The sequence below is a fragment of the Plantactinospora soyae genome (assembly GCF_014874095.1).
GTDB lineage: Bacteria > Actinomycetota > Actinomycetes > Mycobacteriales > Micromonosporaceae > Plantactinospora > Plantactinospora soyae.
Map to the genome: position 1 here is coordinate 5,914,369 of NZ_JADBEB010000001.1, position 115,343 is coordinate 6,029,711.

Genomic DNA, 115,343 nt, shown 5'->3' on the forward strand with positions numbered 1-115,343 from the left:
GCGCTGGCCGTCCACTGGGGGCAGCGGGTCCGGCAGCACTTCCCCGACGGACAGCTCTACGTCAACCTGCGCGGCTTCCATCCTGACCCCCGCCGGTGCACCCGTCCGAGGCGCTGCGCGGGTTCCTGGACGCGCTGGACGTACCGCCGGGACGGATTCCGGTCGATCTGGCGGCCCGGTCCGCCCTGTACCGCAGCCTGCTGACGGACCGGCGGATGCTGGTCGTGCTGGACAACGCCCGCGACGCCGACCAGGTCCGTCCGCTGTTGCCCGGCAGCCGGACCTGCCTGGTCGTGATCACCAGCCGCAACGTGCTGTCCGGGCTGGTCGCCGCCGAGGGCGCCCGGCCGGTCCTGCTCGACCTGTTCGACGCGGCCGAGGCACAGCAGATGTTGGCACTGCGGCTCGGCCGGGAGCGGGTGGCGGCCGACCCGGCGGCCGTCGGCGAGATCGTCGCCCGGTGCGCCCGGTTGCCGCTGGCCCTGGCGGTGGCGGCGGCCCGTGCGGCCATCCATCCCGACTTCCCGCTCGGCACGCTCGCCGCCGAACTACGCACCGCCCGCGGCGGTCTGGACGCCTTCAGCGGTGAGGACCCGGTCACCGACGTCCGGGCCGTCTTCTCCTGGTCCTATCGACAGCTCAGTGAGCCCGCGCGGCGGCTGTTCCGGCTGCTCGGCACACACCCCGGCCCGGACGTCTCGGTGCCGGCGGCCGGCAGCCTGGCCGGCATCCCGGCCGAAGAGGTACGCCCGCTGCTGGCCGAACTGGCCGGTGCGCGGTTGGCCGCCGAACAGACCCCGGGCCGGTACGCGTGCCACGACCTCCTGCGCGCGTACGCCACCGAACTGGCACAGACCTGCGACACGGCTCCGGAGCGGCACGCGGCCCTGCACCGGCTGCTCGATCACCACCTGCACAGCGCCTGCGCCGCCGACCGGCTACTCGACCCGTACCGGGACCCGATCTCCATTGCGGCGGCCCGGCCGAGGGTGATCGTCGAACAGCACGCCGACCACGAACACGCGATGCGCTGGTTCACGGTCGAACTGCCCGGCCTGCTGGCCGCCATCGACCGCGCGGCGGAATCGGGCTTCGACCCGTACGCCTGGCAGCTGGCCTGGGCGTTGGCGTATTTCCTGGAGCGGCGGGGTCACTGGGAGCCCTGGGCCGCCGCCCAGCACACCGCGCTAGCCGCGGCGCGACGGCTCGACGACCACAGCGGACAGGCGCACGCCCACCGCAGTCTCGGCCGCGTCCACGTCCACCTCGGCCGGGCCGAGGAGGCCCTGCGCCACCTGCGGCAGGCCGGTCGCGACTACCAGGCGGTCGACGATTCCGCCGGTCAGGCCCGGGTCCACTTCGACCTGTGCTGGATCCACCATCGCCAGGGCCGGTACCGGCGGTCGCTCGATCACGCCCAGCGGGCGCTCGAGTTGTTCCGCGCCATGGGGCACCGGTCCGGTCAGGCCAGGGCGCTGAGCAACGTCTCCTGGGAGCACAACTCCCTCGGTGACCACGAGCGGGCTCTCGCCGCTGCCGAGCAGGCCCTGCGTCTGCATCAGGCGACCGGCGACCGGTTCGGCGAGGCGGACACCTGGGACGTGCTGGGTCACGCCCACCACGGTCTGCGTCACCACGAGGAGAGCATCGGGTGCTACCAGCGGGCCGCAGACCTCTACCGGGACCTCGGCCACCGGTGGGGTGAGGCCGACACCACTGCCCGGCTCGGCGACGCCCACGACGCCGCGGGTGCCGCCGAGGCCGCACGCGCCGCCTGGCGGCGGGCCGTCGCGATCCTCGACGAACTCGGCCACCCCGACGCCGACCAGGTCCGCGCCAAGCTGGAATCCCGCTGAGCGTACCCGGGTGCCAGCGCGACGCGGTGACGCCCGGGTACGCCCTACCGGAGGCGGCGGAGTGGCATCACCCGACGGCGGTCCCCTCGAGTTCGACCATCAGGTCGAGGACCGCCAGCCGGGTCACCCCGAGCATCGTGGTGGTCGGTGCCACCCTGGCGGCGCCCAACCGCGACGCCAATACGCCGTAGTGCGCGAAGAGCCGATCGACGTCGGTCGTGTAGACGTTGAGCCGGACGAGGTTGGCGAGGGACATGCCGGCCTCGCCGAGTACGGCCTCCAGATTGTCGAGGCTCAACGCCAACTGCGCCGCCATGTCGCCGGCATGCTGGGGCTTGCCGTCGCCGCCCATCGCGGTCTGCCCGGAGCAGTACAGGGTCCGGGTGTGCCCGGAGACGATCTCACCCTGGTTGAATCCCAGCTGTGCCGACCACGTGACCGGGTTGACTGCCGTTCGTTCCACTGCCACATCAGCTCCGTTCGATTCATCGGAAGTGCGTACGTCCATCGGCGCGGTAGCCGACTTTCTTCGACGTCGGGGTAACCCTCTCCCGGAATACACGACATCCTTTGTCGCGTATTCCGGTAAGGTTTTCGGATGCGCGCCGACCGGTTGGTCTCGCTGGTGCTGCTGCTGCGGCAGCACGGTCGGCTCTCCGCGGCCGCGCTGGCCCGCGAGCTGGAGGTGTCCACCCGGACCGTGCTGCGCGACATCGAGGCGCTGTCCGCAGCCGGCGTTCCGGTCTACGCCGAACGCGGTCGCCACGGCGGCTTCGCGTTGCTGCCCGGTTTCCGGACCGAGTTCGCCGGGCTGAATCACGACGAGGCACTTGCCCTGCTGGTCGCCGGATCGCGGCGCGGCGCGCAGGCATTCGGTCTCGGCTCGGCGCTCGCCTCGGCCATGCTCAAGGTGGTCGACGCGCTACCCGAAGGCCATCGGGTCACCGCGGCCGGCGCGGCCCAGCGACTGCTCATCGACCCGGAGACCGACCTGCTCTCGCGCCGGCTGAGCGCTGAGGAACTGCCCGACGCGATAGTCGCCGAGGTCCGGCGCGCGGTGCTCGTCGGACACCAGCTGCGCATCCACTACGCGGCTGGGGACCAGGCCCCGAGGTGGCGCACGGTGGACCCGATCGGCCTGGTCACCGTACGCGACCAGGGCTACCTGCTGGCCACGCGGTCTGGCGCGGACCGTACCTACCGGCTGTCCCGGATCCTGGACGCCGAGGAACTCGCCGAACCCGCACAGCGACCAGACCGGGTCGATCTGGATCGGGCCTGGCAGGAACGCAGCACGCAGTTTCGGACCGGGGGTGACCAGGTAGCCGTGCTGGTACGGGTGCACCCGGCGCGGCGGGAAGGCCTACTGGGCACCGCGCTGGCCGTCCTCGCCGAAGAGGCCGACCCAGACGGCTGGCTGCGGCTGGAGGTGACCTTCCAGGATTCGAGGCACGCCGAATGGGCGCTGTGGCAACTCGCCACGGACGCGGAAGCCCTGGCCCCGCAATGGCTGCGTACCTCCCTGCGCAACCGCGCCGCCGCGATCGCCACGCGCTACGGAATGTCACCCTGACCAGCCGCCACTCGTTCCGCTCGGCCGGATCGCCGCGTTGCAGGTGGCGGTCGTAGATGTGAGCGGTAACAAGTCTGCTGGCAGGACCATTGACGCCTCGAATGCCGCCGATGGAGCCGAGCCGGATTAGCCCTGCTATTGACCGCTGAGCAGGCCGATCGACGGCACTTCAAAACCTTGACATCTTTCATGTTAGCGCTCACAGTTAGCTAACATATGAATCATCATCATCGATGTCGCCGGCAGGTCGATACCGGTGCATCCCCGATGGACAGTGGCCTACCAGCCCTCGGGCCGGCCGAGCCACGTGTGCGGCCCGATGACGCCTGACCCTCGCCCGACCAGCGGTCACGACGGTGGCTGTCCAGCATGCCGCCGGTTGTCGAGGAGACCGTCAGCGCGTGCACGGATCGGTCTCAGGCGGCAGCCCACCTAGTCCCGGACGCAGGCCCCCAAGGAAGGAACCGCGATGATCACGATCCACGGACTGAAAGCGGCGCGACGGCTGCTGACCACCGCTGTCGTCGCTGTGCTCGTGTCGGCCCTGGGTGCAACCATCCCCGCCGCTCCGGCGCTCGCCGCACCCGGACCGTCGTTCACCAACCCTCTCGTCGGCACGCCCAACAGCGCGGACCCGTCAATCGTGTACACCAACGGCAACTGGTACTACCTGGCCACGACGTGGTCCTCGAGAATCGTCATGCGCACGTCGTCAACCATGGCCGGCTTGAAGAGCGCGGGGGAGCGGACGGTGTTCACCCTGGGCGCGGGGCCCGGCTGCTGCACGATGTGGGCACCGGACATCCAATGGATCAACAACCGGTGGTACATCTACTTCTCGGCAGAGGCCTCCCCGGGCCAGGGCGAGCGCCGGACCGGCGTGCTCGAGAGCAACGGCACCGACCCGCTCGGACCGTACACCTATCGGGGCATCCTCAACCTGGAACCCAACAACGGATGGGCGATCGACGGCAGCGTGGTCCGGTTCAACGGCTTCGCGAACCACTTCGTCTACTCCGCGTTCCGAGGCGGGGAACAGGGGCTGTTCATCGCCCCGATGTCGTCGCCGACCCAGGTCTCGCGCAACGGCGTGCGGATCTCGTCCCCGACGCTGTCGTGGGAGCGGCAGGGCGGCGCGGTCAACGAGGGCCCGTACGCCGTGTACAACGGTGGGAGAACGTTCCTGACGTACTCGGCGAGTTCCTGCAACACGCCTGACTACAAGCTCGGCACGTTGACCTGGACCGGTGGCGACCCGATGTCAGCCAGCTCGTGGACGAAGAGGTCGACGCCCATCTTCCAGCGCAGCGACGCCAATGGCGTGTACGGCCCGGGCCACGCCTCCTTCGTCAGATCACCGGACGGCGCGGAGACGTGGATTGTCTACCACGCCAATTCGTCCACCGGCCAGGGCTGCGGCACCACCCGTACGACGCGGGCGCAGAAGATCGGCTGGAACTCCGACGGCACCCCCAACCCCGGCGTCCCGGTCCGCACCGGGACCTCGATCGTCGGCCCCTCCGGCGACTCGTAGACACCCGCCGGCCACGCCGGTACGCCTCCACCGTGAGCCGGACCGGCGCCGGCCATTCGTGGGTCGCGGGGAGTGGCAACTGGTGTGTCCGGCCCGGTGCCAGTCGTGGCTCCCCGGGCAGCAGGCAGGGCCGGCCCTTGCGGACCGGCCCTGCCCGACCTCGGTTGTCAGTACGTGCCGAGGTCCTGCCACGGGCCGTTAGGGTCGCCCGGCTGCTGGTTCCGGGTCCACCACTTGGCCTTCCAGGTGTGACCGCTGTGCGCGACCGTCCCGCCACTGGGGTAGACCCAGGAGGCGGTCCAGGCCCGGACATCGGCCCCGGCCGCCAGGACGAGGGCGCCCTGCTCCATCCACGAGCCAGTCGTGGTGCTGCCGGGCTTCTCGTTCTGCGTCCACCACTGCGCGATGTAACTCGCCCCGTTGTAGGACACCTGGTCGCCGCCGTTGTACGGCTTCTTCGGATCCCAGGCCGGAGCCGCTGGCTTCGGCGCGACCAGCGTGAAGGTCACGGTCGTGGCGTTGCCGGCCACGTCGTACACCCTCAGCTCGTTCGCCCCGAGCACCGCGCCGGACACACCGGGCTGCACCCCGTTGGCGTCGGAGTAGGTGTCGTCGGTCAGGTCCTTCTCCACCCCGTTCAGGGTGAGCTTGTCGACCTTGTTCTCGTCGAACAGCTTGAACGACACCCGCTCGTACCCGGCCGCAGCCGTGCCGACCGTCTCGGTCGCGCCGTCCTTCACCGTCACCGTCGGGCCCGTGACATCCAGGATGAAGGTCAGCGTCGTGACGTTGCCCGCCACGTCGTACACCTTCAGCTCGTTGCCACCGGCCTTGCCGCCGAACGTACCCGGCTTGACCCCGTTGAGATCGGAGTAGGTGTTGTCGGTCAGGTCCCTCTCGACCCCGTTCAGGGTGAGCTTGTCGACCTTGCCGGCGTCGAACAGCTTGAAGGAGACATTGCTGTAGACCCCGTCCCTACCCTTCGAGTCCGGCTTGACCGTGACCGTCGGAGCTGTCGTGTCGGGCGCAGCCGGGACAGAGATGTCGGTCCTCATCCGGGGCAGCTCAGCCTCGTCACCAAGATAGAAGCTGGCGAATCCGAACTGGTCGTAGCCGGTGTTTTTGTTCGCCACACCGAGCCGGTACATCGGGTCGTGCATCAGCGTACGGATGCCGTACGCCGTCGGCGACAGGGTGGTGACGATGGCCAGGCGGTTGTCGGAGGCGCGAAGCACGAGTTCCTCACGCCAGTCGCCCAACAGGTCGGCCTTGAGCGTGGGAGTGCTCTTGTTGCCGGTCGAGGTGAGGCCGGTCGCCAGATACGGGGAGGTCGCGAAGGTCAGATCGTCGACCGTACTGATGGTCGCGTTACTGGCGGCCATGGCCGTCAGGCCGCCGCCGAACCAGATGGCGTACTGGCCGCTGCTCACGTTACGGTCGCCGTTCAGGAGTTCGCCGGTGACCATACTCCTGGCGCCGTTCTGCGAGTATCCCTGCGCGCCGGGCCAGCGGTTGGAGAAGTTGCCGGCGACCGCGCCCTCGGCGTCGGTACCGGCGTACACGCCGAAGACCATCGAGTTTTCCTGGACGATCTCGCCCTTGTCGTTGCGCCGCTTGCCCGCCATCGGGTCGTGGGCCTCCGGACCGGGCATCCAGCCCAACTGCCTGCCGGTACGGATGTCGTCCAGCAGGTTCTCCTCGCTGCCGGACCACATGCGCATGTTGTTGTTCTTGTCGACCGGAAGCAGCGCGCTGCGGTCGCCGTGGCGGAGCGGAGCCCACGTGTTCAGCGGGTTGTTCCGGACCGCGTCCGTGGCGAACTCGAAGCTGCCGGCAACCGGAGGGACACTGTTCTGCCCCTCGATCGTGGGCATGGTGTCGCCGTTGATCACCTCGGGCAGGATCTTGGTCCCGTCGGCGCTCAGGTCGAGGACCATGGCCTTCATCACGATCTCATCCCGGCCGTCGCCGTCGAGGTCGCCGGACTGGGTCTGATGGTTACCGCGGTTCTGGTAGTCGTAGGCGGTGCCGCCCAGCGACCAGTACTGCGGGTCGGCCGAGTCGAAGCTGGCCTGGAGGTTGACCTTGCCGTCCACGATGTTGAAGGCGGCCATGGTCGTTCTGGCGTAATAGCCGCGCTGGGAGACCGCGTACTGGTGCTTGCCGTCCAGGGCAGCCACGACGCCGACGTAGCGGTTGGCGCGGTTGCCCTGCGCGTCGCCCCACACGGCCGCTTTCCAGGGGTGCTCGAGCCAGTAGGCCTCCGAGGGGGCCATCATCTGCGACTTGTAATCACCGGGGCCGCTACCGGCGCCGGGGCCGGGGTAGGCCAGGTAGGAGAAATTGCCGCGCTGGGTGGCGGGCGTCATGGCCCAGTTGTCGCCGTCGACGCTGCCCTCGTAGGGGTGCGGGTACTTGGCGCTGTCCATGAGTACGCCCTTGCCGGCGTCGGCGTCCCACTTGAAGGCCGAGAAGAACTCCTCGTCGTCCTTGGCAGGGCCGATCGGGCCGACATGGTAGGTCTTGATCCACCGCTTGACGGCCGGATCGTTGACTCCGTCGTTGCCGCCGCCGGCAACCGGGCTGCGGTAGCTGATGGCGAAGCTGTTGAGGAGCGACCAGAAGGTGTCGAGAGCATCGGTGTTGCCGGTGGCGAAATAGTCCTTGAACTTGTCCGTGGTCGCCTTCAGACCGTCCTCGCCGCCCACGACGGTGTTGAGGGTGTCCGAATACTTGACGGACTGCGACTCTTCGTCCCAGTTGCCGATCCGGCTGCCCAGGCCGGTCTTGAGCATCAGCTCGGCCTTGCCGTCACCGTCGAAGTCCTCGCTGAACAGCGTGGTCTCATGGTCGTTGCCCGCTCGTACGTTGTAGCCCATGTCCACGCGGAACAGCAGGCTGCCGTCCAGCTTGTACACGTCGATGTACTCGGGAGCGGTCGTGGTGTTACTGCCGCCGAAGATCGGCTCGGAATACATCGGATCCTGCTGGGTGCTGCGCCACTTGACGACGATCTCGTACTCGCCGTCGCCGTCAAAATCGCCCACCGTCATGTCGTGCGTGGAGTAGGCGCTGCTCTGCGACGTGTGGATCGCGCCGGTGCTGGTCTTCGCGTAGGGGAGCGACGTGCCGGCGTCCAGATTCTCTACGTACTTGATGAACTCGCCTTCGAGCTCGTTGAACAGCACCTCCGTGATCTTGCCGTCCACGAGGGAGTTGGTCAGCGGCCGGGCACTGGCGTAGGTCGCGACGCCGAGAGCGTTGGGGGTCGTGTTGTGCTCGTTGAGCTTGGCGACCCAACCGTCGAGCTGCTCCTGGGTCACGGTCGTCTGGTCCTCGTGCGCCACCCGGAACCCTCTGAGCAGGTCCATGTCGACGACGTACCAGTTCTGGTTTCCGGTATCCGGGACGACCATGTTTGCCGCGCTCAGATTGGTGCCGGGGCCGAACCTGTTGCCACGGTAGGTGAAGTGCGCGAGCGGTACGGGGGCCGGGGCAGGCTTGAGCGGGATGTAATCCACCGCGCCCCTGTTGGCCTGCCCCGCCTGGCCCGCCAGGGTCGACAGCATGGGCACGCTCATGCCCTGCCGCTGGCCCTCGACGCCGGCGATGACCGGGGCGACCTCGTAGACGGAGGTCAGGACGCCGTCCGGGTCGGTGTAGTTGGACGGGGTGACGTTCTTCTTCACGACGCCGGGGTTCGTGTCGTAGTCGCTCTCGGGCTGAACGTCCCTCGGCGCGATGGTGGTGATCTTCACGAACTCCGCGTCACCGTCTTTGCGGTAGACGTTCCAGGAGATGCCGTCAGGTTCGTTGCCCAGGAAGCGCCAGCTCAGGAACGTTCCGGTCGGGGTCTGGGCGGCGACCAACCCACGCGTCAGATACTCCAGCTGGCGCGGACCGGACGCAGGGGCAGCGCTCGCGGCCGGTGGGACGACGCCGAACAGGGACAGGCTCACGGCCAGCGACAGGGGCAAGGGTACGAGTTTACGCAGCGTCTTTCGCACTTTTTGTTCTCCATCTCGCATTACCCACCGTTGGGTAAGCGCTTTCCGGCATCCTGCCGCGTCCCGCTCCGTTGCGCAAGCAAAACGATTGTGTAGACGGCCAATAGGGGCCCTGACCTGGGGATACGCGGAGTGGATGGCCTATGTGGAGACAAAGCGGCGGGCGGGATCGCGTGGGTGATTCGGGGCTTCTTGGCGCTTCACGACGCCCCGCGGACCACGCTCGCCGATGGCGTCATCCCGCATCACCACACTGGCCGTAACGACGCCGATACCGATACCCGGCCGGTAGGACCACCCAGCGGAGTGCGCCCACTGCGCCTCGCATTCGCGCTGCTTTCCGGAGGCTGCGCCGGCAGCCGCAGGTGTACGCCGATCCACTCTTATCGATGATCGGGTCGGACAGATCTTGATTGGCGGTTCAGGTGAAGTTCAGGCCACCGGTACGGGAGCGCTTGAGCTCGAAGAAGTCCGGGTAGCTCGCGAGCGCCAGCACGCCATCGAAGATGCGCAGAGCGTCCTTGCCGCGGGGGATGCTGCTCAGCACCGGACCGAAGAAGGCCACGCCATCGACATGGATGGTCGGCGTGCCGACGTCCTCGCCGACCGGGTCCATGCCCTCCTGATGGCTCCTGCGCAGTGCCTCGTCGTAGTCGGTGCTCTGTGCCACCTCGGCCAGTTCGGCCGGTAGGCCCGCCTCGGCCAGCGAGTCACGGATGACGGCCTCGAAGTCCTTGTTGTCCTGCTGATGGATGCGGGTGCCGAGGGCCGTGTAGAGCGGCTCGACGACCTCCTCGCCGTGCTGTGCGGCGGCGGCCGTGACCACCCGGACGGCGGCCAGCGACGCGTCGACCAACTCGCGGTACCACGGTGGCAGCTCGCGGTTCTCGTTGAGGACGTACAGGCTCATGATTTTGAAATGCAGGTCTATTTCGCGCTGCCGCTGGACCTCGAGGATCCAGCGCGACGAGATCCAGGCGAACGGACAGCCGGGATCGAAGTAGAAGATGACTGTCGTCATGCGTGGCTCCTATGTCCAGTCGCCACAGGATAGAGGTCCGGCGCGGCTGGTTGCTGGTCTTTCAATGGATTGCAGACGACGCGGGCGCGGCGACGTTTCGATGCTCTTGAGCGATTCTTTTCACCTGTGGCGTTCGCGGCGATGAAGGGTCACCCTCTCATCAGAGCCAGTCGTGTTCGCGTGCATAACGTGCCGCCTCGTGCCGGGTTCGTGTCTGGGTCTTCTGCATCGCGTTGGAGAGGTAATTGCGCACGGTGCCTTCGGCGAGGTGGAGCCGGGTGGCGATGTCGGCGACCGAGTACCCGTCACCGGTGGCCCGCAACACGTCGATCTCACGGTCGGTGAGGGGGCAGTCGTCGATGAGGGCGAGTGCGGAGACGTCCGAGTCGATCCATCGCCTGCCTTGGTGCAGCGCTGCGATGACCGACGCGATGTGGGCGGGTTCGGCCGACTTGCTGACGAAGCCCTGGACCCCGAGTTTCAGGGCCTTGCGGAGCACGCCGGGCCTGGCGTGCCGGGTCAGCATGAGGATCACCTGCCCCGGCCACCTCCGGCGGATCTGGGCGACCGCACCGAGCCCGTCCACGCCCGGCATCTCCAGATCGATGACGAGGACGTCGGGCCGGTGTCGCAGAACGGCCTGCACGGCGGCTTCGCCGTCCTCCGCCTCGGCGAGGACGGTGATCTGTCCCTCCAGGGGCAGCAGCGCTGCCAGGGCCTTGCGGAGCAGGACCTCGTCGTCAGCGAGCACCACGGTCGTCACTGGTGCACCTCCCGGGTTGTCACCGCGCCTGCGTCGGCACGGGCGCGCCGGAACACCGCGGCCGTCAGGAACTGCCCGTCCCTCTGTTCCACGGTCAACTCGCCTCCGTCGCCTGCCACCCGTTGTCTGAGGGCGGAGAGTCCCCGAAGTTCGGGAAGTGGGCCCTCCGGTACGCCGTCGTTGACGATGGTGATGCCGGACCCGGACAGGGTGATCCGTACCTGCGTGGCTTGTGCGTGTCGCAGGATGTTGGTCGTCGTCTCGCGCAGGACCTGGCCGAGCAGTTCGCTGGTGTGGGTGTCGACCTCGCCCGCGCGGTGAATGCGCACGCGGATGCCGGCGGCCTGATAGAGATTCTTCGCGTTCTCCAGCTCCGCGGACAGGTTGAGCCGTCGCTGGGCGTAGGCGAGTTCCTTGGTCGCGGTGATGGTGTCGCTGACCAGGGCGTAGATCTCCCGCAGTTCCTCCTCCGCTCGGTCGGCGTCGCTGCGCACCAGCCTCTGCGCCAGGGCGGTCTTCAGCTTCACCACATGCAGTGTGTGGCCCTGGATGTCGTGCAGGTCGCTGGCGAACCGGACACGTTCCCGGATGACTGCCAGTTCCGCCTCGCGTGCGCGGGACTCCTCCAGATCCTTGACGACGTCGTAGAACCGCTTGTTGGGAAACATGAGGCCCGTTATCACCACGGCGACGCCCGTGGGGATGAGGACGTAGTGCAGGAGGACGCCGCGTACGTCGTCGTGTGACACCAGCAGCCGCGACGCGCCCACCACGGCGATGTAGGCAGGCAGTGCGATGGCTGCCGTACCTCGGTAGCGCGTTAGCAGGGGGATGGTGAGAGAGCCCACGACGGCAAGGCCATAGGAGGCATTGGGGCTGCCGGTCAGCAGGGCTCCGGAGGGCCACACGGCCGCCGTGACAATCAGGCAGGGGAGTGCCACCCGGGCGATGTCGTTCGCTGCCCACCGGACGAAGGCCACCAGGGCCGCCGCCACGCCCAGGGTCAGGAGGGTCGCCTCCCACCAGGTCCGGGCGTCGACCGCCACCACCAGGGCCCCGCCGACGACGAGCGGCGGAAGCAACATGGTGAGGTTGAGCCTGCGCAGCCGGTCCGGTGTCGAATCGGGGCTCTCGGACGTCGTGGATGTCGGGCTCACCGGTCGTTCGCCGGCCAGGATCTCAAAACGCGAGGGTAGAGGCCGGACCTGTCAACGGTCAGCGGAATGCGCAGCGGTCGGGCGTCCATGTACGGCTCTCTCGGGGTTGAACTGCGGAGTCTGCTCCCCAGTATTCGTCCCGCTCCGTGACGGCCACCAGTGACACTGCGTCATGGTTCTAACCGCAGGCAGGTCACGGCGAAGTGATGACGTGCCCGCACTGACCGGCGGGCGCGGCACCCGCTGTGATGGCCAACGCCGTCTCCTGAGTGCGGTCCCGCCCGGTATGGCACCGGGCGGGACCGCTGTGGGTTCAGGAGGAGGGCACGTAGAGCATCCGGCTGGTCGTGTTCGGCCGGGTGTTGAAGACCACGCCTGAGGTGGCGTTGGCGAGCACCTGGGCGTGCACCTGCGCCGGACTCCAGGTCGGATTCCCGGCCAGGATCAACGCGGCGGCGCCGGCCACGTGCGGGGCGGCCATCGAGGTACCGGTCTTGCTGGCCACCGCAGTGTCGTTGAGGTGACCGGCGGAGAGGATGTCCTGCCCGGGGGCGAACAGGTCCACGCACGGGCCGTGGTTGCTCAGCCAGGCGGCGCCGTCGTCCGGCCAGGTGTACCCGACGGTGAGCACCGCCGGGATGAAGGCGGGCGTCTTCTCACAGGCGTCCCTGCCATCGTTGCCAGCGGAGGCGACGACGGTCACCCCGGAGTTGATCAGCCCGTTGGTCGCGGCCTCGTACGCGCCAGGGGTGAGCGAAACCGATCGGCCGAAGCTCATGTTCGCCACGGCGGGACGTTGCGCGTTCGCGGTGACCCAGTCGATCGCCTGGGTGGTCGAGGCGATGTCACCGGTGGCGTCGCAGGCAAAGATGCGTACCGCGACCAGGGTGACGTTCTTTGCCACTCCGTACGTCGTGCCGCCCAACGAGCCGGCGACGTGGCTGCCGTGCCCGTAGCAGTCGTCGGCGGTCCCGCCGTCCACCACGTCGATGCCGTTGACGACCCGGCCGCCGAAGTCCTGATGGGTGAAACGGATGCCGGAGTCCAGGACGTAGGCGCGCACGCCCGAACCGCCCGAGGACGGGTAACTGAACGAGTTGTTCAGCGGCAGGTTGCGCTGATCCACCCGGTCCAGCCCCCACGACGGCGGATTTGGCTGCGTGCCGAGCGGTGTGACGGATGCGGCGCTGCCTTCCAAGCGCACCCGACGGTTCTGCTCCACGAAGGCCACCGACTCGTCGGCGGCGATCCGCTGGGCCGCCGCCTCGCTGGCCTCGATCGTGAACCCGCGCAGTGCGGCGGAATATCGGTGCCCCACCGTTCCTCCGTGCCGGTCGGTGAGCGACCGCGCCGTACGTTCCACCGCGGCTCGGGCCACCCGCTGATCCGATGTGGACGGCGTGCCGCCCGGCACCCGGTCACCTTCCGTCAGCACGCCGCTGCCCTTGAGTACGACGCTGTCCTTCAGTACGACGATGTAGCTGCCCAGCACGGCGGCTGGCTCGCCGGCACCGAGGATCGCACCCGGCGCGGCTGCCGCCGGTGGCGCGGCGCTGACGAGCGACGCCGTTCCGACCACGACGGCCATCGACATCGCGCCGACCAGACGCGAGATGTTGTACCGGTGCAGATTGGCATGCGGATACCGCATCGACTGCCTCCCCGATCGATACCCCGTTGCGGTCCCCGTTGTCCCGCACCCCGACGGAGACATCGATCACCGCCGAGATTATCCGGTGGCGGACCAGAATGCGCAGACGCGCCGATGGCGAGGCGGGGGTAGTGCTCTCGGTCAATGAGTGGATCTCAGCGACGCCGGTACCCGCAACGGCAGCCGCGCCTTGACCTGCTTGCGTCGGGTCGCCGGCGACATCCGACGCCGGCTATGAAAGAGCAGGTCACGGCATCGAGATCTGGTCAGGCGACCCCTGGCGGCCACCGACTCCACGTCGACAACCGTGCCTGTGACCGGCTACGGCGCGGCCTGCGCTGGCAAGGCGTCCATCGTCCTGTAACACTGTCCCGGCGATCCGGCAGGCTCCCGCCAGTCCTGGCCCGATCCCAGCCGACACCTCACGGCGAAGGAATCAACGGTCAACAACAGTTCCACGTTCGGCTTCCAGCGGCGCAGATGGTGGCACTCGCCAGGCGGGTCCTGCTCGTCACGTTGATCGTCGTGGCGACGCTCTTCCTGGCCTGTCGGGTCGCTGTCGTCGGATCACTGGAATACCACTTCGGCGCTGGGTTCGACGACCGACGGTTCGACGAGCTGGAGACGGAGTTTGATCGCGGGCAGGCGGCCTTCATCAAGGCCGAGGCCCGGCTGCGGGAGTTGGTGGCCGAGCCGCCGGAGTCTGGAGAAACCGTGCTTCCGTGGAAGCTTGACGAACGCATCGATGTCCGTTAGACCGTGCGGGAAGACTCTTACCGGTCGATGGAGGACAACGTGATCCCACGCCGCATCACCGTCACGGTGCTCGCCGCCGGCTTGCTCCTCGGCGCTGGCGCCACTCCGGCACCTGCCGCCGCCGCGCCGGCGGAGGTGACGAAGGGGCCCTGCCGGTACACCGAGACTCCGGACGATCCGGCGGCGCGACCGGTACCGCTGCCGCGCGATCCCCGGCACACCCCGGACCGTGGCACGGTGGCGACCACCCTGGTCACCAACCTCGGCCTCATTCCGCTTACCCTCGACCGCGCACAGGCGCCCTGCACCGTGCAGAGTTTCCTGCACCTGGCGGGGCACAGGTTCTACAACCGGACCATCTGCCACCGGCTCACCACGTACCCGACGCTGAAGGTGCTGCAGTGCGGCGACCCGACGGGTACGGGTGAGGGTGGCCCTGGGTACCGGTACAAGGACGAACTGCCGACGGACCTGCCGCCCGCGCCCACCGACCCGACCGGCGCGCGGAAGGTCTACGCGCGCGGGGTGCTCGCGATGGCCAACGCCGGGCCGGACACCAACGGCAGTCAGTTCTTCCTGGTCTTCGCCGACTCGGCACTGCGACCGGACTACACGATCTTCGGCAGCGTGCGGCCACTCGGTCTGCGTACCCTCGACCGGATCGCCGCGGGCGGCGTGGCGCCGACGGCCGAGGATCCGGCCCCGGTCGACGGCGCCCCGGCCCTGCGCACGGAAATCTGCCTGGTGCCTCGCCTTTGAACGTTGATCGGGTAACCGCCGTCCGGGGCCAGCCGGCCCCGGACGTCACGCACCACCCGGCGGCGGGCGGGCGCGGGTTCGGGGCGGTTCGCCGGGCGGCCGTCGGCGTCGGATCGGCGTAGCCGCCCGGCGTGGCCACGAGAGGTCCCGAAGGAGCCGCGAGGCAGGGCGCCGATCGGCGGCGGTGGCCTCAGGCCCGGTAGGGGTGCGCTGCCCGGGCGTCGCGCAGCACCCGCGCCCACCAGGTGATCTGGTCCAGCAGCGCCTTCGCCGCCTGGTTGACCGGCCGCTGTCCAACGGCTCGCCCCGATCGTCGAACTTGCCGTGGCGCATTGGGAAGCTGACCGTCTCGCGGACGGTCACGGTGTGCAGTTCGCCGAAGACCACCCGAAGCCTGGTTACACGCGCGGGCTCGACATCACGCTCTGGGGCATGACGGCCATGGCCGCGGCCACCGTGCTGCTGGTCGCGCCGCTGCTGCATCGCCGCCGGTCCGCCCCGGCGCCGTTGACACCGGCGGAGCCGGTGGGCCGTTCCTGACGACGCCGAAAGGGGACGGCAGGCGTTGCCCGCCGTCCCTTCGCTTCCCGCCGGACCGGTCAGGGCACCACCGCGAACTGGGCCACGGCCAGTCGGAACGGGCGTTGCTTGGCACGCTCGGCGTCGTGCTCCATCGCCTCGACGAGTTCGACCAGCCGCCGGGCCGAGGACAGCATGTCCCGGCCGAACGGGGTCAGTGTGACGTTTCGCGACGACCGGTCGAATCTGTCTTGGACAGCATGTAGTGCCGGATGCCAGACTGCCTTCTGCCCGACCTAGCCCAACTCTTCGGGTAGATAGCGGTTTGCCAGTAATGGGGCTTTCAGTACTCGTTCCAGTGGAGGGAAGACCATGACGTCACGACAACCGGCCGTCACCCGCCGCGCTCTTCTCGGGGCTATGGCACTCGTGCCGTTGGCCGGATGCGCGGAGGGCGGGCGGACAGCGACACGACCGTCGGCTGGAGCGTCCCCTTCACCTTCCCCTTCCACCACCGTGCCTGCCCACCACGGTCAACTGGTCGAGCTGGAACGGAAGTTCGACGCACGCCTGGGGGTGTATGCCCTCGCCACCGGCACCGGGGCCACCATCGCCCACCGGGCGGACGAACGGTTCGCCTTCTGCTCGACGTTCAAAGGACTGGCGGCAGCGGCGGTCCTGCACCGCAATCCGCTCACGCGCCTGGACAAGGTCGTCAGGTACGCCGAAGGCGACCTGATGAAGAGCGCCGCCATCACCAGGCGGCATGTGGCCACCGGAATGACGATCCGACAACTCTGCGATGCCGCGGTCCGTTACAGCGACGGAACGGCCGGCAACCTCCTGCTCCGCGATCTCGGCGGGCCTGCCCAGTTCACGGCGTACGTGCGTAGCCTCGGCGACACGGTCACGAGGATGGACCGGATCGAGCCGACGATCACGGAAGCCACCCCGGGAGATCCCCGCGACACCACCTCGCCTCGGGCATTCGGTACGAATTACCAGCAGATCCTGCTGGGGGACGCCCTGCCGGCGGACAAGCGTGCCCTCCTCCGCGACCTGCTGGAACGCAACGCCACCGCTGCTGGCGCGCAGCGTATTCGGGCTGGCGTGCCACGGGGATGGACCGTCGCGGACAAGACCGGGACCGGCGACTACGGCACCGTCAACGACATAGCAGTGGTGTGGCCTCCGAATGCCGCGCCACTCGTGATCGCGATCATGTCCAGTAAGGCCACCAAGGACGCCAGGTACGATCAGGCCCTCCTCGCCGAGGCCGCCGCATATGTAGTGGCCAGCCTCATGGAACAGGCAGGGCCGGCTGCCGGCTGACGCCTACCCGGCGGCGACGCAGCCCCGCAACGCGTCTGCCTCGGCCCCGGCAGGAAAGGAAGATCCAACCGAGATGGGCATCGTCGCGAGCTCTCTTCTGATCGCCGTACCCGCCCTACTCGTGCTGTGGCTCTGGGTCAGACCGCTGCTCATCGGCCGGTGGAAGACCCCAGGCTGGTTCATCGGAACAGCCGGGTTCTGCGTCGTCGCCGCCGCCGTCACGTGGTTCATCGGCGCCTTCGCGGGTACCTCGCTGGACCCGGAAGAGTCCTGCCACACGGCCGGCGTTGTCTACGACAGCGCCTACCGCTCCGCCAATTGGCAGGAACCTTCGCGACTCTTCCCCCTGCACAACAGGTGTAACGCCACCTACGACCTGGTCCCGGTATGGATCAACCCGGCCCTGGTGCTCCTGCTCCTGCTGGCCACGACCTGCGTGGGCGTGGCCGTCCGGCTGGCAGTCGCAGCCCGACGAACCACGAAGGCAGAGCGTGAACGCGTCCATCGTCAACGGTAGCCATCGGTGGCTCAGTCAAGGCACGGCGCACGGACGGAGGACCTTATCTGCACTTCACCCGATCGGTTGAACGCTTGCGCTGCGTAGGGCTGTTGTGCGGCTGTGCCTGTTGAGTTCCTGTCTGATGACCAGGCGCGGCCGCGTACGAGCGGTTCGTCGGCGATCTGAGCCGGTCGGAGTTGGGGGGCTTCTTCCTGCTCGACAGCACCGCATCGGACCTGATCGCGAACAAGCGCGGTGAGCACAACCGGCTCGGGGTGGCGGTGCAGATCGGGACGGTGCGGTATCTGGGCCACTTCCTGACCGAGGATCCCCTGGAGGTTCCCTGGTCGGCGGTGGAGCACGTGGCCGGGCAGTTGGACGTCGCGGACCCGTCGGTGATCAAGCAGGTACACCGAGCGGTCGAAGACGGTGTATGAGCACGTGTGGGAGATCAGCGCCGCGTACGGGTACCGGGACTTCGCCGACTCGGGGGGTGCTGGAGTTCGTGAGTGCCCGGGCGTTGATTCATGCCGAGGGCGCGGTGGCGTTGTTCGAGCAGGCCAAGGCGTGGCTGCGTCGGGAGCGGGTGCTGCTGCCCGGGGTCAGTGTGCTCTGGCTCGGCTGGTTTCGACGGTGCGGGAGGCTGCGGACCAGCGCATGTACCAGACCCTCGCGGAGGCCGACCCATATGAGACAGCGTTGCCGTAGGTCGGCCTCTCGGGAGGGCGCGCACCGGACCCGTCTCGCTTACCGATCGGCTAACGGAACACCACTGGACTCCCGCGCGGGATGCGACTGTCACCCGGCCGGGGGACGGCGTCCTGCTCCCAAAGCTGTCTCAAACCCCGGTGCAGCTGTGAGCTAGATCATGGTTGAGGTTGACCTTGGGTCAGGGTGGAAGCTCGGCGCAGCGGCGCGACGCCGACCCGGACATAAGAACTTCGAAGGGCAACCACCATGACGATCACCCTTTCCGATCAGGACAAGAGCACCCTGCGGATTGCCGCGTACGGCGCCGTGGCGTTGATGGCCGCCGCCGGTGCCGCCGGCGAGCCTCACAAGATCGCCACCTCCGGCAGCATCGCGCTGGGCTCGGCCACCGGCCTGATCGGGCATGTGCTCGCCGACCACCAGGAGGGCAAGGACCTGACCGGCAAGTCCGTGGCCGAGATCACCGACCGCGTGCTGCCGGCCCTGACTGCGGCCATGAACCTCCTGAAGCAGCAGGATCCGGCCGAGGCCGACAACTTCCGCCGCACCGTCCTCGTCGCTGTCGAGACCGTCCAGATGCGCCAGGGCCGGCCGAGCCCCGCCACGCCCGAGATGGTCCGCAAGATCACCGAAGCTCTCGACGCCGCCAGGGTGGCCGTTGCGGACAGCGGGGCCGTGCCGGAAGCTGCAACCGGGCAGGATCGCCCGGAGCTACAGAAGGCGATCGAGGAGATCGTCGATTCCGGTTTCGTCGGGGTGTCGCTGCGCGTGCACGATGAGCGGGGCGAGTGGGTCCGCAGCGCCGGGGTGGCCGAGCTGGGCGGGACCGCGAAGCCGCCGGTCAACGGGCATGCCCGGATCGGCAGCAACACCAAGACCTTCACCGCGACCCTGGTGCTGCAGCTGGTGGCTGAGGGCAAGATCGAGCTGGACACCCCGGCGGCCGACTACCTGCCCGAGTTCGGGCTGGACCGGCGGATCACGGTGCGGATGCTGTTGCAGCACACCAGCGGGCTGTTCAACTTCACCGGTGAGGTATACGACGACGGGACGATCGTGCACGGGATCCCCGTGCCCTACGGCACCACGGGCAAGGAGTGGGTGGACAAGCGGTTCCACACCTACCGGCCCGAGGAGCTGGTACGTCTGGCGCTGTCCAAGCCGGCCCGGTTCGAGCCGGGGACGGGCTGGAGCTACTCCAACACCAACTACGTGCTGGCCCGGCTGCTGATCGAGAAGGTCACCGGCCGCTCGCTGGCCGAGGAGATGCAGCGACGGATCCTGGGGCCGCTCGGGCTGTCGGGCACGGTGGTGCCGGACGCCTCGCCGGAGATTTCTGAGCCGCACGCCCACGTCTACTACCGCTACGAGGAAGCCGGCCAGCAGAAGACGATCGACGTCACCCGTTACAACCCCTCCTGGGTCTCCACCGGCGGTGACATGATCTCGACCAGCCAGGACCTCCACACGTTCATCTCCGCGCTGATAGGCGGCAAGCTCCTGCCGGCCCCACTGCTGGCCGAGATGTGCACCCCACACGCCACGGGCATCCCGAACATGGACTACGGGCTGGGAGTGTTCGTACAGAAAACGGACTGCGGCGGCACCGTCATCACCCACAACGGCGGCAACGTCGGCTCCGCGACGCTGATGTACAGCACGCCCGACGGCAGCAAGACCCTGACCGCCGTACTGAACTGTGTGGGCGACGCCGACATGTCCATAGCGACAGCGTTCCAGAACGCCCAGCAAAGGCTCGTCAACGAGGTGTTCTGCGGCGAGCAGGCCGATCCGGCTCAGCCAGCGGACTGAACACCTGTGACCCGTACGCCTTGAGAGGCGACCCCTTCCGGTCGTGGATCAGGTAGAACGCAAACTGGGGCCGCATGCTCGGCTGCGGTCTGCCTAGTCGCCGAGCTCGAGCACAAGGCAGGATTTTGCCGATGAACGGAGTCACGATCGGGCAGGCGGCGGCATTCGTCGGCGTCACAGTGAAGACGGTGCGGCACTACCACAAGCTCGGCCTGGTGAAGGAGCCGGAACGCGACAGCTCCGGCTACCGCAGGTACGGATCGGCCGAGCTGTTGCGGCTGGTGCGGGTCCGGACGCTGGCCGCCGCCGGGGTGCCGCTGGCCGAAGTCGGGCCCCTGCTCGACGCCGACGCCGCGCTGTTCGCCGCCGCGCTCACCGACGTCGAGCGGCAGCTCGCCGAACGGATCGAGGAGCTGATCGCGCGCCGTGACATGCTGCGCCGGCTCGCCGACGGAGACCGGGCCCTGCTGCCCGACCGCGCCGTGGCGCTGCTGGAGCGGCTGTCCGGCGTCGGCCTCCCCGCGGACGAGGTGGCGGCCACCAGGGAGGGCTGGGTGCTGGCCAGGGCCCTGGTCCCCGAGGGCTTCGACGACTACCTCACCCATGTCGAGAACGCTCTCGACGACCCCCGCTTCGTCACGTTGATCAAGCGCGCCACCGAAGCCACGGCATGGGAGCCGGACGACCCGCGCCTGGCCGAACTCGCCACTGCCATTGCCGACCACTTCCTCGCCAACCCCGCACACCTGAAGATCGTGACCGGCCTGCAAGCCCGCACCGACGCCGCGGCCCGGTACCACCTGATCGCCCACTACGGCGAAGAGCAGGGATCGGCCACGGCCCGGGGGGTCGCGCTCGTCGAGGCCAAGCTCCGCGCCGCGGGCGTCCATATCCCCAGACCAGACACCCGCTGACCGGCCGGGATCTGCCGGCAGACACCGCTGGAGCGGCTCGTCCCACGCTAGGTGCATCGCCTCAGCCATCCACGCGTGCTTCGAAGGAGCGGCCAACGGACAGGATCGCGCGGCCAGGCCGGGCACGACGGGCGATTCGCCGTCCAGCTCAAGGAAAGCCTCAGGACAAGGACGCCGGCCGTGGCCGCGATCCTGGCCGGTACACCCCCTCCTCATCCACGCCGCCGTCGCCCTCAGGCACGTCGGGTGTCTCGCCGAGCTGCCGCAGCCCTTCGGCCGGCGCGGAGGAGGCGGTGGCGTAGCGGCCCAGGACGTTGAGGTGGGCGTGACCAGGGGCGGGCATCTCAGCATTCCTACGGTCGCTTCCCGCCCGCCCCGTCCTGCTCGGCTTGGGCGAGGCCAGGCACTTCGTGGGAGAACTGGGCGAGTTGCGCAACGAGATCTTCCGGCATCTGGTCGAGCACGAGGGCTACCGGTCGTTCGCCATCGAGAGCGACTGTTTGATGGGCCTCGTGGTGGACGACAACATCACAACCGGCGCGGGCACGCTCGATGGCGTCTTGGAACGCGGCTTCAGCAATAACTTCGGCACGGCACCCGGCAACCGCGACCTCGTGCGCTGGATGCGGGCCTATAACCAGGAGCATGACCAAAAGCTGCGGTTCTGCGCGTGGTGCAGCAGCGACTCCGGTCGAGTTCAAAGACAGAGTGCGACGTCATCAGGATGGACTCCTTGACGTACACCCCCCGCCAGTTCGGCGGCGGCGCGCGACGCGCCAGCGCGGCGGAGAAACTCGGCCGAATCCGTCCCAGCGCCGGTGGCCCTCCGAGGAAACGAGCGTGCATTCGGTCATGATCGCGTATCACCGACCCGAAGCACCCAGCCAGTGATAGGCATTACGTCGACGGTCTCGAACGCGCGAGCGCCACGTCGGTGGTCAGCTGTCCGCCGGGCCGGCCGAGACCGTCGCCGATGCTGTCCGGCGGGCAGCCCCTGCACGCTGGGTATCCGACAGACAGGATCCCCGCCATCAGGATGACGGCTACGATTTTCCCGACGCCGGGCGTAACCGTACGGATATTCGTGAGTGGGCATCTGAATAGTACAGCGAGCGTGGAATGCGTGTGGATGTCGGTTGCGGCCCTACTTCGTGTGATCGGAACGGTCAGTTGGTGCGCGCACGACGCATTTGCGGAGCCGTCGGTTCCTGTAGGGCCGCCCAGCCGCCGTCGATCATCGACCTGCTCGAGGGAGGAGTCGTGCGCATGACACGCGGATTGTCGGCATGGTCCGTCGGATCACTGCGGACGGTAATCCAGGCTGCGTCCAGTCGCGATCCAGTCGCGCCCGGCATTGTCGGCTGATCCAAGGAAATTGACATTGAGTTAATGCGCGTGATGCTGAGGTACCCGGATGTGACATCTGTGCACGGGCGCGATCCGGCAGGCCGAATCGATCGCTCGTAGGCGCGGTACGTGGGGCATTCGCCACATCGGCTACCGAACTGACCGCCATTTGGATGGGCGCCGGGAGGTTCTCGGAACGATCATGAGGTATTCGGACGCGGCGTGGTCGAGCCGCAGTCCGGGAGCGGCAAGTCGACATCTGGCGGGATGTCGGGTGTTCGCGGCAGGGAGGGGGCAATCCGTGGACCGCATCCGGACACCGCTGATCGCACGATCCGGCCTGGTCCAGCAGATCCTCACCGCGGTGACCACCGACCGTGGGGCCGTGCTGGTCGGGCGACGGGGGACCGGCCGTACGACGCTAGTCGAACTCGTGACCCGGCAACTGTCGGCCGAGCGTTATGCCGTGACCCGTACCACCGCCACCGAGGCGGGACGGCCGATCCCGTTCGGGCCGTTCAGCCAACTGTTTCCGGTCACCGGTGACCCGGCCCTCGTGCCGGGCCGGATCCGCGCCGAGCTGGTCCGACGTGGACAGTTGCGTACGCCGCTGCTGGTCGTCGAGGACGCGCACTGGATGGACGACCGGTCGGCGACCACGCTGCTCGGCCTCGCACACGACGGTCACATCCGGTTGATGGTCACCACCCGGGCGGACGTGGCGCCGCCCGACGCCGTCGTGGCGCTGTGGAAGGACCGGCATCTGCGTCGGGTCGACCTGCCACCGCTGGACCTGATGGAGACCGCGACCCTGATGCACACGATGCTCGGTCACACGGTCGCCTCGACCACGTTGCACCTGATCCACCAGTGGACCGGTGGCAACCCGCGGCTGGCGACCGAACTGCTCCGGCACGGCACCGCCAGCGGTCGGCTGGTCCGCGACCGGGGTCTGTGGTGGTGGCGTGGTCCGCTCAGCGTGCCACCGCATCTGGTCGAGTTGTTCCTGCCCGAACCCAACCGGCTCACCCCGACCCACCGGGACGCGCTGGCGGCGGTCGCCGTCAGTGATGAGCTACCGATCGAGCTGATCGACCGGGTCGCCCCGGACGCCGTCGAGGAACTGGAGGACCTGGACCTGTTGCGTACCACGGACACGGAGGACGGAGTGTCGGTGGGATTCGGCCATCCCTTGCTCCAGGCGATCGTCTGGGCGCAGGTGTCACCGGCCCGGCGGCGTCGGGTGGCGTCGGCGCTCATCGAGGCGGCCCGCGACACCGGTCCTACGACACCGGATCCGGTCACGGTTGCCCGCTGGCAGGTGGCCGCGGGCGTGCCGGCCACCACAATGGTGTTGACGGACGCCGCCCGCCGGGTCCGGCCGCACGATCCGGAGCAGGCGCTCCGGCTGGCCCGGGCCGCGTTCGACCGGGACCGGTCCGCGCGCACCAGCGTCGCGCTGGCCGACGCGCTCGCGGAACTCGGTAACGGCCGTGAGGCGCAGTCGATGCTTCACCAGGCGACCGCGTCCGACCACTGCGTCACCGGACGTGTCGTGCTTTCGGCGGCTCTCGCCCTGCACCGCTGTGCGGCGGAGCGTGATCCGGCGTCGGCCCACGCCGACCTGCGGGCGCTCCGCGCCGTCGCGTCGCTCGCCGCGTCGCACGTCGTCGACGGCGCCGACGCGCTGGTTCTACTGCTCGGTCAGCGTCCGGCCGACGCCATGCGGGTTGCCGACAGCTTGCTGCGCCGGCTGTCCGTCGGCGGCTCGTCCGTACTACGGTGCCGGATCGTCCGTACGATGGCGCTGGCCCTGGTCGGCCGCACCGACGAGGCGGCGGTCGAGGGCGCGGCGGCGCTGGCGGCTGCCGGTGGCGGTGTCCGGACCCCGGACATCGCGGGTATGGCCGCGGCGACCGTGTCCCTGGTCGGGCTGTGGCGGGACGGCAGCGCGCCCCCGCCGGTCACCGATCCGATCAGCGGGCGCTGGCCGAGGTTACCGGGGGCGGTGCCCGGAACCCGACTACGTGCCGTCGACTGGCCGCTGCTGGTCGGGTACGCACGGCTGCTCCAGGGCGAGTACGCCGCCGCGATCGCGCCGCTGCGTGAGGCGCTGGCGCAACAGGCGAGCGGGTTCCGGCCGTTCCGGTCGGAGGCGTCGGCGTGGCTCGCCGTGTCGTTCGCCGCGGCCGGTCGGCCGGACGACGCGCAGCGGGTGCTGGACCTGGATCCCCCGGACCGGCTGGCGGTGCTGCCGGGCCTGCGGCCGTGGGCCGACGGCGTGGTCGCCGCCGCCCGCGGTGACACCCGATCCGCCGGGTGGCGGCTCGAGGAGGCGGTGGCGGCGGCACACGCGGCGAGTTGCTGGAGCGTCGAGTTGCAGTATCTGACCTGGGCGGCGCGCCTGCCGCCCGCCGACCAGCCGGCCGCGCTGGCCGACCAGGTCACCCGCTGCCTCCGGTACGTCGAGGCGAGGCGGCTGGTGACCGAGGCGCGCGGCGAACTGGCACTGCTCAACCGCGACCGCGCGGGCCTGCTCGAACAGGCGATCCGGCTCGCCGAGATGGGGCTGCACCGGCGGGCATGGCGGCTGGCCGAGGCCGCCACGAAGGTGTTGACCGGACGCGATCAGGACTACGCCGGGGCCGTCGCGCTGGCCGGTCGGCTCCGCAGCGCCCTCGGCCTGCACACCCCGAACCTGGCATCGCCGACCCTGACGGCCCGGGAGAACGAGGTCGCGGCCCTGGCCGCCACCGGTCTACCCAATCGGGAGATCGCGACCCGGCTGGTCGTGTCGGCCAGGACCGTCGAGAGCCATCTGGCCCGGGTGTACCGGAAACTGGGCGTCGGTTCCCGTCGTGAGCTGCGGGCGGAGTGGTTCAGCCGGGCGATCGAGGGCGGCCCGGGGTCGCCGACCATCCTGGGCAGCTACCCGGTCTGAGTCGAGCCCGACCGGACCCCGTCCCGGGTCGCCGCCGCAGCCAGGACCGTCGGCCCGGCGCCGTACGCGGCGGCGTGCAGCGCGTACATCTCCGCGTACCGGCCGGCCCGGTCGATCAGCTCGGCGTGCGGGCCGTACTCGATTATCCGGCCCTCGTGCAGGACCACGATCAGATCCGCGTCACGTACCGTGGTCAGCCGGTGCGACACGACCACGGTGAGCGGTGCGTCGGCGGCTGACCGGGTCGGCGTGCGATACCTGCGCAGCAGTTCGGCTTCGCTGTCCGGGTCGAGGCTCGCCGCAGGCTCGTCGAGCAGCACCACCGTGGGCGTGGTCCGCATCCGGCCCCGGGCGAGGGCGAGCTTCTGCCACTGGCCGGACGACAGGTCGGTGCCGTCCGGGAAGGTCCGGCCGAGCCGACTGTCGAGCCCGGCGGGAAGTTCGCCCACCACGGTGGCGGCGCCCGCCGATTCCAGCGCCCTGCCCACCGCCTCCCGGTCGTCGATCGCGCTGAGCCGGCCGACCCCGACCGACTCCCTGGCCAGCAGTTCGAACCGGCAGAAGTCCTGAAAGACCGCGGTGACCCGGGTCCGCCACACGTCCGGATCCACCTGCGCCAGGTCCTGCCCGCCGAAGGTGATCCGTCCGGTCGACGGCGGGTAGAGACCCGCCAGCAGCGCGACCAGGGTGGACTTGCCGGCACCGTTGTCACCGACGATGGCGACGGTGGCGCCGGCGGGCAGCCGGAGGTCGATCGGTCCCAGCGCCGGCGTCGCCTCGCCGGGGTACCGGAAACTCACCCCGTCGAGGACGAGGTCGCCCTGCTCCGGCAGGTCCCGACTCCGCCCCTCGACGGCGCCGGGGTGCGGATATCCGGCCAGGCGCTGGTAGAGCGCGACGGTGTGCAGCGCACGACGCAGCCATCCGATCAGCCAGCTCAGTCCGATGGTGGCGCCGACCAGCCGGGTGCCGAGCAGCAGGACCAGGACGGCCTCGCCGGCCGACGCGGTGCCGGCGAGCACAGATCGGGTGACGAGGTACAGCCCGGCCACGAGCGCGATACAGAACAGCAGCCAACCCGCCGCCACCGCGACGGCGCCGCGGGTCCTGGCCGACTCCCGACGGCGTGCCGAGACGGCGAACGCCGCCCGGTGCCGGGCGGCGATCTCGTCGCCCAGCCGGTACAACCGGACCTCGGGGGCGGCGGCCGGATCGGTGGCCAGGGTCAACAGGGCGCGGCGTTGGCGGTCCGCCTCGGCACCGGCCACCTCGGCCGCGGCAACGGCGGTCGCCTGCCAGCGGACGGCGAGGGCCAGCGGCACGATGAACAGCGGCAGCAGGGCCAGCACCGGACTGACGATCGCCATCAGCGCCACCGCACCGGCGAACCGGGCCAACAGGCCGGCGTTCTCGACCAGCGCCGCGAATGCCCCGCCGAACTCGGTCCGGCGCTGCCGTACCAGCTCGGCCGTGTCGAGGAACTCGGGGTCGTGGTAGTGGCTGATGTGGGTGGGACCGGAGCACAGCGTCATCAGGCGGCGGTCGAACTCCAGCCCGACCCGCTGCTGGAGCACCTGCCGGAGATCGGTCGCGACCGCGCTCGCCTGGTGCACGAAGACGGTGACGAGGACGAGGACCAGTCCGCCGGTCAGCGCCTCGGTGACCTGCCGGGCGACCGCGCCGTCGACCATGCCGCGCAGTCCCAGCGCCTGCGCCGCCGCGACGATGTTGAACAGCGGGACGAACACCATGACCAACACCGCGCGTCGCGGGTCCGCCCGGACCGCGACGCCCACCACCAGACGGGCGGCGCTCAGCCAGTTACGCACGACGGCCCCCTGCGGAATCGGTGAAGGGCGCGGACTGCACCCGGAACATCTGGGCGTACCGGCCGTCGGCCGCGAGCAACTCGTCGTGACTGCCGTACTCGCTCACCCGGCCGTCCCGCAGCACGGCGATCCGCTCGGCGAGCCGGACGGTGGCGAACCGGTGTGACACCAGGATCGTGGTGATGCCGGCGGTGATCTCCAGGAACCGGGTGTAGAGCTCGTACTCCGCCTCGATGTCCAGGTGCGCGGTGGGTTCGTCCAGGACGAGAACCCTGGCACCCTGCCGCACCGAGTAGAGCGCCCGGCTGAGCGCCAGCCGCTGCCACTGTCCGCCGGACAACTCGGTCCCGCCCAGGTGGGCGCTGGTGAGCAGGGTGTCCCAGCCGTCCGCCAGCCCCAACTCCACGCCGAGGAAGCCACCGAGGCGGGCGGCCTCGACCACCGCGTCCCTGGTGGCGGCCGTCTCGATCGCGCCGAAGGCGATGTTGTCGCGGACGGAGAACGGGTACCGTCCGAAGTCCTGGAACACCACGGCCAGCTGCCGCCGCCAACTGGCGAGGTCGTATTCGTGCAGGTCCCGCCCGTCGACGCGGATCCGCCCGGCGTCCGGCCGGTACAGGCCGGCCAGCAACTTGGTGATGGTGCTCTTGCCGGCGCCGTTGTCGCCGACGATCGCGAGCGAGGATCCGGCCGGGATGACGAGGTCCAGGTTGTCGACGACCGGGCGGCGGTCGCCGGGGTATCCGAAGCGCACCCGCTCGAAGCGGATCTCGCGTTGGGGCAGCCGGGTGGCGGCCCGCCCGGTGACCGCGAGCGCCGGAGTGCCCAGCGCACTCACGGCGAGCGCCGGCGGTACGGCGGCACTGGCCAGCCGTAGCCGCCGTTGCAGGTCGCCGGTGAATCCCAGGGCGTAGAGACCCAGCAGCGACTGGAGGGCGATGGTCAGGTGTCCGATCGACGGGTCGCCGCTGCTGGCCCCGTACGCCAGCGGCACCACCACGATGACGTGTGCCGCCAGCAGCAGCGCGCTCGCCGCCAGGTGTCGACGGCCGTCGGTGGTCCTGCGCCGCATCTCGACGATGCCGTCCCACCACTCCCGGGTGAAGCGTTCGACGAGCCACTGGTGCAGGCCGAACAGGCGTACCTCCTTGGCCGACGGCGCGGTCGCCGTGATGTCGCGCAGGTACACCGCGTGTCGTAGCTGGACGGTCCTCGCGGTGTTGGCGACGACGGCGCGGGCCATCTCCTTCTCCTGCCAGCGGCCGGCGACGATCCAGCCGGCACCGAGTACGACGGGCATCCACCACTGCCCGGCCCAGCCCAGCAGGACCGCGGAGGCCAACCCGGTGAGTCGGAGCGGGACCAGGGCGGCCAGCGCGTCGACGGCCTGCCCGGGGGAGTGGCCGCCGATCTCGACCCCGCGTGCCTGCTCGAGCTGGTCGGCGACGTCCGGGTCGTCCAGGTGGTCGATCCCGCCGGGGCGAAGTGCGCCCTCGACGGTGCGTTGGGCCAGGCTGCCGTCGACCGCGGTACTCAGCTTCGCGGTGACCATGGCGCGGATCGGGTCCAGCGCGATGTCCAGGACGAGCGCCAGCGCCAGGAGGGTGAGCCCCGACCATGCCTGTCGGGACGCCGTCGGGCCACCGCCGGCGGTCAGCGCCGTGACCAGTCGCCCGATCGCCAGTGGCAGCAGCGCGACGCCCGCCACCTGTCCGGCGACGAGCGCGACGAGCAGCACGGTCAGCGGGGTGTCGACGCGCGGCAGCTCACGGACGAGTGCCGACACACTGCCAGGGCGGCGGGTCACGGTGGCTGTCGGTGAGGTCGACACGATGGGCACTCTCCTTGCGACGTCGACGGTTCGGTCCCCCAGCGCCGCGGTGGCCACCCACTCGGAGTGACCACCGCCATCAGGCACCTGCCCCTTACGAGGCGTCGACCGGCGGGTATGCGCGCATGATCCACCTCCTTCGCTGGCGACGGGCAGCTGACCGTGGTGGCCGCCACGCCAGAACGCTAGGTGCCACCGCGCACCGGGGAATCGGTAGTCGGGTACGCAACCGCCCCGCCGCAACCACCGAGGGTCGACCGGCACGCTGGGTCGTCGGAGGTGCCGGCCTGCGTATCCGGTCGGGACTCTTGCGTATCCATCGCCGATGTCCCAGGCGGTTCGGCGCCCGTACGGTTCCGGCGACCGCACTGCCGAACGCTCGGGAGACCCGTCTCATGAATGTCGACGTCCCATGAACGCCGTCGCAGGTCCGAACGTCCTCATCTGGGACGTCACCTTCGCCTGTCCGCTGCGCTGCTCGCACTGCTACACGGAGTCGGGCCGGCGGCGCCCGCAGAATCTGAGCCACGAGGAGATGCTGCGGGTGGCGGACGCGCTCATCACCTTCCGACCGGCCATGATCACGCTCTGCGGAGGTGAACCGCTCACCGTGCCGCGCATCGTGGAGGTGGTGGAACGGTTCGCCACGGCGGGTGTGCGGGTCTTCCTCTACACCAGTGGCTGGTCACTGCCGGAGCAGACCGTACGCGACCTGGCCGGCATGGTCGCCAAGCTGGTGGTCAGTGTCGACGGCGCGACGGCGCAGGTGCACGACCGGATCCGTGGCCGAGCCGGTTCCTTCGACCGGGCGATGGCGGCGCTGGCCCTGCTCGACGCGGAGAGCGCGCGACGTGCCGCGGCGGGGGAGTCGCCGCTGCGGTTCGGCATCGACAACGTGGTGGTCCGCAGCAACTACCACCAGCTCGACGAGATGTGCGCCTCCGTCGCGCCACGGTTCCCGCACCTGAGTGACGTGGCGTTCGGTGCGGTGGTACCCACCGGCCTGGCCAGTCGGGTGTCGTACGGCGACCACGAGATGTTGACCGACGAGCAGGTCACGGCACTGGTCGACGAGGGGACGAGGCAGCGGCTCCAGCAGGCCGCGCCGGCGTCCGTCACCGTCACCACCACGGACAACTTCGGCGTGCAGATGCACCCCGACTACGTCGCCAGCCACCCCGACTTCCGGCCACTGGAGATCGAACCGGACGGCGAGGTGCGCGCGATGCCGATCTACGAGGGCACCGTCGGCAGCCTGCTGACCGAGGATCCGTTCGTGCTGTGGGAACGCGCCCGGAGCCGGTGGCACGACCCCTTCGTGCTGGAGTGTCTGCGCGGCATCCGTACCAGAAGGGACTGGGCCGAGGCGGTGCGCCGGATCGACTACCGGTTCGGCTCGGACCAGGTCCGAGCCCGGATCGATGGCCGCCCGGTCTTCGATCCGGCGCAGGCACCCCGGCAGCTCGCGCTGCGATCGGTCGGCGGTACGCCGACGCGCTGAGCCCGGGTCAGCCGGCAGGTACCGCCGGCGGAGAGCTTCCGGGCCGGGTGGGGGCCGAACCTCATCCGACGCCCAGCCGGGCCTGGACCGCGACCACGTCGGGATGGTTCAGCTCTTCCAGCACGGTCAGCGCCTGCCGCCATGCGCCGACCGCGGCGGTGTCGTCCCCGGCCGCGCGGTACGCCTCGCCGAGGCGTACGAGGGTGTCGGCCTCGGCGTAGCGGACTCCCAGTTCTCGCCAGACCTGGATCGCCCGCTGGTACGCCTCGACCGCCGCACCGGGTTCGCCACTGTGGTGGTGGGCGTACCCGATGCTGTCCCACACGTCGGCCTGGCTGCGCTGTTCGCCCGCCTCCTCCAGCAGCGCCAACGCCTGCTGGCAGTAGCAGAGGGCGGACTGGTGCTGGCCGAGTAGTGCGTGGTACCAGCCGACGGCGTTGAGCGCCATGGCCCGGCGGGCGGGGGTGCCGGCGGTCTTCAGCAGCCCCAGCGCCTGTTCGGCGTGGCTGAGTGCGAGGTCGTAGCGGCCCTGCTGTTCGAGTACCCAGCTGAAGGCCCGGTGCTGCTCGGCGCGGGTGTCGTCGTCGACCGTGTCGGTGAACAGGTCCAGGGCCTGCCGCATGTGATCGCCGGCCTCGGTGAGCTGGCCGAGGTTGGCCAGGGCCCGGGCCAGCACGCTGTGCATGTGTCCCAGCGCGACCGGATCGGCCAGGCGCTGCGCGGCGGCCAGCGCGGTCCGGCTGAGCGCCAGCTGTTCGTGCCACAGGCCCCGGCCGTAGAGGAACTGGTTCAGCGCCCAGGTCAGCTGCCACACGTGCGGGTCGAATCGCCGGTCGGTGGCCACGCTGGTCACCAGGTCCAGCAGGAGCCGGTAGCGGCTGTCCAACCAGGCCGACGCCTGCTCGGGCGTGGTCAGTTCGGTGACGTTCACCCCGGGCGCCGGTGTGGGCAGTGCGATCGGTGGTCGGGACGCCGAATAGCACACCGCCGCCGCGACGGCGGTGTGCACGTAGTGGTCGAGCAGCCGGTGCCGGGCCTGGTCGCGGGCGGCGTCGCTGTCGTGTTCCGCGCTCAGCTCGCCGGCGTAGGCCCGGAGCAGGTCGTGGCAGGTGTACTCGCCGGCGGCGGCCTCGCCGGCCAGGTGGGCCTGGGCCAGCGCGGCCAGCAACCCGCGGGCCTCGCGGGCGCTCACCCCGAGCAGGCTTGCCGCCGCGGGCAGCGTCAGCGGGCTGCCCGGATGCAGGGACAGCAGCCGGAACAGCCGGGCCACGCCGGGCTCAAGCGCCCGGTAGGACCAGGAGAAGACGACCCGGGCGTTGGTGGCGGCGTCCGCGCCGGCGAACGCGTCCAGACTGCCCTCGGCCGCGCGCAACTCCGCGACAACCGAGGTCAGCGGCAGATCCACGTCATGGGCGGCCCGCGCCGCGACCACGGCCAGCGCCAGCGGCAACCGCCCGCACCGCTCGGCGATCTCGTCCAGGACCGCCGGCGCCGCCGCCACCGCGGCCCGGTCCAGCCGCCGAATCAGATACTCACGGGCCTGGTCCAGCTCGAACAACGGCACCCGCATCGGCCGGGCGCCATGGGTGACGGTCAGCCCGGTCAACCGATCCCGGCTGGTGACAATGGCCAGACACGTGGTCGAACCGGGCAACAGCGGCCGGACCTGCGCCGCATCCCGGGCGTTGTCGATCACCACCAGCACCCGCCGTTGGGCCAGCACGCTGCGGTACAGCGCCGCCCGGTCGTCCAGCTCCGCGGGCAGATCCTTGGCGGGTACGCCCAGCGCCTGGAGGAGGCCGGCCAACGCCCCGGCCGGACCCACGGTACGCCCGTCCGGGTCGAACCCCCGCAGGTTCACGTAGAGCTGCCCGTCCGGGAACCGGCTTGCGAAACAGTGCGCCAGATGAACCGCCAGCGCGGTCTTCCCCACCCCAGGCATGCCGTCAACCGCGACCACCGTCACACCGCCGCTGCGCTCCAGATCAGCCAGCAGCAGCGACGCCTGGGCGAGTTCCGTCCGCCGGCCGACAAAGACCGGCAGGTCGGCGGGGAGCTGGGCCAGCCGGGTCAACGGCCTCGCCGTATCCGCCGTGGCGTGCTTAGCCGGGTCCGGGCCGGCGGGTACGCCCGGGTCGGCGTGCGGGCCGGGCGGCTCGGCGGGCCGGACCTCGTCCGCCGGCACCTCCTGGAGGACGAGGCGCTGCGCCTCCTGGAGATCGGGTCCCGGATCGATGCCGAGCTCGTCGGTCAGGCGGCGGCGGGTGTTCCGGTACGCGGCGAGCGCCTCGGCCCGCCGCCCGGTCGCCGCCAGCAGCCGGACCAGGCACGCCTGGATCGACTCGTTCAGCGGGTCGAAGGCGGCGGCCCGCCGCACCTCGCCCAGGCACTCGTGGCCCAGGTCCGAGCGCAGGCCGAACTGGGCGGCCTCCTGCGCGGCCGCGAGGTACTCGTGATCGGCGGCGGTGAACGCGAGGGGTACCCGGTCGACCGTCCGGACGTCGGCGGCGCACGGCCCGCGCCACAGGCGCAGCGCCGCCACGTACGCCTCGACGGCCGCCCCGGGCTCGCCCGCCTCCACGTGCCGCCCGGCCTGCTCGCGCAGCTGCCGGAACGACGCCAGGTCGAGGGCGTCGACGCTGACGACAATCCGGTACCCGCCGACCTGCCGCGCAAGGATCGTGCCGTTGACGCGTGCCGGCAGGTCCGGCTCCAGGATCCGGCGCAGGCCGCTGACGTAGCGGTGAATGAGGTTCGCGGCGGTCGACGGCGGGTTGTCTCCCCAGAGCATCTCGGTGATCGTCCCGGTGCCGACCGGCTGACCCGCCTCGGCCAGCAACAGACCCAGCAACGCCCGCTGCTGTGGTGGCCCGAGCTCGATCTCGACCCCGTCGCGCCAGGCCCGAATCGCTCCAAGGATCCCGAACGTGATCATTCCCGGCAGCCTACGACATTGTGCACAGTGCCGGTGCGGCGTGACCGCTGAGTGGACAAAGACTGATCACCGTCTGTACGCGGAGTCCGGGCGGTCACCGTTCGTGGAGGTGGCCGGTCAGTGCCGGAAACCACAATTGCACGTGTACATCCGGGAATTGACGGATGGAGACGAGGCGATTCGTCGGTCCCCGGCGCGCACCCGCCGATAGAACTCGGAGACGTGGATGTCGGAACGTCTGGACGATGTCGAGACCGGAGATCGGCCGGATGTCACCGTCGTGGTACCCGCCTCGAACGCGAGGCCCAACATCGGCCGTACGCTGGATTTCCTGATCGCCAGCCTGGCACCGCAGGCCAGTTTCGAGATCCTCGTCGTGGTCAACGACGCGATTCCCGGCCCGGTGGTCTCGGACGTACGGCTCTACCGGGTGAACACCGACCCGCGGGTGGAACTGCACCAGTTGCCCGGCGGGGACAAGGCGGCCGCGATCCGGTACGGGTTCGAGCGCGCCCGCGGCCGGGTGTGGGGGTACTCCGACGGCGACCTGGGCTGGCAGGCCCGGGTGGACGAGACCGGCGAGATGCTGTCGCTGGTGCTCTCCGGCGCGTGCGACCTGGTGGCCGCGGAGCGCGACCAGTCACAGTGGACTCCAATTCGGCGGTGGAAGACCAACGTCTTCCGGTGGGTCGGCCGGTGGGTGTTCCGGCACCACCTGGTGGACTCGCAGGCACCGCTGAAGTTCATGACGGCAGAGGTCGGGCGGGCGGTCCTGGGTTCGTGCGCATTCCGGGGCTGGGAGTTCGACGTCGAGCTGCTCTGGTGGGTGCGCCGTTTCGGCTACCGGATCCGGCCCTACCCGGTCCACTGGTCGACCACCGGAACCGAAACGACCCTGGAGACCGTCGTGCTCGGCCTGGTGTTCATGGGGCCCGCCATGGTCGTCAACCTGGCGCGGGTCCGGGTTCGGGCGTGGTTCCTGCAGCGTCGGCTCATCCGCCGGTACCGGCGTACCCCGGCCTAGTTCCGCCGTCCGTACGACCGACTCGAAAGGAGACGTGGTGAGCGCGAGGAGCGAGCATGCGAGCCCCGCAGTCCTGAACGACGTGGAGGACGGCATGCCCCCCGAGCCGATCTTCGTCCTCGGTTCACCCCGCTCCGGGACCACCCTGGCCGGTGCCTGGCTCGGTTCACACCCGTCGGTGTACGCCATGGGCGAGTACTCGGCGTTCGTCTTCGCGTACGCGACCGCACCTGCCGGGTACACCCGGACCCGGCCGCCCTATGCCGAGCGCTACCTGCGGGAGCTGCAGAACCACGCCGCCGAGTTCGCCGGCCGACTCGCCACGGAGCGGGGCGCGCGGTTCTTCTGTGACTCCACGCCCTGGAACCTCCTGGTCGCGGACACCCTCGCCGAGCTGTACCCGTCCGCCCGCTTCGTGCTCACCCTGCGCCACTACGCGGGGGTGATCCAGTCGCTGGAGCGTTCCTACCGCCGGAGGTACCTGTGGGCCGGCGCCACCCCGGTCGACCGTGCCTCCGTATGGGCCGCCGTGTACGAGCGGGCCGCCGCCCTGCCGGCCGACCGCACCACGGTGTTCAGCTACGACGAGCTGTGCGCCGACCCGGACGGCACCATCGCGCGCTGGCGGTCGGCGCTGGCCCGGATCGGTGTCGACCCTGCCGGACTGGACGACCGGGTCTTCCTCCGCAGCTATGCCGGCGGATGGGACGACCAGCGACGCACGGTCGCCACCCGCACGGGTGGGCGGGTGGAGTTCGCACCGATCCCGAGCGTCGATCCGGAGCGGTGGAGCGAGGCTCTCGACACCGAGGTGCGCCCGGTGGTCGGTGAGGTGGACCGCATGCTGCGGCAACGCTTCTCCGAGTACGCGACACCGCCCTGCGCCGTGTCGTGACCAGGCCGCAGCCGGCGATCCGCCCGGCTGTGTTCGGAGCAAGGCCATGGAAGGAGGTGTGCAACATGGCAGAACTCTTCGCCCCGATGGTGAAGATGCGGCAGATGCTCAACAAGATCGCGAGCCAGGGCCGGGAGCAGCGCGAGTCGCTGCTCGGCCCGGTCCCGGGTCTGAACCTCGGAACGGCCGGCGCCCATGCCGCGCAGGCCGTCGAGCCCGCGCAGCGTCACACGCCGGAGCAGTAGTACCGGCAGTTCCGGCCATCGCCGGGCCCGGGGCGGGCGGAGGGGTCACGCCCGTCCCGGGGACGCCGCCGGCCTCCGGTAAGCCGGCGAACCGTCTTCCCGGAGGCCGGCGGTGGTTTCCGCCCGAGGAGAAAGGACGCCATGCAGATCGTCTTCGGCGACCTGGTCATCTGCGACTACGAGCTGGGCGCCACGCTGTCACCGATCGAGTTGGAGCTGTACACGTCGGGCGTGCAGGCGGTACCGGAAGTGCTGCTCGGCGAGCCGCTGACGCTCGGCAGCCTCCGGCGCCAGGGAGTGCTCGACATCCCGCTGGCCGAGTTCGTCCGGGTCCGCGACCGGTTCACCGAACGTGTCTGGTCGGCCGGTACGGCGGCGGCGACCCGCCGACACCTCGACGACCTCGTACGCCGGGCGGACACGCTCGCCGGGGACGTCGAAGCCCGGCTCCTGGCCGACCGGATCGACGGCGATCTGCTGCGCGCCTACCACGGCACCCTGGTCCGGCTGATGGCGTACCACGTGCTCAACTGGTGGCTGCCGGTGGACGACTACGAACGGCTCCTCGCCGGGCTCCTCGGTCCCGAGCGGGGCCGCGACGTGCTGTTCCGGTTGCTGACACCGAGCCGGCAGCCCCACATGATCTCGTTCCACGAGGAGATCCTGGCCGCGGACCGGTCGGCGCCGGCTGCCGCCGAACGACTCGCCAGGCAGGTCGGTTACCTACAGACCTGGGGTGCGGCGGCCTCCGTCCTGGAGAGCCCGGCCGCGATGAGCCAGCACCTGAGCGGGCTCGACGCCGGCCATGCGGCCGACGGCCTTGCGCTCATGCGGGCGGCCCGGACCGATGCCCGGCGGCGCCGCGACGAGGCCCTGGCCGAGGCGCTGGCGGCCGCCCACGCCGACCCGGCGCGGTTCGACCGGGTGGAGGCCCTGGCGATCATGTGTCAACTTGCCTGTGACGAGGAGGAGGACCGCCGCGTGCACCAGTTGCGCGGGCTGCGCAACCTACGCGTCGTCGCCCGGCTCGCCGGCACCGACCTCACCCGAACCAGCTTCGTGCGGCTGCTGAGTACCGCGGCCGGCAGCGTCCGGACACCGCTGGCCGGGGTACCCGGCACGGACGGGCGGTGACCCGGTGCCGCGCCCGTCCTTCCTGCATCCCCTCGCCGCCGCCGACGACCCGGCACTGATGGGGCGCAAGGCCGTGGGCCTGCGCCTCGCCTCGGTTGCGGGTCTGCCCGTACCCCCGGCACTCGTGCTCGACGCCGATGCCCTGCGCGCCCATCTTGACTACCATGGCGGCCCGGTGGATGCGGTGACCGCGATCCTCGAAGGTCACCTGCCCGAGCGCGTGGCGCACGCCGTGCACTCCGCCGCGGAGCACTTCCGTACCGCCCAGCACGGGGTTGTCGTCCGCTCCTCGGCACCCGGCGAGGACGGCGAGGACCTCTCCTTTGCCGGCCAGTTCGGATCGTTCTTCTGCCCCAGCCGCCCCAACGCGGTGCAGACGGCGGTCCGCCGCGTCTGGGCCAGCGCGTTCGGCACCACGATCCGGCAGTACGAGCAGAACCGCCCGGACCGGTCCGAGCGCGCCCCGGCGATGGCGGTGATCGTCCAACAGGCCGTGAATCCCTGGTGTTCCGGTGTTCTCGCGGCCGACGCCGGTGGCCGCGGCAGGCTTCTCGTGGAGAGCTGTCCCGGACTGCCGGTACCGGTGGTGCAGGGGTTGATCCGCCCGGAGGTGCTGGTGTCGCGCCAACCCGGCCACAGCGACCTGCACGACGGGGATCGCCACGTCTGGGTCGTCACTGCCGGCGGTCCCGGTGCCCCCGAGGTGCTGCCCGGCGACCTCTTCCCGGCGCCGGACGGCTTTCCGCTGCCGGACGGCGCCGGGACCGAGCAGCCGTGGAAGGTGGTGTGGCGCGAGCCGGCCGGTGTCCTGGTCTATCTCCAACCGCCGGAGCGGGTCCAGCAGACGCCCGCGCTCACGGCGGGCGACGAAGCCATCTTTCGTGACCTGGTCCGGCGGCTGCCGGACCCGGGTGGTGCCGGACTGGACGTGGAGTGGGCCCGCGACGCGAGCGGCCTGCACCTCCTACAGGTCCGTCCGCTCACCGCCCCGGTGCCGCTGGAGCCCCGGGCGAGCGGCACCGGTGGAAGCGACCCGTTGATCGGGTCGACACTCCTGCACGGCCGTCCGGCCGCGGCAGGGCACGCCGAGGGCCCGGTCTGGCTGGGCTCTCAGCCCGGTGTGGCCGCCGAGCAGATGCCGGACGGCGCGGTGCTGGTCTGCTCCGGGCTCTCCACGGACCTGATGCCCGCGCTGCTCCGGGCCGCAGGTGTGATCAGTGGCGAGGCCGGTGTCCTGGCCCACACCGCGATCGTCGCCCGCGAGCTGGGCAAGCCGTGCGTGATCGATATCCCGATCGGTTCGGGCCGGCTGAAGAACGGCGATCTGGTGCACCTCGACGGCGATCGGGGCACCGTCCGGCTCCTCGGGGAGTCGGGCCAGGGCCCGGCCGGCGACCCGCCACCGATGCCCGGCACGCCCCCAGCGGATCGGGCGCTCCCGGACGCACTACTGATCGTGGTGACCCGGCACAGCGGCGAGGGGGGATTGGCAGCACCGGTCGACATCGGCTCGTGGAGCTGGCTCGGCGTCCTGCTTCCGGACCCGCCTGCCGCCTCGGACGGGGCCGAGACCCACCGGCTGCTCCGTACCCGGCTCTCGGCCGGCGGCTGGGCGGGCACCCCGCTGGCCGGCGGCGGCGAGGTGTGGCGGGCGGTGCGCACGGTGCCCGGCGAGACATGGCGGCTGGACCTGTCCGACGGCCGGGCGATCCTCGGCGTACCGGGCCGGGAGCCCGTTGTCTGCCGACTGCGGACGGCCTCGCCCGAGGCCCTGACCCAGCTCGTCTCGACGGGGGTCCTGAGATGACCCTCCACGAGCACTACCTGCCGGCGGCCCGCCGGCTGCTCGACGCCGCCGGGCTGCGCCGGAGCCTCGACGAGATCCGCCGACTGCCGGGCATCGAGACGGTGGACGTCTTCCCCGATGTCACGGTCAAGGACTGGGGGTTTCCCTCCGGCCTGGCGATCCGGTCACGCGGGTACCTGTACCCCTTGGCCGTGCCGGACCCGGGCAGCGGATACCACGTGAGTGCCCTGCCGATGCACCGCGACCAGCTCGGCCCGGATGAGGTCCGGGCCCTCTACGACGCCGTCGCGAGCTCGGTCAACCACCGCGACCTGCGGTACGAGTATCCCAAGGTCGACCTCGACCGGGTACTGGCCGACGGGCTGGACTACGCCGCCCAGCTGCACCCGGACCTGGGTGGCCCCGCGGCGGAGCCCGCCGACCGAGGGTGGCACCGGGCCGGCGTCGTCGCCCGCTTCGACGACGACCTCAAGGCAACCCTGCGGCGTTCGCTCGGCGGGGCCGACGGACACTACGTCGCGGTGCAGTGGATTCAGCAGCTCCTGGATCCCGAAACGGCGCAGCGACACGGGCTGCGTACCGGACAACTCGTCCTGATCATCCACATCGGTGCCAGACCGATGCGGGAGTACATCTACCGGCGGTACGGCCTCCCGGCAGCCGAACACAGCCTTCACGACGGCACCGCGCTTCCGGAGCAGCTGCGCACCGGAATCTTCGCGGTACGCAGCGACAGCCCGTATGGCGAGGCGTACCTGGACTGCGCGGCGGCCAGTGCCAACTTCGGATACTTCAACCGTCACCTGGTCCGGCTCAATGTCCTGGCCGCACTGGCACCACGGTGGGGCGACCTCACCGGGCAGGCGCCGCTGCTGCAACACCGGCATCACACCGAGCTGAGCATTGCCGCCGACCAGACTGTCACGGCGCGCCGGGGCATCCAGCGGCTGGACGCCGACGCGGGTGGGGAATGGCTGCCGGACCGGAGGGACCCGCTCTCCTATGTGGCCGGTGGCGAGTTCGGCTCCAGCTATCTCGTCACCACCACCGATCCGGACCGGTACGCGAACCTGTGCGGTCACGGCATCCCCGAGTGGCAGCCCGTCGGCCGGTTCCGGGACCAGATCGACGACTGCCTGCCGCACGCCCGCGCGGCGGTCCGCAACTCCGCCTTCGCCCCTGCGACCTTCGCCCGCGACGTGGCTAACCTGGAGGAGACCACGGCACACGTCTGCGACATCGGCATGGCGCGACCGGTGGCCCGGCTGTACCCGTTGGCCAACTTCCGTTCTCCGATCTGAGCGGCGACAGCGGTGCACCGGCCGGCCGGCGCGCTCTGGCGGCTTCGCGGGGCGCTGCGTCCGCATCGGCGCGCGCTGGTGCTCAACGCCGTACTCGCCGCCGCATCGATGCTGGCCGGTATCCTCCTGCCGCTGCTGGCCAGGCGGCTTCTCGACGACCACGCGCTGCGCGGCGACACCGACGGCCTGCCGCTGATCGCCGTCCTGACGGTCCTCTGCGCGGGCGGGGAGGCGGTCCTGATCGCGCTGCGCCGCCTCGCCGGATCGACCACGGCCCTGGCGGTCGAGGAGACCATGCGGCATCGCCTGGTGGGCCGGGTGCTGACGCAGCCCGCCGCGTTCCACGACCGGCATACTCCCGCGGTGCTGGCCACCCGGATCGTGGCCGATCTCGCGGTGCTGCGCCGGTTCGTCAGCTTCGGCCTGCCATTTCTGATCATCAACTCGCTCACCGTGGTCGTGGTGGTCGCACTGCTGCTGTGGCTGAGCTGGCCGCTGGGGCTGCTGGTCGGGGCCGCCACGGTGCCGCTGGCCGTTCTGGCGCGACGGTGGGAGCACTCCTCCCGCGAGGTGACCCGGCAGGTGCAGCAGGACGGCGAGACGTTCGCCGACCTGCTCGACGAATCCATCCAGGGGGTCGACACGATCCAGGCGTTCGGGCGCCGCGACGAGTTCACCGCGCGCCTCGAGGAGGCCGCCGACCGGCTACGCCGCAGCCAGCGGGAACGGGCCCGGCGGTGGACGGCACTCAGCACCCTGGTCGAGGGGTATCCCTCGGCGGTTCTGGTGATGGTCATCGGTGCCGGCGGTGCCGCCGTCTGGGCCGGCGCGGTCACCGTAGGTACCCTGATCGCCTTTCTCACCCTCTGGCTCTTCCTGCTCTGGCCGGTCCAGTCGCTCAGCGGGCTGATGAACCAGCTTCAGCAGGCCGAGGCGGCGGCCGAACGGGTGTCGGAGCTGCTGCACCGGCCGCCCGTACCGGCAACGCCGCCCTCCTTCCGTCCGGCGAAGGTCGGGTCGCGCGGTGCCGAGCTGCTCCTCGACCAGGTCTGGTTCCGTTATCCGCAGCCCGGTCCGGATCGGCGGGCCGGTCCGGCGGTGCTGACCGGGCTGGACCTGAGGGTCGCGGCGGGTGAGCAGGTCACCGTGGTCGGTGCCGCCGGCAGCGGAAAGAGCACGCTGGCCGCCCTGCTCACCGGCCTGTACGAGCCCAGCCGGGGCCGGATCCTGATCGACGGTACCGACCTGCGCCACCTGCCGGCCGACCGCCGGGCCGAGGTCGTCGCTCCGGTGCCGGAGCATCCGGGCCTGTTTGCCGGCACCATCGGCGACAACGTCCGGCTCGGCCGTCCGGAGGCGGACGACGCCGAGGTGGCCGAGGCACTCCGGACCGCCCAGGCGTCGTTCGTCCATGACCTCCGGTACGGCCTCGACGAACCGTTGACCGAGGCCGGCCTGTCGTTGTCCGGAGGACAGCGCCGGCGCCTCGCCCTGGCCCGGGCGTTCCTGTGCCGTCCGCGACTACTCGTGCTCGACGACCCGCTGGTGGGATTGGACCCGCGCACGGCGCAGCAGGTCGCTGCGGCGGTCACCGAGCGGCTCGGCGGCACCACCGTGCTGTGGCTGACCCGGCACCGGCCGCTCGCGGCGTTTCCCGGCCGGGTGGTCCGGCTGCAGGGCGGGCGGATCGACGGCAGGTTGCCGTGACGTCGTCGCCGCCGCCGGCCGGCGGGCCCGGGTCGGCCCGCCGGCTGGTCGCCCTGCTGGCCCGCCCGCGCCGCCGGGAGCTGCTGCGGATAGCCGTCGTGCTGCCGGCGAAGCTGCTCGCCACGATCGCTGTGCCGCTGCTCGTGGGCCGGATGCTGGATCGCGGGATCCCCGCGCTCGTCGAGCGGCGCTGGGTGGAGGCGGCCCTGCTCGCCGGCCTGCTGCTGACCGCCGCGGCCGCCGAGCTGACCCTGACACACCGGGTCCTCTACCAGGTCAGCATGCTGGGCCAGGAGATGCTCTTCGAGCTGCGCTGCCGGGTGGCCGGCGCCGCTCTCGGCCAGTCCAGCACGTTCCACGACCAGCACCATTCGGGCGAGGCGTTCAGCCGTGCCGGCGGCGATGTGCAGACGGTCGGCCGGCTCTTCGACGCCGGCCCCGACGGCCTGGTCACCCGGTTGCTGACGGTGATCGTGATCGGCGCGGTGCTCCCGTTCGTGGATGGCCCACTGGCCTGCCTCACCGCCGCCGCGCTCGCGCCGGTCGCCCTGCTGCTGGGCTGGGTACGCCGCCGTGGTGGTCGGGCACACCGTGCGGCCCAGCGGGCCACCGCCGATCTCACCACCGGCCTGCTCGAGGCCACCCGGGTCGTCCGGGTACTGCAGGCGTTCGGCGCGCAGGAGCGGGCCGCCGCCGCCCTGCACCGGTCGTCCCGGCGGTACCGCCGTGCTCACCAGCGGGCACTTCTGCTGGCCGGGCTCTTTCCGCCGGCGGTCCGGCTGGCCGGCAACACGGCGGTGGCCGCCGTCCTCGTCGTCGGGGCGTACCGGATCGCGCGCGGCCAGGCCAGCGTCGGCGAGGTGACGGCATTCCTGCTGTTCCTGCGCCGCCTGGTCGACCCGCTGCAGGACCTCGCCTCGTTCCTGGAGACCTGCCAGGCAGCCGTGGCGGCGCTGGAGCGGCTCGGCGACCTCGTAGGCCGGGAACCCGAGGATGTGCCTCGGCCACCCGGACCGGCTCGCCACCCTGCGGCGGCACCGGGTGAGGTCGAACTGCGCGACATCTGGTTCAGTTACGCCGGGCGGTCCCGTCCCGCCCTGCGTGGCGTCTCCTTCCGGATCGCCGCGGGAGAGACGGTGGCCCTGGTAGGGGCAACCGGTGCGGGCAAGTCGACGATCGCAAAGCTGCTCATCCGGGCCTACCACCCGACCCGGGGGACAGTACTGCTGGGCGGCACCGACCTGGCCCGGGTTCCGGAGGATGAGCTCCGCCGGGCGGTGGTGCCGGTGCTCCAGGAAAGCTTCGTCTTCACGGCCACCGTCATGGAGAACGTGGCCCTGGCCCGGCCCGGTGCAGGCGAGGAGGAGGTGGTACGGGCGTGCCGGCTCGTCGGAGCGGACCGGTTCATCGCCCGCCTGCCCGACGGCTACCAGACCCGGATCGGGCGGCGCGGCTACCGGCTCTCTGCCGGCCAGGACCAGCTGGTCGCGCTCGCCCGGGTATGCCTGGCCGACCCGGTACTCGTCGTGCTGGACGAGGCGACCGCGGCTCTCGACGCCGAAAGTGAGAGGACGGTCCAGGACGCGCTGCGAAAGCTCCTGACCGGTCGTACGGCCCTGCTCATCGCGCACCGGTTCACCGCGCTCCGGCTCGCCGACCGGGTGGTCGTCCTCGATGACGGCACGGTGCTGGAGCAGGGATCCGTGGCTGCGCTGGCTGCCGCCGGTGGTGACTTCGCCCGGCAGAGTCGAGCCTGGCGGGCGGTGCTGGCAGGTGATTCACCGTCGCCCTCCGGACCGGCAGTTCCTTGACCTGCGGGAAGAGCCTTCGGGTCGGTCGCCATGTTCGGGTTCCATCCGCAGATGAACGGTGCCGGACCGATCGGCCCGGCACCGTCAGGTCGGCGCAGTCACCAGTTATAGGTTCTTACCTGCCAGTACTGGTTGCTCTGCCAGGTCGGTTGCCACATTCCCGCCCAGGCGCCGTTTCGCCCGTCGTGGTAGAGCAGGTCGAGGAACTTTCCGTTGAAGTAGCTGCTGATCACGGTGGAGCCGTCGATCCCCGGGTAGCTCCACCGCTGATTGGCGCCGCCCCAGCAGTCCCACGTGCCGACCTGGGCGCCGTTGTTGTTGTCGAAGCTCAGGATCTCCAGGCACTTGTGGTTCATGTAGCTGCGGATCGCCTGCAGGTCGCTGTCCCAATACCAGAACTGATTGGCGCCACCCCAGCAGTCCCAGACGCCGACGCCGGCGCCGTTGCTGTTGGTCAAACCCAGAATCTCCAAACACTTCCCGTTGTACGCGCTGCGTAGCTCGAACTTGGTCGCGATCGGCGGATAATCGGCCTGTGCGGGCGTGCTGGTGGCGACGACGACCGGCGTAGCGACGACCAGGAGGCTGATGGCCGTGACCAGGAGTCGTTTCAGGCTGCGTCCCTTCCTCGTGACCAGTGGCGACAGAATCCGATGGATCATGTGAGGCTTCTCCTTTGGCAACGGACAGGTACCGCGATCCGCATGGCGCGGCGAAGTGTGCGGAATCGACGATTCGGTGCACCCGCCATGTCCGGCAAGCAGAGCGGACGCTTTCCTGCGGCCTGCCGAGAAGTCCCTGGTAGACGTGTACGATGGCGGATGTCCAAGGTGTCCGGCGGCATCGGACACCTCCGCGTCCGAAGCGCCGGGGAGGGCGAGTGGACGAGCCCGCCGATCCCCGTGCGGAGTTCGCCCGCCGACTACAGACGCTGCGGGAATTGGCAGGTCTTTCCATTCGGCGACTGGAGATCGAGAGTTCTCGGACGCCAAGACGGCGCGACGAAGAACGCATCCGGCTCAAACGCAGCACGATCGCCGACATGGTCAGCCAGAGTCGTCCCGTTCGGCCGGAGCCGGCCAACTTCGAGGTCTTCGTCGACACCTGTCTGCGGATCGCGGCCGAGCAGGACGTCCCGCTGCCGGTCGGGCTCGGGGACCGCCAGGCGTGGGACGAGGCGTACCGGCGGCTCCGCGACCACACTGACCGTCATCCACGCCCGCCCGCGCCGACCCGATCCTGTCCGCCGGTGGAGCCGCCCGGGTCCGAGTACGAGCCCGCGCAGGTGTCGGTGTCGGCGCCGGCGCCAGCTGGGGCCGTGCCGGCCGGGGCGGAGGCCGCGCCCCGCGGGCCCCTGGTCACGCGGCGACGGATCATCCTGGCGACGCCGTTGGCGCTGGCCGGTGTGGCGGTTCCGCTGCTGATCCGTCAGTTCGGTGGACCGGCGAAGTCGGGAGCGGAGGCGAGCCCGGACAACGCCTCCGGCGATCAGGGCTACGACCCGGCGGGGAGTCTCCTCTGCCCTCCGATCAGCCCTGACAACCCGACGTGGTCCGTCGCCTTCGGCGCGCTGCATGGCGAGCCCGTCGTCATCGTCGGCCGGGGGGACGGCACGGTGCAACTGTGGGACCCGCTGACCCGAACCGCGCGCGGCATCCCGCTCAAACATCATGACAAACCCGTTTTCTCCGTCGGGCTCAGCTCTCCTATCGCGGTGTCCGCCAGCGTCGACGGCACGCTGCGGGTGTGGGATCTCACCGCCGACCCGCCCGCGAGTACGCAGTTGGGCGACCGGCTCGGCGGAGGTATCAACGGCGTCGCGCTCGGCAGGGTGCGGGGTGCGACCGTGGCTGTGTCCAGCAGCGACGACCATACGGTGCGCGTCTGGCACCCGGCCTCCCCCTCGACAACGGGCACGGTGCTCGGTGAGCGGCTCGACACCGAGATCACCAGCGTCGCCACCAGCACGTTGCACGGTACGACGATCGCCGTCACCGGCGGTGCCGACGGCGCCGTCCGGCTCTGGGACGTGGAAGCCGAACGCGCCGTCCAGGTGCTCGGCACACATGAGGCGGCGGTGTGGGCGATGGCCGTCGGCGCGATCGGGGACAGGACCGTAGCGGTCTCCGGCAGCGACGACGGCGAGTTCCGCAGCTGGGACCTCACCGCGCCCAAACCCGGCGGCCACACGCTCAACCGATTCCGGGTCGCGGTGAAGTCCGCCGCCGTGGGTGTCCTCAACGGCCGGACCGTGGCGATCAGCGGCAGCGACGACAACCAGATCCGCATCTGGGACCTGGCGACCGGGCAACCCTACGGCGAGGGACTCACCGGCCCCGACAAGGGCGCCATGTCGATCGCGATGGGCGACATCGGCGGCAGGACGTTTGTGGTCTCCGGTCACTGGGACGGCACCATCTGGACCTGGCTGCTCTGACTGTGACCTTTCGATGAGCCGCCCGCTCTCCTCGATCGGCCGGGCGTAGTGATGCGTCCGGCTCAGCCCGCCATCGGGAAGTTGGCGCGGAACACGTTGCCCGGGTCGTGGCGGCGCTTGATGCCGCGTAGCCGTTGCACGACGTTCGGGCTGAAGGCGTCGGCGACGGTCTCGTCGGGGTTGAGAAAGGTGAAGGGTTTGCGGCCGGTGACGGGCAGGGCGCTGGCGAGCGCTCGTTGCTTGGCGGTGACCGCTCCGGTCGTCGTGGGCTCGCCGGGGATGCCGAACAAATACAGGAGGTACGGCTCGGTCAGCGGCCCGTGCGGGCTGTCGGACGGACGGGTGAACGCGCCGCCGAGGTGCCGGATCTGCACGCTGAGCAGCGGCGCGATCGGGTCGGCCAAGAGCGCCTCGACGGCTTCCAGGTCGGTCAGCAACTCCGCGCGGGACAGGCCGGGGCTGGGGGCGGTCGGCTCGGCGGTGATCGACCCCAACTCGGCCACCGACATCATCCGCCGACTGTCCGCCAGCGGCCGGGGCAGGCGGTCGAGCGGGGCGAGCAGGTCACGTGCCTCGTCCTGCTCGCCGAGGTAGGTGGCGTCCACCGCGACCATGGGTTCGGCACCGGGGAAGTGCAGTAGGTCGAGCCAGGTGGTCAGCGCGTCCGGTGCCGTGGCGGTGATCTGCCGGTAGGCCGCCAGTACGGCGGGAGCGTGTTCGACAGTCCACAGTGTCCGACCGCCGTAGAGGCGGGGGGCGGGGTGCAGGGCGAGTTTCAGGGCGGTGACGACAGCGAAGTCGCCGCCCGCGCCGCGTAGCGCCCAGAACAGGTCGGGGTCGGTTTCGGCGGTCACCCGCCGCTGGTGGCCGCCGGCGTCGACGATCTCGTACGCGGTGACGCTGTCGGCGACCCAGCCGTGTACGCGGCCGAACCAGCTCAGCCCGCCGCCGAGTGCGACACCGGTGAGGCTGACAACCGGGGAGCTACCGGGCAGGCCGGTCAGCCCATGCGGCGCGGCAGCCGCCTGTACCCGGCCCGACGACACGCCCGCGCCGACCCAGGCCCGGCGGGTGACCGGGTCGACGCGGAGGGTGTCCAGGCGGCGGGTGCGCAGCAGGATCGTTCCGTCGGTACGGCCGGTGGCGCCGTGCCCGTTCGGCTGCGTGGCCACGCCGAGGCCGGCGGAGCGGGCGTAGCGCACGAGGGCGGCGACGTCGTCGGCGTCGTCGGCCTCGACCACGGCGGCGACCGGTTGCTCGACGGCGAGGTTCCACGGCCGGCGGACGGTGTCGAAGTCGGGCTCTCCGGGCACCCAGACCTCACCGCGAACGGCGGACTTCAGGGCGTTTTTAAGCATGTTCATCAGGGCTGCACTTTCTGGTCGGTCAGGCGGTGGCGCGTTCGCCGGTGCTGGTCGCGATCGTGGTGGTTGTCCGTCGGCCGCGAACGGGGGTGAAGTCGGCGGCAATGACCGCCGTGTCGGCGATCACAGCGGCGGCGACGAGAACGTTGGTACGCGGGCGCGGGCAGGGGCGTCGATCAGGGGCCGGAACGCCGTCGGCGCGGCCTGTGCGACGCTGGCCCGGCGTACGTCGCTGCTTGTCATGAGGACAAATCTAGGAGCGGAAAAGACCGCTGGTGGGGTGCAATCCCATGACAAATCTATGGGTCAATTCGGCGCGGGGAATCGGCAGTGACCTGCATCTTGAGCTGTCCGGCACCGGCAGTCGCCGTAGCCGGCATCGGCGGCAAGTAGCGGAGGAACGCGGCCGGTTGGTGGGCCTGTCGACGTCCTGCTCGTCGCACGACGTCGGCAGGAACAGCCGGGCATTCGAGGGACAGGAAGCGGGGTCGTTGGCGTTGGCCACCAACCCGGCGGAACAGTCGCTGCTACGGCAACGGCTCAGCTGGGCTTGATCGCCAGCACCCGCTCCACGGTGCCCGCCTTCAGCCGCTGCGACTCGGTCACCCACAGCCCCGCCTCGGCGAGCATCGGCGACGGGCGGCGGGTCATGTGTTCGCCAGCGCTGCGGATGGTGAACGCCTCGAGGACCCGCTGCCCGGCCCGGATCGGCCACCAGCGGCTGGCGACATGGTCCAGCAGGAGCAGTTTCCCGCCGGGGCGCAGCACCCGGGTCATCTCGCCGATCGCACGGGCATGGTCAGGGATCGCGCACAGCGACAGCGTGCACACCACCGTGTCGAAGGCGGCGTCGGCGAACGGTAGGGCCTGAGCGTCGGCCTCGCGAAGGTCGACGTCGCGGCCGAGTTCGGCGGCGCGGTGGCGGGCGATCTCCAGCATGGCCGGGCTGAGCTCGACCCCGGTGACCCTCACTTCCAAGGGGTAGAACGGCAGGTTGCGGCCGGTGCCGACGGCGACCTCCAACACCCGGCCGGTGGCACGGGAACAGACCCACTCACGGCCGCCGGCGAACCAGATCCTCTCCAGGAGACTGATCTCCCGGTCGTAGCGGGGCGCCATCGCCTCCCAGACCCGACGGGCCTTCGCGGTCGGGTCCTCATGGATTCTCACGACTTCCCCCCTCTGCGGGTTGGCCTCTGGCAGCCGGCCAGGAGTGCCGGACGCGGCGGCGGAGATGACACCGGCGGTGGCGGAGTCGCCCGCGTCGCCCGGAGCATTCGGCGCTGCGGTTCTTCCGGCGACCCGGCCGGCCCCACTGTACGCACGGCCGAACCGGCTCCTGGCGAGAATGGGCCGGCGTCGCCGCCGACCCTGGGCGGCGGGGGCGCGTGATGAGGCCGATCATGGCGCTGTTGCGGTGTCGAGTTGTTTGGCGAGGCGGTTGAGGTCGGGTATGCGGCGGCCGACGAGCAGATAGATGCCGACGCTGACCAGCGCCAGCGACCCGACGGTGAGAAACATGGCGGTGCCGCCGAGGCTGGCGAGGACGAGGCTGCCGAGCACGGGTCCGGCGAATCCGCCGACCTGCGCGAAGGTGTGGGTGCCGAAGTAGCTGCCGCGTAGGTCCGGTGGGGCGATTCGGTCGATGAGGACGAACTCGGAGGGAACGATGAGGGTTTCGCCGAGGGTGAGTACGAGCATCGCGACGATGTAGTGCCAGGTCTGCTGGGAGAACGCGAAGCCCGCCATGCCGAGGAAGGTGAGCAGGCCGCCGATGGTGATGGCGTTGACCGGACTGCGCCGCTGGACGTAGCGGGCGGCGACGGGCTGGAGCAGGATCACGCCGACCGCGTTTGTCGTCATGACGGTGGCCAGGATCCGGGCGCTGTCGGCGAAGTCGATGACGAAGTTCTGTGCGAGCAGGAGCGAGATCCGGCTGTGGACGGCCTCCAACAGGATCGCCGCGATCAGTAGGACGAGCAGTCGCCGGTCGGAGGCCATCACCCGGACGGAGTCGCCGATGCCGCGTGCGATCGCGCTCGCTGTGCCCTGGACGGTGGCGGGTTCGACGGTGGCGGGCGGCGGGAGTGGCAATGTACGGGTACCACGCCACAGCAGCGTGAGGTACAGCAGGTACGCCACGGCGGCGACCAGAAACGAGATCCGTACGCCGGTGAGGCCGAGCGCCACGCCGATCAGCGGCCCGACGGCGTATCCAGCGTTGATGGCCAGGTACTGGTGCGAGAACCACCTCACGCGTAGGTGGGGCGATAGTAGGTCGCTCAGGAGCGCCTTCGCGACCGGGTTGAAGGAGCTCGTCGCGAAGGCCATGGCCGCGTTGAACAGGAACGCCGCGACGACATGGTGGGTGAAGTAGAAGCCGACGAAGCTGCCGGTCACGATGGTCAGGGCGATGAGCAGGATTCTTCGTCGGCCCACGATGTCGGACAGGGCGCCGCCGAGGAAGCCTCCGCAGATGCCGAACAGGACCGACGAGCCGATGACGAGGCCGACGGTGGTGACCGACAGGCCGAGTTCGTTGCGGAGGAACACCGCCAGGAAAGGGATGGTGACCGAGTTGGCGAGGCTCATGATGGCGGAGCCGGCGACGAGTGTCCTGGCCGGCGATGGGGTACGCGCCGTCCGGATAGCGGGTGGCTGACCGGTCATACCGTCGTTTCCTTCCAGGAGGACCGGTGTCACGGGCGCCGGTGCGGGTTGCCGCGGGTCATCGCCGTCTTCTCGGCATCCTGTGCCGCCGACCGTCCCGAAACCCGTACACATCCCGCACCGTCGGCCGTGGGTCAGGTGCGCGGGCGAGAGTGGGGAATGAGGATGAAGGCCGCGACGGCGGCGACGGCGGCCATGACCGCGCCGGTGGTGAAGCCGTTGGTGAAACCGGCGCTGCTTGTTCCGGCGATGCTCGCCGCGGCGATGCTGGAGACCAGGGCGGCGCCGAGCGAGGCGCCGAATTCGTGGAAGGTGCTGACGATTCCGGCGGCGAGGCCGGCTTCGGCCGGGTCGACCTGTCCCAGCGCGGTGGCGGAGGCGACGACGAAGGCGGCGCCGGTTCCGGCGGCGGCGACGCTGACACCTGCCACCATCGCCGCGCTGCCGTCCCAGATGGCGGGCATGGCCATGCCCACGGCCGCGACGAGAAGCCCGAGGACGCCGAGAGCACGGGGGCCGGTACGGCCCAGGAGGCGGCCGGCGGTGTGCGCGCCGGCCATGGTCGCCAGCGCCACCGGGAGGAAGAGCAGTCCGGTACGGAGCGCGCCGTAGCCGCGGTGGTCCTGGAGGTAGAACGTGCCGAGGAAGAAGACGGTGATCATGAGGGCGGTCGCGACGAGGATCAGCATCGTTCCGGCCGCGACCGGCCGGCGCAGCAGGAGCCGCACGTCCATGAGCGGACTGGCGGCAAGCCGTTGACGGGTGACGAAGGCGGCGTAGAGGAGCACCGCCGCGGTGACGAGCAGGAGTGTGGTCGGGCTGCCCCAGCCCCGGTCTCCGGCGCCGATCAGGGCGAAGAGTAGGGAGCCGGTGGCCGCGGTCACCAGCATCGCGCCTGGCACGTCGAGGCGCGCCCGCGCGCCCGGGTTCGGCTGCGGGGGCAGTTGCGTCCGGAGCAGGAGCAGCAACAACACGCCCACCGGGACGTTTATGTAGAACACCCAGGGCCATCCCGGACCAGCGGTCAACACCCCGCCCAACAGAACGCCCAGGGCCGCCCCGGTGCCGCCGAGCGCCGACCAGATCCCGAGGGCCCTGTTCCGCTCGTCGCCGTCGAAGATGGTGACGACCAGTGAGAGCGCGGCGGGCGAGAGAATCGCGGCGGCGAGTCCCTGTGCGACGCGGCCGGTCAGCAGCATGGGGCCGTTGGTTGCCAGGCCGGCGGTCAGGGATGCCGCAGCGAACAACAGTAGCCCTGCGAGTACGAGGCGCCGCGCGCCGAAGATGTCGGTGGCGCGACCACCGAGTAGGAGCAGGCCGCCGAAGGTGAGCGTGTAGCCGCTCACCACCCAGGTCAGGGTCTCCCGCTGTAGGCCGAGGTCGGCGCCCATCTGCGGTAGGGCGATCGCGACGACGGTGACGTCCAGGATGAGCATCAGTTGGGCGATGCCGACGAGCCCGAGGATCCTCCACCGCTGTGGATGGGGGCTGCGGGGCAGGCCGGTTGTGGTTGTCGGTCCCGTCATGACGATCAAACTCCCGTCACTAAGTCGAACAGGTGTGTACGAGTTGTACGGGGGATACGATAACTCGTACACCGCTGTTTGAGTTGAGGGAGTTACATGTCTCACCCACCGGCCAGGCCGCCCCGCCGCGCCGATGCCCGCCACAACGCCGACAAGATCCTGGACGCGGCGGTTGCCTGCCTGAGCCGCAATGCCGACGCGAGCGTGAGCGAGATCGCCCAGTCCGCAGGGGTGGGCCGGGTGACCCTGTACGGGCACTTCCCGTCGCGAGAGGTCCTGGTCGAGGCCGCGCTGCAGCGGGTACTGGCCGAGGGAGAGAAGGTCCTGGAGAGCCTCGATCTCACGGGCGATCCGCGCCACGCGCTCAGCGTTCTGATCAGGTCGAGCTGGCTGCTGATCGCCCAGTCAAGCGCCGTGCTCGAAGCCGCTCAGACAGCGCTGCCGCCCGAACGCGTACAGCAACTCCACCTGAAACCCGCGCAGCGCGTCGACGAACTCATCCACCGGGGCCAGGCCACGGGGGCCTTCCGCGTCGACCTGCCCCCCGACTGGCTGACCAGCGTCCTGCACCATGTCATGCACGGCGCGGCCAACGACGTGGCGGCGGGCCGCCTCGACCGTACCGATGCCCCGGTCTTCATCACCGAGACCATCCTGGCCGCCTACGCGCCGACCGGCAGATAGCGCGACGTCCACCGACGCCGGTACGGCTACCGGGAGGTAGCCGTCGACCCGGCCGCAGGCGTCGCCGAGGAGGGTGCACCGGGTGTCGCGTGCACACCGTGGTCGCCGACCTGAGCGTCGAACCAGGCGTGCAGGGCGGTGACGATCGCGGGGTCGCTCGCGGTGTAGGTGATCCGCGCGCCGTCAGCGGTCGTCTCGTACCCGATGGTGATCTTGCCGGCGCTGTCGCGAAGGACGGCGAGCCCCGGCATCTGGCCACCATGGATGTTCGCCGGGTCGGAGAAGTCGCCGCGACGGAAACTGTCGGCCTCCTGCCGCAGGTGCTCCCGGACCAGGTCGACCTGACCGGCGTCCCGGGGATTGTCGGCGACGACGGTCTGCACGCCCCCACCGTCGGTCTTGACGAAGTGGTGCGTCGTGCGGTCGAGGTCGAACGGCATCACCGACTCGCCCCGCTCGGCGACCTGCGACTGCCGGTCGGCGGTCGCGGTCGGTGTCCCTGGCGCGCCGCCGTCGGCGCAGCCCGCGCTTACCAGCGCGATGCCGGTGGCCGCGACGATCGCACCGATCCAGGAGCGGGCCCGGGCACGGTCATTCGTTCTCATCAGCGGCCTCCGCCAGGGTCTGCAGCGCTCGCACCATCGCCGCGCGCTGGTCGTCAGGGACCCGGGCCAAGAGCGCGGTGAACCGGTTCCGACGGGCCTCGGCCTGCCGGGCCGCAGCGGTCGCGCCGGCCTCGGTAAGTTCGAGCAGTACTCCCCGGCCGTCGTCGAGGGCCGCCTGCCGCCGTACCCAGCCGCGCCGTTCCAGGTTGGAGACCAGGCGGCTGACCGTGCTTTTCTCCAGCCGTAACCGCCGGGTCAACTCGGCCTGCCGCAGGCGACCCTCCCGAGCGATCTCGACCATCGCGTGGGCCTCGGAGACCGGCAACGGCTGCCCGCACGGAGTGCGGTCCGGCTGGTGAAGGCCGAAGTTGCGGACGAACCGCATGAGGGCGTCCTGCGCCGTCCCCACCTCGTCGGCATCGTCCATGGTTCGACCATACAACCAGATGGTTCGACAGCACAACCAAGTTGCGCCGTCAGCACAGGCCGGTCGAGCCAGCGGATGACTGAACGACGACCTGCGCGGCGCCGACCGGAGCGGAGGTCACGGGGAGATAACTGTGGGATCCATAGTCGGCAAAGATCATTAGCATCAGTGGCTGACCAGGCGACCTCGTCTGGAGTTAGGTGGAGGTTGGATGAACCTTCGGAGGAGGGTGGCCCTGCCTGTCGCGGCGGCGGGGGCACTGGCCATCATCACAAGCCTCACCACGGGCGGCCTACCCTCGGTGGCACAGGCCGCTCCGGCATCTGCGGCAGTTGGCGCACCGATCACCCATGAGGAGAACCCACGGGTTCCCGAAGGGGCAGCGTGGACGGAGACGTACTTCCCGTCCTCCGACGGCAGTGGGGTCGAGCTGCACGCCGACGTGCTGCGCCCGGCACACCTGCCGGCGCGTGCGAAGACGCCGGTGATCCTGTCGGTGGGCCCGTATTTCTCGCACGCGGGGGAGACTTCTCCCGGGGGGTGGGACCAGGTCGGGCCGTCGGCGCGCTTTCAGGACCTGATCGACGGTGCGCGGCTGATGGAGCGTGGATACACCTTCGTGATGGTCGACCTGCGCGGCTTCGGCGGCAGCACAGGTTGCCTGGACTTCCTCGGCCCGGGCGAGCAGGCCGATATCAAGGCGGCCGTCGAGTGGGCCGCGCGCCAGCCGTGGTCGACTGGCAAGGTGGGCATGTACGGCAAGTCGTACGACGCCAACACCGGGCTGGCGGCCAACGTCCTCAAGCTCAAGCCTCTGCGGGCGATCGTTGCCCAGGAACCGACGTGGGACAGGTACAACTACCTGTTCAGCAACGGAGTGCCGCGTTCCAACGCGACCAGCAGCCCGCGGAGCTACTACTCGATCGCCACGATGCCGCCGCTGGGTGACGACAGCGACCGCTACCGGGCGAACGCGGAGTACGAGAAGAGCCACCCCGAGTGCGAGATCGACAACAGCACCAACACCCAGGATCCCGACCCGAAGTCGGCGTTCTGGCGGGCCCGTGACTTCGCCTCCCGCGCCGCCGGCTCCCGGACGCCGCTGTTCGTCACGTCGGGCTTCATCGAGGACAACACCAAGCCCGAGGACATGCAGAAGTACCTGGCCAACCACCACGGCCCGGAACGCGGTTGGCTTGGCCAGTGGGAACACGTCCGCGGCAACGAGACCGACAGCAACGGCCAGCTCAAGATGGGCCGGGCCGGCTGGTTCGACGAGGTGATGCGCTTCTACGACCAGCACCTGCGGGGCATCAAACCGTCGGTGACCGACCCGGCGTTCTCCATCGAGGACAGCCTCGGCAACTGGCGCGCCCAGCCGACCTGGCCGGTGATCGACGACTCGTACACGGCGCGGCTGTCGCCCGGGCGGTACGTCGACGACGGCGGCCAGGCGCAGCGGACCGCCGAGCCGATGACGGCGCCGCAGGCCGACGGCTGGGACATCGAGTACGCGCCGGAGGCCGGCTCGCCGACGGCTGACCAGACGAGTGCGCTCAGCTCCGACGTGCCTGGCAACAGCTACTGGACCTTCTCCACGCCCGCGTCGAAGCAGGTGCGGATCACGGGCACGCCGGAGGTCACGCTGAAGACCAGGGGACAGGGCAACGTCTGGGTACGGCTGTGGGACGTCGCCCCGGACGGCAGGTCGACGATGTTCGACGAGAACGTCGCAGCGCTGGACCACGACAGGTCGACCTCGTTCGCCCTGAAGGCGACGGACTGGACCTTCGAGCGAGGGCACCAGTTGGGGGTCCAGATCGGAACCATCACCTCACGGGGCTGGCGCCCTGTTCCCTCGGGTCAGACGATCACCGTCACCGACGCACGGCTCGGCCTGGAGGTGCAGGAACCGCGGTTCGACTCGCCCACCCAGGGTGACCGGTCGCCGTACCTGGACCGGTACGTGGCGGCGAACACCATCACGCTCGACACCGTCGGCGCCCCGACGTTCCCGCTGCGCGTGTCAAAGCGGGGATGACCCAGCGCCGGCTGCTCAGCACGAGCACTGGAGGCCGCATCGGGCATCTTGCCCGGTGCGGCCTCCGCTGCTTGAATCGTTGAGGTATTACCGCCCAACGGTGTCGGCAATCGTCATGACACGCGCTCACTGCGCCTTGAAGAGTTGGGCTTCCCCGTTACCGAAGGACCAGTTCTCCGCGCCGGCCTCGACCACCGAAATCAGCACATCCTCGGGACGTACCCCCGGGTCGCGGCCGAGCCGCTCGACGATCGCGCGATACATCGCCATCTTGGCCTCGGTGGGCTTGCCCGGTGTCCAGAAGATCTGAATCTGCACCAGGTCGGCTGACCGCTGGATGCCGAGAAAATCGCCGTAGGCAAATGCATTGTCACTGTGCTCCGTGATGGCCATGAAGCGGTCGCCGTCCTTGATCTTGACGGTCTCCCGCATGGCCTCGTAGATCTGGCTGAGCAGTGTCTTCTTGTACGTCTCGGGCTTACCCTCGCGGATCGCGATACGCGTGATGGGCATTGGTCTTCCTTTCTCGTGCGATAGGTGGGAGCAGGCGCCGATGGGGACGATGTCGTCAACGGCTGACCGGACGACAGCGTCAGGTCGTCGAGCGCGAGCCGGTAGGTGCAGCGCGCCCCACGCTCCTGACCGACAGCATTGAATCGGTCGTGTCCCAGGGCCCGCATCAACTCGAGCCGATTCCTCGCGATCACGCGCATGCTGTTGGCTCATGCTCGGCGACTTACCGCCACCGCCCCAGCCGCGCAGGTCAGATTGAGCGGCGGAGAGCGCTCCAACCGTCGCAGGAGGAACGCCGCTCTCACTCACGCGGCTCGACGCTATCAACATGCCGAAAAGCGGGCCGAACTTCCCGTACATCTCACCCACCTGGGGCGTACCCCGGATCTGTTGAACCGCCGCCGTCGCGCCTCCGGAGCCGACCGCTCCGCGCGGCGGCCCGCTTCCAGGCCGTCGCGGGGCCGCCGGTGTGTCAGGTGCGCTACCCGACCCGCCAGGAAGCCGGGCCCGCCAGGAAGCCCGACTCGCCAGGAAGACCGCGCGGCCACCCGGGCGTACCGCCCCTGCCACACCTGGCCGGATCAGATGGCGCGGCGGCAGCGTTCACCGAGCGTGCGGATCGCGTCCACGAGTTCGGGGGGTTCGTGCACGGTGAAGTCGACGCCGACCGAGGTGACCATCCAGGCCAGATCCGCGGGCGACTCGGCCCCGAGGTGCAGCAGGCAGCTGCTGTCGTCGACGGCCTCCACGGCACCCATCCCCGGCCAGACCAGGTCGGCCACGGTGGCGGCCGGCTGGTGCATGACGACGGTCGCCCGCACGGCCCATGGCCCGGTGGACAGCTGCCGCGACAGGTACGCGATCACGTCGCCGTCGGGTGGGTCCCTGGGGGTGAACCGCGGCCCGGTCGGGGTCCGGGGCCGCAACCGATCGACGCGGAACGTCCGCCAGTCGTCCCGACCGTTGTCCCAGGCGACGAGATACCAGTGCCGACCCCAGTTGACCAGGGTGAGCGGCTCAACCTCGCGTAGCGTCCCGGTGCCGTCGTGGCTGGTGTAATCGAACCGCAGGCGCTCACGCCGGCCGCTGGCCTCCGAGATCGTGAGCAGGACGTCCGCGTCGACGTGGGGCCCGTCGGCGCCGACCCGGACGGTTGCCTGCTGCAGCGTCTTGACCCGGTGCCGTAGCCGGGACGGGAGCACCTGTTCCAGCTTGGTCAGCGCGCGCAGCGCGGTCTGCTCGATGCCGGCCACCGAACTGGCCGTGGCGGTGCGCAGCCCGATCGCGACCGCCACCGCCTCGTCGTCGTCGAGCAGCAGTGGCGGCAGGGCCGCGCCGGCGCCCAGCCGGTAGCCCGGGGTGCCCTGGGTGGCGTGCACCGGGTAGCCGAGTTCGCGCAGCCGGTCGACATCCCGGCGCACCGTGCGGGCGGTCACGCTGAGCCGGTCGGCGAGTTCGGCACCCGACCAGTGCCGGTACGTCTGCAGCAGCGACAGGAGCTTCAGCAGCCTGGCCGAGGTGCCTAACATGCCACCCAGTGTGCCACCCGGTTAGGAGCGTTTCTGACCTAACCGGTGCATAACGTGGGCGGCATGACGGACTCGAACTCGGACATCCGCCCCTTTCGCATCGACATACCGCAGGAGCACCTGGACGACCTGATCACCCGGCTGGCCAACACCCGCTGGCCGACGCTCCCCGAGGCCGGCTGGAGCCGCGGTGTACCGGTGGAATACCTGAAAGGTCTCACCGAATACTGGCGCACCGGCTACGACTGGCGCGCGTACGAGGCAGTGCTGAACAAGATCCCGCAGTACGTCACCGAGATCGACGGGCAGACCATTCACTTCCTGCACGTACGCTCACCCGAGCCGGAGGCGACCCCACTGATCCTGCTGCACGGGTGGCCGAGCTCCTTCCTGGAGTTTCTCGATGTGATCGACCCGCTGACCGACCCACGGGCGCACGGCGGCGACCCGGCCGACGCCTTCCACCTCGTCATCCCGTCGCTGCCCGGATTCGGGTTCTCCGCGCCACTGACCGGGCCGGGCTGGGGCAGCGAGAAGATGGCCGCCGCGCTGGTTCAGCTCATGGACCGGCTCGGCTACTCGCGCTACGGTGCGCAGGGCGGCGACACCGGCTCCTACGTCGCCCCCGCGATGGGTCGGCAGGACCCGGACCATGTGATCGGTGTCCACGTCAACGCGCTGGTCACGTACCCGGTCGGCGCCGAGGGGGAGCTGGACGGGCTCACCGAGACCGAGCAGCAACGCCTGGCGGCGATGGGCAGCTACAACGACGGCTACCTGCAGATCCAGGCCAAGTCGCCGCACACCCTGGCGTACGGGCTGCACGACTCGCCGGCCGGGCAGCTCGCCTGGATGGTCGAGATGTTCCAGCGCCTGACCGACCACCCCGCCGACGGGATGCCCGAGGACGCCATAGGCATCGACCGGATGCTCAGCGCCGTCACCCTGTACTGGCTGACCGGCACCGGTGGTTCCGCCGCGCAGGTCTACTACGAGGACATCACCGCGAACGCCTGGAGCAGCGGGGCGGGCGAGTGGGGTGAGGCCGCCTCGGACGATGCGGCAGGCTCCGACGACTGGACGACGGCCGAACTCGGAGCCGTCCCCACCGGTGTGCTGGTGTCGACGCGGGACATCACCATCCGTCGGTTCGCCGAGCGCGAGCACAACGTGGTGCACTGGTCGGAGTACGACCAGGGCGGTCACTTCTTCGCCACGGAGCAGCCGCACCTGTTCGCCAACGACGTACGCGCCTTCTTCCGGAAGGTCCGCTGAGATGGGCGCCCGCCGACAGCGTTCCGTCGCGTCGACCGACGTGCTCTGTCGGCGGGCGCTGAACCGGGCCACCCTGCACCGCCAGCTGCTACTGCGGCGCGGCGGTGCAGGAGGGGTCGAGGTGGTCGAGAGGATCGGCGGCCTGAACGCCCAGCAACCCAACGACCCCTACCTCGCCCTCCACTCGCGACTGGCTGGCTTCACGCTGGCTGAACTGACCGCCGCGATCGAGGACCGCCGCCTGGTGCGCTCCTGTCTGATGCGGGCAACCCAGCACCTGGCGAGCGCCACCGACTTCCGCTGGTTGCGCCCGGTGCTCGACCCACTGCTGACTCGGGTGCAACGCAACGTGTTCGGCAGGCGTACCGCCGGCGTCGACCTGACCGAGCTGGTCGCCGACACCCGGGCGATCCTGGCCGGGCGTACCCTGACTCGTCCCGAACTCGGCCGGATACTTGCCCAGCGTCGACCGGGTGCCGACGCCAGCGCGCTCGCCTGGTCCGCGCAGTACCTGCTCCCGCTGCTGCACCCCGCGCCGAGCGGCACCTGGGACACGCTCGGCAGCACCCCGGTCGCCCTCGCGGAGGAACAGCTCGGTCCGTTGGAAGCACCGGACCCGCGCCGACTGGTCTCCTGGTACCTGGCCGCATTCGGGCCTGCCACCACCGCGGACATCCGGGCATGGTCGGGGGTCAGCGGGCTACCGGACATCGTCGCCGAGATGAGCGGCGAGCTGCGAGCGTTCCGCGACGAATCGGGCCGCCCGGTGTACGACCTTCCCGACGCGTGCCGACCCGACCCTGACACGCCGGCACCCGTACGACTGCTCGCCGGATTCGACAACCTTCTGCTCGCCCACGCCGACCGGACCCGGATCATGACCAATGAGACCCGACGCCGGGTATGTGTGGACGACCTGATCAAGCCCACCGTCCTGATCGACGGAACCGTGTCCGGCACCTGGCACCTGGACCGACGTGCGGGGCTGGTCACCGTCCAGCCGTTCACTCGGCTGCGGGCCGACCACACCGACGCGGTCACCGCCGAGGGCCACCGGGTACTTCGGCTCGCCGCACCCGATCAGGCACCGCATGACGTGCGGATCGCGCCAGCCTGACATCGTGATCATTCGCCGTTTCGCCGGACCGCTCGCCGCCCCGCACCGGCCTCAGGGCCGTCCTGAAATCTGCCGAGGGTCGGTCGTGGGATCGGCGATGGTCAACAACAATGCGTCGACGTACTGAAATGTTTCAATTCGACCGCCAGACGCGGGTTGTCGGCCGCAGCCGCCGCGCTGCCGCTCGGCACCGTACGGCAGCACCGGGCCGCGCTCACCGGCGCAGTCCCCGCGACCGGGGTCGGTAGGCCGGTACCGGCACCGGAAGGTGGCCTTCTCGCCGGGATCGGTGGTCCGCGGCACACCGGCCGTCGACCACGGCGACCGGGACCGACCGCTGCTCCCGGGTCGTCGGGCCCCTTGACAAGCCGCTCCTGCTAACGCAAGACTCTTGAATCCTGAATCGATTCAAGCAAGCGCTTTCCTGGTCGACGGTTACCCACCGTCGGCGCATCCACCTGCCGCTGGTTTTCCGGCCCGCCACGGCCGTTCCACTCCATGGGGCGGACATTGGTCGCCGCGGCGGCCGTAGCTGAATCGTTCGCATGACGGGAGCGGTCCCATGGGCAACAACCAGGCTCGGTTCACCTGCCGGACGCCGTCGGTCGTCCCCGGCCGGGGTGCCCGCCGGTTGCCGCCACCGGTCGTGCCACGCCTTCCATCCGGAGCCACGGTCACCCGCGGGTGACCGTGGACCTCACCGACGCACCGTACTTCTCCGAACCCGACACCAGGATCTCGTTCAGCGCCGACGGCGGCTGGTCCCGTACCACCGTCAGCCGGCATTGCGACAGGAGGACCAGTCGTATGGCCGCAGAAGTGTCCCGACGAACCGCCCTCGGACTGGTGGGTGCCGCCGCGGCGACACCCGTGCTGCTGGGCCAGGGCTCCGCCGTCGCGGCGCCCAAGCCGGGTGGCGTACAGATAATGATCAACGGCGTGCCGGCGGCCCCCGGCAGCTACCCGTTCCCGGGTGACATCGACGACCTGGTGCTTGACAACGGGCTGATCCGGTTCGCCTTCGGCCGGGACGACGCGGCCGGCGGCATCCTCACCGGCTGGAGCGACGTCTCCATCACCGCCACCTCCATCGTGGTGGACGGCGTCGAACTGGCGCACAACCTCAACGGCACGGCGCCGTTCGACCCGGACCGCCAGCACTCGTTCTATGTCGACGCGGGCGGCGGGAGCAGCCGGCTGGTCTGCACCGAGGTACGGGTGCTGCGCGCCAGCGCGGATCTGGTCGAGGTGGCGTTCGTGGACGACACCAGCCCGCGGCTGCGCCACGAGCACCACCTGATCATGCGACGCGGCAAGCGGGGCCTCTACGGGTACGACATCCTCACCGCGGTGGTCGCGCAGTCCATCAACGAGCTCCGGATGAACGCGCGCTGGGATCGGGCCATCCTGGACCACGCGTTCAACTGGGAGCGTGGCAAGGGCCAGCAGCCGACGTACGCCTATCTGGCCACCCAGGGCGGCGAGACCCGGCCGATCGACGGCATCAACAACCCGGACCTGCCGTCGCCGGAGAGCAACTCCGGGAACCTGCCGCCGGGCAGCCTCTACACCAAGTACGACTGGAGCCTGTACCACCACGAGAACCCGATGTTCGGTCACTACGGACACGGTTTCGGCGCCTGGTTCACCCCGCTCGGCGGGGTCAGCGACCAGACGTTGTGCGCGTTCTACGGCGTCGGCCCCAACCACCAGGACCTGGCCATCCACCAGGACGCGCTGATCTGCAACTACTTCGGCGCCAACCACTACGGGCTGCCGGCGTACCCGCTGTCCGCCGGCTACCAGCGGCTGTACGGGCCGTGGTACACGTTCGTCAACACCGGCGACCCCGACGAGCCGGACGCGATGATCGCCGAGGCAGCCAGGATCGCCATGGCGGAGATCAGGGAGAACCGGCGCGGCTCGGACTGGATCGTCGACCCCTTCTATCCGCCGCCCGCCCAGCGCACCACGGTCACCGGCCGGCTGCGCATCGCCGACGACCGGCCCGCCGGCGGGCACTGGGTCCTGTTGTCCACTCAGGACGTCACCGACGTCTACACCATCCACGAGCCGACCTACTTCGTGAAGACGGCCGAGGACGGCACCTTCAGCCTGCCCGGAATCCCGCCGGCCTGGCAGCCGGGCACCCGCACGCCGGGCACCTACAACCTCTACGTCTTCGCCGCCACGGGGTCGGTGACCGACCAACTCAAGCTGACCGGGATCACCGTCGGCGGGGCGAAGCAGGATCTCGGCGAGCTCGAGTGGACGCCGACCGACCACGGCACGTTCCTCTGGCAGGTCGGCTCCGCCGACCGGATGGGCGGCGAGTTCGCGCTCGCCACCGACCCGGAGACCTTCGCCAACCCGCGCAACTTCGGCAAGCCGGCCCGGATACCGGGGGATCTGACGTACACGATCGGGCAGAGCTGGGAACCGCAGGACTGGTACTACGCCCAGACGAACGCGGGCACCTGGACGATCACGTTCGAGCTGGACCGTGCGTACACCGGCACCGCGTACCTCACGGTCTCCAGCTCGATGCAGCGCAGCGGCCGACCCACCGTGGCCGTCAACGGTTCCACCACGGACATCACCGGCTCGCTGCCGAACAACAACGACTCGACGATCGCCCGCCAGGCCGACCGCAGCGGATACCCCCGGCTCGCCGCGCTGTCGTTCCCGGCGTCGATGCTGGTGGTCGGCACCAACACGATCACGTTCACCCGAGGCGCCGGCACCGCCGAGGGCACCGGACTGGGGTGGGACACCCTGCTGCTGGAGGTGGACGAGGAGCCGGCGCCCGGCCTGGCGCGGCTGAAAGGCCGGGTGACCGGGGTGGAGCGCGTCCAGCGCGGCCGGCCGGGCGCGACGGTCTGGACCGTCGAGGTGACCAACACCGGCCGCGGCGCCGCCAACGACGTGCGGCTGGACGGCTTCGCACCGACCGGGTCGGGCAGGTCCGGCAAGTCCGGCCACGTCATCACGAGCCGGGACCCGGAGCGGTTCCCGGTGCCCGTCGCGGCCAGCATTCCGCCCGGCGGGACCGCGACGTTCGAGGTACGGGTCGACTTCACCCGTGCCCCGAACCTGCACCGAAGCAAGTTCGAGGTCCGGGTCAGCGCGAACGGCGGACGGGCCCGAGCCGTGTTCACCGGACGCTGACCATCGTGCCGGTCACCCTCCCGGTAGTCGCTCCGGGTGCCGATTCTTGTCGCTGTCGCTTGACAGACAAACGCCGATTCAGCAGGAGAAACCTATGGAAAACCCGGAACTGCCAGCCCCGGAACGCGGTACCGACACGGGTGCCGGTGGAGGGCGGGGCACATCGAGGCGGACTCTGCTCCGTGTCGTAGGTGTCTCGCCCCTGGGCCTGGCGGTCGCCGCCGCACCTGGCTCGGCACTCGCCGCGACGAGCCCCGCCGCGCGGACCAGGGTCGCGGTGCACGAATGCGTGCAGAAGTTCGGGGCGTTTCCGACGCTGCCGCTCAGCACCATCCAGGATCGCGACCAGATGCTCTGCCAGCTCGGCATCAAGCTGCCGAACCTGGGCTCATGGCTCGACGACCCGAACCGTCCGCCGAACCTGGCGGGAGACCCCGCGGCCCGGCTCTGGTTCGATGCCTTCGGCCATCCGGTACGAAGGGGAGCGCTGGGTGGACTCTGGGCGAGCTATGACGACGCGACCAGTTCCGGTGCGATCGGGTACGGCACCGGGGACAACCCGGAGGTCGATGGTTGGGGGTACACCCCGATCGAGCTGCTGGAGATGAAGAACGGGCGGCCGGTGCGGACGCCCGACGACTGGTGGAACAAGCGCCGCCCGGAGATCTTCAAGGCGGTCCAGGAAGAGCTGTACGGCACGATCCCGGACCGCAAACTGTGGCCGAAGATCACCTGGGAGCTCGGAGCGGTCTCGTTCGGCACGGCGGACGGTGTCGACTACGCCGAGCGTACGGTGACCGGGATCATCGACACGTCGAGGTACCCGGAGGTGCGGAACGCGCCGCGGATCTTCGGCACGCTACGGATTCCGCGGGTGGCGTACGACGCCCGGACCGAGGTCCCGGTGGTGGTGGTGTTCGGCGGAACGGCGAGATGGTCGCTGCTGGGTCCCCAGGGGTGGGGGATCTTCGGATTCGCCAACGCCCAGTTGCAGCCCGACAGCGGCGGGGCCAACATGTCCAGCTACATCATCGGCTTGATCAACAAGGGCAACTGGAGGAAACCCGGTGACTGGGGCGCGCTGGCCGCCTGGAGCTGGGGCATCAGCCGACTGATCGACTTCTTCGACGCGCCGGGCGAGTACGTCGGTGCCGATGCCAACCGGATCGGGGTGCAGGGCCACTCGCGGTACGGCAAGGCCACGATCGTCGCCGCCGCCTACGATCCCCGGATCAAGGCGGCCTACGCGAGTTCGTCCGGATCGCTCGGGGCGAGAATGAACCGCCGCCACTGGGGACAGGACCTCGAGAACGACGGCGACTACGCCAACAATGCCGGCGAGAGCCTGGAGTACCACTGGATGGCGGGCAACTACTTCAAGTGGATGGGCCCGCTGGTCGACGACCCGGAGAACCCCGGGGTCGGCCTGGCGAAGAACGGTACCTACAAGCCGCGCAGGCTCGAGCTGATGAGCGTGGACGGGCACTCGATGGTGGCACTGGCCGCGCCGCGCGTGGTGTACATCACCGGTGGCAACAACAATGACTCGTGGGCCGACCCGCGGGGCATGTACCTGGCCGGTGCCCACGCCACGGAGGTCTACAACCTGGTCGGCGTCGACGGTCTGGTCGTGCCGCAAGGCACGGAATTCACCTCGGGCCCCGGCGAGCCGATCGGTGGGACTCCGCCGTTCGACGAGGCGTTCATCGACGGGTACGTCGGCTACCGGCGGCAGAACGCCGGACATGTCGACTCCCCGGGGTGGCCCGCGTTCGTCGAGATGTGCAAGAAGGTCTTCGAACGCGCGCCGTTCCCCGATGCGACCGACGTCAAGGCGGGCAAGAAGGTGAGCAGCCGGAAGTGGAAGGTCGAGGGCCTGACCGGTCGGGCACGGGTCAGTGTCGTCAACGGGGAGTACCAGACCCGAGGGGGCTGGAGCAGTAGGCCGGGCGTGATCGAGAACGGGCAGCAGATCCGGGTTCGGCACACCAGCTCCCGCCTGGACGGAGCGCCGGTAGTCACCACCCTGAAGATCGGTGACGACACCTACACCTTCACCAGTATCACCGCCGAAGACCGAGGGCACGGTCACTCCTGACCCCACGGTGCGGTGTCCGCCGCGGCCTGCGCTCGTGCCTGCCGCGGCGAACACCGGGTGGCCCACCGTGGGGCTCTCTGCGTGAGGCGGGCGGGCTCGGCCTGCACCGAGCCCGCCGCTCCAGTTCCACCCGACCCTGATCGCGAGCCGTGACTGCGCTCACCCTGTTCGGGACGCGCCGTTGCCCGTGGGCGTCAGGAACGCCGGAGCCGGACCTGCGTCACGCCGTCAACGCTGCAGTGTCAGCAGACCCGGACGGTAGGGCAGCAGGCCGTAGTCGCCGCCGGAGTTGGGTGAACGGCCCTGGTAGAGCAACTGTAGATTGCACGGATCAACGGTCATGGTCTGATCGGCGTTGCCGCGAATCAGTTCGCCGTGGCTGATGTCGTTGGTCCAGGTGGCGCCGCTGTTGGCCTTGCCGGCGAACGGGTTGCTCTCGGTGGCGGCCTGTGGTGTCCACGAACCGCCCAGACTGGTGGCCGTGAACGAGCGGAAGTAGCGACCCTGCGACCCGATCGCCTCGACGAGCATGAGGTACCGGTTCTGGCCCTGGAGCTTGTAGACCTGGACCCCTTCGAACAGGTTGTTCGTCGAGTCAGTCATGATCACTGTCGATGACGAGCCGAAGCTGCCCGGGAAGTTGCCGATGGGCATGCTAGCCCGGTAGACCCTGCCATTGTCGCCGGCGAAGAACAGATACATGTTCGTACCGTCACCGATGAGCGTCTGGTCGATGGGTCCCGTACCGGAGCCGGAGATGCTCCCCGTGAAGAGCGTCTGCTGTGCGGACCAGCCATTCGGATTGGTGGGGTCGCTCGACGTCCGGTAGGAGAAAGCGGTCCCACCCCACTGGTAGGCAAGCACCCAGACGTTCCTCGGGGCAAAGTAGAACAGCGTAGGCGCAACGGTGGAGGACGACATCGCGTTCTGGCTGGCCGAGCCCATGTCGGACCAGTTCGAGAAGAGGCCGAAGTTCATCGAACCCCACGAGGTTCCCGTGTCGTGCGTCGTCGCATAGACCAGATGCCTGCCGTTGTAGGGCGCATAGGTGAAGTCCTTGAGTGAGACCCACCCCGACCTCGGCTGCGCCAGCGGACCCGTCGAGGTCCAGCGGTACGTCGACGGAAGGTCGCACGTGCCCGTCGGCGGCGTCGTCGGCGGTGTGGTGGGGGTGCCGCCGCCGTCGACGCGGACGAGTTGCCACTGCTGGTTGCTGCCGTTCCAGTCGTCGTACTGCACGATGCTTCCGCCGTCAGCGGTCGAGGCGCCCTGCACCTCCACCACCTTGCTACTGTTCCGATTGATCAACCGGACGTAGCCGCTGTCGGAGTCGGCCAACCGGAACTGCTGGTTGGTCCCGTTGCCGTCGGTCCACTGCACGATGCCGGCACCGTTGGCGGTCGACCAGTTCTGGACATCCAGCACCTTGCCGGACAGCCGCGACCGCAACCGGTAGTAGCCGCCGCCCGAGTCGACGAACTGCCACTGCTGCTGGTTGCCGTTGTTCCGGGCCCACTGCACGATCCGCCCACCGTCATTCGTGGCCAGGTTGTACACGTCCAGGGCCTTGCCACTGTTGCGGTTGATCAACACGTACCACGCGCTCGTGTCGACCGTCGCCGCCGATGCCGGGGCCGGACCGAACGCGACCGCAGCGGTAGCGACGAGCGCGGCCACCACGGTGACGACCAGCCCGGACCGCCAACGGCGTCGTGGGCCGCGGACCGTACGCTGGCGAGCCGGTCTTGGAGCCGGCGTGACTGGTGGCGCCTGCGCCACGACATCCATAGTCTTTCTCCTTGCCCGAACCACCCGGGGCGCTGTGCGACACGCGTGGCAATGGTGGCGTTCCTCGCATTCCCGGGACGACACAGTAGAAGCGCGGCGTGGCCGGCGACGCCGTCCGTCATTTCGACGTGACGGCATGGACGGCTGGATTGCCGGCCAGGTTCGCCGCCAACGTACCGGCGATGCTCCGAACTGTCCTCTCGGGGTGCAGGAACCGAACGTGTTACCGCTAACATGATCGGCCCTAATGCCTCACGAGCAACAAGTGAGACATGGGTGAGCCGCTCAGGCGGATGTACGGCATATTGCCAGACTGTTTCGAGGTATTCAAGGGGTAGGCATCAATGTGTGAACCGTCGCGAGCGCCAACCTACCGATGAGGACGCGCTCCAGATGACCCGACCCGTTCAGCGGCGACGGATAACACTTTTCACCGAAGAGGGTCGGGTCGATCCCCAAGAAATCAAACAGCAATTCTTTGTTATCGACGTCGGTGTCGCGCAGTCGCGAGGCTCTCCGAGAGTGCGGACCGGAGGGGGCTCGCCGGCGGTGCGGCCCCCGAACGCGGTCACCGCGTGCGGTTGCTTCACCCGCTCCGGTGCTACCTGACCAGCGGACGCCGGGTCCGGAAACAGGTAACCCAGGTCGGCGAGCATGTCGGGCCCGTCCGGTTGCGGATGGCTGGCCCAGCGGTCCGGCGATGCGGGACTCATGCAGGGCCATGCTGTCACGCGGGCGCCGGGGCAGGGCCGCCCGGTCGCCGTCACACGTAGTGACACGGTGTGTCTGATCGCAGCGGACCAGCCAGGCGTTCTGAATAACGCTCCCGGTGTTGGCCGACTCCAGCGACACCGAGTCCGGGCCACGTGGGCGTGTCAGCCGAGGCCGGTTCGTGCGATGACGTTGGTGATGGTGATCCGAACTGCGGTGAAACCTTCCTGTACGAACGATTCAGCGATGTCCTCTGCGGCTTGGGAGGGGTAGTAGCGGTTGGCGATGCGGGTGGCGATGTGTTTGATCTGGTCTGGCTCGGCGGAGACCTGCGCCTCTCCTTCGACGGTGACGAAGCTGTAGGGTTGCCGCTCATAGCTGACGCAGAGTGCGATGCGCCGATCGTGGGCCAGGCTCTTGCCCTTGATGCTTCCCGGGGACAGCGCGAAGGCGAGTTCGTCGCCGTCGAGGATGAAGCAGACTGGAGTGACGTGGGGCCGCCCGTCGCGGCGGGTGAGGGCGACGTGGGCGAGCTTTGTTCCCCCTGTGACGAAGGTTCGCCATTCGTTGTCGGTCATCGTTGTCATCGGGGTGTTCCCTTCGTTTCGAGGTTGCGCGTCGACCGATCCGGTCGCCCAGCCAGCCGCCCAACAGGATGTCATCGACGCTAGATCCGGATTCGCATTGGGAAAAGCGATTGTTTCCGATCACGTCGATCGTTATCGACGATATTAGGCTGCGGTCGCTATGGAACTGCGGCACGTCGCGACGATGGCTGCGCCGCCTCACATCTGCTTGACCATGTCGGCGGCGGCCTCGACAGCTATCTCGATCGTCCGCGCCGCGAGTGGAGAGTGGCTGCGGCCGGCCTGCCAGAGCAGGAACACCTCGCGTGGCGGTAGCGCTGGCCGCAGTTCGTGGACACTGAGTCGATCGTCGGGCAGGACGTCGGACCCGTGGACGGCCAGCCAGGGCAGCACCGCCGATCCCATCCCGGCCCGCACCATCGACAGGATCGTGTCGTCGCCAGCGCTGCGAAAGACAATCCGCGGGCGGGCGCCGCCACGCGCGAGGGCGAGTTCCATCCTGGGCTGGTCGCAGACCGGGGGATAGGCCACCAGCGGCTCGCCGTCGAGCTGCTCAATCCGGACCGGGCCCTCGGGAAAGGTGCCCGGGCGGGCCACCAGCACGTACCGGTCGTCGAGCAGCTTGAAATGCTCGACATCGCCATCGAGCCTGCCGTCGTAGAACAGCAGGTCGAGGTCGTCGATTCGTGGCTGCTGGCCTGGCACCTCCTCGGTCAGCCTGATGTCGCAGTCGGGGTGCTCGTCGCGGAGCCGGCGCACGACCGTCGGCAGCATCACGTTGGACATGCTCTGGAAGGTGCCGATGTCGATCCGGCCGTCCCCGGCCTGGAACCGGTCGACTGCGTTGGTCAGCGCGGCCACCCTGGTCAGCAGGTCGCGGCCGTGTTCGAGCACGACGGCGCCGAGCGGTGTGATCCGTACCGGCTTGGGGCCGCCGGGCCGGTCGAACAACGGGCCGCCGACGGCCTTCTCCAGTACGGCGATCTGCTGACTCACGGTCGACTGGGTGTAGCCGAGCCGGGTGGCCGCCCGGCCGAACGAGCCCTCGTCGGCGATCGCGGCCATGGTGGCGAGGTGTCGCAGCTCGATGTTGGTCACAAGCCCGAGCGTACGCCCGATCATCGCTGATAGCGATCGACTTTATCGGAAGCTATCGCTTTTCTCGATGTACTGGCTGGCCATAGCGTCGTGGGCATGACGGCCCAACTGCAACAGCCAAACACGACCGACCGGCCGAGCCTCACACTCGCACGTGTTCGGGCCAGGCCGATATCCATCGCTATCGCGTTGGGGATCGTGTATGTCGTCTGGGGCTCGACGTACCTGGCGATCCGGATCATGGTCGAGGAGATGCCGCCACTGATGGCTGCCGGAACTCGTTTCCTGACGGCCGGACTCCTGGTGGCCGGGGCGTTGACGGCGCGCAGCGGTCTGCGCCGACTCGCCGTGACACGCCCACAGTTGTTGGGCTGTGCCCTGGTCGGGTTGCTGCTGCCCGCACTCGGCCAGGGCATGGTGACCATCGGCGAGAGCGGCGGTGCCCCGTCGGGGATCACGGCCCTGCTGATCGCGGCGGTGCCACTGTGGGTGATCTGCTGCCGCATCGTGTCAGGCGAACGGCCAGCCGGTCGGATGCTGGTCGGTGGGGCCGTTGGGTTCGGTGGCGTCGCTGTGCTGATCACAGCCAACGGCCTCGGCGGATCGTTCCCGCCGTGGACCATAGCGGTCATCGTCCTCGCCAGCGCGTCCTGGGCGCTCGGGTCGTGGTGGCAACCCCGGCTCCGGCTGCCGCGCGATCCGTTCGTCGTCGTGGTCTACGAGATGCTCATCGGTGGCGTGCTGCTCGTGATTTTCGGGCTGGCCACCGGGGAGCAGTTCGACCCGTCGACCTACTCTGCTCGCTCCTGGGCGGCGTGGGCCTACCTGGTGTTGGCCGGGTCGGTCCTGGCCTTCTCCGCGTACGTCTGGCTGCTCCAGTCGACCGCGGTCTCGCTGGTCGCGACGTACGCCTACGTCAACCCGCTGGTCGCCGTCGTACTGGGCTGGCTGATCGTCGCCGAGCCCGTGACGATGTCGACCATCGTCGGCGGTGCGGTCGTGGTGCTCGGGGTCGCCGTCGTCGTGGGCTCCGAGCTGCCGTCCAGGACCCGGCGACCGACACCCGATCGGAAAATCCGGTGACTCGACCGGAGATCGCGTGGCGAGCCGAGCAGGTGGTCGCCCGCCGCAATCTCTGCGTCCACAAGCAAGTGCGGTCGGCGAGCGGCCTTCGTCGGCCACGCCGTACCTCGATCTCCCGCTTCGACGCTCCGGCGGGATACCCGACGGTCGTCGCACCATCATCCCTGACCCTGGGATCAGTACTGGGTGGGCCAATGGGTGGTGGAATCGGTGGCCGCCACGGATGCCAGCGCCCGTTCCCGTGCTGGAGGCTCTACCCGAGGTCGCCGAAGCCACGTTGGGAGGCAGATATGGGGTGCGTCGTCCTGTCCATCTTCACGACCGCCGACGGGGCCGTCGACGACCCGCGGCGGCTCACCTCCCAGTCCGTCAGCGAGGGCTCCATGCGGACCGGCCGGAGTAGCTCCCGGCCGCCGACGCACTGCTGCTCGACCGGGTCACCTGTGAGGGGTTCGCTGCCTCTTGGCCGAGTATGACCGACGGAGCCGGGTTCGTCGGCAAGATGACCGGCAACGTCCAGATACGTCGTCTCGACGACGCTGAGACGGGGCGAGTGGAACAACACTACCGTGATCAGCGAGAATGGGGCCGAGACGATCAGCCAGTCGATGTGCATGCGGTCTAGATACAAACCGCTATTTTGGCGACGATGATGAAAGAGAAGACCATGAGTGACGATGTAACCCAGTATATCAACAAGGCACAGCCGTGGCAGATCGATGTGTGCGAGAAACTACGTGCGATGGTCGGCCAGACCATTCCAGATGTCGAGGAGCGGCTCCAGTACGGCAAGCCGCACTACCTCAAGAACGGGCACTACGCGGCCGTGATCGCGGTGGCCAAGGACAAGGTCTCGTTCATGGTGTTCAACGCCACGGACATTCCGGAGGTCAAGGGGTACCTTCGGGCACTGGGCAACGGCGAACGCAAAGCCGTTGACATCAAGGATGGGCAAACCGTCGACTACGACGCACTCGCCAGCATCCTGGGAAAGACCGCGACCGCCCTGTAGCCGCCAGGGCGTATGCCGTGCAGGGTCTGGTCCTGGCGCCGCGAGTCCAGGCGGCGGCCCTCCGATCTCCGGCACCTACGCCGAGGTCGTACCGACCAAGCGACTGGCGGACGTGCCCGGCCGCGAGGAACCCGCCCTCAGGCCGAGTACGCGGCAACACGCTGCTCGACAGTCTCATCCGCTTCCTCGCCGCAGCCTGAACCGCACACCACACTGCGGGTGTTGAGCTCTCTCAGCACCCGCAGTTGGTGCCATCTGGCCTCGGTAACGACACCCGCACTCCTGGTGAGCCTTCGACATCTCGCCGCCACCCGACAAACGGCGAGGAACAGGATCGGACAGCCGTGGCGGATGACGGTTGCCCCGCGCGATCAGGTAAGTGCCGGCCTGCGGCGCAACTCTCGGATGACGCCGTGCCGCTTCAGCGCCCAGACCAGGCGGCGGGCGGGGCGGTGCCGCAGGAGCAGCAACGTCGCCTCCCTGACCAGTGTCAGTCGACGGCCGCGGAACTCATCCTCCGCCGTCTTCCATACCAGGGTCCGCATCCCCTGCGACTCGAGGGCGTCGCGGATCTCGGCGCGGACGGCGGGATCGTCCAGAGCGGACCGGATCGACGACGCGAGCCCCGAGCGGTCGGCGAGATTGTCCGAGATCGCGGCGGCAAGGCTGTGCCGGATGTCGTCGGTCTCTATCAGCAGCAGGACCGCGCCGCGGATCTCCGCTGTTTCCAGCGCCGACCGCAGGAGTTCCATCGCCCGGCGCCGCACCTCGTCGTCGTGATCGTCGACGGCCAGCGCGGCGAGCAGAGACGTCACCTCGTCAAGGTCGATCAGGTGCCGCAGGCCAGCCCGGAAGTCGGGTCGTTCCCAAGCGGCGAGCAGCACCTTGACCACGTTGCGATCCATGCCCTCACCTACCCGATCGACACTCGGGACGAAACGAGTTGGACGTCTCGAGGATTCTGCCCGCTCGCCGCTCGGGCGCCGGGCTTACGGCATTTGAGGTAGACGGTGGTGGCCGGACCAGTCGAGTCGGTGTCCCGGAGGCACTGGCGATCCTGCCCGGTCCGACGCGCTACGGCGTCTTCTCGTCCCCGCTGTTCGTAGCCGGCGCCTCGGCTTCCTCGATGTCCGGCTCCTGGGGCGGATCGGTGAGCTGCTCCCGCACGTAGTTCCACAGCACCGCGACGAGTGCGGCGACCGGGACGGCGAGCAGGCTTCCCACGATCCCGGCCAGGCTACCGCCGAGTGTCACCGCCAGTAGGACAACCGCCGCGTGCAGGCCGAGGCCGCGGCTCTGCACGATGGGCTGGAACACGTTTCCCTCGAGCTGTTGGACCGCGACGATGATGGCCAGCACGATCAGCGCATCCGTCGGGCCGTTCGACACCAGTGTGATGAGTACCGCGACGAAGCCGGCGAACAGGGCACCCACGATCGGCACGAACGCCGATACGAAGGTCAGCACCGCCAGTGGCAGCACCAGCGGCACGCCGACGATCCACAGGCCGAGGCCGATGAAGACCGCGTCCAACAGGCCGACGAGCGCCTGGGACCGTACGAACGCGCCGAGTGCGGCCCAACCACGCTCGGCAACCACCGGTACGTCGACAGCGAGTCGGCCGGGCAGTTGCCGGGTCAGCCACGGCAGGAACCTCGGACCGTCCTTGAGGAAGAAGAACATGAGAAACAACGCCAGGATGGTGGTGACGACTCCGTTGACCAGGGTTCCCACCCCGGAAAGGGTGGCGGTGATGATGCCGCCGACGCTGTCCTGGATGCGGGCGATCGCGGTGTCGAAGGCCTGGGTGACCTGGTCGTCACCGATGTTCAGTGGCGGGCCGGCGGCCCACTCCCGAATCTGCTGGATACCATCTGTCACGCCGGTGACCAGTTCGCCGGACTGTGAAGCCACCGGCACCGCGATCAGCACCACGGTACCCGCGGCGACCAGCAGGAACAGGACGGTCACGGCCGACGCGGCCAGGGCGGGACGCCATCCGTGCCGTCGTAGGAAGCGGGCCATCGGCCAGGTCAACGTTGTGAGGAGCAGGGCGACCACCAACGGCCAGACCACCGACCATGCCCGGCCAAGCAGCCACAGGGCCACCCACGTCATCAGCAAGACCAGCAACATCTGCAGCGAGACGTGCGCCGAGGTACGCAGCGCGGCTCGGGTCTTCGTGGAACTCACGATGGCAGGCATGGGATCACCTTAGGGATGTAACCGCCGGTCCCGCACCTACCCGCCAAGGGTGTGGCAGGTGCGGGACCCTGTACAGCGTTCGCTAATGCCGTCGATTATTCACCGCCCCCGGTCGACGTCTGGGTGCTCGTACGGGAGCGTCCGACTTTAGCCCGCTCCCGCCCGGCACCTACTGGTTGGTGATAGCGACGTTGTCGAAGGCCGCGGCCGCGTTGTAGACGCGAACGCCCGACTTGCCGGACGCGTAGGTGGCGTCGATGACCGAGATCTTGGGAGCGGTCAGGTCACCGACGTACACCCTGATCGACGAGCCGCCGGCCACCACGCGCAGGTGGTACCGCTGGCCGGCGACGACCGGCAGCGGCGCCGAGCCGAGCAGCGTCCAGTTGTTGTCGGCCCGGCCGAGGATCACGCGCCCGGCCGGGGTGATGCCGGCGTAGTAGCCGCGGTAGGCGTCGGTTCCGGTCCCCACGTTGGCGGCCCGGAACACCAGCCCGGCGTCGCCGATGCCCGAGGTGACCGTGACGTCGAGGTCGTAGGTCGCGTTCACGTGGTTGTCGTCGAGTAGTGACTTGCCGCCGTAGGAGGCGGTCGTCCGGTACTGGCCGGAGCTGACCGACCAGGCCCCGCCGTACGTCTTCCAGCCGAGCGCGTCTCCGTCGGCGAAGTTGTCCTTCACGAGCATCTTCACCCGCTGGATCGTGCCGTCGGCGTTGAAGTTCATCCGGTCGTACGCGACCTGCCGCGCGTTGCCATTGGTCTCCGACAGCGGGCGGCGGTGGTAGAAGATGTACCAGGTGTCGGTGCCCGGGATGTTCAGCACCGAATTGTGCCCGGCGCCGCGCGCCACCGCGGGGTCCTGCGCCAGGACCTTGTCGAGGCGGATGAACGGGCCGGTGGGTGAGTCGGCCATCGCGTACGCCACGGAGTAGTCGGGCCCGGTCCAGCCGCCCTCGGACCACATCAGGTAGTACTTGCCGTTCCGTTTGAACATCTGCGAGCCCTCGACGTAACCGCTCGGAGTGATCTCCTTGTACGTCGTGCCGTCGGCGAACGTGCCCAGGCTCGTCATGTCGGCGTTCAGCTTGGCGACGTTGGCGTGCCGCCAGCCGCCGTAGTAGATGTACGCCTGCCCGTCGTCGTCGACGAAGACGTCCTGGTCGATCGGCTGGGCGCCGTTGACGAACTGCGAGATCAACGGCCGCCCGATCGCGTCGGTGTAGGGCCCCTCGGGCCGGTCGGCCACCGCCACCCCGATACCGCCGAGCTCGCTGTTGCTCTGGATGTCGTTGGCCCCGAAGTACAGGTAGTACCTGCCGTTGCGGGCGATCGGGGCGGGCGCCCAGACGGCGTACCGCGCCCAGCTCACGTTCGCGGTGGTGAGGATGTTCGGGTGCTTGGTCCAGGTGATCAGGTCGGTCGAGGAGAAGGCGTCGAGATAGGTCTGTTCCGCGTACGGGCGGGAAGCGGTCGGGAACACGTAGAAGCGGTTGTTGTAGATCGCCACGTCGGGATCGGCGTACCACCCGGCCACGATCGGGTTGCCCGCCTCGGCGGTGGTGTACTCCGGCAGCGCGGCCGACATCGGAGCGGCCGCCGCGGTGGCGGCGAGCACTCCCGCGACGGCAACGACCTTACTGAGGGCGCCTCCAAGCATCGGCATACAGCAATGTTTTCCGATCTTGCTTCATGCCGTCAAGTGTCAGGTCATCGCGCGGCGAGTGTGGTGATCGGCGACCGTGACCGGACGGGGTCATTCAAGACGGGCGACCACGTCACCGGTGGACGGGGGTCACAACAGCGACCCGCGTCCGGTCACGTCCGAACCCGCTCACGCCGCCCCGGTCCGGGCGAGACCATCAGCGGTCAGTCAGGCCATCAGCCTGCCCGTCCGGCTCCGTCAATTACAGGGTTTGTGGGAAGGGGAGGCCAGCGGGACCGGCTCTCGAGGGCTATCCCTCGAGGTAGGCGTAGCCGCAGTCGGTCGGAGTTCCGCCCGAGCCGTTCTGCCTGCACACCTTGAGTTCCAGGAGTTCGCCGCTGGCGTAGCTCCCGGCGCGTGCGGTGGTCGACACTGTGCCGTTGTTGGCGCCGTTGGCGTCTGTTGTCGACACCACGACGCGCCCGGCCGAGGCCAGCACCCAAGCCGTCACACGACGGCTGTCCCCATAGGTGTCAGTGACCCTGAGGACCCGGGTCGAGCTGTTGAACGAGGCGTACCCATAACTGGTGGACGCCGTTCCCACGGCCGCGTGAGCCGCTCCCGGCGCCATGATCCCGAACGCGAGTGTTGCCCCTCCGGCCACCATCAGGGCTCGTCTTACCACCTGTCGCATGGTTCCTCCCGTGCCTCAATTGCCTCCACCGCCGGATCTGATCCGTGCCGGCCTGGTCTGACTCACACTGACAGGCTGGTATTGAGGGATCTCTGGGCAACTCTTGTATCAGCTGGTCACGGGCGTGTTCGAAGGGGCGGCGGCGAGGGCTGGCAGTAATGCGTATTCGAGTCGTGCGAGTTCTCCTGCCACGACGCGATGCCGGTCGTACGCGCCGGTTACCGCCGGCACGGGCGCGTCTACTCCAACCCGGTCAAGCCGTACACCATCAGGACTTTGCCGGGGCCCTGGGCCCCGGCCGGCAACCGGGCGTCGCCCTGCTGCATGGGCCGTGTCAACGATGGGAAGGGCCAGAGCGCCTAGTAGTCGCGCTTCGCCGGGAGTTCTGATGCCCGGCGAAGCGCGACTCGATCACGTCAGGTCGACGGAACAGCGTTGCCGCGACCGGCGTTCCAGAGCCAGCCGAGTTCCGTTGTGGTAAGCACGCGGTCCCAGACGGCGACGTCGTCCAACGTGCCCTCGAAGAAGCGGTCGTTAGCGTCGCGGTAGGCCCCGATGTGCAGGCCGTCGGTTGCGACGAGGGCGCCGGTCGCGGTCTCTCTGGCGTCCACGAAACTTGTGACCTCGCCGCCGTCCAGGTAGAGGCGGGTCATGCCGGTGGCCTGATCGTACGAGACGGCGACGTGGTGCCAGGCACCCGGGGCCGGAACTCTGTCGGACTCCGCGATCACCGACGTGCCGGTGGTCTGAACGCTGTACTTCAGCTGCCCGGTTACCTCCGAGAGCTCCACCGAGATCGCCCCGGCACCGGACGTCTCGAGGATGGACTGACGCCACGGAACGCCGGCCCGCGCCGGCTTGAACCACGCGGCGGTCGTGTACCGGTCCGCCGCATCCGGAAGAACCTCGATCGGCACGTCGACATAGTCACGGTGGCCCTGGAACGTGACGCCACCACGCAGGCGGCCGCGCCCGGCGAAGGCCGCGTTCGCCACCAGTCGACCCTGACGCAACTGATTGACCGAGCCGTCGTCGTCGGCGAAGTCCCCGTTGTGGTCGTCGAACGACCAGTGCCCGAGCAGACCGCGGCGAATGCCGGTCCGGTCATCGTGCCCGCGAAGCTGAAGCGCCTCGGCAGCGTGGTCGGTGTAGACGCGGTCGATGCCCCAGTCGAAGAACCGCTGCATGACGGCGAAGTCGTTGATCGTCCAGGCTCCGGCCTCCATGCCGGCGGCCCGGATCTTCTGGATCGACTCCGGGCTCACGTGCGCCTGGTTCATGACGATGGTCTCGAAGCCGCGATCCACCGCTGTCGCGATCGAGCCGTCGATGTCCGAAGTGTTGGTGTCCCAGAAGACGTGCAGGCTCGGGTCGAGCTGCTTGACCTGTGTCATGAGCGGCAGGCTGCCGTCGTTGAAACCGACCCAGTCCTGCATCCCGAGCTGATGGACGACGTCCACCGACGCCTCGACCACAGCCGACTCCTTGGGCTGGATCGAAACCCGGGTCCGATGCTGCTGCTTGACCATCCTCAGTACGTCGGAAAGCAGCGGCATCCGCTCGACCGGGACCTGCTTGGCGGTCAGTCCGTTGCTGTCGCGGAAGGCCCAGGCGACGTCGACGGTTCTCAGCTGCTTGTAGGTACTGTCGGCGATGACCAGGTTCTTGTCTCCGACGCGCGCGGTTGTGCGGTCATGGGAGACGACGACCTGACCGTCCTTGGAGAGGAAGACGTCAAGCTCGATCCAGTCAGCGCCGACCCGGATGCCTTGCCGCATCGACGTCATCGTGTTCTCCGGATACGCGCCCGAGTAGCCGCGGTGGGCGGTGATGCCGTTGTCGAGGAAGCCTGCGGTGTCGCTGCTCGGGGTCGGCGTCCTGGGTTCCGCCTGGGCGGACGGGGTCGCGAGTGCCGGGGTGAGAACGACCGCCAGCACTGCTGCACCGGCAAGTGTGGTCAAGAATCGGGGTGTTTCCATAGAGGATTGGTCGCCATTCCATCAGATCGGGGCGCACGCGGGCACGCTGTTGCGCCAAGATCGTCATACTTTGCCGGCCGGACCGAACACCGGAGCGCTGGCCGCTCAACAACCCTGTGAAGCGCCGATGAACACATCGTCTCCTTTGTCCGGGCCGGCAGCCTCGCCCGTCTCGTCGCTCCTGCCTATCCCGCCTCGGGCGAACGCGCACCCGGAGCGGTGGGTTCGCACTGTCTCCCCGTGAGTGCCTCGACCTGCCGGGGGCTGTCGTTGGCCGGGGGCCGGCAGGCTAGTTTGCTCGGATGAGTCTCCTCGATGACGTCGCGAGGCGTGACAGTTGGCGATGCTGGGTGTGCGACGAGCGGGTCGACGCCGACAAATCGGTGAACGACCCGCGTGGCCCCAGCGTCGACAGCCGCACCGCCGACAAGAAGGCCAAGGTCGCCGAGCGACTGGCGCACCGTGCCTGCAACACCCGCAAGGGCGCGGTCAAGGTGGTCATCGCCTGGCCGGACCGTCTGCACGTGGTGGAGCCCGCGCCGCTGATCACCGTCGCCGAGCGACTCGAACGCAAGGGCGGCCGCGAGTTGGTCGCACGCTGTCCGAGCAAGAAGGATGCCCAGGAGGCGGCGGACTGGCTGGTCGACCGGTTCTCCCGGCTGGTGCCCGGACTGCCGGTGACCGCGAGCGTCGACGCCGGCGGCGGACAGTACCTCGTCACCCTGGCCGCCGGCCGCCGCTGACCGGTGGCCCTGACCGGTGGGCCGCTGCCGACCAGGGCAGCCCGGACCGGGCCACTACCAGCGCTGCCGCATCACCCGCGACTCCCCGCCGCTCGCATTGCGTCGACGGCAGCGAGCGGCTCGAGCGTTCTCAGCGACAGATCAGTGGACCTGACCCTCGTCGAGGCCCAGCCGGGGGTGAGGCAATGCGTCCGGCAGCTATCCGAACGCATTGACATCGGCAGGATCGTATACCGGCCGTCTCCAGCCGGTGGTGTCGGCGGCGATCAGTTGCCTGATGATCAGAAGGGGGGTGCGTCCTCGCCCATCAGCGCCAGCACGACGCCGCCCTTCCCGCTCTTGAGGCTCTGGACCACGACCTTGCCGGTGCTGCCGTCGGGCAGCTCCAACGTAAAGGTCTTCCCGACCGCGTTCTTGGGGCCATTGCCGGCGCTGTTGGCGGGTCGGAAGTCGCCTGCCCACGGCGGGGTCCCACCCTTGCGGGCGGGCTCGGCGAAGAGCGCGGCGGTGCCGGGGGTCCTGGTGCCGTCCGAGGCGAGAAGCACTGAGGCGCTGCGATAGGTAGCCATATGCGCTAAGACTATCCCGGCCTGTGCTCGTTCGCGCCATGACAACTACCCCCTAAACGTGAACGGCCACGAAAAGGCACCTGCTCTCACCTCCGGGCTGACCGTGCGTTGGCCGCGGCCCGAGCTGGCCCCGGTCGCCGAACCCGCAGCTTCGGCGGCCGACGGCCCGCCGGCTCGGCCGACGTCTGGCCACCGCGTCCGCACTCGTCCGCACCAGGCCCAGACGCCTCGCAGGCTGTCGGCCCGCACGATCGGCGCCAGATTAGTACGGTTCACGCGGGCAGGCGGAGGGGCTGATGACATGAGCGGTGATGAGCCGGAGCTGCTGTCCGGCGGTTTCGTCAATGTTGTCGTTCGGGTGGGCGACACGGTGCGGCGACCCGTCTCGCCGTCCAGTGGGTTCGTTCGGGATGTCCTGGGGTTTCTTGAGCACTGCCAGTGGCCGGGCGCGCCGCGTCACCTCGGCTTCGATGATCAGGGTCGGGAAGTCCTCACCTTCCTGGCCGGTCACGTGGCCTGGGAGAAAGCGCAGCCGGCCGAGGTGCGATCCGACCAGGGTCTGGTGGCGGTGAGCCGTCTGGTGCGCCAGTTGCATGATCTGACCGCAGGGAGTGACCTCGCCGGTGATCAGGAGGTCGTTTGTCACAATGACCTGTCCCCGAGGAACACCGTCTATCGCGACCTCGGAGATGGCCTGCATCCGGTGGCCTTCATCGACTGGGACCTGGCGGCGCCGGGATCTCGGGTGCACGACGTGGCCCACGTGTGCTGGCAGTATGTCGGCCTGGGACCGGGGGTGGACATCGCCGAGGCTGCGAGGCTGGTACGACTGATCGCGGACGCGTACGGCTTGCTGGCCCGGGGAGAGCTGATTCGAACGATCCTGTGGTGGCAGGATCGTTGTTGGCGAGGAATTGCGACCGCTGCGGCAGCTGGCGAGCCGGCCATGGTGCGGCTATGTGCGCTCGGCGTGGTGAACGAGGTGCGGGCGGCCTATCAGTGGACAGCCGAGCAGCGTCTCGCGCTGGAACGGGCGATGTTGTAGGCGGCGATGGCGCCGAACGCGAGTTCGACCGGTCCGGGGCGGGCAGTCGACGCCCGTCCCGGACCGGGCAGGTCAGGACGCGGTGCAGGTGGGGGTGATCCCGGTGGCGGTCCCCGTACCCTGGAACCCGAATTCGGTGGACTGCCCGGCGGCGACCCGGCCGTTGTGGCTCACGTTGGTGAACCGCACAGCGCCGCTGGTGCCGCTGGCGGTGGTGTTCCACGAGTTCGACACGGTGGCGCCGCTGGGCAGGGTCAGCCCGACGGACCAGCCGTTGATCGGCGCGGAGCCGGCGGTGACCCGGACCGTGGCGACGAATCCACCGTTCCACGAGTTCAGCGACACCGAAGCCGAGCACCCGGCGGGCGGTTGCGGCGGGGTGGGCGACACAGTCGGCGACGGGGGTACCGAGGGCGACACCGGCGGGCTGGTCGGCGACCCGGGTGGACTGGTCGGCGAGACGTTGCGGCCCTTGTTCAACTCGTCGAGCACCGCAGTGTACGCGGCCTTCCGCTGGTAGCTGCCGTTGCCGCCGGTGAAGAGCAGCCCGCGCTCGGAGGAGCGCCACGATTCGCTGTCGGCGATGCCCCAGACCGTGATGCCGGTGCATCTGGCGACGTTCAGGCAGGCCCGGACGACCTTGCGGTAGTTGTCCGCCTGGCCTTGGCCGATGTCGTTGTTGCTCAGGTCGTCGTCGATGTCGAGTTCGGTGAGGTGCACCTCGACGCCCAGGTCGGCGAACCGCTGGATGTTGGCCTGGAGATCGCCCGTGATGATGCTGTTCGGGTTGTCGTTGAAGTGTGCCTGGAAGCCGACGCAGTCGATGTACTGCCGGTAGGTCCTGACGATGTCGTACATCGCGTTGGCCTTGCGGTTGGCGGTGCCACCCTGGACCGTGAGGCCCTCGATGTCGTAATCGTTGATGCAGAGCTTGGTGCTCAGGTTGTTCTGCTGCACGACCTGCTTGGCCCGGATGAACGAGTCCCGGATGACGTCGGTGTCGGTCGCGTCGAAGAAGTCACCGTCACCGTTCGCGTCCCGGTTCAGGGTGTGCGGCCACTGGGTACGGCGCGCGCCGGTGTTGTTGTCGGCCAACGCCTCGTTGACGACGTCCCAGTACGCGATCCTGTTGCCCCAGCGGGTCAACGCGTTGCCGATGAAGGTGTTCAGCGTCGCCTGGCTGGCGCCCTGCAACGAGCCTGCCTGCGAGTGCCACACCATGGTGTGACCGCGGACCACCATGTTGTTGGACTGCGCGTAGTTCACCAGCGTGTCCGCGTTGCCGGTGTTCTGCAGGGCTCCGGTGGACGTGGCGATCGTCGACGGCTTCATGTCGTTCTCTGGGGTGAGCTGGTTGAATTCCTGACCGACGATCGAGCTGAGCCGGCCGGGTGAGGCGGCGACGCCGAAGAACAGGCCGGCATTGGCGGCCGCGGCCCGCAGCGTCGTCTCGGCCGCGACGGCCGGCGTGGTCGACTGAACGATCACCGCGCCGCCGACCAGAAGTAGCGCCGTCGCCGGCAGCAGAGCAATTCTCGTACGTCTCTTACGCTGGCTCGGGATGCTGCTCACGGGGGATCTCCTTACAGGTCAGCATCAGGTGATTGATGCTCATGCCGGAGCCGGCAGGTGCCGGACGCGGCAGGGTGTTCAGTGGCAGGTGGCGCCGTTGAGGCTGAACCCGGTTGGCGCGGCGCTGTCGCCGGTGTGGCTGGCCTGCGGCTGGCCCTGGCTGCTTGTCATGGTCGACGACCATGCGGCGAGTCCTGGGATCGACCCGAGCCACAAGAGGTAGACGCCTGTCGATGGACAAGTATCGATATGGATCCGCCATGCTGTCAACAGCTTCCGGAACGGAACTGCGCGGTTGTGGCATCGGGCGATCGCGGGTACGTCGTCGCGGCGGTCAGGCCGGTTCGGTGGCAGGCGCCGGGATCGCCTGCTCGGCGGCGCGGCTGACCTGTTCCCAGTCGGCCCACGTGTCCAAGCGTCGCTGGGAGATGTCGAAGGCGAGGTCGTAGACCATACTGCCGAGCAGCAGCCGCAGCGGCGGGTCGTCACTGTTGACCAGCGTCATCAGCGCCTCGGCGGCCAGCCGCGGTTCGCTGTCGATCGACCCTTCCGCCCACTGCTTCGCCAACTCTGTGCGAAGTGTGTCGTATACCGGGTTCGGCGTGGTCGCCTTGCTGCTGGTGTAGAGGTCCGTCCAGTAGCCGCCCGGCTGGACGATGGTGACCTTCACGCCGAACCGGGCGGCTTCGGCGGCCAGCGCCTCGCTCATCCCCTCCAGGGCGAACTTGCTCGCGCTGTAGAGCCCGGTGCTGGGGAAGCCGCCGAGCGCGCCGATGCTGGACATTTGCACGAGGTGTCCACGGCTCTGGGCCCGCAGGGGCGGCAGGACGGCCTGGCTGACCCAGAGCGCGCCGAAGAAGTTGAGTTCTAGTTGGGCGCGTGCCTCGGCTTCGGTGAACTCCTCGATCATCCCGGCGAACAGCGCACCGGCGTTGTTCACGACGATGTCAAGCCGGCCGAAGTGCCGGACCGTCTGGTCGACGACGTCGACGACCGCGGCGCGGTCCGTGACGTCCAATCGCAACGCCAGCAGCCGGCCCGGGTGCTGGGCGGCGAGCTCGTCCAGCGGCGAGACGTCGCGGGCCGCGCCGACTACCCGGTCGCCGACGGCGAGCGCGGCCTCGGTGAAGGCGCGGCCGAGGCCACGGCTGGCCCCGGTGATGAACCATACCCGGGACGCCGCAGCGGCTCGTAGAGTGAGGTTGTCCTGATCGGAAGAGGCGACGGACATGGTGGTGTCCTCCATTAAATCGTTACGAACGCCAATCGGACGGATGGCGATGTTGACGCGTTGTACGTTTCCTGACTATTCGTGACAACCTCTCTCCGGCAGCGCGCGTTGGCTCCGCGTATCGCTTGGTCTTGGGCTGGGGGCAGGTTTATGGCAGGGCGAGCTCGTAGAGGTGAGTTCGCCCGAGGGGATGGAAGCCGAGGTGCTTGCGTGTGGCGCTTAGGTGGAGGTCGTCCTCGGCGGTGAAGGTCTCGATCTCGTTGATGTGTGGGTGGAACTCGCGCATTCGCTGGATCAGGGCGGCGTTGACCCAGAGGCCCAGCCGCCGTCCGCGATGGTGGGGGAGCACGACCGATCCGTACTGGCGGGCGCGCGGTTGGGAGACTGCACCGACGATCGCAACGGCGTAGGCCGCCAGGTCCCCGTCCGTGTCCGCGGCGGTCAGCACGGCGTTACCGGGGCGGCTCGGGCTTCGAAGCAGTTCTTCGGCACCGGGCGTGTCGGGCAGGCTGCCTGTCCAGTGGGTCAGGCGATATCCGGGGCGCTCGGCGTCGACCAGCTCACCCAGCCAGGCCTGGTGAACATCGCAGTAGGTGAGCAGGTCATGTCGCCTGGATCGGGTGTGCTGGAAGCCGTGCCGCAGACAGAATGCCTCCCCCGGCGAGCCTGCGGCCACGTCCGTGACCAGGCGTGGCTCGGCGATCTGTTCCCGGACGGTGGTCAGCAGCCGGGAACCGATTCCGCGACGCCGCCACTGCGGCTCCACGTACAGGCTCAGCTCGGGAGCGCCCGGGTTCACGGCCGGGGTCGGAGGCGGCAGAACGTCGTGCCCGAACGGGATGATCGGCCGCAGGCTGGCCACCCCGACTACACGACCGGGTGGCGCCACAGCCTGCCACCGCGAGAACCCGGAGTAATCCGACACCGCCACGATGTCGATCAAGGCTTCGCTCATGGAACCCACGATTGCCCCCACCAACGGGGCGGAACAACGCGAAAGATCGAACCGCCGCATAAGCCATCGGTTATCGTTCGACGCCATGCGCGGCCCCACGGTCGAGGGTGGCCCGGGTCACGATCGAGGGACGGGCCGTCGCCACCGCCGTAAACTTCCAGATCGCGCAAATCAGGAACGGGATTCGGACGCGCCTGACCGGAGGGAGAGGCAGCCTGGTGGAACTGCGCGACATCGAGATCTTCCTGGCGCTGGCCGAAGAGCTCCATTTCGGACGTACGGCAGAACGTCTCCGAGTGTCCCAGGCGCGGGTCAGCCAGTCGATCAAACAGCAGGAGCGCCGGATCGGCGGTGCCCTGTTCGAGCGGACCAGCCGCAACGTGCGGCTCACCCCACTCGGCGAGCGGCTCCGCGACCGGCTTCACACGGGCTACGGCGAGATCATGGCAGGCATTGACGAGGCTGCCGCCACCGCTCGCGGGCAGGTCGGTACCCTGACCATCGGCACGTTCGGCCCCCACCACCAGAAGATCGCGGCCGTCCTCGATCTGTTCCGACAGCGGCATCCGCAATGTGAGCTGCGCATACGCGAAATTCTCCCCGCCGATCCGTTCGGCGGGCTGCGCACCGGCCGGGTCGACGTCGGGCTGCTCTGGCTACCTGCCCGCGAGCCCGACCTCACCGTCGGCCCGGAGCTGTACACCGAGCACCTGGTGCTGGCTGTCGCCTCCGATCATCCGCTGGCCAGTCGGGACCGGGTCAAGATAGAGGATCTCGGCGATCACCCAGTGGTGGATCTGGAGGGGCCTATTCCGGACTATGTGTGGGAGGCGCACACGCCGTCCGTGACACCGGCCGGGCGGCCCATCCGGCGTGGAATCGCCGTGGCCACCCTCGAGGAGGCCTTCACAGCGATCGGCACCGGCAGCGTCGTATCCCCCATCGGGGGATACGTGGCCGCCTCCCGGCTGCGCCGTGACATCACCTTCGTGCCCATCGCCGATGGACCGATCCTGCGGTACGCGCCGGTGTGGCGCAGCGCCAGTGAAAATACGCTGGTCCGCGCCTTCGTCCAAGCCGCCGGAGACGCGCAGAAGACCACATAGCGCGGTCTGACCTTTACACGACGCACCGAGTTCCACTTCAGCAATACGTTCTCGGCACTGCGTGCCCTCGTCTGGCGCACCGGCCGCGAGACGCCACTCATCCTCGCCTTCGCCCAACTGGCACTCGACCATCGACCCCTCCCCATCAGGTCGGATGGGCCGACCGCACATGGCGGCGGTCGTCTGACGTCCCGCGACAAGCGGCCGCTGAACCGCCACGAAACCTTCACGGGGCAGTTGGCGGGTGAGCACGTCGGAGGCGACCGCCCCGCAGCGGGACAGGTTGACCACCCGCCATGGTCGGCCATTGCGGCGCACCAACTCGCCGTGCACCTTGCCGACGTACCCATGAAGGCGGGCAACTATCCGGCGTTGCTACGCCGCGAGGTCGCCCGGAACCTCGACGCGGTCCAGCGGGATTCTAGCCAGCCATTCCTGACCTCCGACGATAAGCCTGGCGTTATGCCATGTTGCTCAAGCTCTCGTTGATCCCCACGTCACAGTCGCGCAAGGCTGCAGCTGACCCGCCGGGCCGGCCCCAGAAGGAAGCCGATTCCGCTGGCGGGCCGCAAACATCCGGAATGGAGTTACGAATGCGTGTCGCCGCCGACCGGATCCCGCTGGGACACGACGCCGACGTGATCATTGTCGGCGCCGGGCCGACCGGCCTGATGCTGGCGAGCGAGCTACGCCTGGCTGGCGTACGGCCGCTGGTGCTGGAGCGGCAGTCGCGGCTGCGGGACATCCCGAAGGCAAACGGCCTGGGCGGGCAAATTCTGCAACTGTTGCGCTACCGGGGTCTGCTGGAGCGGTTTGAGGCCGCCAGCACCGATCCCCACCCGGCGCCCCGGTACCCGTTCGGCGGAGTCCACCTGGACTTCACCGGCCTGGCCGATCCGCCGCTGCACGCGGTGCAGTTGCCGCAGCCGCGCCTGGAGCGGCTGCTCGACGAACGTGCGCGCGAACTCGGCGCAGACGTACGCCGTGGGCACGACGTGATCGCCGTCGACCAGGACGACGCTGCCGTCACGGTGGAGGTTCGCGGACCGGACGGATTGTTGCAGGTGCGGGCGCGCTATCTGGTGGGCTGCGACGGTGCGTACAGCCGGGTTCGCGACCTGGCAGACATCCCGTTCTCGGGAACCACGTATCCCGACGTCAACCGGCTCGGCCAGGTCGCGGTTCACGATTCCGTGATGCGGCTGGACAACGGGGATCTCGACGTCCCTGGGCTGGGCAGGCTCAGCGCGGGGTACACCCGGACCGAACACGGGGTGTTCGGGTTCGGGTGGCTTTCCGCAGATGTTTTGCTCCTGTCCACTGTGGAAGAAGAGCCCGACGCCTCCGACGATGGGCCGATGAGCGTGGACGAGTTGCTGGACAGCATCCGCCGGGTGCTCGGAGCGGATCTGCCGCTGGGCAAACCGCTTCGGCTTTCGCGCTTCGTTTTCCAGGCCCAACAGGCCGAACGCTATCGCGCCGGGCGGATTCTGCTGGCGGGCGATGCGGCTCACCTGTTCCCGGCGACTGGTGTGGCGCTCAACGCCGGTCTGCTGGACACGGTCAACCTCGCCTGGAAGCTGGCCGCCGACCTGCACGGCTGGGCGCCGGTCGGCCTGTTGGACACCTATCACGCCGAACGCCACTACGCCGGTGTGCGTACGCTCCTGCACACCCGGGCTCAGGTCGCGCTCCGGCGTGGACAAGACTCGGCGGCCGAGGCGCTGCGGCAGGTCTTTCAGGAACTGCTCGCCGATGAGCCGGCGTTGCGTCGCATGGGAGCTTTGGTAGCCGGAGCCGATATCCGATACCCGCTGCCTGGCGCGGTGCGACACGATCTCGTCGGCGCCTTCGCTCCTGACCTCACCCTGCACACCGACGAGGGGATGACCAGCGTCGCCAACCTCATGGCGGCCGCCCGGCCCGTCCTGCTCGACCTGGCCGACCGCGACGACGTCCGCTCGGCCGCCCGGGATTGGGAGGACCGAGTCGAGATCCACACGGCGAAGACCCACGCCCGGCCGGCCGACGCCTTGCTGATCCGCCCGGATGCCCATGTCGCCTGGGCCGCGGCGATCGACGAATCCACCGACACCTCAGTGTCCTCGCTGCGGGAGGCGCTCGCGGGGTGGTTCGGCCCGCCGTCAGCACACACGCCCGACTACAGCGATCGCACCTGAAATGACCGCGACGATGTAACGCACACGACACACACTGATTCGCGCTGGGTTGGGGACCGCCGCAATGGCAGCGGCCGGGGGCCGATCTCCGCCCAAACGCTAGCTTGTTCTTTAACCTCGGCTGCCGGTCTGGCTGCGGAGTCCCGTGTGGATGCGGCGTGTCGTCGGGACGTGGGGCGGCCACCGTCTGATGATCCTCGCGTTCCCTGCAAGGACGCGAAGAAGGACGGTGGCCGTGGCCACTATTCTCAACTATTTGGCTGGGCTGCTGCCGTCTGACACGCCCAGTGCCGCCACGACGGCGGTGGAGCGGCCGGTGGACGATCCGGCGGCGGGGTTGGCGGCGTTCCGGCGGGAGTTCTACCGGTGTCTGACCCGTCGGGCGGATGCGTTGTTCGAGCTGGTCGACGCGGCGTTGTGCGCGGACGGGCCGGTGGGTTCGCTGGTCGGGCTGTCGCTGGTTGGTGAGCACCGGCGTGGTCACGGGTCGTTGTACGCGGCGTTGAACCGTGGTCGTGTCGACGTAGACCGGCTGCGGACGGCGTTGGCCGCGGTGCCGGTGCCCCGGGCCGGCGACGGTCGGATCGTGCTCGCGGTGGACGTGACGTGCTGGCTGCGGCCGGAGGCCCACACCTGCCCGCACCGGGTGCTGTGTCACACCTACGGCCGTGGCAAGGACACGCACATCATGATCCCGGGCTGGCCGTACTCCCTGGTCACCGCGTTGGAGACCGGCCGCAGCTCGTGGACGGCACCGCTGGACGTGCGCCACCTGGCCCCGGGCGCCGCCGCCGCCACGGTCACCGCCGGACAACTACGCGACGTGGTACGGCGGCTGATCACGGCCGGGCAGTGGCAGCCCGGGGATCCGGACATCTGGATCGTCGCGGACGCCGGCTACGACGGCCCCCGACTGGCGTTCCTCCTCGCTGACCTGCCGGTGCGGGTGCTGGTCAGGATGCGCTCCGACCGGGTCCTGCGACGCCGCGCCCCGCTGGAGCGGACCGGTAACGGCCGGCCGCCACGCCACGGCGACGAGTTCATCTTCGGCGACCCGGCCAGCTGGGGCGACCCCGAGGCCAGCCGCAACGAGGTCGACCTGCTCTGGCAGGCGTTCCTACGCCGATTCGACATCGAGCACACCTTCCGCATGCTCAAACAGACCCTCAGCTGGACCAGCCCGAAGCTACGCGACCCGCACGCCGCCGACCGCTGGACCTGGCTAGTGCTGGCCGCCTACACCCAGCTACGCCTCGCCCGCGGCGCCGCCGCCGACCTACGCCGCCCCTGGGAACGCCCCGCCCCACCCGAACGGCTCACCCCCGCCCGCGTCCGGCGAGGCTTTCGGAACCTACGCGGCAAAGCCGGTAACCCCGCCAGTGCGCCGAAACCCTCCCGGCCAGGCCCAGGCCGGCCACCGGGCCGACGCAACCACCACCCCACCACCCGCCACGACGTCCACATCGTCACCAGCACAAAGCCGGCCAACGCACCGAAGAAAACCAAGAAATCGACCAACCCAAGACCACGCCGCACAGGTTAAAAACAAGCTAGAGCGGCCGGCCGTACGGTGACATCCGTGGACGTTGCTGACAAGCCGGTGCCGGTCCGTGCCTGCTGGTTGTCATGGCTCGCAGTGGCCACATCGGATCAGGGCGACGTGGTGCGGCTGCTCGGCTTGACAGGTGTGCGACCGAGCACCTGGTCCGACGGGATGGATCTGGTCGACGACGTCGCGCACAGCGGCGACGGCCGTTTCTCGACCGTCGTCGTAACTCCGCCCCTGGACGGATGGATCCTGGTGTTCGGCGCGTGGCTCGGCCTTCCGTACCTTGCTCGCACTGATCGGGTCACTCAGCTGTGCGAGGAGCTCAGCGCGCAGTTCGGCAAGGCTCAGGCGTATTTCCACAGCGAACAGAACGACGGCGAGGCATGGCTGATCGCCGAGCATGGCACCGTGCTCCGGCGGTGGATCGCCGAGTACCCGGAAGCGGCGATCGGCGAGCCGTTCGGTGTCGAGCGGACCCTGCTCGATGCGTTCGGGATCGTCGGCAAGCCCGAAGATCTCGACCCGGATGACGATCTGGCGTCGTCCTGGGTGGCGACGTGGGGGGACTGCTGGGCGACGACCATCGCGGCCGAGCACAGCCTCGATCCCACCACCATCGGCCCGTCCACGCCGTCGGCCGGAACTGTCTTGATCGCCAGTACTCCGTGATCCGGCCTGCCGGATCACGGCATCCCGCAGTGTCGTTCGTCGAGGCCGGGCGGATCAGGCTTCGGGGATCGGCCGGCCGAAGGTGGCTTCGTTTCCTTTCAGGTCTCGGGGGAGCAGGTGGATGGTGGCGGGGTGCGGCCGGCCAGTACCAGCAAAGTCCGCTGTACCGATTTCAGGGAGTTTCTGCGGGAAGGGGTACTGGCAGGATCTCTCGGCGGAGGTTCAGCCGCTGATCGTCACGAGCGCTTGGTCGCGCGGCGTTCGAGTGGGAACTACCGATTCAGTCGGCGGGCGGAAGGTGTGCGAGCTGTATCAGCCGTACGCCCTCCCGTCGGGTGACGAGCCGTCCGCGTCCGGGCGGCATCGGCGCCGGTCGTACGTCGCCGACGAGTGCGCCCTCCGCCCGGTCGCCGGACAGGACGAGTCCGGGTGAGGAGAGTTCGCGCAGCCGTTGGATGACGGGCTCGTAGAGGGCACGGGCGGCGCCACCGGAGCGTCGGGCGATTACCAGGTGCAGGCCGACGTCACGGGCCTGCGGCAGGTAGTCGAGCAGCGGGAGGATCGGGTTGCTGGCGGCGGTGGCGACCAGGTCGTAGTCGTCGACCAGTACGAAGAGTTCGGGTCCGGTCCACCAGGATCGGTCCCGGAGCTGTTGCGGGGTGACGTCGGGACCGGGCAGCCGCTGCTGCATCTTTGCGGCGACCGACTCGATGACCTCCGCCGTCGCCGTCGCCGAGGTGGGGTACCCGATGAGGTGTTCGGTCGAGATGACGCCGAGCAGGCTGCGGCGGTAGTCGACCAGGATCACCCGGGCCTGTTCGGGACTGAACCGGGCGACGATGGTGGTGGCGAGCGCGCGCAGAAACCCCGATTTTCCGCTCTCGATGTCACCGAAGAGGAGGAAGTGCGGCTCACTGGCGAAGTCGACGGAGACCGGGCGCAGATCGGCCTCGGCGATTCCGATGGGCAGCCGTAGTCCGGTGCCGGCGAGATCGAGGTCGGTGTAGGGGAGAACCAGCGGGAGGAGACGTACCCGGGGTGCGGGGGCGCCGGTCCAGGCGTTGGTGACGGCCTTGACCAGGTCGCTGGTCTCGCCGCCGTGGCTGGACAGCGCGGGCAGGGCGGCGAGGAACTGGAGGCTGCCGGCGGTCAGCCCTCGGCCGGGGATCCTGGCCGGCACGTTGACGGCGGCGCGGCGGGAGATGGTCGAGTCACTCGGGTCGCTGAGCCGAAGTTCGAGCTGGGAGCCGAACAGTTCACGGATCGCGGAGCGGAGCTCCGTCCAACGGGTTACGGCGGCGACCACGTGCACCCCGTAGGAGAGCCCCTGGGCGGCGATGTCGGTGATCGTCGCTTCCAGATCCTCGAACTCGTCGCGCAGGGTGGACCAGCCGTCGACGACGAGGAACACGTCGCCGAACGGGTCGGCGCCGCTCCCCTCGGCGTCCCGTCGCCGGCGGTACGCGCTGATCGATTCGACGCCGAGTTCGGCGAAGCGGCGTTCGCGGTCGGCGAGCAGGGTGGAGATCTCGCCGACGGTACGGTGCACGGCCCCGCTCTCGCGGCGTCCGGCGACGCCGCCGACGTGTGGCAGCTCGCGCAGCGAGGCCAGCCCGCCGCCGCCGAAGTCGAGACAGTAGACCTGGACCTCGGCGGGGGTGTGGGTGAGCGCGAGTCCACAGATGAGCGTGCGCAGCAGGGAAGACTTGCCGCTCTGTGGACCACCGGCGACGGCGACGTGCCCGGCGGCGCCGTCGAGCGCCAACCAGAGCACCTCCCGGCCATGCTCGAACGGTTTGTCGACCAAGGCCACCGGCACCTTGAGCGCGCCCTGTAGTTCGGGGTTGCCACAGGTCAACCCGCGTGCGGGTGTCGCGGCCACCGGGCCGAGCAGTTCGTCGAGGGTCGGCGCCACGGACAGCGGTGGCAGCCACACCTGTTGGGCCGTCGGGTCGACCCCCGCCAGCAGCGCACTCGCCGCCTCCGCGAGCGACACGGTCTCGCCGGGCTCGGCGGACGGCGACTCCTCGAACGAGGTCGCCGCGAGTAGCCGGAGTGGTGGCTCGCTGCCCACCCTCAGGTATCCGTGGCCGGGCGAGCGTGGCAGCTCGTACGCGTCAGGTACGCCGAGCACCGCACGGGACTCCAACGCGGAGAACGTGCGCAGGCCGATCCGGTACGACAGGTGGGGTTCCAGCCCGCGCAGCCGGCCCTCCTCCAGGCGTTGCGAGGCGAGCAGCAGGTGCACCCCGAGCGAGCGACCGAGCCGTCCGATCTGGACGAACAGGTCGATGGTGTCGGGCCGGGCGGCGAGCAGCTCCGAGAACTCGTCACAGATGATCAGCAGCGACGGCAGCGGCGGCAGCGACGGGGCCGCGATGCCGTCGGTACGCGCCCGCTCGTAGTCGTGCCGGTTGGGAAAGTTGCCGGCTTTGCGGAGCAGTTCCTGCCGGCGGACGAGCTCGCCGTTGACGGCGTCGACCAGCCGGTCCACCAGCGCCACGTCATGGGCCACATTAGTGACCATCGCGGCGACGTGCGGCAGCCTGGCGAGGGGGGCGAACGTCGACCCGCCCTTGAAGTCGACGAGGACGAAGTTGAGCATCGTCGAGTCGTGGGTCAGGGCGAGGGCGGTGACGAGGGTACGCAGCAGCTCCGACTTGCCGGAGCCGGTGGCGCCGATCAGCAGACCGTGCGGACCCATGCCCTCCTGCGCCGACTCCTTGAGATCCAGCTCGATCGTCCGGCCGTCGCTGGCCACCCCGATCGGGACGACCAGCCGACTCACCCAGGAGCGGTCCGCGCGCAGCGACCGCACCCCGTCCACGCTCAGCGCGGGCACGCCCAACAACTCCAGTACGGACGGCGTGGCGGCGATGGCGCGTACCGAGCGGGTCCGGGCGTCGACCGCGCTGTTCCCGGTACGCGACCAGGCGGTCACCACCCGTTCGACCAGTTCCAGCGCGCCGTCGAACGTGTCGCTGGCGAGCAGGTCGACCGGCGTGCCGATGGCGGTGTCGAGGCGGGGCAGCGCAACCCGGAACCGGCCCTCGCGGCGTACCGCCCAGCCCGGATGGTCACTGGCCACCTGCGCGGACAGTCGTGGATTGACCCGCGACTCGTCGGCGTGGCCCAGGTTGAACTCGATCTGACAGTGGATCAGCTCCTGCAACTCGTCCGGGATGTCGCGCCAGCTCCGGGTGGCGACCACCAGGTGGACGCCGTAGTCGAGGCCGACGCTGGCCAGGCGGTGGAGTTGCTGGCTGTGTGGCGTGAAATCCGACCACCGGTCGATGAACAGGAAGATGTCCGGGTGCGGATGGCCGGGCAGATCCTGCCGTACCGCCCGGAACCGCTGCGCGGAGTCGATGAAACGTTCGCTGTAGAGGCGCTTGCGGTAGGTGATGACGGCGGCGATCTCCTGCAACAGCTCGCGGGTCATCGCCTCCTGGTCGTCCCGGGCTATCTTCGCGACGTGCGGCAGTCGCCGTAGCGAGCCGAGCTTGTTCCCGCCGGACTCCAGGAAGTAGAACCGGACCTCCGACGGAGAGGCGGTCAGGGCGAGGGCGCCGACCAGAGTACGCAGCAGGGTGCTCTTGCCGAAGCCGATCCGGCCGACGACGAGCACGTGCCCGTCGTTGTGTGCCAGTTCCAGCGAGACGGTTTCGGCGCGATCCGCACCCCGGAACGCCTGTCCGATCGGCACCACCAGGTGCCCGGTGCCGTTCCACTCCTCGGCGCGCAGCCCGTGCTCGGCCGTCTGGGTGAGCGCGCCGAGCAGGTCGCCGAGGTGTACCCGGTGACTGGAACCCGTGGTGAGGCCGAAGCGGGACCGTCGGACGTTCGCGAGGTGTATCTCGTCCTCGACGTACCCGTACTGGGTGGGGGTCTGCCGGGTCGTCCGGCGCGGCACCTCCTGGCGTACGTACTCCCAGAGGTCGTTCGGGCTGATCCGGCCGACGCCGCGGATGTCCGCCGCGCCGGTGGCGAGGCCGCGCACCACGGCCTCGGTGAACGCGGAGAGGCTGGGCGGACTCCCCGGTACGGTTCGCCCGCCGTCCTCGGCGCTCTCCACCGAGGTCGAGGCGGTGAGCACATAGGTGCCGCGTCCGGCCCGCAGTTCCTGGCCGACGTCGATGCTCGGGTCGGCCTTCACCCCGCTGTCGCCGAACGCGCCGCTGTAACAGCAGTCGAGCAGGATGATGGTGCTGGCCGCGTCCGACTCGTCGACGAGTTCCTTGATGAACGAGGCCGAGATCGAGGTCGCCGAGATCAGTGACAGGTCGGTGTTGGCGACGGCGAGGTGCAACCGGCCGCCCAGGCTGCGTACCCCGTGCCCGGAGAAGTACAGGGTGACCAGGTCGGTGGGGCGGGCGGCGCGGAAGATCCGCTCGATGGCGCGTTCAATCTCCGACTTGGACTCGTTGATCAGAATGTCGGCCGGTTCGAAGTTGCCAATCTCCGGATCGCGCAGCAGCTCACGCAGGCTCTGCGCGTCGTTGCGGGGCGCGAACAGCGAGGTGAGTCCACTGTCCTGGTAGTTGTCGTTGGCGACGACGAGCGCCAGTCGCCGGCTCACGCGCTGCCTTCCGGTCCCTCCGGCTCGGACACCAGCGCCTGGAGTTGCTTCGAGACGGCGGCGAGATCCTTGGCGCCGGCTCCGCCGGTCAGGATCACCTCGCGCTCGCCCACCCGGAGGGTGATCGAGCGGGCGCTGCTGCGCTGGAGGTACGCCACGATGATGTCGCGCAGGGCGTTCAGCCCGGCCGCGGAGAGCAGCCCCGACACGACGAGGCTGCCGACCTGGCTGATGGTCGCCGACTTGGCTCCCTGCTGCGGCGGTGCGACCGCGGGACGGACCGAGATCTCCCGGATGGCACGCAGGTCCTGTGCCAGCTGGGTGGTGAGCCGCTCCAGCCGCCGTGGATCGGTCGCGTCGTCGGCGGTGACCTGGACCAGGATCTGCTGCATCGATTCCTCCCCGTCGGTGCTGACCCACTCTAACGGCCGGCGGCGCCGGCGAGCGGTTGGCTGGCGGAGACGACGATCGCCGCGGGTCAGAAGTGGTGTCCTCTGGGTACGCCCCGGGCTGCCGGTACGGACGTTGCGGTGTGCCGCCCCGGACAAATCCTGGTCGGCACTGATCACAGTGGTCCGGGGGTACCGCCAGCCGACGACGACCCCGGCCGCCGGTGACCGGTTCGGGTTGTTGGCCGGGGTGCCGTACCAACTCGGCGACGCCGAACTCACCCCGACCTGGGTGACGAACCTGTACCGCGGTCTCGCCGACCTCGCACCCTGGCGGCTGGCTGCGGCGCACCGTGGTTGGCGCGAGGGTCGACAGGCCCGGGGCCTGCCGATCCACGACCCGGTCGTCCTGTTCGGGCTGGGCGGTGTCGGCGCGGCCCGCAAACCGAAGGTCGCGCTCGAGAGCACCGAGGACGGGCCACTCCTGTGCCTGATCTACACCGGCGGCAGCGCCGTGCTGCCGTACCCGCACTGGACGGTCCCCGCCGATCTGACCGCCCGGCTGTACGGCTGGCAGCCGAGCATCCGGCAACCGGCCTAACAGTAATCCTCGGCTGGGCACCCGCTCGGGCCGAGCGTGTCCTCGTCCGAGCGGGTAAGTGCCGAGTGTGTCAGTTGGACCAGGTGAATCCGGCCAAATTCACGGTGCCCTGAGCCTGACCCAGAAGGAGGAAGGTCGCCACGCCGGTGGCGGCCAGGAGGACAGCGACAGTTCGGACCATGATTCGCAGCCGCATAATGATCTCCCATGCTTCGAAGCGTGAATTTATTAGCGACATGGTACCCACGCTTTATCGATGCGTCCGTCGTCGATAATTGTCATGGGTTGCCGAATCTGATGTATTGCCGGTGGGCAGGGCGAGCAGAGTGCCGATCCTGCCCGGCGTCGGCCGAGGCGGGCGTCACAGGTCGATTCTTACTCTTCAAATACGCTAAGGGGGTAAGGTTTGGGTGCGGCGCAGCGACCGCGACAACCGCGACCGCCGCCACGGCAGCTAAGGAGCAGACATGGGCAGGCCGACCGTGCACCTCGTCGGCGGGCCGACCGCTGTCCTGGACTACGCCGGCTCGCGGTTCGTGCTGGACCCGACCTTCGACGAGCCGGGGACGTACCAGAGCGGACCGGTCACCGCGACGAAACTCACCGGCCCGAGCATCCGACCCGAGGATCTCGGCGCCGTCGACGTGGTGCTGGTGTCCCATGAGCACCACGTCGACAACCTCGACAAATCCGGCCGGGAGTACGCCCGCGCAGCGCGACGGGTGTTCACCACCGTGACGGGAGCGGAGAACCTCGGCCCGCAGGCCATCGGGCTGCGACCCTTCGAGCACGCCGAGGATGGTGCCGTACGGGTCACCGCCGTTCCGGCGCTGCACGGCACACCGGAGATCGGTGTGGGCAACGGTCCGGTCATCGGATTCGTACTGCAAGCCGACGGTTGGCCGACGGTGTATGCCAGTGGCGACAACGCCTCGGTCGACGTCGTGGCCGTTATCGCCGAGCGATTTCCCGCGATAGAGATCGCCATCCTCAACCTAGGCGCGGCCCGGATTGCGCTACGCGGCGACGGGTTCCTCACCTTGACGGCGGAACTGGCGGTCCGCGCGGCGGCCCTGCTCGGGGTACGCGCGGTGGTCCCGGTTCACCAGGACGGCTGGGGGCACTACACCGAGAATGGCGACGACGTCAGACGAGCCTTCCGGGCAGCCGGCCTGACCGACGTACTCGTCGCCCTCCGCCCCGGCGACTCCGCAACCGTCTGAGGACGAACCCGCGCGGAGTGGACGGGTGGCGTGGGAATCAAGTAGGGAGAATCATGTATTTCATTGCGGTTGGAACGGATGTACGTCCGGAGGAATTCGGTCCGTTCATGGCTGAGGAAGCGGCTGTGCTGGCGGAGTTGCGCGCCGAGGGTACGGTGAAATCGGTCTTCAAGCGGGTTGCCGGCGGCGGGGTCTACACCATTGTCGAGGCGGCGACGCCGGACGAGGCACGCCGGCAACTCGGGCGCCTGCCATTGGTCCGCGAAGGCATGTTGGCTTTCGCGCTCACCGAAGTGGTCGAGTTGTGACAACGGGTGTCGCGGCGGTAATACCCGACGCGATCGCGGCGATCTGACCCATCTCCGTCCATTCCGGAGCTATGCGGTGGGCGTGCGTTGACGTCGGTAGTGGCGGGCGGCTTTGGCGCGGCTGCCGCAGCCGTCCATGGAACACCAGCGTCGGGTGCCGTTTCGCGAGGTGTCGTAGAAATACAGGACGCAGGCGGGGTGGCCACATCGTCGGATCCGGCTGGGTTGCTGGCGCAGCAGGTCGAGGTAGTTCTGGACCGCCCGCCAGGCGGGTAGCCAGGCGGGGTCGACGTCGTGGTGCTCAAGCACCGCCGACCCGTGCACCCGATAGCGCAGTGCCCCGTGGGCCAGGATCGTGTTGACGTCGCGCTCGGCCTGCTCGCCAGGCTGTTCCAGGATGCGGCGCAGGGCCGTACGCGCCTGGCGCAGCGGCACCTCGACCGATCCGGGGTCGCCGGGGAGCCGGTGTTCGGTGAGCCACCCCCGCAGTCCGTCCGGTTCGTCGAACAGCTCGACGGTGTGGCCCCGGTCGACCCACTGCGTGTTCACCAGGTCCAGGGCGAGCGGTTCGCCCACCAACGGTCGCTGCGCCATGCCGCCAACCTTACCCCCTCAGGGCGCTTGACAGGTAAGATGCGGCCTCGTACAGTATTACCTCTCATTAGAGTTACGGTGGTTAGAAAACTCTGGAGTGGGTAGCGACCCCGTTCGGTTCCCCGCCGCGAGACGGTGGGGGACGGCGACGGGTCCAGACCGCCCACCCAGCGCCGGGACGGCGATTCCGCCTCGGTCCACGCCTCGGAAAGCGTCCGCCATGCCATACCGTTACCTGCAGGAACTGACCACCGGATCGGTTGTCGCCGCGCAACAGCGCTACGGCAGCCGAGCCGCCGTCGAACGCATGGTCGTCGGCCGGGATACCGACGGGCTGCTCGACGCCGACGAGGCCGCCTTCATCGCCGAACGCGACGGCTTCTATCTCGCCACCGTCAGCGAGAACGGCTGGCCCTACCAGCAGTACCGCGGCGGCCCACCCGGCTTCCTGCACGTCCTCGAGCCCGTCGACGGGCACAGCGTCCTCGGCTGGGCCGACCTGCGCGGCAACCGGCAGTACCTGTCGGTCGGCAACCTCGGCGGCTCACCGCGGGTATCACTCCTGGTCATGGACTACGCGCACCGACAGCGCCTAAAGATCATCGGCACCGCCCGCGTTACCGACGTGCGTGGCGACGCGCCGGACGAGCTGCTGGAGAGGCTGAGTACGCCGGGGCAGGCCGGCAAGGTCGAGAGGCTGATCACCGTCGACGTGCACAGCTACGACTGGAACTGCCCGCAACACATCACACCTCGCTACAGCGAAGCCGAACTCGCCGACGCCCTCGCCCCGGTACGCGACGAACTCGCCCGCCTCCGCGCGGACAACCAGGCCCTACGCGCGCAGTTGCACGACTCCGCCCTCGGCCGTCAACCTCGACCCGAGGACGCCCAGCGGCACTGACGACTCAGCGGAAAGATCCACTCTGATCGCCGAACGGTCGACCTCAGGCGGCCAGTATCGCGTCGGCCACGGCGTCCGGGTGGGTCAACAGGCCCTCGTGGGTTCCGGGGACCAGCACGGGTTCGACTCCGAGCCGGGCGGCGAACTCGGCCCCGGGCCGCGGCAGCGCGTGATCGTGTTCGCCGAGGAGATACCGGGTGGGGATGCCGAGGGTGGTCACATCCGGGACGTCGAGCGCATCCAGGAAATAGGCGCCGGGGTGCGGGACCAGCAGTTCCGCGAGCAGGCGCTGGGCATCCTCCGCGACGTCCTGCATGAAGATCTGCTGGACGAACTCCAGGGTGGGCGGGATGGCGCGGTCCGGCGAGGACTCGATCAGCCCACGCAGGAACGCCGCGACCTCCGGAGGATTGTCGTCCGCCATCGACCGGCCCGGCATCGGGACCTGCGCGTTGTAATAGACCAGCCGGGACACCCGGCCCGCCAGCCGGTGCACGGCCGCGGCGATCGGGTAGCCCGCCCAGCTGTGACCCACCAGGGTCACGTCGGTGAGGGCCCGCCGTTCCACCTCGCTGACCAGGTGGTCCACGGCGTCCTGGAACCGTAGCCCCGCACGGTCATCGCCGTCCGCGAGCCCGGGCAGCGTGACGGTCACCGCACGATGTCCGGCGGCGCGGAGCCGCTTTGCCACCGGCCACCAGGACCACCCGCCGTGCCAGGCACCCGGCACCAGCAGATAGGCCGAGGGTTCCGTACTCATTTCCGTTCTCCTCAAGGGCGCGTCGCTCGGAATCAACGAGGTGGGCGACCTGCGGATCCCCGCTGCGTCAACCGGTCATCCGGCCGCGACGTCTATCGGTCACGTTGTCGGACACAGTGTCCGGCAAAATGCTACCCGGCCTCCAGGCGTTCCCCGACCCCCAGGCTGGTGACCCTCGCCGCACTGACGTTCCGACCGGGCCTCGATCATTAGAGACGCCGCTCACCACTGCTGAACCGACCTCGTCATGCTCGCAGTCACTCGAGGCGGAAGCTCGCGGAGAGGAGTCGCTGGTTCGGCTCGTTGAGTGCCCACTGGCTGTCGGGGGTGATCCAGGACAGGCTGTAGGCGCGGGTGGGGCTTTGGTTACCGAGCAGCCGTAGGGCGTGTAGTGGTTGTCCGTCGCCGTGGTTCCAGGTGTACTCCCACTCGGCGGCGCCGCCCGGGCGGATGACGGGCCCGATGCTGATCTTCTTGTAGCCGGGCAGCGCACCAGCCCGCAGCAGTTCCCGTTCTTCGGCCTGCCATCGTGTCTGGGGCGTCGCGGCAGCCTTGGCGGTGGGGTCGACGGCGATCAGGCGAAGCTCGTCGGGATCACGGAAGCAGACCGTTTTGCCGTTGGTGCTGCGGGTCCAGTCCGCGGGCACCGCGATGCTGAACCCGTTCGGGTCCTGGTGCCACAGCCATCCGTCGGGCAGCGCCTGCGGCGGGGGCGAGGTGGCCGGTAGCACCGGTTCGCCCTCGGTGGCCGCGGTGTCGTCGAGGCACGGGTGGGCAGGCTGCGCCGGTTCCGCCGGTTCCGCCGTTTCTGCCGGGCCGGCCGCAGCGGCGGCCGGCGTACGGGCGGTCTCGCCGGTCTGGTCGCCCAGGCCGGCGACCAGTGTGCCGGCCGCTGCGACCACGACGGCCCCGACCGCCAGTAGTCCCAGCATCGCGGCGGCGAACGCCCACCCCGTGCGGCCGCGGGCAGGCGGCATCGCGACCGTCAGGACCTTGGTGTTGCCGGCGTCATTGCCGCTCGTGACCGGTGCAGAGCCTGGGGCATACACCGTGCCGCGCTTGGTGGGGGTCGCGGTCACGGGCCACCGTCCGTGGGTTCGGGACAGCGCCGCCGACGGCGCGGTGGCAACGGTCGACACGGTCAGCGTTTCGAGGTGGCTCCGCGCCTCCTCGGTGGTCAATCGTTGGCGGGGGTTGCGGCGTAACAGACCGGTGACCGTAGGTTCCAGGATGTGGGCGTACATGGGGTCGGGTGGCTCGGTGGCGAGGGCCGCGAGGGTGGCCAGGATTGTCGGCCGCGCCCATGGCAGGCGGCCCTCCGCGGCCACGTAGAGGGTCGCGCCGAGGCCCCACAGGTCGGTGGCGGGAGTCGACGTGGCGTCGTGGGCCCGCTCCGGCGCGATGTACTGGGTCGTTGACAGATTCCGACCGGCGACGGCCGCGGGAGCGCCGCTGTCGAAGATTGGCAGCCCGAACCCGCCGAGCACGACCCGTCCGTCGTCGGCGAGCAGAACATTCCGTGGGCGGACGTCCCGATGCACCACCCCAGCCGCGTGGACAACATCCAGGGCGCCGAGCAGATGCAGGCCGACCCGTACCACCTCGGCGGCCGTAAGGGGGCCGTTGGCCGCGATCACGTCGGACAGGGAGCGGGCGGGCACGTGCTCCATGACGAGCCAGAGGTGGTCGTCGGCGCTCAGCACGTCCCACATGCTCACCACGCCCGGATTGTCGATCCCGGCCAGTCCGCGGACCTCGCCGAGCGTGCGGTCGTGCAACCTCGACCGCTCGGCGGCGCTCAACCGTTCCGGTACGACGACCTTCTTTACCGCGACGTGCCGGCCAAGCACCTCGTCGCGAGCCAGCCAGACGCGCCCCGGGTGTGCGGTGTCGGCGATCAACCGCAGCGGACGGTACCGCCCGGCGAGCAAGTCGTCCTTCATACAAGGGATTCGGAGCGGACGAGGTCACGGATGGGTTGACGAAGTTCGGAGATACCCCGCGGGGTCTACGTTGCGATCGTGACGACCGGCTCGCCGAAGCCGGCAGTTGGTGGACCGGGGGAGGGCCCCGGTGCGCCCGGCTCGCCTCGTCTGTCAGCTCAGCGCGACGACACCCACGATTCGGGTGGGGGCGGTGGAACCGCCGGCGGGCTCGTTGGACAGCCCGAACGTGTCCGAAGCGGCGACCGGGCCGATGACCATGGTCGTCTCGGTGGCGCCGGCGGTGAGCAACCCGACCGGACGGGCCTTCTCAGTGTCGCGGATGAGCCATAGCTGGTAGGCCCGCCCGATGCCGGGCTCGGGCAGGTCGCGCAGCAGCACGACGCCCCGGTCACGGTCGCGCGACACGACCACGGTCGCGGCGCCGCCGGCCTGCAGCGGCTGGTCGTGGACGCGGGCGTCCGGGGCGCTCAGCACGTCGGCGACCTGACGGGCCTGGTCGCTGCTCGCCTGCTCCTGTCGGACCCGGTCGCCCGCGACCGACCACGTGGCCGCGCTCGCACCGGCCGCAGCGATGCCGACGACGGCTGCGGCGGCGGCCCATCGACGCCACTGCGGCGTCCCCCGCGTGACACCGGTCGGCCCGGTACCGACCCGCAGTTGGGGGGTGCTGGCGGCCTGCGCCAGGGTCCGCTCCCGCAACCCGGGTGGGGGGGTCCCGACGGCGGTAGCCTCGGCGAGTCGTGCCACGGTCTCCCGCAGCTCCGCCACCTCCAGGCGGCACGGCTCGCAGTCGGCCAGGTGCCGCTCGAACGCGGTCCGCTCCAGGTCGTCGACCGCAGCCAGGGCGTATGCGCCGGCGAGGGCGTGGATGTCGCTGCTCATGCCCGTCCCTCCAGGTCGATGCCCAGGCAGTCCCGCATCCGGATCAGCCCGTCGCGCATCCGGGTCTTTACCGTCGGCAGCGGCGTCGCCAGCGCTTCCGCTACCTCGCGGTAGGTGTGGCCGCCGTAGTACGCGAGCGTCACCGCCTCCCGCTGTACCGACGTCAACTGGCCCAGGCAGCGACGGACCTGCTCCCGTTCCAGCCGGGCGGTCACGTCCTCGACCACCTCGTCGTAGGGGACGTGTGTCTCGGTCGCGGCGACCCGGTGCGTGCGATCGGTGTGGGCCTGCTCGGAGCGCACCCGGTCCACCGCTCTCCGGTGGGCCATGGTCAGGATCCAGGCTGACGCTGAGCCACGGCCGGCGTCGAAGCGAGCGGCGGTGCGCCACACCTCGACCATCACCTCCTGGGTCACTTCCTCGGCCTGCTCCGGGTCCCGCAGCACCCGGCGGATCAGTCCGAGGACCCTGCCCACCATCGTGTCGTACAGGGCCGCGAATGCTGCCTCGTCACCCCGCGCCACCTGATGCAGCAGCTCTTCGGCATCCGGTGGGCGTCCGACGCTCACCGGGACCGACCGTAATCGCCGTGCCCGTTCCGGGTCACCGCTCATTTCCACCACATCCTTGACGTGATTGTGGCCGTGACGACCGGCCACCGCAGATCGTCGGCTCGGCCGGGCGCGCTGCCGAGCTGATCGGTTCGTACGGCCCGGTGGCGCTGCGGCCCGGGTGCGGTGCGGCCCGGGTGCGGTGCGGGAAGACGGTGCCGACGGGGTAGGAGTGTGCGACCCCGGGTCACCGGCCGCCGTCCGGGGTGGGCGCGGCCGCCCGACAGCGGCATCGGCGCTACCCCGAGCCGCGGAGCGGACAGCGATGGTCTCATGCGGGGTGGGCGTGAGCGAGGCGGGCGTAGACGATGAGGTTGTCGCGGTAGTGCTGGGTGGAGTCGTCGAACTCGCCGCCGCAGGTGATCAGGCGTAGCGCGGCGTGGTCGGTGGCGCCGTAGACGGCGTCGCTGGGGAAGCGGTCCTTCGGATACTGCTCGACCTTGGCGACGGTGAACATCGCGGTGCTGCCGTCCTTCCGCTCGACGGTGATGTCGTCCCCTGCGGTCAGCTTGCCCAGGTTGAAGAACGTCCCGCGCTGGCCCTTCCAGTTGACGTGCCCGGCCAGGACGGCCGGGCCGAGCGCTCCGGGCGTCGGCGCCCTGGTGAACCAGCCGATGTCCATGGCGTTGTCGGGCACCTGCATCGTCCCGTCCGCTTGCAGATCGAGCGGGATCGTCGAGGCGGTGACCTTCAGCGATGGAATCGACACCCGTACCGGCGGTGAGTCGCCCATCAGCGGTCCCGCGGTCAGCTCGCCGGGCCGGGTGGCCGACCCGGTCGCTCCGGGCGTGGTCGGGGTGACGGTGACGGTGTTCCTGCCGGCTTGCGGCGGTTCGGGTTGGTGACCTGCGACCGCCGTGCCGATCACGACGACCGCGGTCACGGTCAGAACGCCGGCCACCGCCAAGAGCGTGAAACGCCCTCGGCGGTGGCCGGCCGGCACAGCGGTGTCACCGGTATCCATGGCAGCTGCCCCGTTCTCTCAGCGCTGGCCGGCGAGCCGGCGACGGGCCGTAACCGCACCAGCGGCCCCGAGCAGCGCGAGACCACCTACGGCGAACAGGACCGGGGACGGAGCGTCGGAGGTGCTGCCATCGCCGGTCGCGACTCCACCGGCGGGAACGGAACCGGCGGCCGCGCCGCTGACCATGCCACACGTCGCCGGGTCAGTGGCCTCGGCGGGGATGCCGTTGACACCGATGGACTTGGCGAATGTCGACTCGCCGAGGGCTTCCATGTCGTACTTGCCATTGTCGTTGGCGTCGATGCCGTGCTGCACGAGGTGCAGGTCCTTCAGGTGCTCGATCGTGCCCTTCGGCAGGTCGGCGGCCGGGATGGTGCGCTCGTAGCTGAGGTTGCCCTGCGCGTCGGCCTTCGGCATCCGGTCGACCGCCAGCCCGCTGGCCTTGGTCGTGTCTCCCGTCGTTGTCAGCGAGATGAAGATGTCCCCGTACATCTTCAGCCCCTCCTCCGTGCTGACGAAGCCGTTGCCGTTGGCGTCGGCGGATTTGTCCGGGCAGTGGAAGTCCATGCCGTTGACCGCGCCGTGGACGTGCTGGGCATGCGGCGAGTTCGGCGTCATCCCCTTCGACCGGATCATGATCTTCAGGTCGCCGGCGCTCGTCGCGGTCATCGTCGCGGTGCCGGTCGCGCCGGTCTCGTTCAGATCCTTCAACTGGACCTGAACGCTCTCGTCCGCGTACGCCACTCCCGGGAACACGAGCACGAGCGCAGCCGCTGGCACGGCGAGCAGGGCTTGGGACAGTCTCACAACAGTTTCTCCACTTCCGCCACGATGGCGTCGATCACGGGTGCTGTCAGAAGAGATTCGGCGCCAGACGCCCTCCGGCTTGGTCCGATCGACGAAGAATCTCCGTTCGGTCCGGAGAACACGCCGCCACGACATCCAACGCCCGTCGCCGCCGTCGCCATCGAGCTGATCAGGGATGGCGGCGCCCGCCTGCGGCCGGTGCTGGGCCGACCCCGCCGCTTCGCCAGGCCAACAGCGCCTTCAGGCGACGGTGACCGAGACGGTGTGCCAGCCGGTGGCGCCGGACGGGAACGGTGCCACCCTTTGCCCGGTCTGTACCTCGCCGCGGCCGTCGACCGCCCGTACCCGCAGCGTGTGCGTGCCTGGGGACGCGTGCCAGTCGTACCGCCACTGGACCCAGGTGTCGGCAGAGGGGGCCGGTGCCAGGGCTGCCACCTGCCACCGGCCGTCGTCGACCTGCACCTCGACCGCCCGGATCCCACGCCGCTGCGCCCAGGCCACTCCGGCCACCGGCACCGTCCCGGCCGACATCCGGGCGAACGGAGCGGGCCGGTCGATCCGGGACGCGGTCTTCACCGGCGCCCTGGCCGCCCAGCCCCGCCGTACCCAGTACGCGTCGAAGTCGTCGAACGTCGACAGTTCCAACTCGGTCAGCCACTTGCAGGCACCGGCGTAGCCGTACAGGCCCGGGGTCAGCATCCGGACCGGGAAGCCGTGCTCGTGCGGCAACGGCTCGCCGTTCATCCCGACGACGAGCATCGCGTCGCGACCGTCCAGCACCGTCTCGACCGGGGTACCGATCGTCATCCCCTCGGCGGAGCGGGCCACCACCTGGTCCGCGCCGGCCTGGATCCCGGCCTCCCGTAACAACGGGGCGAGCGGCACACCGAGCCAGCGGGCGGTGCCGACGTACGGGCCGCCGACCTCGCTGGAGACGCAGTTCAGGGTGATGTCACGCTCGACCAGCTCTCGTCGGAGCAGGTCGGTGAAGCGCAGTTCGACCGGCCGGTCGACCCTGCCTCGGATCCGGAGCCGCCAGTCGTCGACGTCGAGGCGTGGCACCGTCAGGGCGGTGTCGACGCGGTAGAACTCGGCGTTCGGGGTGTGAAAGCCGGGCTGGACGCCGGTCGGCAGTGGGCCGGCCGGTCGGGCCGCCGCCGGGAGGCGTACGGTCTGTCGCGACCGGGAGGCGTCCCGGGCCCGGATCTGGGTCAGGAGGTACCCGGCCGCGCCGCTGAGCGCGGTACCGGCCGCCACGACCGTCGCGACCCGGACGAAGTCCCGCCGGGTCCCGCCCGTTCGGCCCGGGTCCTCGGCAGCAGCTGGCTCTGCCTCGAAGTCCGCAACGGGCACCCGGTCGGTCGTCCGGACCGCCGCAAGCGGCGCCGAGCCGTTCCGCGTCGGCCCGTCGGCTCGGCGCGGCAACTGGTGCAGCACGATCGCGGCGACGACCGCCCCGGCGACGGACGGCAGCAGGTCGCCGGGCTCGGCCGCCGGTCGGGTCAGCGCGGCGGCGGCACCGACCAGCCCGAATAGGGCGGCGCCGAGGACTCCGGCCACCGGCCGCCGCCGGGCCAGCACTCCGGCGAGTACGGCGACCGCGGCCAGTACGAGACCGATCCCGCCGAGCAACACCGGCTTGTCGTACGTGTCGAAGGTCCGGACCGCGAATTCCTTGACCGGGGTAGGTGCCGCGTCGATGACGGTGGCACCGACCGCGACCAGTGGAGCCGCCTGGGGTCGGGCGGCGGCGGCGACGAGTTGTGCCACCGCCACCCCGGCGGCCCCGCCGAGCAGTCCCGCGAATCCTGCACCGAGCCGCCGCCTGAAACGTCCACGATCCTGGACCGGTACGGCCCCGCGCGGCGCTGGCATGGACTGTCTCCTCCCACGAGAACGGAACCCACCGAACCTGCTGGCAGCCACGGGTCCGCGTGACCGGGGTACTCGACCGCTGCGCGCCGATGGCGCGACGGGCCGAACCCCGAGCACGCGGACCCTGGGCGGTCAGGTCAGGACGGGGGCATCAGGACGGAGTCGACCAGGTACACCACCGCGTTGGCGGTCTGCACGTTGCCGCAGACCACGGTCGCCGCCGGGCCGACCTTGAAATCGGTCCCCGAGCCGGTCACCGTGACCATGCCGCCCTGGAGGGTCTTGTGTGGGCCGGCGAGCTGTCCGGGGGCGAGCTTGCCGGGGACCACGTGGTAAGTCAGCACCCCGCTCAACATCTTCTTGTCGGCCAGCACCTTGTCCAGGTCGGCCTTGGGGATCTTCGCGAACGCGTCGTTGGTCGGCGCGAAGACGGTGACCCCGTCGGCGCTGTTCAACGAATCAACCAGGTCTGCCTGCTTGACGGCGCTGACCAGCGTCGACAGCATCGGATTGCCGCTGGCGGCGGTGGCCACCGGCACCTTCGCCATCGCCGCGAAACTGCCCGGGTCGGCCGTGTCGGTCGGCACCGCAGCACAGCCGGGGCCGAACTCGCCGTCCATCATCGCCGGTCCGGTGGTGGCCATGGGCGGCGAACTGGTCGCCGGGGCGCCGCCCGCCTCGTCCGCCGAATCACCGGCACAGGCGCCGAGCGCCAGGGTGCAGACGGTGGCCACGGCCAGCGAGGCGAGAATTCTGGTACGCATGATGAAGAGTCCCTTCATATCGTTCTTGCGGCTTACTGGTGATTCGTCGCCGACCGGGGTCCGGATTGGTGCGGATCCGAACTCATCGGGGCGTGCGGTCCGCTCCGAACCCGATCGTGGTGAGGATCAGGCCCATCCCGAGGTGGGCAGGTCGTCGGCCTCGTTCGGTGCGACGGGGGTGACGGCCGTACCGACCAGGAACGGGCCGGCGACGATGAGCACCAAGTGGATCAGCCCGAGCACCCGGTTTGTGTGGGGGTGCGCGTCAGCAGGGATGGGGCCGTGGCCCGGGTCCGGTCGTGATCGACGACAGCGGCGCGGTGGATCGGTATCCGGTTTCCGATCAGCGGTCGAGTTGGAGACGACGCCAGGCGGAGAGGGTCAGCAGTCCGAAGGTCAGTGGGACGAGCGGCACCAGGGACATCTGAGCGCCGGAAACGGAGCCGGGGACGATGGCCCACAGCGCGGGCGCGGCCAGGGGGATCCAGCCGCCGGTGCCGGCGACCACCATGACCTGGGTGGCCGCCAGGATGGCGATGGTGGTCGCGATGCCGGGTAGCAGGCCGCGACCGATGGTTGCCGCCCAGCCGGCCGGGACGGCCAGCAGCGCGGTCAGCACGGTCAGTGCCCAGAGCCGCAGGAGCGCGGTCGACGCGGCGCCGTCGAAGGCGCCCGTGGCGACCGCGAAGCCGAGCCCGGCGACCAGCAGAACGAGCAGCGTGGCGACCACGACCGACCACAGCAGATAGACGATCAACTTGGCCAGCGCGATCGTGGGTCGACTCACCGGGAGCGCGAACAGACCGGTGACAGTCCCGTCGGCGAACTCGCGACCAACCAGCCAGCTGAGTGCCACCCCGAAGGCGAGCAGCCCGCCGGCCGCCGTGACCTGGCTGACCGTACTGAGCAGGCTGGGCCAACCGCCCTGGGCGGCCAGTGGACCAAGTTTGGCCAGGAGCTGTTCGTTTCCGCTGGCAGCGGCCGTGGTCGACGCGCCGCCGAGGACGGCGACGCCCACGATCAGGAGGATCGTCGTACCCGTCACGACTCGTGCGGACGCGGCCTTGCGCGCCTCGACCACCAACGCGGCGCCGAGCAGGGTTGGTGTCATGCCGCTGTCCGTTCGTCGTCGGCGTGCACCAGGGCGAAGAACTCACGTTCGATGTCGGTGCCGCTCGGATCGAGGGCGCCGATGGTGTGGCCGGCGTTGATGACGGTGATGCGGTCGGCGACCCGCGCGACCTCGTCAAGGTGGTGGCTCGACACGAGTACACCGGCGCCGGACGCGGCGCGCCGCAGGAGCGCCTCGCGGAGCAGGATGACGCCGGCCGGGTCGAGCGCGTTCGTCGGCTCGTCGAGCACGATGACGTCCGGGTCGTGCTGGAGCGCGGCGGCGAGGCCGAGGCGTTGGCGGTTACCCAGCGACATCCTGCCCGCTCGGATGGCTGCGTACCCGTGCAGGTTGAGCTCGCTCAGGACCCGTTCCACCATCGTCGCCGTTGCCGGGGCGGGTACGCCGTGCAGGCGGGCGGCCAGCACCAGGTTGGCGTGCCCGGTGAGTTCGCCGTACGCCAGCGGGTTCTCGATCAAGTGCCCGACGCGTGACCACGGCGCCGAGTCCAGGCCGTGCCCGTCCAGATGCACCGTGCCGGAGTCGGGTCTCAGCATTCCCAACAGGAGGCGCATGAGGGTGGACTTGCCCGCGCCGTTGAGCCCGACGAGTGCGTGGATCTCGCCCGCTTCGACGTCGAGGTCGATACCGCGGACACCGGCTTCCGCGCCGAACTCGCGGACCAGGCCGCGGGCCTGGATGCGTGGCTCAGTCACGGTCTCCGCCGAGCGTGTCCAGAGCGGTGGTGATCGCCTCACCGAGACGGCCGTCGTGCCGCTCCGACCACTCGAAGAGTGCGGCGGTGATCGCGGCGAGTACCGCCACGGCGGCCACCCGGGCTGGCAGCGGAGTGGCGCCGTCGGCGACGAGTTGCTGCGTGATGAGCCGTTCGGTGCCCTCGTTGTTGCGGATGGCGGCGGCCCGCAGCGCAGGAGAGGCGGCCACGATCCGGACCCGCCGGCGAACGACCTCCCCGGCCGGCTCGGGCAGCATCCCCCAGGCGGCGCGAAGACCGTTCACCACTCGTACCAACGGGGCGAGCGAGGGTGGTTGGTCGGCGACGGCAGTGACGATGACCGGGTCGTACGGGTCGTCCAGGACGAGTAGTTCCTTGGCGGGGAAGTGCCGGTAGAGCGTCATCTCGGTGACCCTGGCCGCGGCGGCGATCTGCGCGACCGTGGTCTGCTCGAAGCCCTGCCGCTCAAACAGTTCGAGCGCCCGCTCCAGCAACTGCGCCCGGGTACGTTCCCGCTTGCCGAGCACCTTCTCGCCAACGTCCACACCCAGAATGTTAGTCCCTAACATTCTGAGCCGCAATCCACGTCCAGTCACCTGCCGGGCAGGTGAGCATGGGTCGCCGAGGGCGGAGCGGGCGTCCCGATCACCAGGCGCAGGGTGCGTAGTCCTTCAGGAAGCAGCCGTAAAGATCTTCGCCCTGTTCGCCGCGGACGATCGGGTCGTACACCCGGGCCGCGCCGTCGACCAGGTCCAGCGGGGCGTGGAAGCCGGCGTCCGCCAGCCGGGTCTTCGTCGGGTGGGGCCGCTCGTCGGTGATCCAGCCGGTGTCGACGCTGGTCATGAGGATGCCGTCAGCCAGCATCTCCTGAGCACTGGTCCGGGTCAGCATGTTCAGCGCGGCCTTGGCCATGTTGGTGTGCGGGTGCCCCGGCCCCTTGTAGCCGCGGCCGAACTGGCCCTCCATCGCCGACACGTTCACCACGTACTTGCGGCGGGCGGTCGCCGCGGCCATCGCCGGTCGCAACCGGCTGACCAGTACGAACGGCGCGGTCACGTTGCACAGCTGCACTTCGAGCAGTTCGACCGGGTCCACCTCGTGCACCCGCTGCACCCAACTGTTGACCGGGTCGAGGTCCGGCACCAGCCCGCCGGCGTCGATGGCGGTGGCTGCCGCGATCCGTTCCGGCGAGGCGGAGCCGCTGGTCAGCGCCAGCGCGGTGAGCGCCTGCGGGGTGATCGCGGGCCCCGACGGCGAGCCGGTCAGGCTGCCCGCCGGGACGCCCCGGCCGGTCGGCTTGGCGAACCTGACTATCTCCGGCAGCGGGCTGTCCGGCAGGGCCGCGGCCTCCGCGGCGACGAGGTGCGCGTACGCACCGGGCGTCCGGCGGACGGTCTGCGCCGCGTTGTTGATCAGGATGTCGAGTGGTCCCTGGGCGCGGACCGAGTCAGCGAGAGCGATCACCTGGGCGGGGTCGCGCAGATCGATCCCGACGACCCGGAGGCGGTGCAGCCACTCCCCGCTGTCCGGCATCGCGGCGAAGCGGCGGACCGCGTCGTGGGGAAACCGCGTGGTCACGGTGGTGTGCGCGCCATCACGCAGCAGCCGCAGCGCGATGTACATGCCGATCTTTGCCCGGCCACCGGTGAGCAACGCGCGCCGGCCGGTCAGGTCGGTGCGGGCATCCCGGCGTTCCCGGTTGAGCGCGGCGCAGGACGGGCAGAGCTGATGGTAGAAGGCGTCGACCTCGCGGTAGCGCTGCTTGCAGACGTAGCAGCCGCGCGGATTGTGCAGGACGCCGGCCGTGGCGCCCTCGGTGGGGGAGGCGAGCGGGATGCCCTGGGTCTCGTCGTCGATCCGGCCCGGGGCGCCGGTTGCGGTGGCCGACGTCACCGCGCGGTCGGCCGCCGCGATGGCATCCCGCCGTTCCTCGCGTCGCCGCTGCTTGATCACCTTGTAGAGCTTCGCGGTGGCCCGCTGCACCCGCACCACGTCGGGGTGATCGGGAGGCAGGTCCTCCAACGCCTCAAACACGCTGAGGCAGGTCTCGAGCTGGCTCCGATCAATGCCCCGATGACCGGTTTCGGTAATATTGTCTGCCGTCATGCCGTCGCTGTCTCGTCCCGTTGTCCTGTGCCGGATCTGGCCGGCCCACCCCAAGCCCGACCCGGAACTGTACGCACCGCAAAGCCTCCAACGCACCCCGCGCCTGTTCACCAGCCCGAAGACCATCGAGGGCAACTCGGTCTACGTGTGGTGCGGCGGCCCGCCGAGGGGGCCTGTGCTGCTCGATCCCGCCGATGAGGGGCGGCGGAGCGGGGCGCCGGGCAGTGCCAGCGCCCCGCTTTGTCGGATGGCCGGTAGGAGTGTTCGGTCAGGCGGTCTTGGGGGTGGCACGCATGCCGACGTAGCAGACCTGGGTGCCGTTGGTGAGGGTCGAGAAGACCACCGGCATGTAGTCCTCGCTGAATGACGGGCCTGCGCCGGAGGCGGCGAAGACCGTCTCGGTGACCGGTTCCAGGTCCATCTCCAGGGGCGGTGACATGTCCTTCATGTCGTCGACGAATTCGTACCGCATGTGGGGTGAGCCGTCGTCGTCGCGGGAGACGGTGATGACGACGCCCTCGCGCTTGTAGGTGCCGAGCAGCGGCGTGAGGTCGATCGCGGGTGGTACGGGAGCCGGGGCGAACGGTGCGGGCATGGTGACGCCAGCGAGTTCGGCGAGCAGGTCACGGAACAGGTCGGCGTACAGCAGGCGGGCTGCGCCGCCGTTGGTCATCAGGGCCAGGGCGACGTTCGCGTGCGGGACGACGCGGAGGTAGGCGTACTGGCCGATGGCGGCGCCGTCGTGGCCGTAGCCGGTGATGCCGTCCCAGTCGTAGAGCGTCCAGCCCAGTCCCCACCCGTCGGCGCTGACCGTCCACTTGTCCGGTACGTCAACCTCGCGGTGTCGCATGGCGGCGACGGCGTCGGGGGAGAGGACGCGGGTGCCGTCGGGCGCGAGGCCGCCGGCGAGGTGCAGCTGGGCGAAACGGGCCATGTCACCGGCGGAGACGATGACCCTGCCCGCTGGTCCGGCGCAGCGGGGCATCAGGTCCCAGGACGGGGCCGGGTCGGGATCGGCACCGGACTGGCCCAGGTGGCTCATGGCGACGCGGAAGCGCAGAGCATCCTCCGGCAGCGTCATCGAGCGTTCCAGGCCGAGCGGCTCGAACAGGAGGTTCTTCAGGGCCTGGTCCCAGGTCAGGCCGGTGAGCCTTTCGATGACGCGGCCCAGCACGATGTAGCCGAGGCCGCCGTACGAGATCGCCGTGCCGGGCGGGCAGTCCAGTGCCACCCGCCGGGCGGCTTCGACGTACTGGGCGAGGCAGTCGTCGCCCCGGCCGCCGTCGAAGTTGAAGTCGTTGGTCACGCCGCCGGTGTGGGACAACAGCTGCCGGACGGTGATCGTCTTGGTGGCCTCGGGGTCGGGGGTGGCGAACTCCGGCAGCACGTCCACGACCGGTGCTTGCAGGTCCAGCTTGCCCTCGTCGGCCAGCCGCATGATGAGAGTGGCGGTGTAGACCTTGGCGATCGAGCCGGACAGGAATACCGAGTCCGGGGTCACCGCCACGCCGGTGCCGCGGTGCAGTACCCCGCTGGCCAGCTCGTGAACCTGTTTGTCGATCACTACGGCCAGGCTCGCACCGGGGACGTGGTGGGCGGCGCGCAGCTCGTCGAGCCGGTGCTGCCAGCGGTCGACGTCGAAGTACCGGCCGGTCAAGTCCCGTACGCCCAAGTCGCCCCGGGCCTTCCAGTCACTCTCGGCGTTCGAGGTCATTGTCTCGGACATCGTGTTTCCCTTCGGTCAGTCAGGTGATCGGAGCTGTGGGGAGGTAGAGGTTCTAGAGAGGGCGGGCGGCCGTCGCGAGTTCCGGCGCCGCCTCGGGGCGGGGTGCCGGGCGCGGCGTGCCGGTCCGCTGGGGCAGGACGATCAGGGCCACTGCGGCTGCCGCCAGAACCCCGGCGGCGCTGATCACGAAGGCGGACGACATGGCGGTGGTGAAGGCGTGGCGGGCGGCGTCGGCGAGGGCGGTGTCACCGGTGCGTTCGGCCACCGCCAGCGCGTCGCCGATGGACCGGGCGGCCTCGGTGGGGGCCGATGCGGACATGGTGCCGGTGAACATGCTGGAGACGATGCTGCCCAGGACGGCCACGCCGAGCGCGGCGCCGGCCTGCTGGACGGTGTCGTTCAGTGCCGAGCCGACGCCGGCGTGCTCGGCCGGGATGGTGCCCATGAGGGCGGAGACGGCCGCGGGCATGGCCAGTCCACCGCCAGCGCCGAGCAGGAACAGGCCGACGGCCGGCTGGACGGACCCCGCGCCGGGCGACAGGGCGGCCAGCACGCCGAACCCCGCGGCCATGGTGGTCAGGCCGGAGGCGATCAGTGTCCGGTGGCCGATCCCGGCGGCGACGGTGGCGCCGAGGGTGTTGAAGGCGAGCGAGGCGACCGCCATCGGGATGAGGGCCAGGCCGGCCTGCGTGGGCGTGAGACCGAGGACGTACTGCAGGTACTGGGTGAGGATGAGCAGCAGCCCGCCGTTGCCGATCTGCACCAGGGCCAGCGAGAGACTGCCGCCGCTGAACGCGCGGTGCCGGAAGAGGCCGAGCGGCACCATCGGATGCGGTGTGTGCAGTTCCCACGCCACGAAGCCGCCCAGCGCAAGGACCGCCGTCGTCAATGCCGGCCAGGAGACGCCGTGCGCCAGTTCGATGATCGTCCAGATCAGCGCGGTCATGCCGACCGTCGACAGCACCGCCCCCAGCGGGTCCAGCCTGCTCGCGGGGCCCCTGGACTCGGGCATCAGGACGAACGCGGCGAGGATGGCCAGAGCGGCGATGGGGACGTTGATCAGGAAGACCGCGCCCCAGTGGAAGTGGGCGATCAACACACCGCCCAGCACCGGCCCGCCGACCAGGCCGAGCATGGCGACCGCGCTCCAGCACGCCATCGCTCGGCGCCGTTCGGCGGCATCGAAGACGGTGATCAGGATTGACAGTGTGCTGGGCATGACCAGCGCGCCGCCGACGCCCATCACGGTGCGGGCGGCGATCAGCTGGAGCGGATCGGCGGCGCTGGCGGCCGCGAGGGAGGCTCCGCCGAACAGCGTCAGGCCGATGACCATGACGCGGCGGCGACCGTACCGGTCCGACAGGCTGCCCGCGGTCAGCAGCAGCCCGGCGAAGACCAGGATGTAGGAGTCGAGAATCCATTGCATGTCCTGGGGACTCGCGTCCAGATCCTCGGCCAGGGCGGGCACCGCGACCGCCAGCGCCATGTTGTCGATGACCAGCACCACCGTGCTCAGACACAGCACGATGAGGATCAGCCAGCGGTGTGCGTGTTTCATGATCAGCGAAGCTCCCTGCGGATGACTCTTACTTACTGGATGCGGACGTTGGGACCCCGCCGGTAGCCCGCCGGAGCGGGCTGAGGGTCGCGCCTCAAGACGCGCTGGATGACGTGTGAGGAAGCGAACGAGGGCGCATCTGACCCTCCAATCACTCACCCGTTCCCAGAGCGACAGCCCCTTCTATGTCTCTCGGCACGGCACGTGTCGTGCCGCTTTGGAACGTCGCTGATTCTGGTCGAACGGTCGGCGAGTTGTCAACGGCACGTGCCGTGCCGGTAGGGTGGTGGCATGAGTGACGACCGCCTCACCAGAGCCGCCGACCGGACCCAAGCGATCATGCGCAGCACCCTGGAACTGGCACAGGAAGTCGGCTACGCCAAACTCAGCATCGAGGGGGTCGCGGCCCGCACCGGCGTCGGCAAGCACACGATCTACCGCCGCTGGCCATCCAAGGGCGCCCTATTTCTCGACGCGGTGCTCACATCCAACGAACCCGGACTCGACTACCCCGACACCGGGGACATCGTCGTCGACCTGCGCCAACAGATCCACGCCGCCGTCGACCTCCTGGGCCAGCCGCCACTGGGCCCCCTCTACCAGGCCCTGGTGGGCGAGGCTCAGCACGATCCCTTGGTCGCTGCCGCGCTCAACGAACGCTTCATCCGCCCCCAGGCGGACAGAACCGTCGCCCGGCTGAGGAAAGCCCAGCAGCAGGGACAACTTTCACCCGAGTTCGACCTGGACGTGGCGATGGCCATTCTGTCCGGCCCGCTGTACTTCAAACTTCTTATCACGCAAGAGCCGCTGACCCACGAGTACGTCGAGCGCGTACTCAACGTCCTTCTCGCTGGGATGACACCGAGACCGTAGGGGTTGGAGCATTATGACCAGCGCGTTGATGGTTCCGATACTTCCAGGATCTCCCCACAACTGGAATGTGTCGAGTTGGCCAGGCAGTTGCACGCCCAACTGCCCAGCAGCAGTCCGCGGCCGAACACGAAGATACCGATGACGGCCGACCCGCCGAGCAGCAGCGGGAACCACATCGGTACGACCCGGCCACGCAACCCGGGGATCCGGCGTGGGAACAACCTGCCCCACCGACACAGCAGCCCCGAGGTCAGGACGACGCCACCCACTGTGAATGACGCGAGGGTCGGCTCGATGTACACGTTCTCCGGCTGGTTGCGGAGCAGGGACACGACGAACGCGGAACGCGCCACGAAGAGGACCCCCGAACCGACGTACCGGATGCCCTTCCACTGCGCGTCCCGCTGGGCCGGCACTGACCGGTCGAGGACCGCCCCGGGTCCAGTGCGGTCTCCTCAGCCAGCTCGCGCCGTGCTGCCGCCGGCGGCGCCTCACCGGGGTCGATGAGACCACCGAGCGGCTCCCGCAGCCACGTCCTGTCAACTGGATCACGCCAACGCAGCAGAAGCACGTGCCAATCGGCCTGGAGATCGGTTACGCCGCGGACCGCGAGGTTGCCGGTGCTGCGGTTGAGATGCGACCGGAGGCCCCCGGTCGGGCTCAGGTCCGGGGCGTAGGCGCGCAGTCGAATCACGGATGTCGATCGTCTGCCCTATGCGACGGTGGGCCGGGGTCCGACACGATCGACACGGCATCGCCGCGCTGGCACGCTTGCGGACATGGTCGACTGGTATACGCAGGTCGAAGTGGGTGGTGACGTCGTCCGGATCTCGGAACCGCACGTCAACGAGTTGGTGTCGGCGAACTTCTGGTGGCTGCGCGGCAACGATCGTGACATCGTGGTCGACGCCGGGCTCGGTGTCGTCGCCCTGCGGAAGGCGATTCCGGGCATGTTCGAGCGCGATCCGATGGTCCTGCTCAC

The 115,343-nt window shown here is 69.6% G+C and carries 93 protein-coding genes and 2 pseudogenes (2 of these 95 only partly in view); 45 read left to right on the forward strand and 50 right to left on the reverse strand.

The window, feature by feature from the left end:
- A protein-coding gene (locus H4W31_RS43085) for an AfsR/SARP family transcriptional regulator (RefSeq protein WP_318783405.1) crosses the window boundary here: on the forward strand, window positions 1-204 show its final stretch. Its footprint begins 939 nt before the window's first position; the window shows 204 of its 1,143 coding nt (coding positions 940-1,143); its start codon lies beyond the left edge, outside the window; it ends in the stop codon at window positions 202-204.
- The gene (locus H4W31_RS44390) at window positions 96-1,856 is read left to right on the forward strand and encodes a tetratricopeptide repeat protein (protein WP_318783406.1); all 1,761 of its coding nucleotides are present in this window, start codon (window positions 96-98) and stop codon (window positions 1,854-1,856) included. Before H4W31_RS43085 ends, H4W31_RS44390 begins: the two co-directional genes overlap by 109 nt.
- 67 nt (window positions 1,857-1,923) lie before the next feature.
- On the opposite strand, the gene H4W31_RS25810 is transcribed toward H4W31_RS44390, so the two are convergent.
- Window positions 1,924-2,319 (reverse strand): RidA family protein, encoded by a 396-nt coding sequence (locus H4W31_RS25810; RefSeq protein ID WP_192769021.1) that lies wholly within the window; start codon window positions 2,317-2,319, stop codon window positions 1,924-1,926.
- A gap of 135 nt (window positions 2,320-2,454) precedes the next feature.
- Here H4W31_RS25810 and H4W31_RS25815 point away from each other — a divergent pair, with 135 nt between their 5' ends.
- Together H4W31_RS25815 and H4W31_RS25820 are read left to right on the forward strand one after the other, a co-directional pair.
- Complete coding sequence (locus H4W31_RS25815) at window positions 2,455-3,429, forward strand: helix-turn-helix transcriptional regulator (RefSeq protein WP_192769022.1); 975 nt, start codon at window positions 2,455-2,457, stop codon at window positions 3,427-3,429.
- Between the two features lie 469 nt (window positions 3,430-3,898).
- Entirely contained in the window at window positions 3,899-4,963 is a 1,065-nt protein-coding gene (locus tag H4W31_RS25820; protein WP_192769023.1) for a glycoside hydrolase family 43 protein, read from the forward strand.
- A 167-nt stretch (window positions 4,964-5,130) separates the two neighbouring features.
- Here the strand turns inward: H4W31_RS25820 and H4W31_RS25825 are convergent, their stop codons facing one another.
- From H4W31_RS25825 to H4W31_RS25845, 5 genes are all read right to left on the reverse strand, one after another.
- Entirely contained in the window at window positions 5,131-8,940 is a 3,810-nt protein-coding gene (locus tag H4W31_RS25825; protein WP_192769024.1) for a rhamnogalacturonan lyase family protein, read from the reverse strand.
- A 451-nt stretch (window positions 8,941-9,391) separates the two neighbouring features.
- A complete protein-coding gene (locus H4W31_RS25830) occupies window positions 9,392-9,991 on the reverse strand; it encodes a mycothiol-dependent nitroreductase Rv2466c family protein (RefSeq protein WP_192769025.1) in 600 nt (199 codons plus the stop codon).
- Window positions 9,992-10,151: 160 nt separating this feature from the next.
- Window positions 10,152-10,754 (reverse strand): response regulator, encoded by a 603-nt coding sequence (locus H4W31_RS44395; protein ID WP_192769026.1) that lies wholly within the window; start codon window positions 10,752-10,754, stop codon window positions 10,152-10,154.
- Complete coding sequence (locus H4W31_RS44400) at window positions 10,751-11,911, reverse strand: sensor histidine kinase (RefSeq protein ID WP_318783407.1); 1,161 nt, start codon at window positions 11,909-11,911, stop codon at window positions 10,751-10,753. Before H4W31_RS44400 ends, H4W31_RS44395 begins: the two co-directional genes overlap by 4 nt.
- 313 nt (window positions 11,912-12,224) lie before the next feature.
- Window positions 12,225-13,562 carry a S8 family peptidase gene (locus H4W31_RS25845; protein WP_192769027.1) on the reverse strand — a complete coding sequence of 446 codons (1,338 nt, stop codon included), beginning with the start codon at window positions 13,560-13,562 and terminating at the stop codon, window positions 12,225-12,227.
- A gap of 525 nt (window positions 13,563-14,087) precedes the next feature.
- Here H4W31_RS25845 and H4W31_RS25850 point away from each other — a divergent pair.
- The 8 genes and pseudogenes from H4W31_RS25850 to H4W31_RS25890 all read left to right on the forward strand — a co-directional run bounded on the left by H4W31_RS25850 (window position 14,088) and on the right by H4W31_RS25890 (window position 20,864).
- Window positions 14,088-14,318: a hypothetical protein gene (locus H4W31_RS25850; protein ID WP_192769028.1), complete on the forward strand. Its 231-nt coding sequence runs from the start codon at window positions 14,088-14,090 to the stop codon at window positions 14,316-14,318.
- Window positions 14,319-14,345: 27 nt separating this feature from the next.
- Window positions 14,346-15,077, forward strand: coding sequence for a peptidylprolyl isomerase (locus H4W31_RS25855; protein WP_192772383.1), 732 nt, complete (start codon window positions 14,346-14,348; stop codon window positions 15,075-15,077).
- Between the two features lie 366 nt (window positions 15,078-15,443).
- A complete protein-coding gene (locus H4W31_RS25860; RefSeq protein ID WP_192769029.1) occupies window positions 15,444-15,617 on the forward strand; it encodes a hypothetical protein in 174 nt (57 codons plus the stop codon).
- Window positions 15,618-15,968: 351 nt separating this feature from the next.
- A complete protein-coding gene (gene bla / locus H4W31_RS25870; RefSeq protein ID WP_192769030.1) occupies window positions 15,969-16,928 on the forward strand; it encodes a class A beta-lactamase in 960 nt (319 codons plus the stop codon).
- A 73-nt stretch (window positions 16,929-17,001) separates the two neighbouring features.
- Window positions 17,002-17,445, forward strand: a complete 444-nt coding sequence (locus H4W31_RS25875; protein ID WP_192769031.1) for a hypothetical protein — start codon at window positions 17,002-17,004, stop codon at window positions 17,443-17,445.
- Window positions 17,446-17,594: 149 nt separating this feature from the next.
- Window positions 17,595-17,864: pseudogene (locus H4W31_RS25880) on the forward strand (DUF4158 domain-containing protein); the annotation flags it as partial.
- A 520-nt stretch (window positions 17,865-18,384) separates the two neighbouring features.
- Window positions 18,385-19,950, forward strand: a complete 1,566-nt coding sequence (locus H4W31_RS25885) for a serine hydrolase domain-containing protein (protein WP_225945675.1) — start codon at window positions 18,385-18,387, stop codon at window positions 19,948-19,950.
- Window positions 19,951-20,081: 131 nt separating this feature from the next.
- On the forward strand, window positions 20,082-20,864 hold the full coding sequence (locus H4W31_RS25890; protein WP_192769032.1) for a MerR family transcriptional regulator: 783 nt from the start codon (window positions 20,082-20,084) through the stop codon (window positions 20,862-20,864).
- 160 nt (window positions 20,865-21,024) lie between these two features.
- Here the strand turns inward: H4W31_RS25890 and H4W31_RS25895 are convergent, their stop codons facing one another.
- A complete protein-coding gene (locus tag H4W31_RS25895) occupies window positions 21,025-21,207 on the reverse strand; it encodes a hypothetical protein (RefSeq protein ID WP_192769033.1) in 183 nt (60 codons plus the stop codon).
- Window positions 21,208-21,253: 46 nt separating this feature from the next.
- Between H4W31_RS25895 and H4W31_RS25900 the strand changes: the two genes are divergently transcribed.
- Together H4W31_RS25900 and H4W31_RS44405 are read left to right on the forward strand one after the other, a co-directional pair.
- The gene (locus H4W31_RS25900; RefSeq protein WP_225945676.1) at window positions 21,254-21,601 is read left to right on the forward strand and encodes an erythromycin esterase family protein; all 348 of its coding nucleotides are present in this window, start codon (window positions 21,254-21,256) and stop codon (window positions 21,599-21,601) included.
- 911 nt (window positions 21,602-22,512) lie between these two features.
- Window positions 22,513-25,152: a helix-turn-helix transcriptional regulator gene (locus tag H4W31_RS44405; RefSeq protein ID WP_192769034.1), complete on the forward strand. Its 2,640-nt coding sequence runs from the start codon at window positions 22,513-22,515 to the stop codon at window positions 25,150-25,152.
- Here H4W31_RS44405 and H4W31_RS25910 read toward each other — a convergent pair.
- A complete protein-coding gene (locus tag H4W31_RS25910) occupies window positions 25,140-26,981 on the reverse strand; it encodes an ABC transporter ATP-binding protein (protein ID WP_192769035.1) in 1,842 nt (613 codons plus the stop codon). The genes H4W31_RS44405 and H4W31_RS25910 overlap by 13 nt on opposite strands.
- Window positions 26,974-28,812, reverse strand: a complete 1,839-nt coding sequence (locus H4W31_RS44410; RefSeq protein ID WP_192769036.1) for an ABC transporter ATP-binding protein — start codon at window positions 28,810-28,812, stop codon at window positions 26,974-26,976. The genes H4W31_RS25910 and H4W31_RS44410 overlap by 8 nt, the downstream gene beginning before the upstream one ends.
- Before the next feature lie 412 nt (window positions 28,813-29,224).
- Between H4W31_RS44410 and H4W31_RS25920 the strand changes: the two genes are divergently transcribed.
- Window positions 29,225-30,313, forward strand: a complete 1,089-nt coding sequence (locus H4W31_RS25920; RefSeq protein ID WP_192769037.1) for a radical SAM protein — start codon at window positions 29,225-29,227, stop codon at window positions 30,311-30,313.
- 61 nt (window positions 30,314-30,374) lie between these two features.
- Here H4W31_RS25920 and H4W31_RS25925 read toward each other — a convergent pair whose 3' ends face one another.
- Complete coding sequence (locus tag H4W31_RS25925; RefSeq protein ID WP_192769038.1) at window positions 30,375-33,248, reverse strand: AfsR/SARP family transcriptional regulator; 2,874 nt, start codon at window positions 33,246-33,248, stop codon at window positions 30,375-30,377.
- Between the two features lie 226 nt (window positions 33,249-33,474).
- Between H4W31_RS25925 and H4W31_RS25930 the strand changes: the two genes are divergently transcribed.
- The 8 genes from H4W31_RS25930 to H4W31_RS25965 all read left to right on the forward strand — a co-directional run bounded on the left by H4W31_RS25930 (window position 33,475) and on the right by H4W31_RS25965 (window position 43,172).
- Window positions 33,475-34,272 carry a glycosyltransferase gene (locus H4W31_RS25930; RefSeq protein ID WP_192769039.1) on the forward strand — a complete coding sequence of 266 codons (798 nt, stop codon included), beginning with the start codon at window positions 33,475-33,477 and terminating at the stop codon, window positions 34,270-34,272.
- Window positions 34,273-34,309: 37 nt separating this feature from the next.
- Window positions 34,310-35,167, forward strand: coding sequence for a sulfotransferase family protein (locus tag H4W31_RS25935; protein ID WP_192769040.1), 858 nt, complete (start codon window positions 34,310-34,312; stop codon window positions 35,165-35,167).
- A 65-nt stretch (window positions 35,168-35,232) separates the two neighbouring features.
- The gene (locus H4W31_RS25940) at window positions 35,233-35,412 is read left to right on the forward strand and encodes a hypothetical protein (protein WP_192769041.1); all 180 of its coding nucleotides are present in this window, start codon (window positions 35,233-35,235) and stop codon (window positions 35,410-35,412) included.
- A 141-nt stretch (window positions 35,413-35,553) separates the two neighbouring features.
- Complete coding sequence (locus H4W31_RS25945; protein ID WP_192769042.1) at window positions 35,554-36,546, forward strand: hypothetical protein; 993 nt, start codon at window positions 35,554-35,556, stop codon at window positions 36,544-36,546.
- A gap of 4 nt (window positions 36,547-36,550) precedes the next feature.
- Entirely contained in the window at window positions 36,551-38,353 is a 1,803-nt protein-coding gene (locus H4W31_RS25950) for a PEP/pyruvate-binding domain-containing protein (RefSeq protein WP_192769043.1), read from the forward strand.
- Window positions 38,350-39,654: an RtcB family protein gene (locus H4W31_RS25955; RefSeq protein WP_192769044.1), complete on the forward strand. Its 1,305-nt coding sequence runs from the start codon at window positions 38,350-38,352 to the stop codon at window positions 39,652-39,654. Before H4W31_RS25950 ends, H4W31_RS25955 begins: the two co-directional genes overlap by 4 nt.
- Before the next feature lie 12 nt (window positions 39,655-39,666).
- Window positions 39,667-41,361 (forward strand): ABC transporter ATP-binding protein, encoded by a 1,695-nt coding sequence (locus H4W31_RS25960; protein WP_192769045.1) that lies wholly within the window; start codon window positions 39,667-39,669, stop codon window positions 41,359-41,361.
- On the forward strand, window positions 41,358-43,172 hold the full coding sequence (locus H4W31_RS25965) for an ABC transporter ATP-binding protein (RefSeq protein ID WP_192769046.1): 1,815 nt from the start codon (window positions 41,358-41,360) through the stop codon (window positions 43,170-43,172). The genes H4W31_RS25960 and H4W31_RS25965 overlap by 4 nt, the downstream gene beginning before the upstream one ends.
- 98 nt (window positions 43,173-43,270) lie before the next feature.
- Here H4W31_RS25965 and H4W31_RS25970 read toward each other — a convergent pair whose 3' ends face one another.
- Window positions 43,271-43,834: an RICIN domain-containing protein gene (locus tag H4W31_RS25970; protein WP_192769047.1), complete on the reverse strand. Its 564-nt coding sequence runs from the start codon at window positions 43,832-43,834 to the stop codon at window positions 43,271-43,273.
- Between the two features lie 380 nt (window positions 43,835-44,214).
- Between H4W31_RS25970 and H4W31_RS25975 the strand changes: the two genes are divergently transcribed.
- On the forward strand, window positions 44,215-45,609 hold the full coding sequence (locus H4W31_RS25975; RefSeq protein WP_192769048.1) for a WD40 repeat domain-containing protein: 1,395 nt from the start codon (window positions 44,215-44,217) through the stop codon (window positions 45,607-45,609).
- A gap of 62 nt (window positions 45,610-45,671) precedes the next feature.
- Here H4W31_RS25975 and H4W31_RS25980 read toward each other — a convergent pair whose 3' ends face one another.
- Window positions 45,672-46,973, reverse strand: a complete 1,302-nt coding sequence (locus tag H4W31_RS25980; RefSeq protein WP_192769049.1) for an FAD-binding oxidoreductase — start codon at window positions 46,971-46,973, stop codon at window positions 45,672-45,674.
- Between the two features lie 290 nt (window positions 46,974-47,263).
- On the opposite strand from H4W31_RS25980, the gene H4W31_RS25985 reads away from it, so the two are divergent.
- Window positions 47,264-47,527 (forward strand): hypothetical protein, encoded by a 264-nt coding sequence (locus tag H4W31_RS25985; RefSeq protein WP_192772830.1) that lies wholly within the window; start codon window positions 47,264-47,266, stop codon window positions 47,525-47,527.
- On the opposite strand, the gene H4W31_RS25990 is transcribed toward H4W31_RS25985, so the two are convergent.
- The 3 genes from H4W31_RS25990 to H4W31_RS26000 form a co-directional block, all read right to left on the reverse strand.
- Window positions 47,514-48,143: a class I SAM-dependent methyltransferase gene (locus H4W31_RS25990; RefSeq protein WP_318783409.1), complete on the reverse strand. Its 630-nt coding sequence runs from the start codon at window positions 48,141-48,143 to the stop codon at window positions 47,514-47,516. The genes H4W31_RS25985 and H4W31_RS25990 overlap by 14 nt on opposite strands.
- Before the next feature lie 231 nt (window positions 48,144-48,374).
- Complete coding sequence (locus H4W31_RS25995; RefSeq protein ID WP_192769050.1) at window positions 48,375-49,643, reverse strand: MFS transporter; 1,269 nt, start codon at window positions 49,641-49,643, stop codon at window positions 48,375-48,377.
- 134 nt (window positions 49,644-49,777) lie between these two features.
- Window positions 49,778-51,169, reverse strand: a complete 1,392-nt coding sequence (locus tag H4W31_RS26000) for an MFS transporter (RefSeq protein WP_192769051.1) — start codon at window positions 51,167-51,169, stop codon at window positions 49,778-49,780.
- A gap of 96 nt (window positions 51,170-51,265) precedes the next feature.
- Here H4W31_RS26000 and H4W31_RS26005 point away from each other — a divergent pair, with 96 nt between their 5' ends.
- Window positions 51,266-51,853: a TetR/AcrR family transcriptional regulator gene (locus H4W31_RS26005; protein ID WP_192769052.1), complete on the forward strand. Its 588-nt coding sequence runs from the start codon at window positions 51,266-51,268 to the stop codon at window positions 51,851-51,853.
- A 26-nt stretch (window positions 51,854-51,879) separates the two neighbouring features.
- On the opposite strand, the gene H4W31_RS26010 is transcribed toward H4W31_RS26005, so the two are convergent.
- Together H4W31_RS26010 and H4W31_RS26015 are read right to left on the reverse strand one after the other, a co-directional pair.
- The gene (locus H4W31_RS26010; RefSeq protein WP_192769053.1) at window positions 51,880-52,458 is read right to left on the reverse strand and encodes an aspartate carbamoyltransferase; all 579 of its coding nucleotides are present in this window, start codon (window positions 52,456-52,458) and stop codon (window positions 51,880-51,882) included.
- Window positions 52,445-52,885, reverse strand: coding sequence for a MarR family winged helix-turn-helix transcriptional regulator (locus H4W31_RS26015; protein WP_192769054.1), 441 nt, complete (start codon window positions 52,883-52,885; stop codon window positions 52,445-52,447). The genes H4W31_RS26010 and H4W31_RS26015 overlap by 14 nt, the downstream gene beginning before the upstream one ends.
- 211 nt (window positions 52,886-53,096) lie before the next feature.
- Between H4W31_RS26015 and H4W31_RS26020 the strand changes: the two genes are divergently transcribed.
- Entirely contained in the window at window positions 53,097-54,926 is a 1,830-nt protein-coding gene (locus tag H4W31_RS26020; RefSeq protein WP_192769055.1) for a CocE/NonD family hydrolase, read from the forward strand.
- A 126-nt stretch (window positions 54,927-55,052) separates the two neighbouring features.
- Here the strand turns inward: H4W31_RS26020 and H4W31_RS26025 are convergent, their stop codons facing one another.
- Window positions 55,053-55,439: a tautomerase family protein gene (locus H4W31_RS26025; RefSeq protein ID WP_192769056.1), complete on the reverse strand. Its 387-nt coding sequence runs from the start codon at window positions 55,437-55,439 to the stop codon at window positions 55,053-55,055.
- 581 nt (window positions 55,440-56,020) lie between these two features.
- A complete protein-coding gene (locus tag H4W31_RS26030; RefSeq protein WP_192769057.1) occupies window positions 56,021-56,968 on the reverse strand; it encodes a helix-turn-helix transcriptional regulator in 948 nt (315 codons plus the stop codon).
- A 63-nt stretch (window positions 56,969-57,031) separates the two neighbouring features.
- Between H4W31_RS26030 and H4W31_RS26035 the strand changes: the two genes are divergently transcribed.
- The 4 genes from H4W31_RS26035 to H4W31_RS26050 all read left to right on the forward strand — a co-directional run bounded on the left by H4W31_RS26035 (window position 57,032) and on the right by H4W31_RS26050 (window position 64,626).
- Window positions 57,032-58,243 carry an epoxide hydrolase family protein gene (locus H4W31_RS26035; RefSeq protein WP_192769058.1) on the forward strand — a complete coding sequence of 404 codons (1,212 nt, stop codon included), beginning with the start codon at window positions 57,032-57,034 and terminating at the stop codon, window positions 58,241-58,243.
- 1 nt (window position 58,244) lies between these two features.
- The gene (locus H4W31_RS26040) at window positions 58,245-59,360 is read left to right on the forward strand and encodes a winged helix DNA-binding domain-containing protein (RefSeq protein WP_192769059.1); all 1,116 of its coding nucleotides are present in this window, start codon (window positions 58,245-58,247) and stop codon (window positions 59,358-59,360) included.
- 819 nt (window positions 59,361-60,179) lie between these two features.
- The gene (locus H4W31_RS44415) at window positions 60,180-62,528 is read left to right on the forward strand and encodes a polysaccharide lyase family protein (RefSeq protein WP_192769060.1); all 2,349 of its coding nucleotides are present in this window, start codon (window positions 60,180-60,182) and stop codon (window positions 62,526-62,528) included.
- Window positions 62,529-62,622: 94 nt separating this feature from the next.
- Window positions 62,623-64,626 carry a glucuronyl esterase domain-containing protein gene (locus tag H4W31_RS26050; protein ID WP_192769061.1) on the forward strand — a complete coding sequence of 668 codons (2,004 nt, stop codon included), beginning with the start codon at window positions 62,623-62,625 and terminating at the stop codon, window positions 64,624-64,626.
- 228 nt (window positions 64,627-64,854) lie between these two features.
- Here H4W31_RS26050 and H4W31_RS26055 read toward each other — a convergent pair whose 3' ends face one another.
- From H4W31_RS26055 to H4W31_RS26065, 3 genes are all read right to left on the reverse strand, one after another.
- Window positions 64,855-66,414, reverse strand: a complete 1,560-nt coding sequence (locus tag H4W31_RS26055) for a non-reducing end alpha-L-arabinofuranosidase family hydrolase (RefSeq protein WP_192769062.1) — start codon at window positions 66,412-66,414, stop codon at window positions 64,855-64,857.
- 875 nt (window positions 66,415-67,289) lie between these two features.
- Complete coding sequence (locus H4W31_RS26060; RefSeq protein ID WP_225945677.1) at window positions 67,290-67,712, reverse strand: PPOX class F420-dependent oxidoreductase; 423 nt, start codon at window positions 67,710-67,712, stop codon at window positions 67,290-67,292.
- A 198-nt stretch (window positions 67,713-67,910) separates the two neighbouring features.
- Window positions 67,911-68,810 (reverse strand): LysR family transcriptional regulator, encoded by a 900-nt coding sequence (locus H4W31_RS26065; protein ID WP_192769063.1) that lies wholly within the window; start codon window positions 68,808-68,810, stop codon window positions 67,911-67,913.
- Window positions 68,811-69,008: 198 nt separating this feature from the next.
- On the opposite strand from H4W31_RS26065, the gene H4W31_RS26070 reads away from it, so the two are divergent.
- A complete protein-coding gene (locus H4W31_RS26070) occupies window positions 69,009-69,893 on the forward strand; it encodes an EamA family transporter (protein WP_318783749.1) in 885 nt (294 codons plus the stop codon).
- A gap of 253 nt (window positions 69,894-70,146) precedes the next feature.
- On the opposite strand, the gene H4W31_RS26075 is transcribed toward H4W31_RS26070, so the two are convergent.
- Entirely contained in the window at window positions 70,147-70,509 is a 363-nt protein-coding gene (locus tag H4W31_RS26075; RefSeq protein WP_192769065.1) for a hypothetical protein, read from the reverse strand.
- 33 nt (window positions 70,510-70,542) lie between these two features.
- Here H4W31_RS26075 and H4W31_RS26080 point away from each other — a divergent pair, with 33 nt between their 5' ends.
- Window positions 70,543-70,905, forward strand: a complete 363-nt coding sequence (locus H4W31_RS26080; protein WP_225945679.1) for a DUF1801 domain-containing protein — start codon at window positions 70,543-70,545, stop codon at window positions 70,903-70,905.
- A 371-nt stretch (window positions 70,906-71,276) separates the two neighbouring features.
- Here the strand turns inward: H4W31_RS26080 and H4W31_RS26085 are convergent, their stop codons facing one another.
- The 5 genes from H4W31_RS26085 to H4W31_RS26105 all read right to left on the reverse strand — a co-directional run bounded on the left by H4W31_RS26085 (window position 71,277) and on the right by H4W31_RS26105 (window position 77,383).
- A complete protein-coding gene (locus H4W31_RS26085) occupies window positions 71,277-71,810 on the reverse strand; it encodes a hypothetical protein (protein WP_192769066.1) in 534 nt (177 codons plus the stop codon).
- A 169-nt stretch (window positions 71,811-71,979) separates the two neighbouring features.
- Window positions 71,980-73,110 carry an AI-2E family transporter gene (locus H4W31_RS26090; protein ID WP_192769067.1) on the reverse strand — a complete coding sequence of 377 codons (1,131 nt, stop codon included), beginning with the start codon at window positions 73,108-73,110 and terminating at the stop codon, window positions 71,980-71,982.
- A gap of 169 nt (window positions 73,111-73,279) precedes the next feature.
- The gene (locus H4W31_RS26095; protein WP_192769068.1) at window positions 73,280-74,773 is read right to left on the reverse strand and encodes a glycoside hydrolase family 43 protein; all 1,494 of its coding nucleotides are present in this window, start codon (window positions 74,771-74,773) and stop codon (window positions 73,280-73,282) included.
- 289 nt (window positions 74,774-75,062) lie between these two features.
- Window positions 75,063-75,446, reverse strand: coding sequence for a hypothetical protein (locus H4W31_RS26100; protein WP_192769069.1), 384 nt, complete (start codon window positions 75,444-75,446; stop codon window positions 75,063-75,065).
- A 416-nt stretch (window positions 75,447-75,862) separates the two neighbouring features.
- Window positions 75,863-77,383: a glycerophosphodiester phosphodiesterase family protein gene (locus H4W31_RS26105; RefSeq protein WP_192769070.1), complete on the reverse strand. Its 1,521-nt coding sequence runs from the start codon at window positions 77,381-77,383 to the stop codon at window positions 75,863-75,865.
- A 344-nt stretch (window positions 77,384-77,727) separates the two neighbouring features.
- Between H4W31_RS26105 and H4W31_RS26110 the strand changes: the two genes are divergently transcribed.
- Complete coding sequence (locus H4W31_RS26110; RefSeq protein ID WP_192769071.1) at window positions 77,728-78,168, forward strand: hypothetical protein; 441 nt, start codon at window positions 77,728-77,730, stop codon at window positions 78,166-78,168.
- Window positions 78,169-78,449: 281 nt separating this feature from the next.
- On the opposite strand, the gene H4W31_RS26115 is transcribed toward H4W31_RS26110, so the two are convergent.
- Window positions 78,450-78,737, reverse strand: coding sequence for a hypothetical protein (locus H4W31_RS26115; protein ID WP_225945680.1), 288 nt, complete (start codon window positions 78,735-78,737; stop codon window positions 78,450-78,452).
- 301 nt (window positions 78,738-79,038) lie between these two features.
- Here H4W31_RS26115 and H4W31_RS26120 point away from each other — a divergent pair, with 301 nt between their 5' ends.
- Window positions 79,039-79,782: a phosphotransferase gene (locus H4W31_RS26120; RefSeq protein WP_192769072.1), complete on the forward strand. Its 744-nt coding sequence runs from the start codon at window positions 79,039-79,041 to the stop codon at window positions 79,780-79,782.
- 72 nt (window positions 79,783-79,854) lie between these two features.
- Here H4W31_RS26120 and H4W31_RS26125 read toward each other — a convergent pair whose 3' ends face one another.
- From H4W31_RS26125 to H4W31_RS26135, 3 genes are all read right to left on the reverse strand, one after another.
- Entirely contained in the window at window positions 79,855-81,354 is a 1,500-nt protein-coding gene (locus H4W31_RS26125; RefSeq protein ID WP_318783410.1) for an endo-1,4-beta-xylanase, read from the reverse strand.
- Window positions 81,355-81,688: 334 nt separating this feature from the next.
- A complete protein-coding gene (locus tag H4W31_RS26130) occupies window positions 81,689-82,585 on the reverse strand; it encodes an SDR family oxidoreductase (protein ID WP_192769073.1) in 897 nt (298 codons plus the stop codon).
- A gap of 148 nt (window positions 82,586-82,733) precedes the next feature.
- Complete coding sequence (locus H4W31_RS26135) at window positions 82,734-83,627, reverse strand: GNAT family N-acetyltransferase (RefSeq protein WP_192769074.1); 894 nt, start codon at window positions 83,625-83,627, stop codon at window positions 82,734-82,736.
- Between the two features lie 131 nt (window positions 83,628-83,758).
- On the opposite strand from H4W31_RS26135, the gene H4W31_RS26140 reads away from it, so the two are divergent.
- From H4W31_RS26140 to H4W31_RS26155, 4 genes are all read left to right on the forward strand, one after another.
- Window positions 83,759-84,646, forward strand: a complete 888-nt coding sequence (locus H4W31_RS26140) for a LysR family transcriptional regulator (protein ID WP_192769075.1) — start codon at window positions 83,759-83,761, stop codon at window positions 84,644-84,646.
- 593 nt (window positions 84,647-85,239) lie between these two features.
- On the forward strand, window positions 85,240-86,826 hold the full coding sequence (locus H4W31_RS26145; protein WP_192769076.1) for an FAD-dependent monooxygenase: 1,587 nt from the start codon (window positions 85,240-85,242) through the stop codon (window positions 86,824-86,826).
- 304 nt (window positions 86,827-87,130) lie between these two features.
- Window positions 87,131-88,369 (forward strand): transposase, encoded by a 1,239-nt coding sequence (locus H4W31_RS26150; RefSeq protein WP_318783750.1) that lies wholly within the window; start codon window positions 87,131-87,133, stop codon window positions 88,367-88,369.
- Window positions 88,370-88,405: 36 nt separating this feature from the next.
- Complete coding sequence (locus tag H4W31_RS26155) at window positions 88,406-89,044, forward strand: hypothetical protein (RefSeq protein ID WP_192769077.1); 639 nt, start codon at window positions 88,406-88,408, stop codon at window positions 89,042-89,044.
- Window positions 89,045-89,324: 280 nt separating this feature from the next.
- Here H4W31_RS26155 and eccCb read toward each other — a convergent pair whose 3' ends face one another.
- The gene (gene eccCb / locus H4W31_RS26160; protein ID WP_192769078.1) at window positions 89,325-93,623 is read right to left on the reverse strand and encodes a type VII secretion protein EccCb; all 4,299 of its coding nucleotides are present in this window, start codon (window positions 93,621-93,623) and stop codon (window positions 89,325-89,327) included.
- Entirely contained in the window at window positions 93,620-94,015 is a 396-nt protein-coding gene (locus tag H4W31_RS26165) for a hypothetical protein (RefSeq protein ID WP_192769079.1), read from the reverse strand. Before H4W31_RS26165 ends, eccCb begins: the two co-directional genes overlap by 4 nt.
- Window positions 94,016-94,148: 133 nt before the next feature.
- Between H4W31_RS26165 and H4W31_RS26170 the strand changes: the two genes are divergently transcribed.
- From H4W31_RS26170 to H4W31_RS26180, 3 genes are all read left to right on the forward strand, one after another.
- On the forward strand, window positions 94,149-94,613 hold the full coding sequence (locus tag H4W31_RS26170) for a hypothetical protein (protein WP_192769080.1): 465 nt from the start codon (window positions 94,149-94,151) through the stop codon (window positions 94,611-94,613).
- Window positions 94,614-95,080: 467 nt separating this feature from the next.
- On the forward strand, window positions 95,081-95,836 hold the full coding sequence (locus H4W31_RS26175) for an MBL fold metallo-hydrolase (protein ID WP_192769081.1): 756 nt from the start codon (window positions 95,081-95,083) through the stop codon (window positions 95,834-95,836).
- 53 nt (window positions 95,837-95,889) lie between these two features.
- Entirely contained in the window at window positions 95,890-96,144 is a 255-nt protein-coding gene (locus H4W31_RS26180; RefSeq protein ID WP_192769082.1) for a muconolactone Delta-isomerase family protein, read from the forward strand.
- A gap of 69 nt (window positions 96,145-96,213) precedes the next feature.
- Here the strand turns inward: H4W31_RS26180 and H4W31_RS26185 are convergent, their stop codons facing one another.
- Window positions 96,214-96,738, reverse strand: a complete 525-nt coding sequence (locus H4W31_RS26185) for a CGNR zinc finger domain-containing protein (RefSeq protein ID WP_192769083.1) — start codon at window positions 96,736-96,738, stop codon at window positions 96,214-96,216.
- 220 nt (window positions 96,739-96,958) lie between these two features.
- Between H4W31_RS26185 and H4W31_RS26190 the strand changes: the two genes are divergently transcribed.
- Window positions 96,959-97,642, forward strand: coding sequence for a pyridoxamine 5'-phosphate oxidase family protein (locus tag H4W31_RS26190; protein ID WP_192769084.1), 684 nt, complete (start codon window positions 96,959-96,961; stop codon window positions 97,640-97,642).
- A 43-nt stretch (window positions 97,643-97,685) separates the two neighbouring features.
- Here the strand turns inward: H4W31_RS26190 and H4W31_RS26195 are convergent, their stop codons facing one another.
- The 14 genes from H4W31_RS26195 to H4W31_RS26260 form a co-directional block, all read right to left on the reverse strand.
- Window positions 97,686-98,402: an alpha/beta fold hydrolase gene (locus tag H4W31_RS26195; protein WP_225945681.1), complete on the reverse strand. Its 717-nt coding sequence runs from the start codon at window positions 98,400-98,402 to the stop codon at window positions 97,686-97,688.
- 257 nt (window positions 98,403-98,659) lie between these two features.
- Window positions 98,660-100,345, reverse strand: coding sequence for a serine/threonine-protein kinase (locus H4W31_RS26200; RefSeq protein WP_192769085.1), 1,686 nt, complete (start codon window positions 100,343-100,345; stop codon window positions 98,660-98,662).
- Window positions 100,346-100,498: 153 nt separating this feature from the next.
- Window positions 100,499-101,230, reverse strand: coding sequence for an anti-sigma factor (locus H4W31_RS26205; protein WP_192772393.1), 732 nt, complete (start codon window positions 101,228-101,230; stop codon window positions 100,499-100,501).
- Entirely contained in the window at window positions 101,227-101,799 is a 573-nt protein-coding gene (locus tag H4W31_RS26210) for a sigma-70 family RNA polymerase sigma factor (protein WP_318783411.1), read from the reverse strand. Before H4W31_RS26210 ends, H4W31_RS26205 begins: the two co-directional genes overlap by 4 nt.
- Before the next feature lie 313 nt (window positions 101,800-102,112).
- Window positions 102,113-102,742: a class F sortase gene (locus H4W31_RS26215; protein WP_318783412.1), complete on the reverse strand. Its 630-nt coding sequence runs from the start codon at window positions 102,740-102,742 to the stop codon at window positions 102,113-102,115.
- An 81-nt stretch (window positions 102,743-102,823) separates the two neighbouring features.
- Window positions 102,824-103,612, reverse strand: coding sequence for a hypothetical protein (locus H4W31_RS26220; protein ID WP_225945682.1), 789 nt, complete (start codon window positions 103,610-103,612; stop codon window positions 102,824-102,826).
- Window positions 103,613-103,852: 240 nt separating this feature from the next.
- Window positions 103,853-105,487, reverse strand: coding sequence for a molybdopterin-dependent oxidoreductase (locus tag H4W31_RS26225; RefSeq protein ID WP_192769088.1), 1,635 nt, complete (start codon window positions 105,485-105,487; stop codon window positions 103,853-103,855).
- A gap of 137 nt (window positions 105,488-105,624) precedes the next feature.
- On the reverse strand, window positions 105,625-106,251 hold the full coding sequence (locus tag H4W31_RS26230) for a fasciclin domain-containing protein (RefSeq protein WP_192769089.1): 627 nt from the start codon (window positions 106,249-106,251) through the stop codon (window positions 105,625-105,627).
- A gap of 343 nt (window positions 106,252-106,594) precedes the next feature.
- Window positions 106,595-107,362, reverse strand: a complete 768-nt coding sequence (locus H4W31_RS26235; protein ID WP_192769090.1) for an ABC transporter permease — start codon at window positions 107,360-107,362, stop codon at window positions 106,595-106,597.
- A complete protein-coding gene (locus H4W31_RS26240; RefSeq protein WP_192769091.1) occupies window positions 107,359-108,078 on the reverse strand; it encodes an ABC transporter ATP-binding protein in 720 nt (239 codons plus the stop codon). The genes H4W31_RS26235 and H4W31_RS26240 overlap by 4 nt, the downstream gene beginning before the upstream one ends.
- Window positions 108,071-108,643 (reverse strand): TetR/AcrR family transcriptional regulator, encoded by a 573-nt coding sequence (locus H4W31_RS26245; RefSeq protein ID WP_318783413.1) that lies wholly within the window; start codon window positions 108,641-108,643, stop codon window positions 108,071-108,073. Before H4W31_RS26245 ends, H4W31_RS26240 begins: the two co-directional genes overlap by 8 nt.
- 100 nt (window positions 108,644-108,743) lie before the next feature.
- Window positions 108,744-110,204 (reverse strand): SDR family oxidoreductase, encoded by a 1,461-nt coding sequence (locus H4W31_RS26250; protein WP_192769093.1) that lies wholly within the window; start codon window positions 110,202-110,204, stop codon window positions 108,744-108,746.
- A gap of 268 nt (window positions 110,205-110,472) precedes the next feature.
- Window positions 110,473-111,930, reverse strand: coding sequence for a serine hydrolase domain-containing protein (locus tag H4W31_RS26255; protein WP_192769094.1), 1,458 nt, complete (start codon window positions 111,928-111,930; stop codon window positions 110,473-110,475).
- A gap of 52 nt (window positions 111,931-111,982) precedes the next feature.
- Complete coding sequence (locus tag H4W31_RS26260) at window positions 111,983-113,488, reverse strand: MFS transporter (protein WP_192769095.1); 1,506 nt, start codon at window positions 113,486-113,488, stop codon at window positions 111,983-111,985.
- Window positions 113,489-113,779: 291 nt separating this feature from the next.
- Between H4W31_RS26260 and H4W31_RS26265 the strand changes: the two genes are divergently transcribed.
- Entirely contained in the window at window positions 113,780-114,361 is a 582-nt protein-coding gene (locus tag H4W31_RS26265; protein ID WP_192769096.1) for a TetR/AcrR family transcriptional regulator, read from the forward strand.
- A gap of 347 nt (window positions 114,362-114,708) precedes the next feature.
- On the opposite strand, the pseudogene H4W31_RS43115 reads toward H4W31_RS26265, so the two are convergent.
- Window positions 114,709-114,932 (reverse strand): annotated as a pseudogene (locus tag H4W31_RS43115) (NUDIX hydrolase); the annotation flags it as partial.
- Between the two features lie 208 nt (window positions 114,933-115,140).
- On the opposite strand from H4W31_RS43115, the gene H4W31_RS26275 reads away from it, so the two are divergent.
- Window positions 115,141-115,343: the start of an MBL fold metallo-hydrolase gene (locus H4W31_RS26275; RefSeq protein ID WP_192769097.1), read on the forward strand. The gene runs 574 nt beyond the window's last position; the window shows 203 of its 777 coding nt (coding positions 1-203); its start codon is at window positions 115,141-115,143; its stop codon lies off the right edge, out of view.

Bases quoted from the DNA above. Each gene is read 5' to 3' on its own strand.
- H4W31_RS26180 (WP_192769082.1), top strand. From the start codon at position 95,890: ATGTATTTCATTGCGGTTGGAACGGATGTACGTCCGGAGGAATTCGGT.
- H4W31_RS26195 (WP_225945681.1), bottom strand. From the start codon at position 98,402: ATGAGTACGGAACCCTCGGCCTATCTGCTGGTGCCGGGTGCCTGGCAC.
- H4W31_RS26190 (WP_192769084.1), top strand. From the start codon at position 96,959: ATGCCATACCGTTACCTGCAGGAACTGACCACCGGATCGGTTGTCGCC.
- H4W31_RS26095 (WP_192769068.1), bottom strand. From the start codon at position 74,773: ATGCCGATGCTTGGAGGCGCCCTCAGTAAGGTCGTTGCCGTCGCGGGA.
- H4W31_RS26090 (WP_192769067.1), bottom strand. From the start codon at position 73,110: ATGCCTGCCATCGTGAGTTCCACGAAGACCCGAGCCGCGCTGCGTACC.
- H4W31_RS25930 (WP_192769039.1), top strand. From the start codon at position 33,475: ATGTCGGAACGTCTGGACGATGTCGAGACCGGAGATCGGCCGGATGTC.
- H4W31_RS25920 (WP_192769037.1), top strand. From the start codon at position 29,225: ATGAACGCCGTCGCAGGTCCGAACGTCCTCATCTGGGACGTCACCTTC.
- H4W31_RS26015 (WP_192769054.1), bottom strand. From the start codon at position 52,885: ATGGACGATGCCGACGAGGTGGGGACGGCGCAGGACGCCCTCATGCGG.
- H4W31_RS25895 (WP_192769033.1), bottom strand. From the start codon at position 21,207: ATGCCCGCCCCTGGTCACGCCCACCTCAACGTCCTGGGCCGCTACGCC.
- H4W31_RS26060 (WP_225945677.1), bottom strand. From the start codon at position 67,712: ATGACAACGATGACCGACAACGAATGGCGAACCTTCGTCACAGGGGGA.
- H4W31_RS26040 (WP_192769059.1), top strand. From the start codon at position 58,245: ATGGGCGCCCGCCGACAGCGTTCCGTCGCGTCGACCGACGTGCTCTGT.
- H4W31_RS26110 (WP_192769071.1), top strand. From the start codon at position 77,728: ATGAGTCTCCTCGATGACGTCGCGAGGCGTGACAGTTGGCGATGCTGG.
- H4W31_RS25875 (WP_192769031.1), top strand. From the start codon at position 17,002: ATGGGCATCGTCGCGAGCTCTCTTCTGATCGCCGTACCCGCCCTACTC.
- H4W31_RS25940 (WP_192769041.1), top strand. From the start codon at position 35,233: ATGGCAGAACTCTTCGCCCCGATGGTGAAGATGCGGCAGATGCTCAAC.
- H4W31_RS26165 (WP_192769079.1), bottom strand. From the start codon at position 94,015: ATGCAGCAGATCCTGGTCCAGGTCACCGCCGACGACGCGACCGATCCA.
- H4W31_RS26055 (WP_192769062.1), bottom strand. From the start codon at position 66,414: ATGGATGTCGTGGCGCAGGCGCCACCAGTCACGCCGGCTCCAAGACCG.
- H4W31_RS25855 (WP_192772383.1), top strand. From the start codon at position 14,346: ATGGAGGACAACGTGATCCCACGCCGCATCACCGTCACGGTGCTCGCC.
- H4W31_RS25945 (WP_192769042.1), top strand. From the start codon at position 35,554: ATGCAGATCGTCTTCGGCGACCTGGTCATCTGCGACTACGAGCTGGGC.
- H4W31_RS26035 (WP_192769058.1), top strand. From the start codon at position 57,032: ATGACGGACTCGAACTCGGACATCCGCCCCTTTCGCATCGACATACCG.
- H4W31_RS26265 (WP_192769096.1), top strand. From the start codon at position 113,780: ATGAGTGACGACCGCCTCACCAGAGCCGCCGACCGGACCCAAGCGATC.
- H4W31_RS26050 (WP_192769061.1), top strand. From the start codon at position 62,623: ATGGAAAACCCGGAACTGCCAGCCCCGGAACGCGGTACCGACACGGGT.
- H4W31_RS26250 (WP_192769093.1), bottom strand. From the start codon at position 110,204: ATGACGGCAGACAATATTACCGAAACCGGTCATCGGGGCATTGATCGG.
- H4W31_RS26100 (WP_192769069.1), bottom strand. From the start codon at position 75,446: ATGCGACAGGTGGTAAGACGAGCCCTGATGGTGGCCGGAGGGGCAACA.
- H4W31_RS25820 (WP_192769023.1), top strand. From the start codon at position 3,899: ATGATCACGATCCACGGACTGAAAGCGGCGCGACGGCTGCTGACCACC.
- H4W31_RS26255 (WP_192769094.1), bottom strand. From the start codon at position 111,930: ATGTCCGAGACAATGACCTCGAACGCCGAGAGTGACTGGAAGGCCCGG.
- H4W31_RS26005 (WP_192769052.1), top strand. From the start codon at position 51,266: ATGTCTCACCCACCGGCCAGGCCGCCCCGCCGCGCCGATGCCCGCCAC.
- H4W31_RS26135 (WP_192769074.1), bottom strand. From the start codon at position 83,627: ATGGCGTCGAACGATAACCGATGGCTTATGCGGCGGTTCGATCTTTCG.
- H4W31_RS25830 (WP_192769025.1), bottom strand. From the start codon at position 9,991: ATGACGACAGTCATCTTCTACTTCGATCCCGGCTGTCCGTTCGCCTGG.
- H4W31_RS26080 (WP_225945679.1), top strand. From the start codon at position 70,543: ATGATGAAAGAGAAGACCATGAGTGACGATGTAACCCAGTATATCAAC.
- H4W31_RS25970 (WP_192769047.1), bottom strand. From the start codon at position 43,834: ATGATCCATCGGATTCTGTCGCCACTGGTCACGAGGAAGGGACGCAGC.
- H4W31_RS26235 (WP_192769090.1), bottom strand. From the start codon at position 107,362: ATGACACCAACCCTGCTCGGCGCCGCGTTGGTGGTCGAGGCGCGCAAG.
- H4W31_RS25995 (WP_192769050.1), bottom strand. From the start codon at position 49,643: ATGACCGGTCAGCCACCCGCTATCCGGACGGCGCGTACCCCATCGCCG.
- H4W31_RS25815 (WP_192769022.1), top strand. From the start codon at position 2,455: ATGCGCGCCGACCGGTTGGTCTCGCTGGTGCTGCTGCTGCGGCAGCAC.
- H4W31_RS26115 (WP_225945680.1), bottom strand. From the start codon at position 78,737: ATGGCTACCTATCGCAGCGCCTCAGTGCTTCTCGCCTCGGACGGCACC.
- H4W31_RS26175 (WP_192769081.1), top strand. From the start codon at position 95,081: ATGGGCAGGCCGACCGTGCACCTCGTCGGCGGGCCGACCGCTGTCCTG.
- H4W31_RS26085 (WP_192769066.1), bottom strand. From the start codon at position 71,810: ATGGATCGCAACGTGGTCAAGGTGCTGCTCGCCGCTTGGGAACGACCC.
- H4W31_RS26020 (WP_192769055.1), top strand. From the start codon at position 53,097: ATGAACCTTCGGAGGAGGGTGGCCCTGCCTGTCGCGGCGGCGGGGGCA.
- H4W31_RS26145 (WP_192769076.1), top strand. From the start codon at position 85,240: ATGCGTGTCGCCGCCGACCGGATCCCGCTGGGACACGACGCCGACGTG.
- H4W31_RS25975 (WP_192769048.1), top strand. From the start codon at position 44,215: ATGGTCAGCCAGAGTCGTCCCGTTCGGCCGGAGCCGGCCAACTTCGAG.
- H4W31_RS26200 (WP_192769085.1), bottom strand. From the start codon at position 100,345: ATGAAGGACGACTTGCTCGCCGGGCGGTACCGTCCGCTGCGGTTGATC.
- H4W31_RS25845 (WP_192769027.1), bottom strand. From the start codon at position 13,562: ATGCGGTATCCGCATGCCAATCTGCACCGGTACAACATCTCGCGTCTG.
- H4W31_RS25890 (WP_192769032.1), top strand. From the start codon at position 20,082: ATGAACGGAGTCACGATCGGGCAGGCGGCGGCATTCGTCGGCGTCACA.
- H4W31_RS25885 (WP_225945675.1), top strand. From the start codon at position 18,385: ATGACGATCACCCTTTCCGATCAGGACAAGAGCACCCTGCGGATTGCC.
- H4W31_RS26205 (WP_192772393.1), bottom strand. From the start codon at position 101,230: ATGAGCAGCGACATCCACGCCCTCGCCGGCGCATACGCCCTGGCTGCG.
- H4W31_RS25980 (WP_192769049.1), bottom strand. From the start codon at position 46,973: ATGAACATGCTTAAAAACGCCCTGAAGTCCGCCGTTCGCGGTGAGGTC.
- H4W31_RS26225 (WP_192769088.1), bottom strand. From the start codon at position 105,487: ATGCCAGCGCCGCGCGGGGCCGTACCGGTCCAGGATCGTGGACGTTTC.
- H4W31_RS26260 (WP_192769095.1), bottom strand. From the start codon at position 113,488: ATGAAACACGCACACCGCTGGCTGATCCTCATCGTGCTGTGTCTGAGC.
- H4W31_RS26185 (WP_192769083.1), bottom strand. From the start codon at position 96,738: ATGGCGCAGCGACCGTTGGTGGGCGAACCGCTCGCCCTGGACCTGGTG.
- H4W31_RS26025 (WP_192769056.1), bottom strand. From the start codon at position 55,439: ATGCCCATCACGCGTATCGCGATCCGCGAGGGTAAGCCCGAGACGTAC.
- H4W31_RS26010 (WP_192769053.1), bottom strand. From the start codon at position 52,458: ATGAGAACGAATGACCGTGCCCGGGCCCGCTCCTGGATCGGTGCGATC.
- H4W31_RS26130 (WP_192769073.1), bottom strand. From the start codon at position 82,585: ATGTCCGTCGCCTCTTCCGATCAGGACAACCTCACTCTACGAGCCGCT.
- bla (WP_192769030.1), top strand. From the start codon at position 15,969: ATGACGTCACGACAACCGGCCGTCACCCGCCGCGCTCTTCTCGGGGCT.
- H4W31_RS25985 (WP_192772830.1), top strand. From the start codon at position 47,264: ATGACAAATCTATGGGTCAATTCGGCGCGGGGAATCGGCAGTGACCTG.
- H4W31_RS26075 (WP_192769065.1), bottom strand. From the start codon at position 70,509: ATGCACATCGACTGGCTGATCGTCTCGGCCCCATTCTCGCTGATCACG.
- H4W31_RS26120 (WP_192769072.1), top strand. From the start codon at position 79,039: ATGAGCGGTGATGAGCCGGAGCTGCTGTCCGGCGGTTTCGTCAATGTT.
- H4W31_RS26000 (WP_192769051.1), bottom strand. From the start codon at position 51,169: ATGACGGGACCGACAACCACAACCGGCCTGCCCCGCAGCCCCCATCCA.
- H4W31_RS26030 (WP_192769057.1), bottom strand. From the start codon at position 56,968: ATGTTAGGCACCTCGGCCAGGCTGCTGAAGCTCCTGTCGCTGCTGCAG.
- H4W31_RS25925 (WP_192769038.1), bottom strand. From the start codon at position 33,248: ATGATCACGTTCGGGATCCTTGGAGCGATTCGGGCCTGGCGCGACGGG.
- H4W31_RS25955 (WP_192769044.1), top strand. From the start codon at position 38,350: ATGACCCTCCACGAGCACTACCTGCCGGCGGCCCGCCGGCTGCTCGAC.
- H4W31_RS26230 (WP_192769089.1), bottom strand. From the start codon at position 106,251: ATGCGTACCAGAATTCTCGCCTCGCTGGCCGTGGCCACCGTCTGCACC.